This window comes from Ensifer sp., assembly GCF_031989085.1.
Lineage (GTDB): Bacteria > Pseudomonadota > Alphaproteobacteria > Rhizobiales > Rhizobiaceae > Ensifer.
Window position 1 is genome coordinate 1 of sequence record NZ_DALZXU010000009.1, and the last position, 115,343, is coordinate 115,343.

Annotated in this window: 97 protein-coding genes, 1 tRNA gene and 1 other RNA gene (1 of these 99 running past the window's edge); 43 read left to right on the forward strand and 56 right to left on the reverse strand. The window is 63.3% G+C overall.

Annotation, left to right across the window (positions count from 1 at the left end):
* The coding region (locus RTP54_RS26205) for a peroxidase family protein (protein WP_312366621.1) at positions 1–9,253 on the reverse strand (9,253 nt) is incomplete at its 3' end.
* 432 nt (positions 9,254–9,685) lie between these two features.
* Here RTP54_RS26205 and RTP54_RS26210 point away from each other — a divergent pair.
* Positions 9,686–11,170 (forward strand): histidine kinase, encoded by a 1,485-nt coding sequence (locus RTP54_RS26210; protein ID WP_312366624.1) that lies wholly within the window; start codon positions 9,686–9,688, stop codon positions 11,168–11,170.
* An 84-nt stretch (positions 11,171–11,254) separates the two neighbouring features.
* Here the strand turns inward: RTP54_RS26210 and RTP54_RS26215 are convergent, their stop codons facing one another.
* The 3 genes from RTP54_RS26215 to RTP54_RS26225 all read right to left on the reverse strand — a co-directional run bounded on the left by RTP54_RS26215 (position 11,255) and on the right by RTP54_RS26225 (position 14,637).
* Positions 11,255–11,935 (reverse strand): response regulator, encoded by a 681-nt coding sequence (locus RTP54_RS26215; RefSeq protein WP_112807257.1) that lies wholly within the window; start codon positions 11,933–11,935, stop codon positions 11,255–11,257.
* A 452-nt stretch (positions 11,936–12,387) separates the two neighbouring features.
* On the reverse strand, positions 12,388–13,554 hold the full coding sequence (locus RTP54_RS26220; RefSeq protein WP_312366626.1) for a GTP-binding protein: 1,167 nt from the start codon (positions 13,552–13,554) through the stop codon (positions 12,388–12,390).
* Between the two features lie 12 nt (positions 13,555–13,566).
* Complete coding sequence (locus RTP54_RS26225) at positions 13,567–14,637, reverse strand: D-alanyl-D-alanine carboxypeptidase family protein (RefSeq protein ID WP_162703356.1); 1,071 nt, start codon at positions 14,635–14,637, stop codon at positions 13,567–13,569.
* Between the two features lie 190 nt (positions 14,638–14,827).
* On the opposite strand from RTP54_RS26225, the gene RTP54_RS26230 reads away from it, so the two are divergent.
* Positions 14,828–15,991 carry a M20 aminoacylase family protein gene (locus tag RTP54_RS26230; RefSeq protein ID WP_112817028.1) on the forward strand — a complete coding sequence of 388 codons (1,164 nt, stop codon included), beginning with the start codon at positions 14,828–14,830 and terminating at the stop codon, positions 15,989–15,991.
* A gap of 22 nt (positions 15,992–16,013) precedes the next feature.
* Positions 16,014–16,478 (forward strand): Lrp/AsnC ligand binding domain-containing protein, encoded by a 465-nt coding sequence (locus RTP54_RS26235; protein WP_077502818.1) that lies wholly within the window; start codon positions 16,014–16,016, stop codon positions 16,476–16,478.
* Positions 16,479–16,534: 56 nt separating this feature from the next.
* Here the strand turns inward: RTP54_RS26235 and RTP54_RS26240 are convergent, their stop codons facing one another.
* The gene (locus RTP54_RS26240; RefSeq protein ID WP_112817029.1) at positions 16,535–17,584 is read right to left on the reverse strand and encodes an NAD(P)-dependent alcohol dehydrogenase; all 1,050 of its coding nucleotides are present in this window, start codon (positions 17,582–17,584) and stop codon (positions 16,535–16,537) included.
* 221 nt (positions 17,585–17,805) lie between these two features.
* On the opposite strand from RTP54_RS26240, the gene RTP54_RS26245 reads away from it, so the two are divergent.
* A complete protein-coding gene (locus tag RTP54_RS26245; protein ID WP_312366632.1) occupies positions 17,806–18,762 on the forward strand; it encodes an AraC family transcriptional regulator in 957 nt (318 codons plus the stop codon).
* 12 nt (positions 18,763–18,774) lie between these two features.
* Here the strand turns inward: RTP54_RS26245 and RTP54_RS26250 are convergent, their stop codons facing one another.
* Positions 18,775–19,257 carry an Lrp/AsnC family transcriptional regulator gene (locus tag RTP54_RS26250; protein ID WP_112807267.1) on the reverse strand — a complete coding sequence of 161 codons (483 nt, stop codon included), beginning with the start codon at positions 19,255–19,257 and terminating at the stop codon, positions 18,775–18,777.
* A gap of 80 nt (positions 19,258–19,337) precedes the next feature.
* Here RTP54_RS26250 and RTP54_RS26255 point away from each other — a divergent pair, with 80 nt between their 5' ends.
* Together RTP54_RS26255 and RTP54_RS26260 are read left to right on the forward strand one after the other, a co-directional pair.
* On the forward strand, positions 19,338–22,394 hold the full coding sequence (locus tag RTP54_RS26255; protein ID WP_312366634.1) for an aminotransferase class III-fold pyridoxal phosphate-dependent enzyme: 3,057 nt from the start codon (positions 19,338–19,340) through the stop codon (positions 22,392–22,394).
* Positions 22,395–22,504: 110 nt separating this feature from the next.
* Complete coding sequence (locus RTP54_RS26260) at positions 22,505–23,515, forward strand: amino acid ABC transporter substrate-binding protein (RefSeq protein ID WP_312366635.1); 1,011 nt, start codon at positions 22,505–22,507, stop codon at positions 23,513–23,515.
* A gap of 503 nt (positions 23,516–24,018) precedes the next feature.
* Here the strand turns inward: RTP54_RS26260 and RTP54_RS26265 are convergent.
* The 4 genes from RTP54_RS26265 to RTP54_RS26280 form a co-directional block, all read right to left on the reverse strand.
* Positions 24,019–24,906 carry a branched-chain amino acid ABC transporter permease gene (locus RTP54_RS26265; RefSeq protein ID WP_173423542.1) on the reverse strand — a complete coding sequence of 296 codons (888 nt, stop codon included), beginning with the start codon at positions 24,904–24,906 and terminating at the stop codon, positions 24,019–24,021.
* Between the two features lie 26 nt (positions 24,907–24,932).
* Positions 24,933–25,670: an ABC transporter ATP-binding protein gene (locus RTP54_RS26270; protein WP_312366639.1), complete on the reverse strand. Its 738-nt coding sequence runs from the start codon at positions 25,668–25,670 to the stop codon at positions 24,933–24,935.
* A gap of 93 nt (positions 25,671–25,763) precedes the next feature.
* Positions 25,764–26,927 carry an ABC transporter substrate-binding protein gene (locus tag RTP54_RS26275; protein ID WP_312366640.1) on the reverse strand — a complete coding sequence of 388 codons (1,164 nt, stop codon included), beginning with the start codon at positions 26,925–26,927 and terminating at the stop codon, positions 25,764–25,766.
* Positions 26,928–26,961: 34 nt separating this feature from the next.
* Positions 26,962–28,836: a branched-chain amino acid ABC transporter ATP-binding protein/permease gene (locus RTP54_RS26280; RefSeq protein WP_312366641.1), complete on the reverse strand. Its 1,875-nt coding sequence runs from the start codon at positions 28,834–28,836 to the stop codon at positions 26,962–26,964.
* A 179-nt stretch (positions 28,837–29,015) separates the two neighbouring features.
* Here RTP54_RS26280 and RTP54_RS26285 point away from each other — a divergent pair, with 179 nt between their 5' ends.
* Genes RTP54_RS26285 through RTP54_RS26305 form a run of 5 tightly spaced genes read left to right on the forward strand, consistent with a single transcriptional unit; the run spans position 29,016 to position 34,141 of the window.
* Positions 29,016–29,897, forward strand: a complete 882-nt coding sequence (locus RTP54_RS26285) for a MurR/RpiR family transcriptional regulator (protein WP_312366642.1) — start codon at positions 29,016–29,018, stop codon at positions 29,895–29,897.
* A gap of 42 nt (positions 29,898–29,939) precedes the next feature.
* Positions 29,940–30,602 (forward strand): isochorismatase family cysteine hydrolase, encoded by a 663-nt coding sequence (locus RTP54_RS26290; RefSeq protein ID WP_112833352.1) that lies wholly within the window; start codon positions 29,940–29,942, stop codon positions 30,600–30,602.
* A gap of 36 nt (positions 30,603–30,638) precedes the next feature.
* Positions 30,639–31,985, forward strand: a complete 1,347-nt coding sequence (locus tag RTP54_RS26295) for a glutamine synthetase family protein (RefSeq protein ID WP_112807278.1) — start codon at positions 30,639–30,641, stop codon at positions 31,983–31,985.
* 15 nt (positions 31,986–32,000) lie between these two features.
* Positions 32,001–32,825, forward strand: coding sequence for an N-formylglutamate amidohydrolase (locus RTP54_RS26300; RefSeq protein ID WP_312366644.1), 825 nt, complete (start codon positions 32,001–32,003; stop codon positions 32,823–32,825).
* The gene (locus RTP54_RS26305; RefSeq protein ID WP_312366645.1) at positions 32,822–34,141 is read left to right on the forward strand and encodes an aspartate aminotransferase family protein; all 1,320 of its coding nucleotides are present in this window, start codon (positions 32,822–32,824) and stop codon (positions 34,139–34,141) included. The genes RTP54_RS26300 and RTP54_RS26305 overlap by 4 nt, the downstream gene beginning before the upstream one ends.
* Before the next feature lie 20 nt (positions 34,142–34,161).
* Here the strand turns inward: RTP54_RS26305 and RTP54_RS26310 are convergent, their stop codons facing one another.
* Both RTP54_RS26310 and hutC read right to left on the reverse strand, forming a co-directional pair.
* Positions 34,162–37,089, reverse strand: a complete 2,928-nt coding sequence (locus tag RTP54_RS26310) for an aminotransferase (protein WP_312366647.1) — start codon at positions 37,087–37,089, stop codon at positions 34,162–34,164.
* 63 nt (positions 37,090–37,152) lie between these two features.
* Complete coding sequence (gene hutC, locus RTP54_RS26315; RefSeq protein WP_312366915.1) at positions 37,153–37,896, reverse strand: histidine utilization repressor; 744 nt, start codon at positions 37,894–37,896, stop codon at positions 37,153–37,155.
* Between the two features lie 138 nt (positions 37,897–38,034).
* On the opposite strand from hutC, the gene hutF reads away from it, so the two are divergent.
* From hutF to RTP54_RS26345, 6 genes are all read left to right on the forward strand, one after another.
* On the forward strand, positions 38,035–39,408 hold the full coding sequence (gene hutF, locus RTP54_RS26320) for a formimidoylglutamate deiminase (RefSeq protein ID WP_312366650.1): 1,374 nt from the start codon (positions 38,035–38,037) through the stop codon (positions 39,406–39,408).
* Between the two features lie 36 nt (positions 39,409–39,444).
* A complete protein-coding gene (locus tag RTP54_RS26325) occupies positions 39,445–40,479 on the forward strand; it encodes an ABC transporter substrate-binding protein (protein WP_312366652.1) in 1,035 nt (344 codons plus the stop codon).
* 151 nt (positions 40,480–40,630) lie between these two features.
* Positions 40,631–41,488, forward strand: coding sequence for an ABC transporter permease (locus RTP54_RS26330; protein WP_077502802.1), 858 nt, complete (start codon positions 40,631–40,633; stop codon positions 41,486–41,488).
* Positions 41,481–42,308 (forward strand): glycine betaine/L-proline ABC transporter ATP-binding protein, encoded by an 828-nt coding sequence (locus RTP54_RS26335; RefSeq protein WP_112817040.1) that lies wholly within the window; start codon positions 41,481–41,483, stop codon positions 42,306–42,308. The genes RTP54_RS26330 and RTP54_RS26335 overlap by 8 nt, the downstream gene beginning before the upstream one ends.
* Positions 42,301–43,788: a histidine ammonia-lyase gene (gene hutH / locus RTP54_RS26340; protein WP_312366655.1), complete on the forward strand. Its 1,488-nt coding sequence runs from the start codon at positions 42,301–42,303 to the stop codon at positions 43,786–43,788. The genes RTP54_RS26335 and hutH overlap by 8 nt, the downstream gene beginning before the upstream one ends.
* A complete protein-coding gene (locus tag RTP54_RS26345) occupies positions 43,785–44,369 on the forward strand; it encodes a HutD family protein (protein WP_312366657.1) in 585 nt (194 codons plus the stop codon). Before hutH ends, RTP54_RS26345 begins: the two co-directional genes overlap by 4 nt.
* A 137-nt stretch (positions 44,370–44,506) precedes the next feature.
* Here the strand turns inward: RTP54_RS26345 and RTP54_RS26350 are convergent, their stop codons facing one another.
* Entirely contained in the window at positions 44,507–44,962 is a 456-nt protein-coding gene (locus RTP54_RS26350) for an SgcJ/EcaC family oxidoreductase (protein ID WP_312366659.1), read from the reverse strand.
* Positions 44,963–45,155: 193 nt separating this feature from the next.
* On the opposite strand from RTP54_RS26350, the gene RTP54_RS26355 reads away from it, so the two are divergent.
* Both RTP54_RS26355 and RTP54_RS26360 read left to right on the forward strand, forming a co-directional pair.
* Positions 45,156–45,494, forward strand: coding sequence for an energy transducer TonB (locus tag RTP54_RS26355; protein WP_312366660.1), 339 nt, complete (start codon positions 45,156–45,158; stop codon positions 45,492–45,494).
* A 256-nt stretch (positions 45,495–45,750) separates the two neighbouring features.
* Positions 45,751–45,909 (forward strand): hypothetical protein, encoded by a 159-nt coding sequence (locus RTP54_RS26360; RefSeq protein ID WP_312366662.1) that lies wholly within the window; start codon positions 45,751–45,753, stop codon positions 45,907–45,909.
* A 447-nt stretch (positions 45,910–46,356) separates the two neighbouring features.
* Here RTP54_RS26360 and RTP54_RS26365 read toward each other — a convergent pair.
* The 3 genes from RTP54_RS26365 to RTP54_RS26375 all read right to left on the reverse strand — a co-directional run bounded on the left by RTP54_RS26365 (position 46,357) and on the right by RTP54_RS26375 (position 48,890).
* Positions 46,357–46,433, reverse strand: a tRNA-Met gene (locus tag RTP54_RS26365).
* 134 nt (positions 46,434–46,567) lie between these two features.
* On the reverse strand, positions 46,568–47,764 hold the full coding sequence (gene mnmA, locus RTP54_RS26370; protein ID WP_312366664.1) for a tRNA 2-thiouridine(34) synthase MnmA: 1,197 nt from the start codon (positions 47,762–47,764) through the stop codon (positions 46,568–46,570).
* Positions 47,765–48,140: 376 nt separating this feature from the next.
* Positions 48,141–48,890, reverse strand: a complete 750-nt coding sequence (locus RTP54_RS26375; protein ID WP_312366666.1) for a LuxR C-terminal-related transcriptional regulator — start codon at positions 48,888–48,890, stop codon at positions 48,141–48,143.
* Positions 48,891–49,378: 488 nt separating this feature from the next.
* Between RTP54_RS26375 and RTP54_RS26380 the strand changes: the two genes are divergently transcribed.
* Together RTP54_RS26380 and RTP54_RS26385 are read left to right on the forward strand one after the other, a co-directional pair.
* Positions 49,379–49,654 carry a DUF1153 domain-containing protein gene (locus RTP54_RS26380; RefSeq protein ID WP_003527546.1) on the forward strand — a complete coding sequence of 92 codons (276 nt, stop codon included), beginning with the start codon at positions 49,379–49,381 and terminating at the stop codon, positions 49,652–49,654.
* A gap of 230 nt (positions 49,655–49,884) precedes the next feature.
* Complete coding sequence (locus tag RTP54_RS26385) at positions 49,885–50,166, forward strand: GNAT family N-acetyltransferase (RefSeq protein WP_112807306.1); 282 nt, start codon at positions 49,885–49,887, stop codon at positions 50,164–50,166.
* Between the two features lie 146 nt (positions 50,167–50,312).
* Here the strand turns inward: RTP54_RS26385 and RTP54_RS26390 are convergent, their stop codons facing one another.
* A complete protein-coding gene (locus RTP54_RS26390; RefSeq protein WP_112807308.1) occupies positions 50,313–50,663 on the reverse strand; it encodes a flagellar export protein FliJ in 351 nt (116 codons plus the stop codon).
* Between the two features lie 441 nt (positions 50,664–51,104).
* On the opposite strand from RTP54_RS26390, the gene ctrA reads away from it, so the two are divergent.
* The gene (ctrA, locus tag RTP54_RS26395; protein ID WP_025424706.1) at positions 51,105–51,806 is read left to right on the forward strand and encodes a response regulator transcription factor CtrA; all 702 of its coding nucleotides are present in this window, start codon (positions 51,105–51,107) and stop codon (positions 51,804–51,806) included.
* Positions 51,807–52,154: 348 nt separating this feature from the next.
* Here the strand turns inward: ctrA and RTP54_RS26400 are convergent, their stop codons facing one another.
* Together RTP54_RS26400 and chpT are read right to left on the reverse strand one after the other, a co-directional pair.
* On the reverse strand, positions 52,155–52,517 hold the full coding sequence (locus RTP54_RS26400; protein WP_025424707.1) for a PleD family two-component system response regulator: 363 nt from the start codon (positions 52,515–52,517) through the stop codon (positions 52,155–52,157).
* Between the two features lie 263 nt (positions 52,518–52,780).
* On the reverse strand, positions 52,781–53,434 hold the full coding sequence (gene chpT, locus RTP54_RS26405; protein ID WP_112807310.1) for a histidine phosphotransferase ChpT: 654 nt from the start codon (positions 53,432–53,434) through the stop codon (positions 52,781–52,783).
* A gap of 276 nt (positions 53,435–53,710) precedes the next feature.
* Between chpT and RTP54_RS26410 the strand changes: the two genes are divergently transcribed.
* Positions 53,711–54,301, forward strand: coding sequence for an EipA family protein (locus RTP54_RS26410; RefSeq protein ID WP_312366670.1), 591 nt, complete (start codon positions 53,711–53,713; stop codon positions 54,299–54,301).
* A 259-nt stretch (positions 54,302–54,560) separates the two neighbouring features.
* Positions 54,561–55,739, forward strand: a complete 1,179-nt coding sequence (locus tag RTP54_RS26415; protein WP_312366671.1) for a hypothetical protein — start codon at positions 54,561–54,563, stop codon at positions 55,737–55,739.
* A gap of 122 nt (positions 55,740–55,861) precedes the next feature.
* On the opposite strand, the gene RTP54_RS26420 is transcribed toward RTP54_RS26415, so the two are convergent.
* Positions 55,862–56,698, reverse strand: a complete 837-nt coding sequence (locus RTP54_RS26420; protein ID WP_312366672.1) for an RNA methyltransferase — start codon at positions 56,696–56,698, stop codon at positions 55,862–55,864.
* A gap of 4 nt (positions 56,699–56,702) precedes the next feature.
* Positions 56,703–57,086 carry a hypothetical protein gene (locus tag RTP54_RS26425; RefSeq protein WP_112807318.1) on the reverse strand — a complete coding sequence of 128 codons (384 nt, stop codon included), beginning with the start codon at positions 57,084–57,086 and terminating at the stop codon, positions 56,703–56,705.
* Positions 57,087–57,116: 30 nt separating this feature from the next.
* Here RTP54_RS26425 and RTP54_RS26430 point away from each other — a divergent pair, with 30 nt between their 5' ends.
* Both RTP54_RS26430 and rpoH read left to right on the forward strand, forming a co-directional pair.
* Positions 57,117–58,145 carry an RluA family pseudouridine synthase gene (locus tag RTP54_RS26430; protein ID WP_312366676.1) on the forward strand — a complete coding sequence of 343 codons (1,029 nt, stop codon included), beginning with the start codon at positions 57,117–57,119 and terminating at the stop codon, positions 58,143–58,145.
* Positions 58,146–58,355: 210 nt separating this feature from the next.
* The gene (gene rpoH / locus RTP54_RS26435; protein ID WP_112807322.1) at positions 58,356–59,261 is read left to right on the forward strand and encodes an RNA polymerase sigma factor RpoH; all 906 of its coding nucleotides are present in this window, start codon (positions 58,356–58,358) and stop codon (positions 59,259–59,261) included.
* Between the two features lie 86 nt (positions 59,262–59,347).
* Here the strand turns inward: rpoH and RTP54_RS26440 are convergent, their stop codons facing one another.
* Entirely contained in the window at positions 59,348–61,669 is a 2,322-nt protein-coding gene (locus RTP54_RS26440; RefSeq protein WP_312366680.1) for a hypothetical protein, read from the reverse strand.
* Between the two features lie 63 nt (positions 61,670–61,732).
* Positions 61,733–63,031, reverse strand: a complete 1,299-nt coding sequence (locus tag RTP54_RS26445; protein WP_112807326.1) for an adenylosuccinate synthase — start codon at positions 63,029–63,031, stop codon at positions 61,733–61,735.
* Between the two features lie 207 nt (positions 63,032–63,238).
* Between RTP54_RS26445 and RTP54_RS26450 the strand changes: the two genes are divergently transcribed.
* A complete protein-coding gene (locus tag RTP54_RS26450) occupies positions 63,239–64,123 on the forward strand; it encodes a DMT family transporter (protein ID WP_112817050.1) in 885 nt (294 codons plus the stop codon).
* 43 nt (positions 64,124–64,166) lie between these two features.
* Here the strand turns inward: RTP54_RS26450 and RTP54_RS26455 are convergent, their stop codons facing one another.
* The 14 genes from RTP54_RS26455 to tolQ all read right to left on the reverse strand — a co-directional run bounded on the left by RTP54_RS26455 (position 64,167) and on the right by tolQ (position 80,751).
* Entirely contained in the window at positions 64,167–64,673 is a 507-nt protein-coding gene (locus RTP54_RS26455) for a GNAT family N-acetyltransferase (protein WP_162703338.1), read from the reverse strand.
* 191 nt (positions 64,674–64,864) lie between these two features.
* Positions 64,865–66,460, reverse strand: coding sequence for a phosphoglycerate dehydrogenase (gene serA / locus RTP54_RS26460; protein WP_112807332.1), 1,596 nt, complete (start codon positions 66,458–66,460; stop codon positions 64,865–64,867).
* An 84-nt stretch (positions 66,461–66,544) separates the two neighbouring features.
* Complete coding sequence (locus RTP54_RS26465; RefSeq protein ID WP_312366682.1) at positions 66,545–67,723, reverse strand: phosphoserine transaminase; 1,179 nt, start codon at positions 67,721–67,723, stop codon at positions 66,545–66,547.
* A gap of 164 nt (positions 67,724–67,887) precedes the next feature.
* Positions 67,888–68,724, reverse strand: a complete 837-nt coding sequence (locus RTP54_RS26470; RefSeq protein ID WP_312366684.1) for a porin family protein — start codon at positions 68,722–68,724, stop codon at positions 67,888–67,890.
* Between the two features lie 192 nt (positions 68,725–68,916).
* Positions 68,917–69,741, reverse strand: a complete 825-nt coding sequence (locus RTP54_RS26475; RefSeq protein ID WP_112807336.1) for an outer membrane protein — start codon at positions 69,739–69,741, stop codon at positions 68,917–68,919.
* 344 nt (positions 69,742–70,085) lie between these two features.
* Complete coding sequence (glmM, locus tag RTP54_RS26480) at positions 70,086–71,438, reverse strand: phosphoglucosamine mutase (protein ID WP_312366687.1); 1,353 nt, start codon at positions 71,436–71,438, stop codon at positions 70,086–70,088.
* A gap of 315 nt (positions 71,439–71,753) precedes the next feature.
* On the reverse strand, positions 71,754–73,697 hold the full coding sequence (gene ftsH / locus RTP54_RS26485) for an ATP-dependent zinc metalloprotease FtsH (RefSeq protein WP_112807340.1): 1,944 nt from the start codon (positions 73,695–73,697) through the stop codon (positions 71,754–71,756).
* 100 nt (positions 73,698–73,797) lie between these two features.
* Entirely contained in the window at positions 73,798–75,135 is a 1,338-nt protein-coding gene (tilS, locus tag RTP54_RS26490; protein WP_312366688.1) for a tRNA lysidine(34) synthetase TilS, read from the reverse strand.
* Complete coding sequence (ybgF, locus tag RTP54_RS26495) at positions 75,125–76,156, reverse strand: tol-pal system protein YbgF (RefSeq protein WP_312366690.1); 1,032 nt, start codon at positions 76,154–76,156, stop codon at positions 75,125–75,127. Before ybgF ends, tilS begins: the two co-directional genes overlap by 11 nt.
* A 197-nt stretch (positions 76,157–76,353) precedes the next feature.
* Positions 76,354–76,887: a peptidoglycan-associated lipoprotein Pal gene (pal, locus tag RTP54_RS26500; RefSeq protein ID WP_112807344.1), complete on the reverse strand. Its 534-nt coding sequence runs from the start codon at positions 76,885–76,887 to the stop codon at positions 76,354–76,356.
* A gap of 182 nt (positions 76,888–77,069) precedes the next feature.
* The gene (tolB, locus tag RTP54_RS26505) at positions 77,070–78,380 is read right to left on the reverse strand and encodes a Tol-Pal system beta propeller repeat protein TolB (RefSeq protein WP_112807346.1); all 1,311 of its coding nucleotides are present in this window, start codon (positions 78,378–78,380) and stop codon (positions 77,070–77,072) included.
* A gap of 79 nt (positions 78,381–78,459) precedes the next feature.
* Positions 78,460–79,539: a hypothetical protein gene (locus tag RTP54_RS26510; RefSeq protein WP_112807348.1), complete on the reverse strand. Its 1,080-nt coding sequence runs from the start codon at positions 79,537–79,539 to the stop codon at positions 78,460–78,462.
* A 9-nt stretch (positions 79,540–79,548) separates the two neighbouring features.
* Entirely contained in the window at positions 79,549–80,001 is a 453-nt protein-coding gene (tolR, locus tag RTP54_RS26515) for a protein TolR (protein WP_112807350.1), read from the reverse strand.
* 27 nt (positions 80,002–80,028) lie between these two features.
* Positions 80,029–80,751 (reverse strand): protein TolQ, encoded by a 723-nt coding sequence (tolQ, locus tag RTP54_RS26520; RefSeq protein WP_077500707.1) that lies wholly within the window; start codon positions 80,749–80,751, stop codon positions 80,029–80,031.
* Between the two features lie 309 nt (positions 80,752–81,060).
* Here tolQ and RTP54_RS26525 point away from each other — a divergent pair, with 309 nt between their 5' ends.
* Genes RTP54_RS26525 through ligD form a run of 3 tightly spaced genes read left to right on the forward strand, consistent with a single transcriptional unit; the run spans position 81,061 to position 84,829 of the window.
* Positions 81,061–81,342, forward strand: coding sequence for a hypothetical protein (locus RTP54_RS26525; RefSeq protein ID WP_312366694.1), 282 nt, complete (start codon positions 81,061–81,063; stop codon positions 81,340–81,342).
* Positions 81,342–82,190 (forward strand): Ku protein, encoded by an 849-nt coding sequence (locus RTP54_RS26530; protein WP_112817054.1) that lies wholly within the window; start codon positions 81,342–81,344, stop codon positions 82,188–82,190. Before RTP54_RS26525 ends, RTP54_RS26530 begins: the two co-directional genes overlap by 1 nt.
* An 8-nt stretch (positions 82,191–82,198) precedes the next feature.
* Entirely contained in the window at positions 82,199–84,829 is a 2,631-nt protein-coding gene (gene ligD, locus RTP54_RS26535; protein ID WP_312366696.1) for a DNA ligase D, read from the forward strand.
* Between the two features lie 81 nt (positions 84,830–84,910).
* On the opposite strand, the gene ybgC is transcribed toward ligD, so the two are convergent.
* Positions 84,911–85,366, reverse strand: a complete 456-nt coding sequence (ybgC, locus tag RTP54_RS26540) for a tol-pal system-associated acyl-CoA thioesterase (RefSeq protein ID WP_112807365.1) — start codon at positions 85,364–85,366, stop codon at positions 84,911–84,913.
* Between the two features lie 126 nt (positions 85,367–85,492).
* Between ybgC and RTP54_RS26545 the strand changes: the two genes are divergently transcribed.
* Genes RTP54_RS26545 through RTP54_RS26555 form a run of 3 tightly spaced genes read left to right on the forward strand, consistent with a single transcriptional unit; the run spans position 85,493 to position 88,460 of the window.
* A complete protein-coding gene (locus RTP54_RS26545) occupies positions 85,493–86,713 on the forward strand; it encodes an NAD-dependent epimerase/dehydratase family protein (RefSeq protein WP_312366699.1) in 1,221 nt (406 codons plus the stop codon).
* Complete coding sequence (locus tag RTP54_RS26550; protein ID WP_312366700.1) at positions 86,710–87,573, forward strand: glycosyltransferase; 864 nt, start codon at positions 86,710–86,712, stop codon at positions 87,571–87,573. The genes RTP54_RS26545 and RTP54_RS26550 overlap by 4 nt, the downstream gene beginning before the upstream one ends.
* Complete coding sequence (locus tag RTP54_RS26555; protein WP_312366702.1) at positions 87,570–88,460, forward strand: NAD(P)-dependent oxidoreductase; 891 nt, start codon at positions 87,570–87,572, stop codon at positions 88,458–88,460. The genes RTP54_RS26550 and RTP54_RS26555 overlap by 4 nt, the downstream gene beginning before the upstream one ends.
* Before the next feature lie 110 nt (positions 88,461–88,570).
* Here RTP54_RS26555 and RTP54_RS26560 read toward each other — a convergent pair whose 3' ends face one another.
* The 6 genes from RTP54_RS26560 to ruvC all read right to left on the reverse strand — a co-directional run bounded on the left by RTP54_RS26560 (position 88,571) and on the right by ruvC (position 93,866).
* A complete protein-coding gene (locus tag RTP54_RS26560; RefSeq protein ID WP_312366704.1) occupies positions 88,571–89,239 on the reverse strand; it encodes a hypothetical protein in 669 nt (222 codons plus the stop codon).
* A 314-nt stretch (positions 89,240–89,553) separates the two neighbouring features.
* A complete protein-coding gene (locus tag RTP54_RS26565; RefSeq protein ID WP_312366705.1) occupies positions 89,554–90,453 on the reverse strand; it encodes a metallophosphoesterase in 900 nt (299 codons plus the stop codon).
* A 179-nt stretch (positions 90,454–90,632) separates the two neighbouring features.
* Positions 90,633–91,535 carry a metallophosphoesterase gene (locus tag RTP54_RS26570; RefSeq protein WP_312366706.1) on the reverse strand — a complete coding sequence of 301 codons (903 nt, stop codon included), beginning with the start codon at positions 91,533–91,535 and terminating at the stop codon, positions 90,633–90,635.
* The gene (ruvB, locus tag RTP54_RS26575; RefSeq protein ID WP_173423596.1) at positions 91,536–92,576 is read right to left on the reverse strand and encodes a Holliday junction branch migration DNA helicase RuvB; all 1,041 of its coding nucleotides are present in this window, start codon (positions 92,574–92,576) and stop codon (positions 91,536–91,538) included. It abuts the gene before it with no gap.
* Between the two features lie 87 nt (positions 92,577–92,663).
* Entirely contained in the window at positions 92,664–93,281 is a 618-nt protein-coding gene (gene ruvA / locus RTP54_RS26580; protein WP_312366708.1) for a Holliday junction branch migration protein RuvA, read from the reverse strand.
* 72 nt (positions 93,282–93,353) lie between these two features.
* A complete protein-coding gene (ruvC, locus tag RTP54_RS26585; protein ID WP_053249697.1) occupies positions 93,354–93,866 on the reverse strand; it encodes a crossover junction endodeoxyribonuclease RuvC in 513 nt (170 codons plus the stop codon).
* Between the two features lie 171 nt (positions 93,867–94,037).
* Between ruvC and RTP54_RS26590 the strand changes: the two genes are divergently transcribed.
* Positions 94,038–95,039, forward strand: a complete 1,002-nt coding sequence (locus RTP54_RS26590) for an LLM class flavin-dependent oxidoreductase (RefSeq protein ID WP_112807381.1) — start codon at positions 94,038–94,040, stop codon at positions 95,037–95,039.
* A gap of 4 nt (positions 95,040–95,043) precedes the next feature.
* Here RTP54_RS26590 and RTP54_RS26595 read toward each other — a convergent pair whose 3' ends face one another.
* The 8 genes from RTP54_RS26595 to RTP54_RS26630 form a co-directional block, all read right to left on the reverse strand.
* Entirely contained in the window at positions 95,044–95,679 is a 636-nt protein-coding gene (locus RTP54_RS26595) for an HAD hydrolase-like protein (RefSeq protein WP_312366716.1), read from the reverse strand.
* Between the two features lie 89 nt (positions 95,680–95,768).
* Positions 95,769–96,515 (reverse strand): YebC/PmpR family DNA-binding transcriptional regulator, encoded by a 747-nt coding sequence (locus RTP54_RS26600; protein ID WP_112807658.1) that lies wholly within the window; start codon positions 96,513–96,515, stop codon positions 95,769–95,771.
* Positions 96,516–96,601: 86 nt separating this feature from the next.
* Positions 96,602–97,111, reverse strand: a complete 510-nt coding sequence (locus RTP54_RS26605; protein ID WP_162704332.1) for a DUF6636 domain-containing protein — start codon at positions 97,109–97,111, stop codon at positions 96,602–96,604.
* 16 nt (positions 97,112–97,127) lie between these two features.
* On the reverse strand, positions 97,128–97,964 hold the full coding sequence (locus RTP54_RS26610; RefSeq protein WP_312366721.1) for an MBL fold metallo-hydrolase: 837 nt from the start codon (positions 97,962–97,964) through the stop codon (positions 97,128–97,130).
* Between the two features lie 293 nt (positions 97,965–98,257).
* Complete coding sequence (locus RTP54_RS26615) at positions 98,258–101,437, reverse strand: multidrug efflux RND transporter permease subunit (RefSeq protein WP_312366723.1); 3,180 nt, start codon at positions 101,435–101,437, stop codon at positions 98,258–98,260.
* Positions 101,434–102,588, reverse strand: a complete 1,155-nt coding sequence (locus tag RTP54_RS26620) for an efflux RND transporter periplasmic adaptor subunit (RefSeq protein WP_112807391.1) — start codon at positions 102,586–102,588, stop codon at positions 101,434–101,436. Before RTP54_RS26620 ends, RTP54_RS26615 begins: the two co-directional genes overlap by 4 nt.
* 401 nt (positions 102,589–102,989) lie before the next feature.
* Complete coding sequence (locus RTP54_RS26625) at positions 102,990–103,814, reverse strand: TIGR00282 family metallophosphoesterase (RefSeq protein WP_077500688.1); 825 nt, start codon at positions 103,812–103,814, stop codon at positions 102,990–102,992.
* Between the two features lie 117 nt (positions 103,815–103,931).
* Positions 103,932–104,504, reverse strand: coding sequence for a 5-formyltetrahydrofolate cyclo-ligase (locus RTP54_RS26630; RefSeq protein ID WP_112807660.1), 573 nt, complete (start codon positions 104,502–104,504; stop codon positions 103,932–103,934).
* Between the two features lie 315 nt (positions 104,505–104,819).
* Here RTP54_RS26630 and RTP54_RS26635 point away from each other — a divergent pair, with 315 nt between their 5' ends.
* Positions 104,820–105,071 carry a transcriptional regulator gene (locus tag RTP54_RS26635; RefSeq protein ID WP_312366729.1) on the forward strand — a complete coding sequence of 84 codons (252 nt, stop codon included), beginning with the start codon at positions 104,820–104,822 and terminating at the stop codon, positions 105,069–105,071.
* On the opposite strand, the gene RTP54_RS26640 is transcribed toward RTP54_RS26635, so the two are convergent.
* Positions 105,066–105,296, reverse strand: coding sequence for a hypothetical protein (locus RTP54_RS26640; RefSeq protein ID WP_312366731.1), 231 nt, complete (start codon positions 105,294–105,296; stop codon positions 105,066–105,068). The genes RTP54_RS26635 and RTP54_RS26640 overlap by 6 nt on opposite strands.
* A 108-nt stretch (positions 105,297–105,404) precedes the next feature.
* Here RTP54_RS26640 and RTP54_RS26645 point away from each other — a divergent pair, with 108 nt between their 5' ends.
* Positions 105,405–106,283, forward strand: a complete 879-nt coding sequence (locus RTP54_RS26645) for a LysR family transcriptional regulator (protein ID WP_409517218.1) — start codon at positions 105,405–105,407, stop codon at positions 106,281–106,283.
* 10 nt (positions 106,284–106,293) lie between these two features.
* Here RTP54_RS26645 and ssrS read toward each other — a convergent pair.
* From ssrS to RTP54_RS26660, 3 genes are all read right to left on the reverse strand, one after another.
* A non-coding RNA gene (ssrS, locus tag RTP54_RS26650) (6S RNA) lies at positions 106,294–106,452 on the reverse strand.
* A gap of 55 nt (positions 106,453–106,507) precedes the next feature.
* Positions 106,508–106,885: a cell division protein ZapA gene (locus tag RTP54_RS26655; RefSeq protein ID WP_112817067.1), complete on the reverse strand. Its 378-nt coding sequence runs from the start codon at positions 106,883–106,885 to the stop codon at positions 106,508–106,510.
* 12 nt (positions 106,886–106,897) lie between these two features.
* Positions 106,898–107,167 carry a DUF4164 domain-containing protein gene (locus tag RTP54_RS26660; RefSeq protein ID WP_053249644.1) on the reverse strand — a complete coding sequence of 90 codons (270 nt, stop codon included), beginning with the start codon at positions 107,165–107,167 and terminating at the stop codon, positions 106,898–106,900.
* A 336-nt stretch (positions 107,168–107,503) separates the two neighbouring features.
* Between RTP54_RS26660 and tkt the strand changes: the two genes are divergently transcribed.
* The 7 genes from tkt to RTP54_RS26695 all read left to right on the forward strand — a co-directional run.
* The gene (tkt, locus tag RTP54_RS26665; RefSeq protein ID WP_112817068.1) at positions 107,504–109,486 is read left to right on the forward strand and encodes a transketolase; all 1,983 of its coding nucleotides are present in this window, start codon (positions 107,504–107,506) and stop codon (positions 109,484–109,486) included.
* 75 nt (positions 109,487–109,561) lie between these two features.
* Positions 109,562–110,572, forward strand: coding sequence for a type I glyceraldehyde-3-phosphate dehydrogenase (gap, locus tag RTP54_RS26670; RefSeq protein WP_312366736.1), 1,011 nt, complete (start codon positions 109,562–109,564; stop codon positions 110,570–110,572).
* A 5-nt stretch (positions 110,573–110,577) separates the two neighbouring features.
* Positions 110,578–111,162: a putative glycolipid-binding domain-containing protein gene (locus RTP54_RS26675; RefSeq protein WP_112807405.1), complete on the forward strand. Its 585-nt coding sequence runs from the start codon at positions 110,578–110,580 to the stop codon at positions 111,160–111,162.
* The gene (locus RTP54_RS26680; RefSeq protein ID WP_112807407.1) at positions 111,162–112,361 is read left to right on the forward strand and encodes a phosphoglycerate kinase; all 1,200 of its coding nucleotides are present in this window, start codon (positions 111,162–111,164) and stop codon (positions 112,359–112,361) included. The genes RTP54_RS26675 and RTP54_RS26680 overlap by 1 nt, the downstream gene beginning before the upstream one ends.
* A 242-nt stretch (positions 112,362–112,603) precedes the next feature.
* Positions 112,604–113,629 carry a class I fructose-bisphosphate aldolase gene (locus RTP54_RS26685; RefSeq protein ID WP_312366739.1) on the forward strand — a complete coding sequence of 342 codons (1,026 nt, stop codon included), beginning with the start codon at positions 112,604–112,606 and terminating at the stop codon, positions 113,627–113,629.
* A gap of 227 nt (positions 113,630–113,856) precedes the next feature.
* Positions 113,857–114,774 (forward strand): PhzF family phenazine biosynthesis protein, encoded by a 918-nt coding sequence (locus RTP54_RS26690; RefSeq protein ID WP_312366919.1) that lies wholly within the window; start codon positions 113,857–113,859, stop codon positions 114,772–114,774.
* 93 nt (positions 114,775–114,867) lie between these two features.
* On the forward strand, positions 114,868–115,343 hold the 5' portion of the coding sequence (locus RTP54_RS26695; protein WP_312366740.1) for a MarR family transcriptional regulator. 55 nt of this gene lie beyond the right edge of the window; only the first 476 of its 531 coding nucleotides appear in the window; its start codon is at positions 114,868–114,870; the stop codon falls past the right edge of the window.

Here is a 115,343-nt window from a genome sequence, read left to right on the forward strand (position 1 = left end):
CGTCGCCGTCGCCGGAGCCGCAGGTGTCGTCATCGTCGTCGTCACCACCATGATCATCGTCGTCGTCGTCCGGGTCCGACCCGGCGTCGTCGTCGTCGTCATCCCCATCATCGTCGGGGCCGCCGGTGTCGCCGTCGCCGTCATCCTCGTCGTCGTCGTCATCGCCGCCGCCAACGGGGTCGCCGTCATCATCATCGTCATCATCATCGTCGGGGTTGCCGGCACCGTCATCATCATCCTCGTCTTCGGGCTCTTGCGTCTCGAAGATGTGCTCCGGCAGATCAGTCATGCCGGTGTTGCGGGCGATGATGTCGGCGAACTCCTGGCCGTCGATGAAGTCTTCGTAGAAGTCGAAGTTGTCGAGGCGATTGGCGTAATAGAAGCGATCCGCCTCCTGCAGGCGATCGAACTGCTCGTGCAGCACGATCCAGAAGGTCTGCCCGACCATGCCGCCGTTCACATGCTTTTCAGCCAGACCACCGACCCAGAGATCGACGCGGTCGATGCCCTTGACGATGCCGGTGCCATTGGCCTGCATCGCCACCTGGATGCCCGGATTGATCGACTGGAACGCGGCGACGTCGCCGGGCTGCAGCACCAGGTCCGGATAGGCCTGACGGAACTGGTTGATCACCGCCTGGCTGAGGCCGTTGCGGGTCTGGAAGTCCTCCCAGGACGCGTAGGGCGACAGGTTGCCGGCAAAGCCGCGCGCTTCCGAGACGTAAGGATCCTGGGAGGCTGCCAGATCCATGCGGACCTGGTTGAGCGTTCCAAGACCCACATCCCATCCGCGCGCCACATTGAAGGCGAACAGGTCGGCATTGATGCGCACGAGGTCGTTGCGGACCGCATCGACGATGCTGAAGTCCACCTCCTCGGCCTGCTGGGTGATGATCCCGCCGAGAATGGAGTTGACGCCGAGCTGCTCGTAGCCGGGTTGCGGTACGTAGCCGGGAGGCAAGGGACCGGTGAACACGCCGGCCTCGTTGCTTGGATTGAGGAAGGCGTCGAACAACGCCACCTGTTTCGGCTGACCGTTGGCATCGAGAACGGTCATGGTCTGGCCGATCAGCGAATGCCCGACGCGATAGACGGCGGCCGCGAACTCATGCGAGATGCCGGCGGTCGCATCCGGGTTGTATTCAAGGAAGCCGTGCGAACCGAGGCCGCGCATGCCACCGAGCAGCATGTCGGCGAACTCGTTGAAGACCACCCGCTGGTATTCGGCCTCGTTGATGATCTTGGCCGCCTGGAACAGCTCTTCCGCCGTTCCCTGGAAGCCGGCCGCTTCCAGACCTTCCACATGGAAGTTGTGGTTGCGGGCCCAGATCGTGTGCATCGAGGTCAGCGCGAAGTTCTCGTTGCCGCGCCCGTCGCCGACCACATAATGGTCGAGCAGCTTGATGAAGGGGTTGGTATCGAGAAGCAGAGCATGGCTGCTGCCCATGAAGTTTGAGGTCATCGCCGGCAGCATCGCCTCGTTGATGACGCCGTTGGTGACCAACCCCGCATAGTAGGTCTGGAAGGCGACCTGCCCGCCCGGCAGCGATGCCGAATGGAAGACCGTGTTGTTCTGCCAGTGATGCAGGATTACCTCGCGCAGCGTCGGCAGGAGCGCAAAGTCGTCGTTTGAAGGATCGACCCCACCTTTCAGCAGGTGCGCGCCAAGTCCGCCCGAGCCATTGCCCTCCCGCAGGAACTGGCCGACCAGGTCGTTGGAGCCATAGGCCTGGTTCTGGTCGACGAAGGGCGAGGTCTTGTTCAGATGCTGCGGTACGCCGTCGACGATCGAGTTGACGGTGCCGCGGGTGAGATCGGCCGGATTACCCGAGCCCGGCGCACCATTGCCCGGTGCACCGATGCGGATCGTGCCGTTGCCGCCCTTGCCGAGGAAATCGAGGCCGTGGTCGAAATACTGGCCGAATGCCATGAAGAAGATATTGGCGTCCTTGTCGTTCTTCGGCAGGTCGAGTTCCTGGCTGCCGAGGATGTTGCTGATCTCGCGCGGGTCGAGGCCTGCGAACATCGGGTTGATGGCGTTGTTGCCGGTTGCCGCGTCATAGGCGCCATAATGCGAGCCGGTGATGCGGATGAACGGCGTGTCGGCCGAGCCCCAGTTCGGGTTGTCCTCGTTGTTGCCGTGGCCGGACAACGTGCGAACGCCGGTAGCACCCTCGCCTTCATCGTCGCCGCCGAAAGCCGGCAAGCCGTTGACCAGGTTCTTAAGCCCGGCCAGATCGCTCGCGGTGTATTCGAAGCGGCCAGAGACCCCTTCGCCGTTGCCCGGGTTCGAAGGCGTGTTCTGGAATTGCGGCGGCACCGCGCCGGTAAACGTGATCGAATGCGTGCCGTTCGAGAACGTCTTCGAGCCGTTCGGGTTGGTGGTCATGGTGTAGTCGGAAATGTTGGTTCCCGGCGCCAGTTCCACCACGTCCTGTGGCCTGAGGTTGCCGACCAGCGTGTCGCTGCCGCCGTTGGAGCGGAACAGGATGCGATGCGACGATTGCAGGGCGGAGAGGTCGACGGTGTCGTTGCCCTCGTCGCCGTTGACCGTGATCGTGTTGACGGCAAGCCCTGTCGGCGTGAAGTCGCCGATCGTCAGCACGGTGTCGTTGCCGGCGCCGGTGTTGATGACGATCTCTTCGATGGCGGCAAGTTCGGCCACGATCGAATTGAAGTTGGTGCCGTTGCGGGTGATGACGATCTGGGTTGCCGCGGCAAGCTGCGCGCCAATGTTTCCTGCGACATTGTCCCATTCGAGCCGGGTATAGACCCGGAACGTCTCGCCGGTGCCGTCGCCGTTGATCACCATCGTGTCACCGACGGCCGTGTTGGTGCCGCCATTGACGATGTCGCGGTCTTCGCCGACGTTCCAGACGATCGTGTCGTCGCCGTCGCCGGCATTGATCGTGTCGTTGCCGTCGCCGCCCTGGATGATGTCGTTGCCGGCCAGGCCGTTGATGGTGTCGTTGCCGCCTAAGCCGAGGATCAGCTCGGCGTTGGCGCCACCATTGAGGGTGGTGCCGACATTGGTGCCCTGGAGGAGGTTGCCGCCGGCCGTGGAATAGACGGTCGCGCCGAACTGCAGTTGCTCGATGCCGGAAAGCGTGTCCGTTCCGCCTTCGCCGGAGACGACCAGATCGGTACCGCTCAAGGCGAAGCCGTGATCAGCGGCTGTGCCGGTGAAGACGACCCGGTCCGCGCCTGCTGCGCCGATGAACGTGTTGTTGTTGGCGTCGCCGGTGAAGACGTCGTTGCCGATGCCGCCGGTGACGTTCTCGATGCCGGCGATCGATGCGAAGCCGGTCGCCGTACCCGTTGCCAGATTGACCGTGACTGCGGAGGCGGTCGTGTAGGCCAGTGTGTCGGCACCAGCACCGAGATCGGCCGTGACCCTTTCGACATCGGCATTGATGGAGCCCCCGCCCTCGATCTGGGTGATGCGCGCACCGTCGTAAGCCACGGAGAGAATTTCGCCGTTGGGACCGGTATCGATGATCGCGAGCGTATCGGTATCAGCGCCACCGCTGACGATGTCGGCACCGCCGTTGCCATTGTCGATGTCGACGACGATCGTGTCGTTGCCGATACCGCCGTTCAAAGTGTCGGCACCTGTTCCACCGACGAGCAGGTCATTGCCGTCGCCGCCGTTGAGCGTGTCGTTACCGCCATTACCGAAAATCAGGTCGCGGCCGGAGCTGCCCGTGAACGTTTCACCGACACCACTGCCCGACAGGATGGTTGCCACGCCTGCCAGAGCCGTGCGTGGGTTGGTGTCGTCGGCGCTGAGCGCGAAGATCCCGCTGACATCATGGCCGACAAAGGTCGTGCCCGCAGCGATCTCGACGCTCTCGACTTCCTCGCCGACCGTATCGAAATGGTCGGTCACGGTGATGCCGGTTGCACCGACGACGATGTTGAGGTTGCCGCCCGCCCCTTCGGCAAAGTTGAGCGCAGCCAGCGCTGCACCGCCCGTCGCCAGCGAGATCCGATCGGCGCCTGCCGTTTCCTGGATGGTATCGTCGCCATCGGCCAGGCCGAAGACATAGGTGTCGTCGTTGGCGCCGCCCTGGAGCGCGTCGTCGCCACCGCCGCCCGACAACGTGTCGTTGCCGGCACCGCCTGTCAGCGCGTTATCGCCGGCATTGCCGGTCAGCGTGTCGTTGAAGGCGCCACCGATGACGTTTTCGATCTCCGTCAGCGTGTCGTTGCCGTCGGCACCGCTCGCTGTCCCCGTCGCCAGGTTGACGGTGACGGCACCAGTCGCGGCGGCATAGGTGGCCGTGTCCGTATCGCCCGCGCCGCCGTGCAGCACGTCGTCGCCGAGACCGCCGGAGAGCGTATCGTCTTCGTCCTGCCCGAACAGCGTGTCGTTGCCGGCGCCGCCGACGAGAATGTCGTTGCCATCCTCGCCATAGACGATGTCGTCATTAACAGTGGCGAAAGCCGTCAGATCGTTGGCGGCATCGGTGCCGGTGCGGATGTTGAAGGTTTCGTCGCGGAAACCGCCGAAATCGTCGGTGGAACGGATGATCAGCGTATAGGCCGTATTGGCAGCCATTGGGGTACCGGTCCGGGTGACCACGCCCGCGGCCGAGACCGCAAAGTTCGGGCTGCTTCCCGGCTGAAGCGCATAGGTAAAGACCGTGCTGTCTTCGTCCACCGTGCTCAGATTGGCGATGACGGCACCAGCGCCCGGAAGCGCGCTGATGGCCGGCACGATACCGTTCCAGCGGATGTCGGTCGGCGCTTCGTTGTTGAGCTTGATGCGCGTGCCGTCGGCAAACTCGGCCCATTCGACGTTGCGCAGCGTGTCGATACCGTCTGAGACGAGGTTGCGCTCGGTCAGCGGGTCGATGACGTTGCTGACGTTGATGTGCGAGATCGTCGTGGTTAGGCCGTCGGCGCTGCGGGTAATCGTGTAGTTGGCGTTGCCGTTGGCGTCGAGGAACGTGTCGTTGTAGTAGGCCGTGTCGATGTCGTTGGCGCCCACGCCGTCGGTTACGACCTCACGCACGATATGCAACTGCGTCGGCACGATCGTGCGGGAAATCATCAGGTCGAAGAGCGACTTTCCGACCCAGCTGGCCGGAACCGCACTGCCGCCCGCATTCTCGCTGCCGGTAAACACGTGCTTCAGGCTGTCGACGGTCGCGATCTGGTTTGCCGGCGTGTTCGCCTGATCGGCGCCGGTGATGCGGATGCGCACGTTGAGCCAGCGATCGCCATCGAGAATGTCGTCGCCGCCATTGCCACGCAGACTGTCATTGCCGGCACCGCCGAGCAGGATGTTGCCGCTTTCGAAGAGGCCGCTGGCGCCGACGCTGACGATCTGGTTGAGGCCGGCGATGCGGTCGATGCCCTCCTGGTTGAGACCGTCGTTGAAGAAGATGCCTTCGGTGGTAGCGATCGTATCCCCCGGTGCTATCTCGCCGAACACACGGTCGTCGCCGAGCAGCGTGTCGTTGTTCTTCCAGCCGGAGAGCGCCTCGACCTTGTCGAAACGGTTGCGCAGGATGTCTTCCGCCTCGGTGGTGAAGATCGGGATGCGCATGTCGGCGTAGCCATCCAGAGCCATGCCCTTGAAGATCGCCCAGTCGAAACCGAACATGCCTTCGTTGCGCATGACGCTTTCGCCCTGCACCATGATGTCGTCGCCGGATTCGGCGTCGAAGTCGTGTTCCTCGTTGCCGGAGAACATGACGTCATGGCCGATGATGGCCGAGTTGAAGAACAGTTCGGAGTTGTCGCCGGCGGTCGTGTCGAAGCCGCCGCCCGCCTCGATCCAGTCGTTGCCCTCGTTGCCCATCAAGAGGTCGACACCGTCGCCACCGAGGATGAAGTCGTCGCCGGCCCCGCCAAACACTTCGGTATCGTCGACGCCGACGAAGACGACGTCCTTGCCATCACCACCCATCAGGATGTCGATGCCGTTGGAGTTGGCAATGACGTCGTTGCCCTCCTCGCCCTTGATGAAGTCGCCTGTGTCGCCGCTATCGGTCAGGATATCGTCGCCGCCGCCGCCATTGACGAGGTCGACGCCGGCGCCGGATTCGACCCGGTCGTTGCCGTCATCGGCCCAGATCGCATCGTCACCGAAATCGGTGATGATCGTATCGGCACCATTGGTGCCACCGACAACGATGTGTTCGCCGCCGGTGAAGCGCAGATAGTTGGCATCGGGACCGGCCGTTCCGGGATTGTTGCGAACCACTTTGCCGAGGCCCAGCGCTTCGAGCGTCGGGTCGTTGCCAGTCGGATCGGCATAGGCCTGGTGGGCCTGGTTGACCTCGAGCACGAAATCGTAGTTCGCGAAGGAATCGACGCCGATATGGCGGTCGATGATGTCGTCGGCCGTGCCGCGGATACCGTCGGCGCCCGGTTTGGCAAGGTCGGTGTTGGCCATCATCATCTTCGAGAAGGAATTCTGCTCGAGCTGGTTGAGCATGTTCTGGCCCTGGGTGCGGCTCAGATAGTAGAACCGGTCACCGTCCTGCAGGTTTTCCAGCTGCGCTTCGAAGATCGCGTTGAAGGTCGAACCGAGCATGCCGCCAAAGGGCATCTTCTTTTCGGCAAGGCCGCCGATCCACAGATCGATCAGGTTGAGGCCGGTCTCGGTCGAGGCCCCCGGTCCGCTGTCAGTCCACCCGGTGCTGGTCAGGAAGTCGACGCGATCTGCCGGCGGCTCGAATGTCCTGACGACGCCGTTGATCGTCACTGTTACCGCCTCGCCAAGCACGATGGCCTGGGCTGCCGCACGTTTGCCGGCAAGCGTCGTTTCCGCCTCGATCGTGTCATGAGTGCCATAGGCGGCGATGAAGTTGATGACCGAGATCGGGTTCTTCAGGTTCGCTGCAAAATCCACCCAGTGATCGTAGGGTTTCAGGAAGGTGGAGCCGGAGGCGGCATAGAGTTGGGCTCTTGCGTCGTTGAGCGAGGGAATGCCGGTATCGCGACCACGGGCGATGTTGATCGCCGCCAGGTCGAGCGGCAGTCCGAGCAGGTTGTTGCGCAGCGATCCGACGATGAACTCGTCGATTTCGTTGCCGCGCTCGACGGTCATGCCGCGCACGATCGAGGCTGCCGCTTCGTCATGGGTCATCGCGCCGTCGAGGTCGAACTCGACGGGATTGAGGAAGGCCTCGACCAGACCGACATCAGGGTTGATCGCATTGCCGTTTCCATCCAGGCGCGGCATGGAATCGGTCAACATCGAATGGCCGAAGCGATAGACCGTGTTGGCGAATTCCGAGAAGATCGCCGGATTGATGTCGGTGATGCTGTTGAAGACGAAGGGGTCGATCGCCGGCTGGATCTTGCGGGCGAACTCTTCGAAGACCAGGTGCTGATACTGCATTTCGGTCGCAAAACGCGCGGCCTGGAAGATGCGCTCGCCATCCCAGGCAAAGGAATCAAGCAGCGCTTCGCGCGCCACTGGATCCGCGGGGAACGTGGCCGGCAGCGCATTGAGCTGGGCCTGGGTGATGTCGACGGACAGCCACTCGTTGATGAAGGCGAGATCACCGCTTTGCAGAATGGTCATCTTCTGCATGTCGGTCTGGCGGTTGTGCTCGGAATGGAAGATGTGGTGAACGGTCGTCAGGCCGATATTCTCGTTGCCGCGGCCGTCGCCAGTGATGAAGTGGCGGTCGAGCAGTTCGTCGTCATAGGCGAGATTGCGGCCCGTCTGCGGGTTGGTCGGAACCGCGTTGCCGGTATCGGTGTCGGTATCGGGCACGAGATTGCCCTGCGCGTCGAACACCGGCACGGCATTGTGGGCGATGTCGTCGAGGAAGGCATGGCCGATGCGCACGGCACCGGCGGTGAAGGTGTTGACCGGGGCTGCCGGGTTGCCCTGGATGACGATGTCGTCAGCCGTGTTCGGGATGCCGTCGGTGCCCAGCCCCGTCACCAGCAGGGGAAAGCCATTGGGGCCGCGGATGAACTCGCCATAGGCGTCCGTGCGGATCAGCGGAATGTTGAAGATGTCGGCGTCGGTGAGCTGGATGCCGAGCATCTCGGCGGCCTGTGCCTTGATATCGGCCCAGGTGGGCAGTCCGTTTGCCGAGCCGTCGAGCAGCCGACCGGTGGCGACCGGTACACCACCGACAGTCGCATATTCGCGCAGGAAGACCTGGTGCGATGCGTGCGAGGTGTAGGTCTGGTTCTGGTCGACGAAAGGCGTGGTGGTGTTGATGTGGGAATCGCTGCCGGGCGCTTCTGTAGCGCGGGTCAGCACCATGAAGCGCAGGTGCGCCGGCAGGTCGTCGGCCGTGCCGAACTGGCCATCGGCACCGACGACCAGCGGGTCATCGTTCTGCAGCGGAACGTAGACCGTGCCGTTGCCGCCCTTGGTGATGAGATCGAGGCCATGGTCGAAGAACTGACCGAAGAAGGTCATCCAGGCATTGAACGGTGCCGACAGACCTTCGTCCGGCGCCACGTTGGGGATGGACAGCGAGCCGCCGTCGTTGATGACGACACCCAATTCTTCGGCAAGGGCGAGAAAGGCGGTCGTGGGATCATCGGCGACCAGCTCAGCTTGAGCCAATGCGTCCTCTGCCGCCGACAGGGCTTCGGCCGCATCCTGGATGGCGTCGATCGCAGCGACATTGCCAGGCACATACGCTGCCACGGCTGCATCGAGCGCAGCGTTCGCGTCGTTCAGCGCCGTCTGTGCGGCGATCAGGGCCGCATCGGCCTGGGCCTGCGTCACGCGGGCGGCGAGAAGGCGCTCCAGATCGGCCTGCGGATTTTCAGAACCGGCAAATGTCAGCGCCGCGTAAAGCGCTGCAGGGTTGTTCGCCGACATGTCGACGATGAGGTTGGAGATGATGCGAGGGTCCGCGTCGGCAACGTTGCCCGCATTGCCGTAGTTGGTGTTGGTGACTGGCGGCGGCGCGCCGGACCCGGGCGGGCCAAAGCCCATCGTGTCGCCATCCTGATCGTCACGATAGTCGGCATCGAGCAAACGCGGCATCGGCTGGTCGGCGGAGCCCCAGGTTTCGCGGCCCGGCACGATGTTGTTGTATGTGCCATCGACGGTGCGCAGGCCGGATGGCACATGGGGATCGGGAAGGGCGAGGAAGGCGCCGGGTGTACCCGCCGGGACCACGTTCCCGGCAGCGTCGACATAGATCTCCGTCAGCTCCTGTGCTGCGGTGCCAGAATGCGCGGTGGAGTTCCCTTCCGCGATCTTGATCTGGCGCAATACGAAAATCATGTCCTGAAGATTGAGCTTGAACGCGGCCATTTTCCCCTCCGTCGAGACACAGCGATCCCCCCGGAAAGACACATGCCTTTCCGCCAACAGAGGTCGCGTTACTGGTACTGGTTGCCATTAACGCACCGAAGCCACCGCCGTCGTAGAGAACAAGGTCGCGTGATTTTCGCGACCAAAGGACAGTCGGGCCGAATAACTTTGGTCCCCACCGCCATCAGACCTAAGTCGGGGCCAGATCTCGCATGAGGACGGCACGTCGAAATGTGCCACTGTGGAGCCCGAAGCGCTTTTCAACCGGATCTGCAGCGAAATGCCAAAGCCGCGATAAAGATTTGAAATGTATTTACAAATTTCGCAGACGCTTTGATTTTAGTCCCGCCTGCGTTCTGCTGGCGGAAGGCGCGGACATATTTTTAAGGAACAGGAAATATACTACCACCCGGACGAAAGCGGACATCATTCATGGGTTCAAGCAACGACACGGATACGGCCAAGCGGACCATCCGGCTGAACGTCAGCCGACCTGCCGCCATGAGAAACCTGCTGTCGACGTTCAAGCGGCTGCGACTGGAAGTCCAGTTCATCATCATCGCATCCTTCGTCGTCGTCGCTCTGATGATCGCGCTGGCGATCTGGACAACGAACCGCCTGGAGAAGACCGTCTTCAACAGCGTCGGCTCGCTCGGCGCCGCCTATCTCCAGACATTCGTCGCGCCGCTGATCTCGGAAGAGGACATCAGGCGCGGCGTGTTGCCGCCTGTTGTCGAGGACAAGCTCAAACAATTGCTCGGCACCAGCGCACTTGGCCAGCATGTCCACGAACTGAAGATTTGGGCGCCGGATGGCAGCCTGATGTATTCGACCTCGGGCAAGACGATCGACGAGAAGGTCGTCTTCGACGAACTGCAGCACGCCCTCAAGGGCGAGATCATGGTTTCGCGCACGCTGATCGAGAAACACGAGTATACCGGCGAAGAACAGCGCGGCATGTATATCGAAGTCTACGCCCCGCTGGTCCGGGACGAGGCGGGCAAGGTGCTGCTGGTCGGCGAATTCTACGAGCGCCCCGACTTTCTGCTGGGCGAGCTTTCGACCGCCTGGCGCGAGACGATCAGCATCGTCCTGTTCCTATCGGTCCCGATGCTGGCGCTCCTTTTCCTGATCGTGCGCAGCGGCAGCCTGCTGATCGACCGTCAACACGCCGCCATCCGACACAGCCTGAAGCGGGCGCTGGAGCTGTCCAACCAGAACCGACGGCTACGGGGAGCCGCAGAAACGGCTCGGCTCGAGGCCGGCAAGCTGAACGAGATGATCCTCGATCAGATCGGCACCGATCTGCACGACGGCCCGGTACAGCTGCTGACATTGCTCAAGCTGAAGCTGAGCGACATGGCCGCGCAGCCGACCGGGGGCGAGCCCCAGGTCAGCCGTCAGGATGTCGGCAAGCTGGTCAATACCGTCACGACGGTGCTCGAGGAACTGAGGAACATTTCGAGCGATCTGGTGCTGCCGGAGCTCGACGATATGTCGCTCAACGACACCATCCAGCTTGCAGTCAGGCGGCACGTGGATCTGATCGGCCGCGAGGTCGATGTCGTCGGGCTGATCGCAGCGCAGACGGCCGACGCGCACCTCAACATCTGCGTCTATCGCTTCATCCAGGAAGCCTTGATGAACAGCGAGCGGCATGCGCCTGCCAACCGCCAGCATCTGCGCTACGGCATGCGCCACAATCGGCTGTTCATCACGGTGGCGGACGTGGGCACGGCGGCGTCGGTTTCTACGACGCCGCGCAGCAATGGCCGCAGCGGACTGGGCACGATCACCCAGAAGCGGCGCATCCGTGCCTTTGGCGGCCGCATGCGCACCATCCGCCGGCCGAACGGGACCGTGGTGACGGCGGTTCTACCGCTCGATCACAGCGGCAACCTGTCGGAGCACCGATAGACGCGAGTATACCGGCGCATGGAAGACGCAGGCAGGCATGGCTTGAACGCCGCATCCGAGAGAATGCGGCGTTCAAGCCCTGGCCTAGTTGACGCGCCGGGGCGCGCTGCGCTCGCTCGATCCGTCCGGCAACACGTCCAGACGCTGCGCTGCCAGCACCACTTCCACGCGGTTCCTGACGTCGAGTTTCTGCATCAACACCGTCATGTAGTGCTTGACGGTCTTTTCGCTGATATCAAGACAGGCCGCTATTTCGCGGTTGGTGCTGCCACGCATGAGATGGCGGACGATCTGTTCCTCGCGCAGGCTCAGGCGCCGTTGTGCCTGGGACCGCCGACGGATTTCCGCTGTTTTCATGGCCATGATGACCTTGGTCGCGAACCCCGCCGTGATGAATGTCTCGCCGTCATAGACCGTGCGTATGGCCTCGTGCAGGTCGCTGGCACTGCTGCCTTTCAGCACATAGCCAGAGACGCCGTAGTTCAGAACTTGAATCGCGGTTTCAATGCTTGAATTTGCGGTGAAGACGATGATCCGCGTGTCCTTGTATTTTTGTGCAACCAGCTCGATCGCCGCAATGGCGTCGCCGGGCATGCTCAAATCGAGCACGAGAACTTCAGGTGAAAATTCTTCAACTATTTTCAAAGCATCAACCGCGTTTTCGCCCTTCGCGACGATCTCGAGGTCACTTTTTCCAGAATATAAACTGACCAGCCCTTCCAGAAGGATCGGATGGTCGTCAACAAATGCAACTGATATCGACATGGTCGTTGCTCTCCCTCCGCAACAAACATGCTAGTTCATCGGTTCGGTGTTTTAAAGAAGACACTTAACTTCTAGTTAATTTAGAAAGCCGCAAAACATCGGTCCTGAGCGCCCGCAAATGCAGGCGTGGAACCGGCTGCCCGGTAAAAATACTCCCCTCACAATTTAGGGGAAATGACGGGTACAACCAGGGGGAAAATTCACCAGAACCGGAAATATTCAATGTTTCCAATAGGCTGCTGATCCGAAGCCAGATCTGGATGGCGGCGATGGTCCGGGAGCGCCATCGACATGGCCTTTCCGTAACCCTTCTGGATGGACTAGAAGTAAAGCCGAAATATTAGCCCAAAAATGTTCAAGAAAGCGTCAGCGAATAGCCCGAAAGTACTACCGAATTTTAACCTTTTGCAGCTCATTCGCAGCAACCGAGGGTCGATTGACGGCAAACAATTCTAGAATTTCATCCCGGGTACAACCAGCGGGTTGTCAGCAAGCGCCTGGGCATCAGGACGATCGATGCGTGGTTTGCCCGTGAACGCGTCGAAAAGGTCGCGCACGAATGCTTCGCCGAGCCCCTTGGTGATCAGCACCATGCGCGTGCGGCGATCGGTTGGATCCGGCCAGGCAGGGAGCCGCTCCGGCGTGTGAAAGACATTCTGCACCCCATGCAGGACCAGTGGCCGTTCCGGGTTGTCGGAGACCGCGACGATCGCCTTCATCCGCAACAGCTTCTCGCCGTGGGCCGAGCGCAGGAGATCGATGAACATGTCGAGCGCCATCGGCTCGATCGGCCTGTCATGCATGATGCTGAACGAGCGAATGTCCGCCCCGTGACGGGTCACGTCGTGGTGGTGGTGGCCTTGGTGGTGGTGGTGGTGATCGCCATCATGATGATGGTGTTCGTGACCATGATGGTCATGGGCGTGATGACCGTGCTCATGATCCGCCTCGTCCTGTAGCCAGCGGCCGACGTCGGCGATCTTCGATGCCGGGTCGTAGAGGCCGCACGCGAAGAGTTCGCCCTTCCCCGCCTGCGGACTGTCGCCATCGATGAATGGCGCACGCGGATTGAGCGCCCGCAGTCGCGCGCGCAATTCGTCCAGTTGCGTCCGGTCGGCAAGGCCGGACTTGCTGATGACGATGCGATCGGCGACCGCGACCTGCTTTACTGCTTCGCCGTGATTGGCAAGCGTCTGCAGGCCGTTGACCGCATCGACCACGGTCACGACGCCATCGAGACGAAAGCTCTGGGCAATCACCGGATTGCCGATGACCGACTGCAGCACCGGCGCCGGATCGGCAAGTCCGGTGGTTTCGATGACGACGCGCTTCAGCGGCTTGATCCGCCCCGTCTGCATCCGGTCCATGAGGTCGGCGAGCGTATCCACCAGCTCACCGCGCACCGTGCAGCAAAGGCAGCCGTCGGACAGCTCGATGACGCCGTCGCTCGAGGCTTCCACCAGCAGGTGGTCGATCGAGACATCGCCGAATTCGTTGATGATGACGGCCGTGTCCGAGAGATCGGGATCCTTCAGCAGCCGGTTCAAGAGCGTCGTTTTGCCCGCACCGAGAAAGCCGGTGAGGATCGAAACCGGCACCGCCGGCAATGGGCTAACCATGGAAAACTCCGATCAGAGGCTCGGCCGCGGCACCGGGATCGGCACATTGGCGACGTCGCCCTGGCCAACCGGATCGGCGCCGGCCTTGGCCAACTTGTCGCCGCTGCCGGGGATGAGGCCGGCAAAGGCCAGCTTCAGCGGGCGGTTGATCTCGTGAATGTAAGGCGAGAGCAGCTTCTGCCGCCCGGCTTCGTCGCGGCCTTCGCTGCGCACCTTGGCGGCGGCTTGCGAGCAGATCTGCTTGCTGACGTCGGCAACCAGGTCGCGGGTTTCGCCATAGGGGGCAATCTGCACCAGCGAGGGCTTGGCGGTTCCCGATGTGGTCAGCGCCGTCTGCAGCAGGCGCGCGGATTCGTCGGCCCGGGCGCCCAGGCTATCTTCGCCGAGCACGACCGAAACGACACTGCGGCCATCACGCGTCGCAGAGGAGACCTGGTTGAAGCCGGAGGCACAGATGAAGCCGGTCTTCATGCCGTCGGCACCTTCGAAACGGCCGATCAGCATGTTGTAGTTGGGATAGTCCTTCTTGCCGGTGGTAAACCCTTCCAGCGAGAAATAAGAGGCGTATTCCGGGAATTCGCGCTTCAGTGTGATCGCGAGCACCGCGAGGTCGCGCGCCGTGGTGTACTGGCCGGGGCCCGGCAGGCCGTTGGCATTGACGAAATGCGACGAGGTCATGCCGATGCGGCGCGCCTCGGCGTTCATCCGATCAATGAAGGCGGGCTCGGAGCCACCGACTGTTTCGGCGATGGCGACGGCCACATCGTTGGCCGACTTCACCAGCATCATCTTCAGCGCACTGTCGAGCGTCATTGCCTGGCCGGGCTTGTAGAACATCTTGCTCGGCGGCTCGGAGGCGGCGTTCTTGGTCATCACGACAGGGCTCGTCAGCGCCAGCTGCCCCGATTTGATCGCCCTGAACGTGGTATAGGCCGTCATCAGCTTGGTCAGCGACGCCGGATACCATTTCTGGAAGATGTCCTGGTGCTCGTAGACCTTCAACGTATTGACGTCGACGACGAGCCGCGGATTGGCAGCCGCGGGCAGTGCCATGAGAAGGCTCGCGCAGGCTGATGCGGCAATACCCGCTGCTCTTGCCTTGCCACGCATGAAAAATCCTGCTGTCACCACCGTCGTCCTCGAAATTCCGCTGTTGCCTCGTCTCGTTCGGCTATTTAGCCTATATGGCGAGGAGATGGCAAAGCCCATTCGTTGGCGGCTTGGCCAATCCACCGCAGATAGATGTGATCGAACAGACCGACAGGACGCACAAATGCCGATTCTCAACCGTGCCGCCGAACTCCAAAACGAAGTCACCGAATGGCGGCGTCATCTGCACAAGAACCCCGAGCTTCTGTTCGCGGTGGAAAATACGGCAGCTTTCGTCGAAAATAAACTGAAGGAATTCGGCGTTGACGAAATCGTGACAGGTCTCGGACAGACCGGCGTCGTCGGCCTGATCAAGGGCAATCTCGGCCCCGGCCGCACCATCGGCCTGCGCGCCGACATGGACGCGCTGCCGATTACCGAAACAACCGGCAAGCCCTGGGCATCGGAAACATCGGGCAAGATGCACGCCTGCGGCCATGACGGCCACACGGCCATGTTGCTCGGCGCGGCCAAGTATCTCGCCGAGACCCGCAACTTCGCCGGCAGCGTAGCCGTCATCTTCCAGCCGGCCGAAGAGGGCGGCGGCGGCGGCAACGAGATGGTCAAGGACGGCATGATGGAGCGCTTCGACATCGCCGAAGTCTATGGCATGCACAACATGCCGGGCATGCCGGTCGGCCATTTCGGCAGCCGCGTCGGCGCGATCATGGCCTCGACCGACGAGTTCACCATCACCATCAAGGGCCGCGGCGGCCACGCGGCCCAGCCGCACAAGACGATAGACCCGATCGTCATCGGCACCCAGATCGTCACCGCACTGCAGACGATCGCGTCGCGAACGGTCGATCCGCTCGCATCCGTCGTCGTCTCGGTGACCAAGTTCAACGCCGGCTTCGCCCACAACGTCATTCCGGAAGAAGCCGTGCTCGGCGGTACGGTGCGCACGCTGAAACCGGAAGTGCGCGATATCGGCGAGACCCGCATCCGCCTGATCGCCGAAGGCATCGCCGATGTCTATGGCGCCACCGTCGACGTCTGGTACAGCCGCAACTATCCGGTCACCGTCAACCATGAGGACGAGACGGCTTACGCATTGAAGGCGGCAGCCGACATTGCCGGCGAAGGCAATGTCCGGCCGTCGCTCGACCCGATGATGGGCGGCGAGGACTTCTCATACATGCTGCTCGCCCGCCCGGGCGCCTTCATCTTCATGGGCAACGGCGACACCGCGGGGCTGCACCATCCCGGCTACGACTTCAACGACGAAGCGATCCCGCACGGGATTTCCTATTGGGTGAAACTCGCGGAAACGCGACTTGCCGCCTGAGGCGCGGGCGGGAGGCGGCATGATGCATCAGATCGATAAGATAGACCGTAGAATTCTCAACATCCTGCAGGCGGACGGCCGGATCACCAACCTTGAGCTTGCCGATCGCATCGGCCTGTCGCCGACGGCGACCAGCGAAAGGTTGCGGCGGCTTTTGAAGGAGGGGTATGTTTCCGGATTCGGCGCCCGTCTCGATCCGCAGAAGCTCGGCTTCGGCCTGCTGGTCTTCATCGAGGTCATGCTCGACAAGACGACACCCGATGTCTTCGACCAGTTCGCAACCGCCATCAAGCAGGCACCGGCCGTGCTCGAGTGTCACATGGTTGCCGGCGGCTTCGACTATCTCGTCAAGACCCGCTTCGAGGATATGGCGGCCTACCGCAACTTCCTCGGCCAGGTGCTTTGGACGCTGCCGGGGGTCAAGGAGACCCGCACCTACGCTGTCATGGAAGAGATCAAGAACGACGGGCCACTGCCGCTCGTCTGAGAGAAAACAGGATGGCCCCGGGTGCCGATGGCATCCCGGGGCCGTTTTTGTCAGGCTTACGCCGCGTCGAGCGAGGCCATGTCGATGACGAACCGGTAGCGCACGTCGCTCTTGACGACCCGCTCATAGGCTTCGTTGATCTCCTGGATCCTGATCGTCTCGATCTCCGAGACGATGTCGTGCTCGCCGCAGAAGTCGAGCATTTCCTGGGTTTCCTTGATCGAGCCGATCATCGAGCCGGAAATGCTGCGACGCGCGGGAACCAGCGCGAAGGCATGCACCGGCACGGCATTTTCCGGGATGCCTACAAGCACGAAATTGCCGTCGACCTTCAACAGATTGACGTAGGCGTTCCAGTCGATCTCGGCCGCAACCGTGCAGATGATCAGGTCGAACTGGCCCTGAAGCGCCTTGAAGGTTTCCGGGTCGTTGGTGGCGTAGTAGTGATCGGCACCGAGCTTCAGCCCGTCTTCCTTCTTCGAAAGCGTCTGGCTGAGAACCGTGACATCGGCGCCCATGGCGTGGGCAAGCTTGACGCCCATGTGGCCGAGACCACCCATGCCGACGATCGCGACCTTCTTGCCGGGACCGGCCTTCCAGTGGCGAAGCGGCGAATAGAGCGTGATACCGGCGCAGAGCAGCGGTGCGGCAGCATCCAGCGGCAGGTTTTCCGGGATCGACAGCACGTAGCCTTCCTTGACGACGATGCTGTCGGAATAACCGCCCTGGGTCGCGGTCTTGCCGTCCGCTTCGACGCCGTTATAGGTCACGACCAGGCCCGGCATGTAATGCTCGAGGTCGAGATCGCGCGTCGCACAGGTGGTGCAGGAATCGACGAAGCAGCCGACGCCGGCACGGTCGCCCACCTTGAACTTTGTGACCTTGGAGCCGACGGCGGTGACGATGCCGACGATTTCATGGCCGGGAACCATCGGGAAGGCCGAGTTGCCCCATTCGTTGCGTGCCTGGTGAATGTCGGAGTGGCAGACGCCGCAATATTTGATGTCGATCACCACGTCGTCGTCGCGCGGCTCGCGACGTTCGAAGGTGAAGGGCGTAAGCGGTTTCGACGCGTCGGTCGCCGCATATCCTCTTGCAATGGCCATCAGTCTGTCCTTCAATTTTGGGAGATGCGATACGGCCGGAGCGTTACCGGCAGACCGCAGGCAGGGACTATGCGTTTGCCAAAGCCGAAAGCGTTATCGCGATCCTGCAAAGTTTTTGCCCGATCCTGCAAGAATGGGAAATGCATAATGGCAATAGCGCTTCGAAGCTCTATCTGAGCATTGCCTCCGAAAAAGCTAAGCCACTGGAAAGACCACGGAATATGACAGACATGCGACAGACTGCCAGACAGGACATGATCGACGTCATTGCCCGGATCACCGGGAAGGACGGAGATCACCGGACGGCAATCCCGGGCTTGAGCATCCATCGCCACTCCGGCGATGCGCCGGCCAACTGCGCCGCCTACAAGCCGAGCCTCGCCGTCATCGTCCAGGGCGCCAAGCGCGTGGTGCTTGGCGACGAGACGCTGATCTACGGTGCATCCGACTATCTCCTGACCTCCATAGACCTTCCGGTCCTGTCGCAGGTCTGCAAGGCGTCGATCGAAGAACCCTATCTCAGTTTCGCCTACCAGATCGATACGGCCAAGATCCCGGCCCTGCTCGACTTTCTTGCGCAAGGCCCCCTGTCCGCCGCGGCATTGTCCGCACCGGCCTCGCCGCGCGGCATGACCGTCAGCAAGATCACGCCCGACCTCGAGGATGCAGCCCTCCGGCTGCTGCGCCTGCTCGACCGGCCCGACGATATCCCGGCACTGCTGCCGCTGGTCGAACAGGAGATCCTCTATCGCCTGGTCACCGGCCCGCACGGCCACCGGCTTCGCCAGATGGCGACCGCGGAAAGCCAGCCGCACCAGGTCGGCCGTGCCGTCGCCTGGCTGAAGGAGCACTATTCGCGGCCGCTGCGTATCGACGACCTGGCAAGTCGCGTCTCCATGAGCGTCTCTTCCCTGCATCACCATTTCAAGGCGATCACCGCCATGAGCCCGTTGCAATACCAGAAGCAACTCCGGCTGCAGGAGGCGCGACGGCTGATGCTGGAAGAAAGCCTCGATGCCGGAGATGCCGGCCATCAGGTGGGCTACGAAAGCCAATCACATTTCAGCCGGGAATATGCCCGCCACTTCGGCGAGCCACCGATGCGCGACATCGGCCGCGTCCGCCGCACCCTGGTCGAGCGCTTCGCCGGCGAGCCGGAGATGCTGAGCGAAGGCTGAAGCGAAAGGGTATCAGCTCCGCTCGATATCGCGCCGGAGCACGATCGACGTCGTCAGGTCCTCGACATTGTCCATGGTCGCGACCTCGTTGCGCAACTCGTTCAGCGCATTGATGGAGCCGACTTCCACTTCGACCACCAGGTCGAGCTGGCCGCTGACCGACGACACCTTTCGCACGGACGAAAAGCCGGCAAGCCGGTCGAGCACGCCGATCGACGGCGTGCGCTGCAGCGTGACGAGCAGAAACGCCTGGATCTGCCCCTCCTCCAGCTGGCCGATGTCGGCACGATAGCCGCGGATGATGCCCGCCCTTTCGAGGCGGGTGACACGTTCCGTCGTCGCACTTCTGGAAAGCCCGATCCGGCCCGCCAGCGACTTCATCGGGATGCGCGCCTCCCGCGACAGGATGCTCAGGATCGTCCGGTCGATCGCGTCTGTGTCCTGCATGATTTCCGCCTCCGAGCGCGCCGACAAGATGACGGTTATTATAAACATAATGCCGGTGCAACCGGCATATTGCCGGATGCATGCCCGGGCCACCCGTGCAACTCTGCCCACAAGACAAAGGGCTCCCGATGAACGACATGCTGAAGACCACCCCAGACCTTTCCATCGACCAGGCGGCCGCACTGCTGAAGCAGCATTACAGCCTCTCCGGCACGCTCTCGCTGCTTGCGAGCGAACGCGACCAGAACTTCAAGGTCGAGACGACAGATGGCGCCACCTTCATCCTGAAGATCGTCAACGGTGCCGAACCGGAGATCGAAAGCGATTTCCAGACGGCGCTGCTTGGCCACGTCGCAGCCTTTGCCGGCGATTTGCCGGTGCCGCACATCGTTCCGACCGCGGCGGGGACCAGCCTTGCCGAAACCACCAGCCCGCATGGCGTGCGCCACCGGCTGCGTCTCGTCAGCTGGGTGTCGGGCCTGCCGCTTGCCGAAACCGGCCGCAGCGCCGCAGCCCTCCAGTCTCTCGGCCAGATGCTCGGCCGCTTCGACGCCTCGCTGAAGGGCTTCATGCATCCGGGCGCGCTGCGCGACCTCGACTGGGACATCCGCAAGGCCGGCCGCTCTGCTGGCAGGCTGGGCCACATCGCGGATCGCGAAGATCGGGCACTGCTGGAGCGCTTCCTTGCCCGCTTTACAGAGACAGTCGAGCCGAAGCTGGCAACGCTGCGCTCGGCCGTCATCCACAACGATGCCAATGACTGGAACGTGCTGGTCGACAAGTCGGACCATGACCGCATCTCGGGCCTGATCGATTTCGGTGACGCGCTCTACGCGCCCGTCATTGCCGAAGTCGCGATCGCCGCCGCCTATGCCGGTCTCGATCATGCCGATCCGATCGGCGCCACCGCCGCCATCGCCCGTGGCTTTCACGCCGAATATCCGCTGCTGGAAGAAGAGGTCGACCTGCTCTTCGACCTCATCGCCATGCGGCTGGTCACTTCGGTCACCATCTCGGCCTCGCGCCGAGCGCACACGGCCGACAACCCCTATCTCGCCATCAGCGAAAAGCCGGCCTGGACGCTTCTGCGCAAGCTCGACCGGATGAACCGGCGGTTTGCGACCGCGATCCTGCGCAAGGCATGTGGCTTCGAGGCAGCACCCGGTACGCGTGGCGTTACCAACTGGATCACCGATAGCCGCAAGGCACTAGCCCCGTTGCTGGAGCGACCGGCCGCCACCTATCCGGCGGCACTCGTCCCCTATGGCGATCCCGATCACCCGATGACGGTGAAATCCTCCGCCGAGCAGCCGGACGAAGCTCAGGCAATCTGGGAAGACTATTGCCGCGAGCATGGCGTCGACCTCGGCGTCGGCCCCTGGGGCGAGGCCCGCACGGTCTATGCCGGCGACATGTTCGTCTCGCGGCTGATCGAGAACACCCGCCGCACCCACCATCTCGGCCTAGACCTGTTCATGGCCGCCGGCACGAAGGTCTTCACCCCGATCGCCGCCACCGTCGTCAGCGTCGAGATCGAACAGGACCCACTCGGATACGGCTGCCTGATCGCCCTTCGCCACGAGCCCGAGGGCTGCCCGCCTTTCGTGTCGCTCTGGGGCCATATGGCACATGAGGCGATGGGCCGGATCGCGGCCGGCGACCGTCTCGAAGCCGGCGCGCTCGTCGGCGAAATGGGTGCACCGAAGGAAAACGGCGGCTGGGCGCCACATCTGCATCTCCAGCTCTCCGTCGACACCAGCCTTTCGGCCACCGAGATCCTCGGCGTCGGCGAACCGCAGTATCTCGACGTCTGGGCCGAACTTTTCCCAGACGCGCGCACCTTCGCCGGCATTGCCGATGAGTTCTATCAAAAGAGCGGCCGCGCCCATGACGAGATCGTCAAGCTGCGCCGGGAATTGCTGCTGCCGAACCTGTCGATCTCCTATGACAAGCCGATCAAGTTCGTGCGCGGCGAAGGCGTCTGGCTGATCGACGACAGCGGCCGGGCCTATCTCGATTGCTTCAACAATGTCTGCCACATCGGACACGCTCACCCGGCTGTGGTCGAGGCCATGGCAAAGCAGGCAGCGACCCTCAACACCAACACCCGTTACCTGCACGACAACATCGTCGCGTATGCCGAGCGGCTGACGGCGACGTTGCCGAAGGAATTGACCGTTGCGGGCTTCGTCAACAGCGGCTCGGAGGCAAACAGCCTGGCTCTGCGCCTGATGCGCGCCCATACCGGCCGCGAAAACGCCATCACCCTCGACTGGTCCTATCACGGCACGACCCAGGAGCTGATCGACATCAGCCCCTACAAATTCCGTCGCAAGGGCGGCAAGGGCCCGAAGCCGCATGTGCATGTTGCCGCGGTTCCCGACAGCTATCGCGCGCCCGCCGACTGGCCGGCCGAAGAACACGGCAAGCGCTTTGCCGAAAGCGTCGCCGAACAGATCGCCGCCATTCAGGCCAAGGGCGAAGGCCCGGGCTTCTTCATCGCGGAATCGATCCCGAGCGTCGCCGGCCAGGTGTTCCTGCCCGATGGCTACCTGAAGGAAGTCTATCGCCTCGTGCGCGAAGCCGGTGGTGTATGCATCGCCGATGAAGTCCAGGTCGGCTTCGGCCGCGTCGGCAGCCATTGGTGGGCGTTCGAGACGCAAGGGGTCGTTCCCGACATCGTCACCATGGGCAAGCCGATCGGCGATGGCCATCCGCTCGCCGCGGTCGTCACCACCCGCGAGGTCACCGACAGCTTCAACAACGGCATGGAATACTTCAACACCTTCGGCGGAAACCCGGTTTCCTGCGCCGTTGGCCTTGCCGTTCTTGACGTCATCGAGGGCCAGGACCTGCGCGGCAACGCGCTGGCCATCGGCAACTATCTCATCGCCTCCTTCAAGGCGATGCAGGCGCGCTACGAGGTGATCGGCGACGTGCGCGGCATGGGCCTGTTCCTCGGCATCGAACTGGTGACCGACCGCAAGACCAAGGCCCCCGCCACCGAATTTGCCCGGGCCGTCTCAAACGGCGCCCGCCAGCGCGGCGTGCTGATGGGCACCGAGGGGCCGCATGACAACGTCTTGAAGATGCGTCCGCCGATGATCTTCTCGAAACGCGACGCCGATCACCTGCTCGCCGTGCTCGAAGAGACGTTTGCGGATGTGAGCAAAAGGCTCGGCTAAAGGCCGAGCTCGATACCGCCGAAAAAACAGCCAGTTGGCCGGGACGCACACGCGCCCCGGCGGCGAAGACGCTTGCCTTCAAAACCGTATAACAAGAGGAGAACAGAACAATGAAATCAGCAATTCTGGCACTTGCGGGTGCTGCATTTCTCGCCGGAACGGCGGCCAGCGCCGCCACGCTCGACGTCGTCAAGGAACGCGGCGAGCTCCGCTGCGGCGTCAGCCAGGGCGTGCTCGGCTTTTCCGCCCCGAACGACAAGGGCGAATGGAGCGGCTTCGACATCGACTTCTGCCGTGCCGTCGCGGCTGCCACGCTCGGCAACCCGGACAAGGTGAAATACGTGCCGCTCTCGACCAAGGAGCGCTTCACTGCGCTGCAGTCGGGAGAAGTCGATCTGCTGTCGCGCCAGACCACCTGGACGCTGTCGCGCGACACCGATCTCGGCATGAGCTTCGTCGGGGTCAACTATTATGACGGCCAGGCCTTCATGGTGCGCAACGACCTCGGCGTGAAGAGCGTCAAGGAACTTTCGGGCGCATCCATCTGCACGGAAACCGGCACGACCACCGAGCAGAACATGGCCGACTATTTCAGCGCCAACAACATCCAGTATCAGGTCATCGCCTTTGAAAAGCCGGACCAGACGGTCCAGGCTTTCAACACCGCGCGCTGCGACGTCTACTCGACCGACGCTTCCGCGCTCTATGCGCAGCGCCTGACGCTGAACGATCCGGACCGCTTCGTCGTGCTTCCAGAAGTCATCTCCAAGGAGCCGCTCGGCCCGGCCGTACGCCAGGGCGACGAGCAATGGTTCAAGGTCGTGCGCTGGACCCTGTTCGCGATGATCGAAGCCGAGGAGCTGGGGATCACCAAGGACACCGCAGCCAAGCTGCAGGAGAGCGGCAACGTCGGCCAGAAGCGCTTCCTCGGCATCGACAACGAAGCGGGCAAGGCGCTGGGCCTCGGCCCGACCTGGGCCTTCCAGGCGATCTCCGCCGTCGGCAACTACGGCGAAGTCTTCGAAAAGCACCTGGGCAAGGACAGCGCGCTCAAGATCGACCGCGGCCTCAACAAGCTCTGGAGCCAGGGCGGCCTGATGTACGCGCCACCGGCGCGCTGATCGCATTCACATCCGGAGACGGTCTCTCATCCGGACGTGCACCAACCACAAGACCAGCCAACCAACTCGCCGCGGCCCTCACCGCGGCGTTTTTCTTTCGTTTTTGGCGGTTGGTGGAAGTCGGTCGCGGTCCGTCGAACCAGAGCAGACCTTCCGCCACGGCCAGCGGCAGCTTTCTAAGGTGACTGGAAGTTGCAGACAAACGCGCGGCGATGTTGGACACGTCGGACAGTCGCCGAGTACCCTTGATCACGTCAGGACCGGATGGGCGGCACGCAGACCACGAGATCCCTCATTTCTGTGCTTGTCACAGAAATCCAGCTAGCCCAAGTCCTTGGGCTGGAAGCTCCCTCAGGCCGACCGACGTCGGGCCGCTGGATTCCGGCGCATGGCCGGAACGCGGGCGCCAGGGATGCGCCGCCCGTCGAAGGGCATGACCTGTCACCGGCTGAAATGTCCAACAGAGCGTTTTTCCGGGCAACCCACAAATCGGCCGCAACCCTTTAAAGCTTGACGATCGTCTTGCGCGCCAGCAGGCCCTGCGGCGCGAAGAGCAGCACGCCGATGACAAGCAGGATGGTGAAGGCATCGCGGTAGCTGAGCAGGCTTTCCGGCAGGTAGGCCTGCAGGAACACCTCGATGAAGCCGAGCAGGAAGCCACCGGCAACGGCGCCCGACAAGCTGCCGAGCCCGCCGATGATCGCGGCGATGAACGCCTTCAGGACCGGGAGGAAGCCCATCAGCGGATCGACGCTGCCGCGCTGCGCCACCCAGAGAATGCCGGCGACACCGGCAAGCAGCCCGGAAATGGCAAAGGCTGTCGCCACAACAGCGTTGGCGCGAATGCCCATCAACCGGACGATGGCGAAGTCCTCGGACGCCGCCCGCATTGCCCGGCCGAGAACGGTGGTGCGCAGGAAGAGATTAAGACCGACGAGCATGATGACGGTGACGAGGATCGACGTGCCCTGGATCAGGCCGAGATGAAGCCCACCGATCTCGATCGTGCCGGAAAAGCTCTCCGGCATCGGCACGGGCTTCGGCCGCGCCGAGATGAAATTCTGGAAAATGACGCGCAGGATGGCGCTGACGGCAAAGCTGGTCAGAAGCAGCGTCGTACCGCTGGCGCCGCGCACGGGCCGGAAGGCGACGCGCTCCATCAGCATGGCAAGGACGACCGCGATCATCAGCGCACCGAAGACGGCGAGCGGGAACGGCAGGCCGAGCAAAAGCGCAAAGCACAGGCCATAGCCGGCCGCCGTCATCAGCTCGCCATGGGCGAAGTTGATCAGCCCCATGATCGAGAAGACGACCGCAAGCCCGAGCGCGAGAAGCGCGTAGGTGCCGCCGAGGCTGAGCGCGTTGACCAGCTGCTGCAGGAACATGTCCATTGTCGTGACCTCTTGCCCGCGGGCCCTCAGGCGCCGAGATAGGCGCCCTGGATTTCGGTTGAATTGCGAAGCTCGGCGGCGGTGCCGGAAAGCACGATCCGGCCATTCGCCATGACATAGCCGGCGTCGGCGATTTCGAGCGACAGCGCGACGTTCTGCTCGACCAAGAGGATCGTCAGGCCCTTCTGGCGCAGGCCGGCGATCAGGTCGAAGATCAGGTCGACCACCTGCGGCGCGAGCCCGAGCGACGGTTCATCCAGCAGAAGAAGGTCGGGCGACGACATCATCGAACGGGCAATCGCCAGCATCTGCTGTTCGCCGCCGGAGAGCGAACCGGCCTTCTGGCCGAGACGTTCCCTCAGGATCGGGAAGCGCGACAGCATGTCTTCGCGCACCTCCGCGATGACGCCGCGCGCCTTGTGCATGGCGCCGCCGAGCAACAGGTGTTCGTCGACCGTCAGGCTTGGGAAGATGCGCCGCCCCTCGGGCGTCAGCGTCATGCCGAGGCGGACGATCTGTTCGGGTGGAAGACCGGAAATGTCGCGGCCGTTGAAGGAAACCTGACCCGCCTTCTTGGCGGCCAGCCCCACCAGGGCGTTCAGCGTCGAACTCTTGCCGGCGCCGTTTGCCCCGAGCAACGTGACGATCTGCCCCTTGCCGACGGTGAGATCGACGCCCTTAAGCGCCTCGACGGCACCATAGGCGACCTTGAGGCCGCTGACCTCGAGCAAGGGCTTCTGCGCTGGTATTTCACTCATCATCATCGGGGCAAAGTCCTTGCCATGGATTGCGAGGCGGCCTTGCAAGCGGCCGGCACGATCCCCGGCACATCGCCGGAGATCGCAAGGAGCGAGTGATCAGGGAGCCGGAATATCGGCTGCCGCCGGGACGCCCTGGCTGATCAGTTCGCGGTTGCCGCCGCCGATGCGCACCAGCGACACCGAGCGCAGCGGCATGCCCTGCGTGCCGGCGTAGCTGATCGGGCCGGTCACGCCCTGGACGTTTTCAAGCCCGGCGATGGCGTTGCGGATGGCGACCGGGTCGATGCTGTTGGCTTCGGTCACGGCTGCGTCGATCACCTTGCCGAGGTCGTAGCCATTGGCGATGTAGACCGTGTCCGGATCCTGGCCGAACTTCTCCTTGTACTTGACGTTGAAGTCGGCAAGCGGGCTGCCTTCGCTGGCAAAGCCGGCGGTGGTGAAGACAACGCCGTCGACTGTCGCGCCAAGGCCGAAGGTCGTCGGTGAATCGATGCCGTCGCTGCCGAGGATCGGGATGGTGACGCCGGCGCCGCGCAGCTGGCGGATGAAGGCCGGGAAATCGGGCTCATAGGCTGCCGTCATGATGACGTCGGGAGCCGGGTTCATCGCCTTGATCTTGGTGACCTCGGCGCCAAAATCCTGCTGGCCCATGCTGAAGGTGCCCTCGCCCAGCAACTCGCCGCCCTTGGCCTTGAAGGCAACACCGAAGTACTCCGGAAGCTTCAGCGTATAGGCGCTGTCGGGAGACTTCAGGATATAGGCCCTCTTGTAGCCCTTCTCGACCGCGTAGGTCGCAAGCACCGAAGCCTGGACGTTGTCGGCCGGATAGTTTCCGAACATGTAGTCGCCGACGGCAAGCGGCATGGTCGGGGTCGTCGCGCAGAACGAGAAGGCCGGGATCTGGGCGGCCTGCGTCACCTGGCCGGCGGCGATCGACGGATCGGCATCGCAGGGCGTGATCATGATCTTGACGCCCTGGTCGACCAACTCCTGTGCCACCAGCGCGGTCTGGGCCGCGTCCGAGCGGGTGTCCTTGGCCACGAGCTTGATCGGGAACTTGCCGGCGGCTCCCCCGGCCGCGTTGATTTCCTCGACCGCCATTTCCAGACCCTTCAGAGACGGCTGGTCATAGGGCGCAAGGCCGCCGGTCTGCGCGGTGGCAAGGCCGATGACCAGGTCTTCGGCAAGCGCCGGCAGCGGCGACAGCGCGAATCCGCCTAGGATGGTGGTGAGGCACAGTGTCCTGAGATTGGATTTCATCGGTAGGCTCCCTCTTTCTGATTTCGTTGGCTGATCAAGCTGGGTTGGTAAGCCCGCTCGCGCCCGGCTGGAGGCCTCCTGCCTCGACAGCTTCGCGCTTTGCATGCCCCGCCGACCGGCGACGGCCGATATAGGCTTCGATGACATCGGGATTGGCCTGGATCTCCGCTGGCGTGCCGATGGCGATCTGCTGGCCCTTGTTGAGGACGACCACGATATCGCAGAGCCGCATGATCAGCTTCAGGTCATGCTCGACGACGAGCAGGCCGAGCCGGTACTTCGTGCGGATGCGGTCGAGCACATGCATCAGTTCCTGCGTTTCGGCCGGGTTCATGCCAGCCGCCGGCTCATCGAGCAGCAGGTAGCGCGGCTTCAGCGCCAGCGCTCGGGCAATCTCCAGGCGACGTTGCGCACCGTAGGATAGCGTGCCGGCAAGCTGGTCTGCAAAGCCGTCGAGACCGACCTCGGCCAGCACCAGCCTGGCGCTTTCCATCGGGTCCTCGCCATTGCCCTTCAGCGCGCTCGCCGCCACCCGCACATTCTCAAGCACGGTCAGGTTCTTGAACAGGCGGATGTTCTGGAAGGTGCGCGCAAGGCCCGCGACCGGAACCGCATGCACCGGCAGCGATGCGATATCGCGGCCGTCGATCAGGACCCGGCCGCTCGATGGCGGCACGACGCCGGACACGCTGTTGATCAGTGTCGACTTGCCTGCGCCGTTCGGGCCGATCAGGCCGGTCACGAGCCCCGGCTTGATCTCGAAGTTGGCGTTTTCCAGCGCCACGAGCCCGGCGAACTTCTTGCCGAGATTCTCGACCTTGAGCGTGCCGCCGGCCGGTACAGGCGTAATCTTCGGCGCATTGTCCGAGGATACCGAAGGTTTGGAAGCGCGCTTCAACCAGCCGAAACGCTCATCCAGCTCGCGCACGCCGAAAAGCCCGTCCTGCAAGCGATACATCACCACCAGGATCGCGACGCCGATACCGATATCGGTCAGACCGAAGACGGTGGGCAGCGTGACGAAGCCAAGGTCGACGCCACCTTCGAGTTTACGCAGAAGCTCGACGATCAGCATGATCACCGCCGTGCCGCCGACCGCACCCGAGACGGTGGTAACGCCGCCGAGAATGAGCATCGCCAGCAGAACGAAGGTCAGGTTGAAGTAGAAATCCTTGGGCGAGAAGGCGCCGAGGAAATGCGCCAGCAGCGCACCCGCCGCACCCGCGAGGATCGCGCCGAGCACCCAGCCGATGAAGCGATGCAGCTTGACGTTGACCCCGACGGCGGTCGAGGCGATCTCGTCCTCGCGTGAGGCCCTTAGTTTCAGGCCCGCGCTCGAATCCCGGTAGAGGCGGGCAATGGCAATGGCGGCGACGGCAAAGGGCAGCGCCACCCACAGATTGACCGCGCGCGGAATGCCGAAGAATGTCTGGCTGCCGCGGGTGATATCCGTCGAGGCGACCAGCACCACATGGACGATCACGAGAAAACCGAGCGTCGCGATCGACGCCGATGATCCGGCAAGGCGCGCGACGGGAATGCCGATCAGAACAGCGACCAGCGCCACGACCACCAGCGCCACGGCAAGCGCCGGCAGGAACGGCAGGTCAATGCTGGCCAGCCACGCCGGCAAAAGCGGCAGCGCCGTCTTCTGGACGATCGGGTTGATGGTGAGAAGACCCGACGCATAGGCGCCGATCGCCATGAACCCGACGTGACCGAAGGAAACGATGCCCGAATTGCCGGCATAGATGCCGATGCCGAGAACCGCGATCACGTTGATCATGAACAGCGTCACCAGGCGTTCGCCGCTGCCCGGAAAGAACAAGGAGGCGACGGCAGCGGCCGCCAGCAGCGGCAACGACGTTAAAAGGATACCGACGACGGTTTCTCGCCTGACGCGAACCATCTGCATTCCCCCGAATTGTCGACCCGCCGTCTGTTTTTGGCTCGGGCCAGTTCCCGAAATGAAAGTTATCCCATCGCGATCAGATGTCAATCTTGTTTCAAAAAACATTCTCTGCTAGCAATTATGTAACAAAAATTAGAAATCGGGATGCAAGCCATCATTTTTGGGAGGCGGAAATCGTGGCAATCCGGGATCGACTGACAGACGGGACCATCACCTTCACGCGATCGGAACTGAAGATCGTGCGGCAGTTGCTGGCGAACTATCCGGCCGCGGGATTGAATACCGTTGCCCATCTGGCCTCCTCGGCCGGGGTCAGCAATCCGACCGTGGTGCGCTTCGCCAACACGCTCGGCTTCGAAGGTTATCCGGAGTTTCAAAAGGCGCTGCTCGGCGAAGTGCAGGAGCGCATGAGCTCGCCGCTGTCGATGCTCGACGAACGGCGGCCGTCGCTGGAGCAGGAGAATTTCTACCAGTATTTCCTGCGGGCCAGCATCCATGCGCTCGAATCCTCGATGCAGATGCTGCCGTCGGAGGATTTCGAGGCGGCCGTCGATGCGGCAGCAGACATGAGTGCCCGCGCACACTGCCTCGGCGGCCGTTTCAGCGGCTTTCTCGCCGGCCTGCTCTGGTCGCACATGAAGCAGCTGAGGGGCGACACCCGCTGGATCAACGGCAGCCAGGCCGATCAGGTCGACCAGCTCGTCGATCTTGGCAAGCGCGACGTGCTGTTCGTCTACGACTATCGCCGCTACCAGAACGACACCATCCGCTTCGCCAGGGCCGCCGCCGCCCAGGGCGCGCGCATCGTGCTGTTCACCGACCGCTGGCTGTCGCCGATCGCCGATTTTGCCACCGTCACACTGACAGCACCCGTCGACACGGTCTCGCCCTATGACACGATGGTGCCGGCGATCGCCCAGACGGAAGCCCTGATCGCGGCGCTGACCGCCCGCCTCGCCACCCAATCGCGCGCCCGCATCGAGAAGATGGAGGAGCTGCGCCGTGGCTACGCCATCACCGAAGACGCCCTCAACCCGAACGTCGACGACGGCCGCTGACACCTTGCCGCAAGGCGAAAACCGACAACCGAGGAGAACCCAATGAGTGCCGTTACAGTGAAGGTCGGGGACGACATGCTGAGACGCGACAGCGACTATGAGCGCGGCCGCACGTCCGTCTTGTTCGTCGACATGCAGCGCATCTGGTGCGAACCGAATCTCGACCCGACCCACCCGCAGGACGCCGACAGCTATTATCACAAACGGCTGCGCCAGACGGTGATCCCCAACCAGGTCCGCATCCTGGAGGCCGCCCGCAACTCCGGCTGCGAGGTACTGCACACCATCATCGAGAGCCTGACGCTCGACGGCCGTGACCGCTCGCTCGACCACAAGCTGTCCGACATGCATGTGCCCAAGGGCTCGCCCGAAGGCCAGGTCATTCCGGAACTCGCGCCAATCGACAATGAGATCGTGCTGCCGAAGACCTCGTCCGGCGTCTTCAACTCGACCAACATCGACTACATCCTGCGCAACCTCAACACCCGCTACCTCATCATCGCCGGCGTCATCACCGACCAGTGCGTCGACATGGCGGTGCGCGATGCGGCCGACCGCGGCTATCTCGTCACCGTCGTCAACGACGCCTGCGCGACCTACAGCCCCGAGCGTCACGAAGGCGCCCTTCGCGCCTATTCCGGCTACTGCTGGACCACCGACACCGACACCGTCGTCAGCCGCATCAGGGGCCTGCGTCAGGCCTGAACCATTGCCGAAGATCTTGAGACAAGAGGGGAATTCATGACCGAGACCAGCAACGGCAAGGCTCACTCCGCACTGACGGAGCTCGCGACCTTCGTCACCACCGATATCGCCGGCATCACCCGCGGCCGCAGCTTCGCCGCCTCGCAGATCGACGATTACCTGCGCAAGGGCGTCGGCTGGGTGCCGGCCAACCTGGCGCTGACGCCCTTTGACCAGATCGCAGAGAACAACCCCTGGGGGTCATCCGGCGACCTCCGGCTGATGGCCGATCCGGCAAGCAAGGCGCGGGTCACCTGCCTGCCCGACGTCACGCCGCTGCACTTCTATCATTCCGATATCACCGACCTCAAAGGCGAGCCCTGGGAGTGCTGCGTGCGCAGTTTCCTCAAGCGCACGCTTGAGGAGTTCGAACGCGAAGCCGGCCTGAAAGTCATCTCCGCCGTCGAGCAGGAATTCCAGCTGCTCGGCGTCGACTGGCCGGACGCGCCGTCCTTCGGCCTGCGCGCCGAGCGGCGTGCCGACCCCTTCGGCCCGCTGTTGATGACGGCGCTGCAGGAGGCGGGCGCCGAGCCGGAAATGTTCCTGCCGGAATATGGCAAAGACCAGTTCGAGATCACTTGCCGACCCGCCGATGCGCTGACGGCGGCCGACCGCGGCGCAACCATCCGTGCCATCACCAAGGAAGTGGCAGCCCTCTTCGGCTGGAACGCCAGCTTCGCGCCGAAGACCAGCGCCAACGGCGTCGGCAACGGCGTGCACCTGCATGTGAGCTTCACCGACCTTGACGGCAACCCCGTAACCTTCGACGCCTCGCGCCCCGGCCGCCTGTCCAAGGTCGCCGGTTCGTTTGCCGCCGGCGTCATCCGCCACCTGCCGGCGCTCACCGCCTTCACCGCGCCGTCGGTGCTGTCCTACATGCGGCTGGTTCCGCATCACTGGAGCGCCGCCTACACCTGCCTCGGCGAGAAGAACCGCGAGGCCACACTTCGGATCTGCCCGACGCTCGATCTTCCCGGCAGCAACCCGGCCAAGCAGTTCAACATGGAGTATCGCGCCGCCGACGCCTGCGCCAGCCCGCATCTGTCGCTGGCCGTGCTGCTGAAGGCCGGTCTCGAAGGGATCCGCGCCGGCCTCGAACAGCCGCCGCTGATCAACTCTGACCCGTCGGATTTTTCCGAGGCGGACCAGAAGAAGCTCGGCATCCGCCGTCTGCCGGCGAGCCTGCCGGAAGCGCTGGAAACGCTTGCCGCGGACGAGGTCGTCACGGGCTGGTTCGCCAAGGATTTCCTCGATTGCTACGTCGCGATGAAGCGCAAGGAAATCGACCTCGTCGACGGCCTTTCACCCGACGAACTCTGCGCCCGCTACGCGGCCGTCTACTGATACGGATAGGCTCCCATGACTTCGACAATGGCCACCAAGAGCCCCGACGACCGACGCGGCCGGCATGACGCCCGCCAGCCGCTGCTGGCGATCGACGAGCCGCCGCCCTATGCGGTGTTCAACCCGGACGGCACATCGCCCTTCCTGCTCTTGTGCGAACATGCGTCCAACCGCATGCCGCGCGCGCTCGGCGACATGGGCCTGCCCGAACACGAGCGCCGGCGCCATATCGCCTGGGACATCGGCGCGCTGGCGCTCGCCCAGCACTTGAGCCTCAGCCTCGACGCGCCGCTGTTCTTCACCAACTATTCCAGGCTGGTGATCGACTGCAACCGTCCGCTTTCGGCGCCGTCCTTCATCCCAGAAGTCAGCGAAACAACCGAGATCCCGGCCAACCGGGATCTCCCGGACGCAGAGCGCCAGCAGCGCATCGACACGCTGTTCAAGCCCTTTGCCGATGCCGTAACCCGGCGCCTCGACCTGCTCGAAGCGAATGGCCAGAAGCCGTTCGTGATCGGTGTGCACAGTTTCACGCCCGTCTATTTCGGCAAGCCGCGGCCATGGCAGGCGGGCATTCTCTACCGCGACGCCGGGGCCTTCGCGCAGTCACTGATCCGCGGTTTGAGCCAGGAAAACGAGCTGACGATCGGCGACAACGAGCCTTACAACATCCATCCGGACGAGGACTACACAGTCCCGGTCCATGCCGACGCCCGCAAACTGCCGGGTGTGTTGATCGAGGTCCGGCACGACCTGATCGACAGCGATGTTGGCGTTGCCGCCTGGGGCGAGCGGCTCACCCGTTGTCTGAACACGAGCCTTGAGGAGTGCCGTCGTTGAGCGAAAGCCTCTACGAAAGGGACGGAGAGGCCATTGCCGGCCTGCAGAAGCTGCGCTTCTTTCCGCTCGCCATCGCCGGCGGCCATGGCGCGCGCCTCATGGAGGAGAGCGGCCGGGAACTGATCGACCTCTCCGGCGCCTGGGGTGCCGCAAGCCTCGGCTATGGCCACCCTGCCCTCGTCGAGGCGGTGTCGCGCGCCGTCGCCAATCCGGCGGGCGCCAGCGTCCTGTCGGCCGCCAATGCGCCGGCGACCGCCCTTGCCGAAAAACTGCTCGGCCTCTTTCCCGGCAACGGGCGAAACAAGGTGTGGTTCGGCCATTCCGGCTCTGATGCCAACGAGGCCGTCTTCCGGGCGATCGCCAAGGCGACCGGCCGCACCGGCGTCATCTCCTTCGTCGGCGCCTATCACGGCTGCACCACCGGTTCCATGGCATTCTCCGGCCATAGCGTCCAGGCGGGCGCGGCCAAGGCCGACGGCCTGGTCCTGTTGCCCTACCCCGACCCCTTCAGGCCCTATGAGGGCGACGCCAGCGGCGACGCGATCCTCGACCTCCTGAAACAGCAGTTCGCAACGACGGCGCCACCCGAAAAGATCGGCTGCGCCTTCATCGAGCCGATCCAGTCGGACGGCGGGTTGATCGTGCCGCCGAAGGGGTTCTTCCAGAAGTTCGCCGATCTCTGCAGACAACACGGCATCCTCGTCGTCTGCGACGAAGTGAAGATCGGGCTTGGCCGCAGCGGCAAGATGCACTGCTTCGAGCACGAGGATTTCGTTCCAGATATCCTGACGATTGGCAAGGGTCTCGGCGGCGGCCTGCCGCTGTCGGCGGCGATCGGACCGGCCGAGATCATGGACTGCGCCACCGCCTTTGCGATGCAGACGCTGCACGGCAACCCGGTCTCGGCATCGGCTGGACTGGCCGTGCTCGAAACCATCGAGCGGGAGGGCCTGGCCGAGGCCGCACGCCGTAAGGGCGAACGCCTGCGCGAAGGTCTGCGGCAGATGGCCGAACGTCACGACCTGATCGGCGATGTGCGCGGACGCGGTCTCGCCACGGGCGTGGAACTGATCGCCGATCACAGTGACCGGACACCGGCGTCAAGAGAAACCGCCAAGCTGATCTACCGCGCCTATGAGCTTGGCCTCGTTGTCTACTATGTCGGCATGAACTCCAACGTTTTGGAGATGACCCCACCGCTAACGATCTCGGATGCGGAGATCGACCAGGCGCTCGCCATTCTCGACCGCGCCCTTGGCGATGTGGCAGCCGGCCGGGTCTCCGACGCTGTGCTTGCCAACTTCGCCGGCTGGTAAGATCGGCACGGGGGCGTTGCCTACCAGCCCTCGTCCAGCACCCGCGTCAGCATGTCGGCGAAGAAGTCGGCGCTCTCGCGGCTAAGGCAGAGCGGCGGCTTGATCTTCAAGACGTTGAGGTGATCGCCGGTCGGCTGCATGATCACCCCGAGCTCCAGCAGGCGGTCGCAGATGGCGGCCGTCTCCTCGCTCGCCGGCTCCAGCGTGTCGCGATCGCGCACGAATTCGACACCGAGATAAAGCCCCATGCCGTGCACCGCGCCGACGACCGGAAACCGTTGCGCAAGCGCTTCAAGCCTTGTCTTGAGATACCCGCCGACGACACGGGCATTGTCCTGCAGCTTCTCTTCTTCGATGAGATCGAGCACCGTCTGGCCGACGACGGAGCTGACCGGGCTGCCGCCGGAGGACGAGAAGAAATAGCCTTCCTTCTCCAGCGCATCGGCAATCTCGCGCCTGGTGATGACGGCACCGAGCGGGTGGCCGTTGCCCATGCCCTTGGCGATGGTGATGATATCCGGCACCACGCCCTGTTCCTCGAAACCCCAGAAATAGTCACCGAGCCTGCCATAGCCGACCTGCACCTCGTCGGCGATGCAGACGCCGCCCCGCTGCCGGACCATGGCATAGACCGCATCGAGATAGCCCTTCGGCAAGGGGATGCCGCCGGCATTGCCATAGACCGGCTCGCAGATGAAGCCGGCAAGGCCTTGCCCCCCCTCTTCCAGCGCGCGCAGCTTAGTCGCCACCGACCGCACATAGTTGTCGGTGGTGTCGGCGCCGCGGAATTGTCCCCGATAGGTGTTGGGCGCGACCACTGCATGCACCCAGTCGGGCCGCATTTCGAGCGCCTGCGGGTTGTCGGCGATCGAGGTCGAGACGGCGTCGCTCGCCACCGTCCAGCCGTGATAGGCCTCGAGCAGGCTGACGACATTGCGCTCGCCGGAAAAGGCCCAGGCGAGCCGCAAGGCGAGGTCGTTTGCCTCCGAGCCGCTGTTGACCAGGAAGACCGTGTCGAGACCGTCGGGCGCAAGCACTGCCAGCCGCTCTGAAAATTCGGCGACCGAGGCGTAGTGAAATCGCGAATTGGTGTTGAGCAGCGACCATTGCCGGCCGACCGCAGCAGCCAGCCGCGGATGGCCATGGCCGAGGATGGTGACGTTGTTGACCATGTCGAGATAGGCCCTGCCCCCGACGTCGAACAGATGTTCCTTCCAGCCGCGCTCGATCTGCGGCGGCGCGCGGTAGTAGTTCTTCTGCGGTCTGGCGAAATGCTGCAGGCGGCGATCGAGCAGGTCGGCCGAATGCGGCGCCGGCGCATCGCAGTTAAAGCCGAGAATGCCGGCGGGCGACGGGCAGAGTTCCTGCCAGACGTCTGCCTGATGCGCGGGAGCAAACAGCGGCGGGATCAACCCCGGTTCGCGGCAGAGCTGCACCCGCATGAGGCCGAGCCCGTGCCCAGCCTCGCTCACCAGACCGATGGGCGTACCGGCGGTAACCGTCTCATCCGTGCCCTCCGGCGGTTCGAGACCGGTAAGATGAAGGACCGCCGCTGGACCGCTCAGCACCATCCGCCCGTCGTGCCATTCGGCCCGGCCGGCAAAGGGTGCCCTGACGACGGCACCCACGGGCAGGCAGAGATCCACATGCAGCGCAAAAGTTGATCTCGATCGCGGCGACCGAAGCGCGCTCTCGGTCAGCCGGTACTCGCCATACCGCGTCGAGGCCATGCCGATCGCATGGGCCGCCGTCTGCAGCAGCGATGCCGGAAGGCCTTCGTGCTGCCAGCGCTCCTCCGGAAGCAGCGGACTCAGAATGGAAAGATCGATCTGGCGCACGCCGGCCGGCTCGATGTCGACGAGTTGCCCCTCGCCCAGCACCGGTGCCGCCTTTTCAGGCACGGCGTCGACGGCGCGCAGGATCGCTCGCTGCATCAGCGCCGGCGGCACGGAAACGGCAACGTCGAAGATCTCACGCTCATGGGCGGCGTTGCCGCTGACATAGGCATTGTCAGGATCGATGGCGAGCTGCTGCTGCGAACTGGCGACGAGGATGGCCGCGCGCGCGACGATCAGCGGCCACAGGGCCTTCAGCTCGCTCTCCTCGAGCGGACATACCGCATGGAAGGCGCGCACGGCCGGCAGGATGAAAAGAGCGTCACCATCGGCATGGTGCAGCAGCGAGGCGCAGGTGACGGCCAGTTCGGCAACGAGCCAGCCTTTGAGGATATCGCCGAAATCGATGACGCTGTCCGGCATCGGTCGGCCCGCGGCATCCGGTTGCCCGACGACATTGTCATCGGTGACGTCGTGATGGATCGCCTGCACGCGTAGGTCGGCCGTCAGGGGCTGAAGCCGGCGCATGGCCGAGACCATCGCTTCGGCGATGCGCTTCTTCAGACCCTCGTCGTTCATCGCCGCCAGCAGATGCAGGGCGACCGGGGCCGCGTGCCTCAGATCCCATTGCAGCTCGCGGTCGAGCCCGGGATGGTCGAAATCGCGCAGCGCCACCGCCAGCCGTCCGGCGATATCGCCGAGGGCCGCGACCGTGTCCGCCGTCAGGTGTTTGCGCTGCGTCAAGGGCACGCCATCGAGATAGGTCAGAAGACGAACGCGATAGTCCTGGCCACGCACCTTCACATCGATGATATCGCGGCCGTCGAGATCGCGCACCACTTGAGGCGCCCTGACGGCGCCGGACTGCCGGGCGAGGTGAAGCAAGGCTGCGTTCTGGGCCTCGAGCTCCTGCAGGTCATAGGCAGCCCGGCAGATCTTCAGCACGAAGCGCGCCTCGCCGGTGTCGATCCGGAAATTTCGGTCCTGCTGGCTGCCCAGCTCGCTCAACGCGCCCGACAGGCCGAAGTGCTCCAAGAGAATGCGCGCGGCGTCCTCGGGCGTGACATCTGGCCTTGGCAATTCCGTGCGAAGCTTCAGCGCGTCTTCAACCATAGTGTCGCCTCCATCACATCCGGCACCATGCCGACTTCCGTTACGACCGAACGGGTCTCCCGATCATTGCGACATACCTTCAAGGCGATAACGAGTCCCGGGATAGAGCAGGCGCGCCGTCGTCACATTGGCGCTATCCGACCAGGTGCGGCGCCGGATCATCAGGCAGGGCTCGTTTCGGTCGATGCCGAGCAGCTTGCACTCCCATGGCTGCGGCGACACCGCCTCGACGATCTGCTCGGTGCGGGTGATCGGCGCCACCGCCGTCAGATAGGCGTTGGGCGTCATGTCGCGAAAATCCTGCTCCATGTATTTCGGGCAGATGGCCGGATTGACGAATCGATCCTCGATCTGGATCGGCAGGCCGTTTTCCGAATGCACCATGATCGAATGGAAAACCCGTGCGCCGGTCACAAGCCCGAGCGCATAACCGATCTCCGACGGCGCGACTTCTTCCTGCATCAGCGTCATGCGCGAGGTGTGGGCATGGCCGCGCTCGCGGATCTCGTCGGCGATGTTGCGCACTTCCAGAAGGGCCGTGCTGCCCTTGTGGGCGGCGACGAACGACCCCACGCCCTGGACGCGGGTGATCGCGCCCTCGGTCGCAAGCTCACGCAGCGCCCGGTTGGCGGTCATGCGGCTGACGCCGAGATCGGCGACGATCTCGTTTTCGGAAGGGATGCGGTGATGTGCCGGCCACTCGCCGCTGTCGATGCGCGTGCGGATGAACTGCTTTACCGCCTCGTAGCGTGGCACCGGTCCGTCCTCGAATGCCGCCATGTCGATCCTTCGCCTGAGTGCCGTTATCGGCATTTTCCCCGTCCCTTCCGGATCGCGAACAAATCATGCGTATCCGGCCATGATTCTTTTCGTTCATTTCGCGCTTGCGCGCCACAGCAAAATATCTATAGTTCCATATACAACTACGTACAGGAAAATCGCAACATGGCAACTTTTCCCGTCAACCGGCTCTTCGCCGATCATGCGCTTCTGCCGACCGGCTGGGCGCAGAACGTGGCGATTGCGCTCGATGCGTCGGGTAGCATCGTTTCGATCACATCAGGTCAACAGGCTGAAAACGGCGACGAACGTGTCGCCGGACCGCTGATCCCCGCGATGGCCAATCTGCATTCCCACGCCTTCCAGCGCGCCATGGCGGGCCTTGCCGAAGTCGCCGGCAGCGGCAACGACAGCTTCTGGACCTGGCGGGAAGAAATGTACCGCACCGTCGGCCTCGTGAACCCCGACGATGTCGAGGCGATCGCCGCCAAGCTCTACATGGAAATGCTGAAGGGCGGCTTCGGTCATGTCGCCGAATTCCACTACCTGCACCACACCGCCGATGGCACGCCCCATGCGGACCCGGCCGAGATGTCCCTGCGCATTCTCAATGCGGCAAAATCGACCGGCATCGGCCTGACCCACCTGCCGGTCTTCTACGCCCACGCCAATTTCGGCGGCATCGCTCCGAATGCCGGCCAGCGACCCTTCCTGCACAATCCCGAGCAATTCCTGGCGCTGCTGGAGCGGCTGGCGCCGCTCTGCCGCGACAACGGTCAGACGCTCGGCTATGCCATCCACTCGCTGCGCGCCGCCACGCCGGAAGAGATGCGCACGATCCTCGAGCACGCGCCGGTCGCGGGCCCGATCCACATTCATGTCGCCGAGCAGACCAAGGAAGTGGAAGACAGCCTTGCCTGGAGCGGCCGCCGCCCGGTTCAGTGGCTGCTCGATGAAATGCCGGTCGACGAGCGCTGGTGCGCAATCCATGCTACCCACCTGACCGACGACGAACGTCAGCGCCTCGCCAGATCCGGAGCGGTCGCCGGTCTCTGCCCGGCAACGGAAGCCAATCTCGGCGACGGTATCTTTCCGGCCGTCGACTACATGGCCGAAGGCGGCCGGCTCGGCATCGGCACCGATAGCCATGTGGCGACCAGCGTTGCCGAAGAGCTGCGGCTGCTCGAATACGGCCAGCGCCTGCGCGACCGCCGCCGCAACAGGCTTGCCGGCCCCGGCGCCTCAGTCGGCCGCACCATATTCGATACTGCCCTCAAGGGCGGCGCCCAGGCCGTCGGCCAGAGGACATCGGGCATCGCCGTTGGCGCGCGTGCCGATTTCGTCGTGCTCGACGGTGCAAATCCGTACATCGCCGCTGCAAGCGGCAACCAGATCCTCGACCGCTGGCTGTTTGCGCTCGGCGGCGAGACCGTCCGCGACGTCATGGTCGCCGGACAGTGGAAGATCCGCAATGGACGCCACGAACGGGAGGAAGACATCGACCGCGCCTTCGCGCGCGTGCTCATGAAATTGAAGTAGCAATCGAAGCGACCATCACAAAAAAGGGGAATGCGCATGTCGATCAGCAAACTGAAACTCACCCTCGCTGCCACGGGCCTGGTGCTTGCCGCTTCTGCCGGCAATGCCAGCGCCTCCTATTGCGGCGACGGCAAGACCGTCACCTTCGCCGGCATCGACTGGGAAAGCGGCGCCTTCATCACCGAAGTGATGAAGACCATTCTTGCCAAAGGCTACGACTGCCAGGTGGATTCGATCCCCGGCAACTCCGTGACGCTCGAACAGGCAACCGCCAACAACGACGTGCAGATCTTTGCCGAGGAATGGCTCGGCCGCTCCGACATCTGGAACAAGGCCGTCGAGGAAAAGAAGGTCGTCGCCGTCGGCAAGACCTTCGTCGGCGCCAGCGAAGGCTGGTTCGTTCCGGAATACGTCATCAAGGGCGACGCCGCCCGCAATATCGAGGCGAAAGCGCCTGATCTGAAGAGCGTGTCGCAGCTGTCCGATGCCAAGATCGTGGAGCTGTTCGCCGATCCGGAGGAACCGTCCAAGGGCCGTTTCCTCAATTGCCCGTCGGGCTGGACCTGCGAAGGCGTCAGCACCGCCAAGCTCGATGCCTACAAGCTCGGCGAGACCTATGTGAACTTCCGCCCGGGCACCGGAACCGCGCTCGATTCGGCCATCACGTCGGCATACCTTCAGGGCGAGCCGATCCTGTTCTACTACTGGTCACCGACCGCGATCATGGGCAAGTTCAAGCTCGTGCAGCTGGAAGAGCCGGCTTATAACGAAGCCTGCTGGAAGGAGCTTTCGAGCGCCACCGGCAAGCGCGACGAAGGCTGCGCCTTCCCGTCCGTCGACGTCTCCTATGGCGTCAACAGCACCTTTGCGCAGGAAGCCCCCGAGATCATCGCGATCCTCGAAAAGGCGACCTTCCCGCTTGAAGACGTCAACGGCAGCCTGGCCTACATGACCGACAAGAAGGTCGATGCGGTGGCAGCAGCGGCCGAGTTCCTGAAGACCAAGGGCGACGTCTGGGGCAAGTGGGTCTCCGACGAGGCCCGCGGCAAGATCGAAGCCAGCCTGAAGTAAGTCCGTTCGATCAGCCGATGCGGGTCTGGCGCGCCCCTGTCTCGAACAGGGCGTCCAGATCCGCGTCGGCCGTGACCTTCGACACCCCGAGGCAAGCGCCATCGGCCGCAGCGCTGCGCCCGCCCATGGCCCGAGCAAGGAACGACGTCCGATGTTTCCGGATACCCTCAATCTCTCCATCCGCGCGCCGGTGAACGAGTTCATCCAGACGCTGGTCAGCAGCTATGGCTGGGTCTTCAAGGCGATCAGCGCGGTGATCCTGAAAGCCGTGCTCTTCATCGAATGGATCCTGCGCGGCCTGCCCTGGTGGGTCGTCATCCTCGCCTTCATGGCGCTCGCCTGGCAAAGCTCCAAGCGCTGGACGCTGACGGTGGCCGTCGGGGCGCTTCTGTTCTTCGTCGGCGTGCTCGGCCTCTGGGACCTCACCATGCAGACGCTGGCGCTGATGTTGATGGCAACGCTGGTGTCGGTGGCAATCGGCGTGCCCATGGGCATTCTCGTCGCCAAGAGCCGGCTGGTGCGCAACATCACGCTTCCTGTGCTCGACGTGATGCAGACCATGCCGAGCTTCGTCTACCTCATCCCGGCGCTGATGCTCTTCGGCCTCGGCAAGGTGCCGGCAATTCTCGCGACGATCATCTACGCGGTGCCGCCGCTCATTCGCCTCACCGATCTCGGCATCCGCCAGGTCGACCATGAGGTGGTCGAGGCGGCGACCGCCTTCGGCGGCAGCCCCAACCAGATCCTCTTCGGCGTCGAACTGCCGCTCGCCACCCCGACGATCATGGCCGGCCTCAACCAGACGATCATGATGGCGCTGTCGATGGTGGTCGTCGCCTCGATGATCGGTGCGCGCGGCCTCGGCGAACAGGTGCTGAACGGCATCCAGACACTCGACGTCGGCAAGGGCCTGGAGGCCGGCATCGGCATCGTCATCCTGGCCATCGTACTCGACCGCATCACGCAAGGTTTCGGCAAGAGCCGGACGGAGGATCCCCGCAATGGCTGATATCGAGATCCGCAACGTCTACAAGATCTTCGGCCATGACGCGAAGGCTGCGCTTGCCATGGCCCGCGACGGCCTCGACAAGGCGCAGATCCTCGCCCGCTCCGGCTGCAGCGTCGGTCTCAACGACGTCAGCCTGACGATCGGCGCCGGCAAGATCTTTGTCATCATGGGCCTGTCGGGATCCGGCAAGTCGACGCTGGTGCGCCACATCAACCGGTTGATCGAACCGACCAGCGGAGAGGTCGCCTTCGACGGCAGCAACATCCTCGATCTCGACGCCAAGGCGCTGCGTACCTTCCGCATGCACCGCGTCAGCATGGTGTTCCAGAGTTTCGCTTTGATGCCGCACCGCACCGTTTTGCAGAATGTCGTTTACGGCCAGCGGGTGCGCGGCCTCTCCAAGGCGGACGCCCGCGACATCGGCATGAAATGGATCGAGACGGTCGGCCTTTCCGGCTACGACGCCAAATTCCCGCACCAGCTCTCGGGCGGCATGAAGCAGCGCGTCGGCCTTGCCCGGGCGCTCGCCGCCGATACCGACGTGATCCTGATGGACGAGGCCTTCTCGGCACTCGACCCACTGATCCGCGCCGACATGCAAGACCAGTTGCTGCAGCTGCAGCAGAACCTGTCGAAGACCATCGTCTTCATCACCCACGATCTCGACGAGGCTTTGCGCATCGGCTCGGAAATCGCCATCCTGAAGGACGGCCAGGTGGTGCAGGTGGGAACGCCGGACGATATTCTCGACAACCCCGCCAACGACTATGTCGCCCGTTTCGTCCAACGTCGCCAGGGAAGGCCGGAAGCGCATGACTGAAAACATCACGCTTGATGGACCGGCAGACTGGGCGGAAATCGCCGCGGTCGCGAACGGCGCCCCGCTTGCGCTTTCCGACGCGGCGCGCAGCCGCATCGTCAAGGCGCGCGCCGTGGTCGAGGCGCTGGTCGACCGCGGCATCCGCGGCTACGGCATCAACACCGGCGTCGGCGCGCTCTGCGATGTCATCATCGACAGGGAAAACCAGCAGGCGCTGTCGCGCAACATCATCCTCAGCCACGCTTGCGGCGTCGGCGAACCGCTGGGGCGAGCGGAAGCACGCGCGGTAATGGCGGCCCAGATCGCCAATTTTGCCCACGGCTATTCCGGCGTGCGCATCAAAACGGTCGAGGCGCTCCTGGCGCTGCTCAATGCCGGTCTCATCCCCAACATTCCCTCGCGCGGCTCGGTCGGCTATCTCACCCATGCCGCATCGATCGGTCTCGTGCTGATCGGCCATGGCACGGTGAACGACGGTAAGGATATCTTGAGCGGTGCCGAAGCGCTGCGCCGGATCGGGCTCCAGCCGCTGCAGCTGCAGGCAAAGGAGGGCCTGAGCCTCGTCAACGGCACGCCCTGCGCCACGGGTCTCGCAGCCCTGGCGCTGTCCCGCACGAAAGCGCTCTTTGCCTGGGCGGATGCGGCAGCGGCACTCACCTATGAAAACCTCGGCAGCCAGGCCAACGCCTTTGCTGAGGGACCTTTGGCGCTGCGCCATTCGCCGGGGCTGCAGGCGGTGGGCAAAACACTGCGCGCGTTCCTGGCCGACAGCCCGATGCTGGCGGCCAGCGCCGCCACGCGCACACAGGATCCCTTGAGCCTGCGCGCCGTTCCGCATGTGCATGGCGCGGCCCGCGACGCCTTCGTTCACGTGGCTGAAGTGGTCGACCGGGAGCTCGCAAGCCTCACCGACAATCCCGCCGTCGCCGGGACGCCGGAAGCACCCGAGGTGCACTCCCAGGCGCATGCGGTCGGAGCCGCCCTCGGCCTTGCCATGGACAGCCTCGCGGTTGCCGTCGCCGAAGTTGCGGCCATTTCCGAGCGCCGCATCGACCGGCTCGTCAACCCGCTCGTCAGCGGCCTGCCCGCCTTTCTCGCCGGCGACAGCGGCGTGTCCTCGGGCTACATGATCGCCCAGTACACGGCGGCGGCCCTTGGCGCGGAAAACCGGCGGCTGGCGGTGCCCGCCAGCCTCGACGGCGGCATCACTTCGGCGCTGCAGGAGGATATCCTGACGCATGCCACGCCCGCCGCCTTCAAGGCGCTGGCGATCGTCGACAACCTGGAGCGCATTCTTGCCATCGAGCTTCTCGCCGCCGCCCAGGCCTATGACCTGCAGCCGCGCCCGACGGCCAAGGCAAAGCGAACCGGCGCGCTCCACCAGCGCATCCGCGCCGCCGTTCCCCACTATGCCGACGACAGGCCGATGAACGAGGATTTCGACCGCATGCGCCGCATCATTCAGGATGAGACGCCATGAAATTGCTGCCTGCCTCCGGCCACAAGCGCATGCCCTGGAAAAACGGCGGCGGCGAAACCATCGAGATCGCGGTGTTTCCGGAGGGGGCGTCGCTCTCGGAATTCGACTGGCGCGTCAGCATGGCGACGGTCGCCAGCGATGGCCCCTTCTCGGCCTTCCCCGGCATCGACCGAACCCTGTCGATCCTCGAAGGCAACGGCATGACGCTTCTGATCGAAGGTCGCGAACCGGCGCCGCTGACGCAGGCGGCAGCGCCGCTCGCCTTCCCTGCCGATGTCGCGACGTCGGCAAACCTGATCGACGGCACCATCGTCGACCTCAACGTCATGACCCGCCGGGGCAGGCTCACGCATCACGTGCGCAGGCTGACAGTCGAGGGCGAAAGTTCGGTCGAAAGCGAGGCGGCAACGATCCTCGTCTTCTGTCATCGCGGCACGGTTGAACTTGAGAGCGACGGCCTGACGCGCGCGCTTTCAGCCGGCGACGCCGTGATCGTTTCCGGGCCACTTGCGGCAAGATCGAAGGCGCCAGCAAGGTGCGAGCTGTTTCTGATCGAGATCGATACGGTCAAGCAGCGCTGAGAACGGCTGAGCTGCAGGCAACGGCCGTCGAGACCAGGTTCTACCAAGATGCTGGAGCGGATAGGTCTACCGCCGGTACCGCAGGCGAACGACCGCGCCGCGATCGCCGGGCCAACAGGCGACGGCAATTGCGGGCGCTAGTCTTCGTTGCCGGCGTCGATCTGGTTCTGCTGTGTGACGATCGCCTCCGTCTGGACCTTGGTGTTCTGGCCGACGGCGATCATCCAGCGCTCGCCCTCCTTCACCAGGATGTAAAGCGGGCTGCCCTCCGCCTCGCCCGGGATCGGTGATCCGTCGTCGAGAACCGGGCGCTGGCGCACGTTGACGGCGGCCACGTCGGGCCGCAGGAAGGAGATGTGCACCGCCTCGTAGCGGGCGTACTGGTTGCCGAGCGCCGGCGTCAGCACCTTGCGGGTAAAGGCCGCGATCTCGTCGCGACCGGTCAGCCGTCGCCCGAAGGCGGTCACCCAGACCGCGTCACGCGTGAAATGCCGCAGGAAATCCTCCGGCGACCGTTCGTTCTGCGCCCGCTCGACGTCGGCGATCAATTGGCCGATCCGCTCGCCTTCGATCTCATGCGCTGTCTTCGTCATGGTCTCGCTCCCCGTCAGATGCGATCATTGCATAGCAACTTTCGGCTCTAACGCAAAACGCGATCAAGCTGACGCCAACCACACGGAAAAAGTGTTTTCGTGCGGGGGAGATTTCGACATCCGCCCTCGCGCCAGGCATCGAAAACTGCTTTAGCAGCAGACACATGCATCATCAGATCCGCCAGGCCGTCCCATGAAAGCACTCCTCCCTTTTCTCTGCGCCATCTCGATCGTCGCCGGCATGCCCGCCCACGCCACATCGACGAAGGCTGGCGAGCATCAGGCACAGGAAAAACGAGGACAGCGCAAACCCTTGACGACGGAAGTGCGCTTTTTCATCGGCAGGAACGGCGATCTGCTGTCGGCGTCGGTCTCCCGGTCGTCCGGCAACCGCAAGGTCGATGCCGAGGCGATCGCCGCAGTCAGGCGGGCAGCGCCGTTTCCGAAGCGGCCGGCCGGCACTCCTGCCAGAATGGAAATGCGGATCAAGCTGCAGATGGATCCCGATGCCGCTGCCCGGCTCGGCAAGTAGCGCCCGCTGCTGCAAGGCGGCCTGAGGTTTCGCCAGGCGGACTGCGCCTGACATTCGCCCGAAGATGCCGTCGCGGCCGGGTGGCGTGCCCGCCGTTGCCGCATTTGGCGCCGGCCGGCACCGCATTTCCTGTTCATATTTCGTTAACCATACGGCGTGTTACCCGGGGAACAGCACATTCGACGCCACACGATAGTCTTCGTGTCACGGTTTGACAGTCTCTCAGCAACGAACACAGGGCTTGGAGGATACGGACATGATCAAGACCGGCTTCGGCGTTTCCATCACCGTACTGGCCTTTTCGGTCGCAGTGATCGCCATCATGCACGTTGCCCTGTCTCAATATCGCGCAGCCGAACTGGCCGAGATCACCCTGCCGGACTACAGCACCATCACCTCGTCGATCCACCGCTGAAATGCCAGCGTCTCCGTTTCCGGCGAGCCGGAAACGGGTGGCTTGGCCGACACCGAGGCGCGAGGATGCTCCATCAAGCGATGGAGCCAAAGATGATGCACCTGCTCACCCTCCACACGATCGCAGCAGCACGCGGCGACGGTCTTCGCCCTGAACTCCTCACCGCCATCGCTGAAGGCCACCAGATGCCCGCGGCTGGCAGCGACGGAGTTTCACCACACACAGGCATTCAGCGCATTGAGGGCCTCACCGGACCCGGCAAGAGCAATCACCCTCCTTTGCACTGCGTCCGCCGCTCGAAGCGTCCGCTCAGCGCTCAGCGCTAGAGCAGGTTGCAAGGAGAGATCACCATTTCCGTTGCGGCGCCGGGCAGCTGTCGTGAATCAGCAAAGGCGAGCGAATGCAGAAGACCCGCGCCAAACCAGATTAATTTATCATGTGAAGAAATGGTAGCGGAGGAGGGATTCGAACCCCCGACACAAGGATTATGATTCCTCTGCTCTAACCTACTGAGCTACTCCGCCGGGTACCGCGTCAGGGCTTCGAAGTGGAAGCCGTCTTGACTGGACGGGCGGCTTATAAGGCCCGGTTCCGCCCAGTGTCAACCCAAGTCGCGGGGAAAATGTGAAGTTTTCCCGCGCGATCGGAAATGATCGGCTCAGGCGGCCGCAGGCGCTGCCAGAAGCAACTTCAATGCGGCCTCCGCACCGGCCTCGCGCTCGGATTTGCGGATGAAGCCGCCGCCATAGACGCGGGCGTCTTCGCCGATGCCGGAATAGAGTGCGCAGGCCTGGCCGGGCGCAATGCCCGCTTCGCCCTCGGCAAGCTCGACATAGAGACCTTCCGCATCGCGCTTCAGGATCGCCGGCGCCGGCTGGCGGGTGGAGCGGACCTTGGCGAAACAGTCGAAGCCTTCCACCGCCACGGTTTCCAGATCCTCGTCGCCCAGCCAGTTGACGTCGCGCAGATAGACGCGACGCGTTTCCAGCGCTTCCCTGGGGCCGACGATGACGCGGCGCGAGCGGGCGTCGAGATAGACGACATAGAGCGGCTCGCCGGTGGCGATGCCGATGCCTCGGCGCTGGCCGATCGTATAGTGCAGGATGCCGTCATGGGTGCCGAGCACGCGGCCGTCGAGATGCACGATCTCGCCGGCAAGCGCCGCATTCGGCTTCAGCTTCGTGACGATGTCGCTGTATTTGCCCTGCGGCACGAAACAGATGTCCTGGCTGTCGGCCTTCTGGGCGACGACGAGACCCATCTCGTCGGCGAGCACGCGGGTTTCGGCCTTCGAGAGATGGCCGAGCGGGAAGCGCAGATAGTCGATCTGTTCCTGGGTGGTGGCAAAAAGGAAGTAGCTCTGGTCGCGATCGGCATCCGTCGGGCGATAGAGCGCCCGCTGGCCGGCATGGCGCGGGTTGGGGCTCGGGCGCGAGCGAATATAGTGGCCGGTCGCCAGCGCATCGGCACCGAGCTCCCTGGCGGTCGCCAGGAGATCGGCGAACTTGACTGTCTGGTTGCAGGCAACGCAGGGGATCGGCGTTTCGCCGGCGACATAGCTTTCGGCAAACGGGTTGATCACCGTTTCGCGGAAGCGCGCTTCGTAATCGAGCACGTAATGCGGAATGCCGAGTGTTTCGCAGACGCGGCGCGCATCGTCGATGTCCTGGCCGGCGCAGCAGGAGCCGGCGCGGTGCACGGCAGCGCCATGATCGTAGAGCTGCAGCGTGATGCCGAGAACGTCGTAGCCCTCGCGTTTGAGCAGGCCGGCGACGACAGAGGAATCGACGCCGCCGGACATGGCGACGACGACACGCGTATCTTCGGGCTTGCGATCAAAATCGAGACTGTTCACGGCATCCAATCCGGCCTTTGGGCGGCGACAACAGCGCCCGCCCCTGTTTCACGCGTCATGCGATGCAATGCCGGCATGATGGCGCGCGGCATGCTGTCGGCTTCTGCAGCGCTGCGCGCGCCCCATCGGGCACACAAAAATCGCTGCAGCATTGCAAGTTCCGGAGCATAGCTGCCGCCCTTTGCGGCTGCGCTCCGAAGCGCGCCGCCCATGAGGGTTCACCTGCAGCGCTTCTCAATTGTTGTTTTCGAGCAGGCCGACATCGCAAAACCGCTGCGCAGTTCTGCGCGACGTGCTCCAGTCGCCGACATATAGAAACTTGTCCGCCCGGCGGCAAGGGTGCGCGATGGCGCAAGTCCGGTCGAAGCGATCCTGTTCAGATCAGCTTCAGCCGCATGGCGCGGGCGATCGCCTGCATGCGGTTGACCGCGTCGAGCTTGCGGGTGGCGCTCTTGAAATAGCTGCTCACCGTATAGGTGGAGATGCCGAGGATGATGGCGATCTCGTCGCTGCTCTTGCCGGCGGCTGCCCAGCGCAGACATTCGATCTCCCGGCTCGACAGCTTTTCGCGCGCGGCACTGCCGGTATCGAACGTGCGCTCGAGGCATTCGAACAATTGCACGAGCGAGAGATAGAGCGTCGCCTGCTCGACGCCGACGGGTGGCTCGCGCCGGCCCGACAGCATGGCGACGAACGGATCGCCGCTGGAGGTATGCAACTGGACAGCGAAATGGCGGGCCATATCAGGATGAGCCAATAGCCGGTGAACCATCGCCGCGTCGGCCGGCTTTCCGGCCGCATCGAGCAGTTCGACGCCGCCGTTGACCGGCAGCTTCGTGGCGCGCAGGCGTTCGACCAGCACGCTCGACTGGAAGGTCTCGCAGGCGTCGTACTGGCGCACCAGCTCCGAGGGCCAGTTGCTCAGCACCAGCCGCTCGGAAAAGCGCTGCTGCTCGGCCAGCGGCAGCCGCGCGATCATGAAATGGCCGAAGCCGTAACGCGCGATCAGCCGCCGCATCAGGTGCAGCAGTTCATATTCCGTGCGGACGGCAGCCGTATCGATTTCGGAAATCATGTCCGCCGTCTCAGCCTCGCGCAGCAAGGCTGGTTCATTCGATTCCTTCATCTCTGATCACCACATCACCGGTGCCAACGCACCTGGTCGAGAGAATACAAACCGCCCCGAAAATCACCCGGCGCATGAACTTCACCCGGCAGCCAAAATACAGCCACCCTCTCCGGCATGCCCGCGAAAGCAACGCGACCGGTTGTGAAAAATACGACGATGCACCAAGAATGAATCGGGAGCGCGCAAACGTCGCTCATCCTTTATTTCGGCGCCTCGTTACCAAGAATTTTAGTTAAAGTGAAATGTGGTAATTGCATGGCTCCCATGACAAATCCGCGTTAATCCAACGCTTTCCGGGCAATTGGGCGCCGATTGTGGGGATTTGCAGACGTCGCGGTCGCCGCCGCGACGTTGCGGAAACGATCGAGGGACGGTGCGGAAGTCTTTAAAATTATGAGTAAATTGTTACCGACCGCTTAGGCAAATGTTAAATGTGGCGGGCTAAGGTCAGCGTCATATGGTCTTGAGTTTGTGTAGAGAGTCCCATGACCGAAATGATGCGACCACGCGTAAAATATGTCATCGGCCCCGATGGCAGTCCTCTGACGATTGCGGATCTGCCGCCGGCGAATACCCGGCGCTGGGTCATCCGCAGGAAGGCTGAGGTGGTTGCCGCTGTACGCGGTGGCCTTTTGAGCCTTGAGGAAGCGTGCGAACGCTATACCCTCACTGTCGAGGAATTCCTGTCCTGGCAGTCCTCCATCAACGATCACGGCCTGGCCGGACTGCGCACGACACGCATCCAGCAGTATCGCCACTAGAAGAGCCCTCGACAGGGCCATAGGTTGCGCGGCGGCTCCGGGTTTCCCGGTGGCCGCCGTCTTCGTTCTTGTCGCCGAGGCATGCCCACGCAACGCAGCCGGCGCGCCGGAACGCTCCATTTCGGCGACAGTGCGTTTCCCGTTCCGGCCCATCGGGGCGGTTTCGAACGACGCCATCCTGCTGTAGCATCCCCAACAACACGCAAACGTTGAACGGGAAGGACGCCAGGATGGATATCGTACACGAAGAAACCGGGTCGCATGGCCGCTACTCCACGACCGTCGAGGGCCACACCGGCGAGATGACCTATTCCCGGTCGTCGCCAAAGCTTGTTATCGTCGACCATACGCTGGTGCCCGACGAACTGCGCGGCAAGGGCGTCGGCCAGGCGCTGGCGAAACATGCAATCGACGAGGCGCGCAAGGGTGGCTGGAAGATCATTCCGCTCTGCCCCTTCATGCGCGCGCAGGCGCTGCGCCATCCTGACTGGCAGGACGTCATCCAGGCCTGAGGCAAACCCGGGCTATCCCGAAATGAGAAAACCCGCCCGACAGCAAGCTGTCGCGCGGGTTTTTCATTTTTGTGACAATCGTGCCGGATCGGGCCATGCCATCGGCATCGCCCGACAAAGAATGAAAATCATCTGCCTCGAAACGATTACGCCCGAAGACGCGTCGTCGTGTCCCGTTCCTCGAGTGCCGCCGCCTTCGCATGTTCGGCCTGCACTTCTTCGAGCGCGAGTTCGGCAGCATCCTGCTGCATCTTCAGTTCCCGGATGGAGACCTGAAGATTGTCGGCTCTTTGACGAGCGGCCTTGGCGAAAGTGGGATAGGCAAAATGCGAGGGATCGGAAATACCCGACTTCTTTTCCTCGAAAACAATCTGATTTTCCAGATCCTTGGTCATCCGTTCGAACTCAGCCATCATCATCTGAAGCTGGCTCAGCTGACGCTGCTTCTCCCTGACCTGAAATTCCTTCAGGCGGACAAGGCTCTCACGTGCTTTCATACGCAATACTCCCGTGGATAACGAGACCCCGGTTACTGATTTGGCCCATCGAGCCTGCCCAACAGGCAGAAAACGAAAAATCTTCAGCGATATTAACAAAAGCCTACCGCTGGTAACCTTTCGTTTACGGGCATCGTTAATCATAGGGTGGATGATTTAAGGCTCCGTAAATACTGAGGCACGAAATATGACGGCCCCGGCATTAACGAGTCAGAAGAGTCAGATAGCGGCATTTCCTCATGTTTCGCATGAAAAGTGCCATTTTGGATTCACGTTTGAAATCAGGAGACTGCTAAAAATATTTAACAATCTCGATACACCTTGCCAGAGTGAATCAGAATTTGTTAACCATTTGATGGCAGCCTCCAAATCAGGCAACGACTGGATCCGTATCGCGTAAGGGGGCCACGATGACCTTGGGCGGCGGAAAAGGGGAAGAATATGCGGGTTCTACTAATTGAAGACGACAGCGCAACGGCTCAGAGCATTGAGCTGATGCTCAAGTCCGAGAGTTTCAACGTTTACACCACCGATCTCGGTGAGGAAGGCGTCGATCTCGGCAAACTCTACGACTACGACATCATCCTTCTCGACCTCAACCTGCCTGACATGTCCGGCTACGAGGTCTTGAGAACCCTGCGTCTTTCCAAGGTGAAGACGCCGATCCTCATCCTCTCCGGCATGGCCGGCATTGAAGACAAGGTTCGCGGTCTCGGCTTCGGCGCCGACGACTACATGACCAAGCCGTTCCACAAGGACGAGCTGGTGGCACGCATCCATGCGATCGTCCGCCGTTCCAAGGGTCATGCCCAGTCGGTCATCTCGACCGGCGAACTGATCGTCAATCTCGACGCCAAGACGGTGGAAGTCGGCGGACAGCGCGTCCACCTCACCGGCAAGGAATACCAGATGCTCGAGCTGCTTTCGCTGCGCAAGGGCACGACGCTGACCAAGGAAATGTTCCTCAACCACCTCTATGGTGGCATGGACGAGCCGGAACTGAAGATCATCGACGTCTTCATCTGCAAGCTGCGCAAGAAACTTGCCAACGCTGCAGGCGGCGCCAACTACATCGAAACCGTCTGGGGCCGCGGCTACGTCCTGCGCGAGCCGGATGGCGCGGAATACGCCGAAACCGCCTGATTTCAGGCTTAGTTCCGGGCGCGGCATGGACCCGCATATCCAGGCATGACGCCAACGGAATTCATTTGAACGAACCCGCCCTTGCCGGCGGGTTTTTTCGTCTTCGCAGCGCTGTCAGGCGCGCTGACGACAGCGTCCGGCGTCGCATTGGCGCCGCGAAACAGGCTTCCGGTCCGTCGTTGTCTACTGCCGCATGGCACCGGCCGGCACGGACGCGCAAGGCGCGAGGAGAGCCGCGCCCTGCCCTTTGCTTTCAACGCGCGCTTCCAAGGAAGGCAGACAGCAAAAAGCCGCAGCAGTTGCCGCGGCTCGTTCGGTCCAGAATGTGGTGTGCCTCGCCTCGGCGCCTCAGGCGGCCATGGACTGGCTGGCAAAGACGCTTGTCAAAATCTTGCGGTCGAAGGGCTTCAACAGGAAGTCGTCGGCACCGGCGCGCTTGCCCGCCATCATCTTTTTCAGGTCCGCCTCGACGACGCAGTAGTAGATGCGCACCGATGCGCCGTTCGGCAACCGCCTGATATTGGCGATGAGATCGAGTGCGCCTTCCAGGCCGGCATCGACCACGAGGATATTCGGCAGCTCGGCTTCGCAGCGCACCAGCGCCTCGAGCCCGCTCGGGGCTTCATAAACAAGGAAGCCCATGCCGGACAGAATACGTTTCCCAACTTTCCTGACGACATCCGAGCCGTCGGCAATCATCAAGCGCCGCATGTCCAACTCCTTCATGCCTTACCTATACGCGCATTCGCGCGCCTGAAACAACCCTATACAAATTTGGCAAAGATTTCGTTACGGAGCGTGCTTAACGCCTGCTTTCCAGCCGGCTTCAACGCTCTGAAAACATTAATTTTTCTGCGAACCTGAGCGAAGGCCCGGCGCATAAGGCACCCGCGTTGCGGCCATGCCGAAATCCGGCGCGGTGTCTGTCACCTGACCGCGCCGGAGTTGTCTCAAAATGAAAAATGCCGACCGGCTCAGGCGTCGACCTGCGCCATGCGCGCGGTGAAGATGATCGCTTCGCCGGTCGAAACCACATCGATCGTCATGCCCGCCTCTTCGCCGAGCAGCACCGTGTAATATGGCTGGATCGAATGGGCATCGACAGCCTCCTCCGGCGTGCCGGAGAGAAGCTCGACCAGGCGCGGCGGAACGCGCATCATCCGGCCCTTGCAGTTCAGCGTGAACACCGCATCGAGCTCGGGATTTTCGAGCGTGATGTCGATGACGCCGCCGCGCGGGATCGCGCCATAGGCGATGAGGAAGAGGTTCAGCAGCAGCTTGACCCGGTTCTTGGCGATGATGGCGCGCGGCCCGTGCCAGTTAACCTCGGTCTTCTTCTCTGCAGCGGCGAAATCCTTGGCGGCTTTTTCGGCTTCGCCGGTGTCGATCGATGCGCCGACCGAGCCGGATGCACCGAAGGCGAGACGGGCGAACTTCAGCCTGACCGAAGCGTTGAGGGCGCTGGTGCGGATGAGGTCCATGGCGTCGGCGTCGGCGCCGCCTTCATCGAGCAATTCCAGGCCGTTGTTGATGGCCCCGACCGGCGAGATGACGTCGTGGCAAACCCGGCTGCACAGCAGCGCGGCCAGATCGGGTCCCGTCAGTGTCAGGTTCGGATTCTTCGCCATCGTCGTTCCTTGTTCGGTTCCATCGGCGTGCGGATATGAGGCACGCGCTCGGGCAAAGCCGGTAAAGCCTCCCGCGCGCAGACGCAAGCCACGGGCTGCCCGGCACAGCCGTTCATCAGTGGACCATAATGACACCACATTTGGTAAACCGATTGTTAAGACCATCGGTTCAAATTGCAGGGAAATGGTCCAGAACCCGCTGGCCGAGTCATCATTGCCGATGCCGGCCCCAGCAAACCCGCAAGCGAGTGATTTTCGCGCCTGACGGAGGAAACGATGCAGCAGATCATGAAGGCGGCCAAGACGTCCAGCCGCGCAATCCTGGCGACGATTGTCCTGATGGCGGGCGCCATATCCGCCGCCCAGGCCCAGCAGGCGAACAACAGCCAGTATTCGATGCAGGAGATCGTCGATGCCGGCCACGGCTTCTTCGGCGAAACCTCAGGCGGCCTTGCCAAGGTGGTGGAGCGCGCCTTCGAACGCTACGGCCTGCCGAACGGCTACATTCTCGGCCAGGAAGGCTCCGGCGCCTTCATCGCCGGCCTGACCTACGGCGAAGGCGAACTCAACACCAAGAATGCCGGCCAGCACAATGTCTTCTGGCAGGGCCCGTCGCTCGGCATCGACTGGGGTGGCCAGGGCAGCCGCGCGATGATGCTGGTCTACAACCTGCCGAGCGTGCCGGCGCTCTACAAGCGATTTGGCGGCGTCTCCGGCTCCGCCTACGTGGTGGCCGGCGTCGGCATGACGGTCCTGACCGACGAGCAGATCGTCGTCGTCCCGATCCGCACCGGCATCGGCGCTCGGCTCGGGATCAATGTCGGCTATCTCAAGATGACGCAGAACCCCACCTGGAACCCCTTCTGAGCTGCACCATGTTTCCTCGGACCCATTCGATATGAGGAAATGACGTGCAGCAAACCAGAATGCTTCAGCGACCTTTGCGCGTTTCTTTAGACGCGCAGCGCCGTCGATGGCAGGCGCCCCCCGGCAAAATCCCGCCGCCAATACTTGCGGCGCACGGAACGTCATGTTTAGTGCACAGATATGACATGAAGCGCCTTGCTTTGACCCTTGCGGTCAGGCGGGGCGTTTGCTTCCGGTCCAGCTTTGAAACGGCCAGCTCGTGATTGAATTCTCGCTCCTCTTTGCCCTGGGCTTCCTGACGGCGATCATCATCGGCCTTCTCGTCGCGCCGGCCATTCACCGCCGCATCGTGCGCTTTGCCGAGGATCGGCTGAAGGCGACCATGCCGCTGAGCCCGCAGGAAGTGCGCGCGCAGAAGGATGCCGCGCGCGCCACCTATGCGGCCGAGAACGCCCGCACGCTTCAGTCGCTGAAGCGGGAGCGCGACAAGGGCGTGTCGCTGATGTTGACCAACGAAAAGACCTTGAAGGAAGCGCGGCGCCTCAGCGGCGAGAATGCGGACCTGCATGCCCAGCTTGCCGACATGAACGTGGAAGCAGCCGACATGCGCTCGGCGATCCGCCAGTTCGAGCAGCGGCTGGAGCGCATGAAGGCGTCGCTTGAAACGGTCGAGCGTGACAACGCCGACAAGGCACAGACGATCCAGACCCAGACGAACCAGCTGACGCAGCATACCGCCGATAGCGACAATCTGCGCATTGACCTCGCCGCCCGCGACACAGAAACGGAAAACCTGAAGAGCCGGATTGCAACGCTGCGCGACGAGCGCGAGGCCCTGCGCGCCGATCTGAAAACGGAGAGCGCCCGCGCCAAGGAGCTGGAGTTGCGCCTTGCGCGCGACGAAAGCCGCCTCCAGCGGCTCGAAGACAAGCTCGCCCGGGAACTGGCGGCGGGTGCTGACCGCGAAAGCGCGCTTGAACGCCGCGCCGATGAGATCGAACGGCTGAAGACGAAGGTGAAGGACGTGAACCAGGATATGCGGGATGCGGCCAAGGCGCTGCGCACGGCAGGCGTCGCCTTCCCGGCGCGCAAGGACCGCCGCGCAGGCGTCGATGCGCCGTCGGAGAGTGTTGCGAGCCGTTTGGGCAAGATTGCAGTGCAGCCAGCGGCACCGGTCGAGACTGCGGCGCTGTCCGACGAGCTCAAGAACAGGGCAACCGCCCTGTCCGAGCGCCTGGCCAATTCGAAGACCGCCGCCCATGACGACGCGCTTCGCGAGGAAGTCGCAGAAATCGCCGCCGGCATGGTGGCGCTGACGGCCACACGCGAGGGGGCCGCCTCGCCGATCCCCGGCCTGCTTGCGGGCGAAGAGACGAGCGAAACGGCAGGCCGCAAGAGCCTGGCCCGTCGGGCAAAGGAAATCCTGCCCAAGGAATGAGCCGCGCCGCGCGGGCGTGGCGCCATGTCCATGCGATCCGCGTCGATCCGGGATCCGTGGCTTCTAGGCATCCGCCGCGCCCTGGTGATCGCGACGTGACTGGGCACGCCCTTGTTCGGCCTTCAGATCCGGCCGTTGATGAGGGCGACCTGATGCAGCGCGATGCCTGCCGCCATCGAAACATTGAGGCTGTCGAGCCCGGGCCGCTGGCGAATGCGCGCCGTGCGCACGGCATTGAGGATGGAGGCCGGGAGGCCCTCGCCTTCCGTACCGACGAGCAGGGCGGTGCGTGCAGCCGGCGGTATGCCGCCGATATCGGTCTCGCCGGCCGGCGACAGGCCCCAGATTGCAAAGCCTTCGTCCCGCAGCCGCCCGATCAGCGTTGACGCCGAGCCCTCGCGTGCGAACGGCACCGTCAGCACCGAGCCGACGGACACCCGGATCGCCTTGCGATACATCGGGTCGCAGCTCGTCTCGTCCATTAGTACCGCATCGACGCCGAACGCCGCCGCGTTGCGAAACAGCGAGCCCATATTGTCATGATTGGAGATGCCGCAGGCGGCGAGCACAAGGCTTGACGCCGGAAGCGCGGCGATCACCGCGTCTCGCCCGGCCACACCGTCCCGTCGTCCGAGCGCCAGCACGCCGCGGTGCATATTGAAACCGGCAATGGCGTCGAACACCGGCGCCGCCGCGACATAAACCGGCACATCGGCCGGAAAATCGGCAAGGATTGCCTCGACACCGGCCACGCGGCTTTCGAGAAGCAGGATGGCCTCGGCGGCCAGCCCACGGCCGGCGTGATGCGCCGCCGCGAGCATGCGCAAGACCACCGTGCCTTCGGCGATGAAGCGCCCCTCGCGCCCCGTCAGGTCGCGCTCCTTGATCGACACCAGCCCGGCGATGCGCGGATCTGCCGGATCGTCGATGCGGATCGGAGGCGAAAACGACGGGGTCATGCCGTCAGTTGGTCCGAACGGTGATGTCGGCGACGATGCGACCGGCGGTGATGTCGAAGACGATGGCTCGCGGCTCGGCGCCCGGCAGATTGCCGTAGAACAGCACCTGCGAGCCGGACAGCGCGACATTGGTCACCGTGAAGCCGGCCGGGAGGGCCGCAACCGCATTGACCGGCGCTTCGCTCGGAACGGCGATGGCCGCCGCTTGCGCCGGCACCTTGTCGTCCGTGCGGGTCAGCTTGTAGACAATCGTTCCGAGGACGGCCATAAGCATCACCAGCATCACACCGGCCGAGACGAGCTGCAGCTTCACCATCTTGCGGCGGACATTTTCCATCGCCGGGTCTAGCGGCTTGTCTTCCTGGTCATCGGGCGCGGTCGCGGTCATGATTGGCCTTTAATCGGATTTGAAAACGGAATGAACGACCCCTTTAAACAAGCAGCAGCCAATAGGAAAGTCCTGACGGCCGGCGAGGATGCCGCAGGCAGGCTCGATTCCTTCCTGACCGAGGCGCTTTCCGGCGAGTTTTCGCGCAACCGGATCAAGAGCCTGATCGAGCAGGGCGCCGTCTCCATCAACGGCAAGCCGGTCACGGAACCGAAGAAGAAGGTGCAGCCGGGCGACCATTTCGAGATCGATTTGCCCGAGCCGGAAGACCCGGAGCCCAAGGGCGAAGACATCCCGCTCGAGGTGCTCTACGAGGATGACCATCTTGTCGTTCTCGTCAAGCCGGCCGGCCTGGTGGTTCATCCCGGCGCCGGCAACTGGACGGGCACGCTGGTCAACGCGCTGATCCATCATTGCGGCAGCAGCCTGTCCGGCATCGGCGGCGTCAAGCGGCCGGGCATCGTGCACCGGCTCGACAAGGAGACGAGCGGGGTCATGGTCGTGGCCAAGAACGACGCTGCCCATCGCCACCTGTCGGACCAGTTTGCCGACCACGGTCGCACCGGCCCGCTGGAACGCGCCTACAGGGCCGTCGTCTGGGGACGGCCACGCCAATTGAAGGGCACCATCGACGCCCCGCTCGGACGCGCCGGCGACCGCACCAAGCGCGCCGTCAAGCGCGAGGACAGCGACGATGCGCGCGAGGCAATCACCCATTACGAGGTGGTGGAGCGCTATCTGGAAAAGCCCGACGGCACCTGCCTTGCCTCGACGGTCGAATGCCATCTCGAAACCGGTCGCACCCACCAGATCCGCGTGCACATGGCCCATATCGGCCACCCGCTGATCGGCGATCCGGAATATGGCGCCGCCTTCCGCACCAAGGCCAACCTTTTGCCCGAAGCGGCCAAGTCCGTTGTCAGCCGGTTCCATCGTCAGGCGCTGCACGCCTTCATGCTGCAGTTCGAGCATCCGGCCACCGGCGAGACCATGCACTTCGAAGCGCCGATGCCCGACGACATGGAAGCCCTGGTCGTGGCCCTGCAAGCCGCGACCTGACGCAACCTCTTGAAAACGGGGCGCGGAATTCCGATGTTGACTGCGCCTCTATTCGTGATCTTCCTTGCCTCCGGCGTCACATGTTAGTGAAACCGGACTCCTTGAATCATGCTTTCGCCGTACTTATTTCATAGCCTCGTGGGGTCTTGACGAAGACCCACATGCCCGGCCTGCCGCCCGGAGGCCGGAGACTATAAAGGGGGGTGCTTCATGGCCCGAAACAATTTACCGTCCATTGCCGCTGGTGAAGGCGGCCTCAATCGTTATCTCGACGAAATCCGCAAATTCCCGATGCTCGAGCCGCAGGAAGAGTACATGCTCGCCAAGCGGTATCAGGAGCATGACGACCGCAAAGCCGCTCACAAGCTCGTCACCAGCCACCTGCGCCTCGTCGCCAAGATCGCGATGGGTTATCGCGGCTATGGCCTGCCGATCGGCGAAGTCGTGTCCGAAGGCAATGTCGGCCTGATGCAGGCCGTCAAGAAGTTCGAGCCCGATCGTGGCTTCCGTCTCGCGACCTACGCGATGTGGTGGATCAAGGCTGCCATCCAGGAATACATCCTGCGCTCATGGTCGCTGGTCAAGATGGGCACAACCGCCAATCAGAAGCGGCTGTTCTTCAACCTGCGTCGCCTCAAGGGCAAGATCCAGGCGCTCGACGAAGGCGACCTGAAGCCCGAGCACGTCAAGGAAATCGCCACCACGCTGAAAGTGAGCGAGGACGAAGTCATCTCGATGAACCGTCGCCTGTCCGGCGATGCGTCGCTCAACGCGCCGATCAAGGCAAGTGAGGGCGAGTCCGGACAATGGCAGGATTGGCTCGTCGACGACCACGACAACCAGGAACAGATCCTGATCGAGCAGGACGAGCTCGACAGCCGCAAGGCCTTGCTCGCCAATGCGATGAAGGTTCTCAACGACCGTGAACGCCGCATCTTCGAGGCGCGTCGCCTGACCGAAGATCCGCTCACGCTCGAAGACCTCTCGGCCGAGTTCGATATCAGCCGCGAGCGCGTGCGCCAGATCGAAGTCAGAGCCTTCGAAAAGGTTCAGGACGCCGTCCGCAAGGCAGCCCTTGAGCGCGCGCAATCGCTGCGCGTCGTCGAAGGCGCATGACGCCGGCCTGATTGGAATGAAACGAAAAAACCCGGCGAAATTCTCGCCGGGTTTTTTGTTGTCTTTTCGCGTTGACCTGCCAGCGACTATTGCCCAGTCGCGGCCGTGTTTCCGGACGATCCCCAGGCACGCATGGCCTGGCTGAACGCCTCGTTGCCGCTCTGGCCCTTTTCGAGCGTCAACAGAGCGCGGCGGCCGTTGCGGTAGGTGAGCGGGATGTCGATCCAGCCACGGCTGCGCAACAGCTCGGTGTTGCTGCCAACGGCTTCGGCGAAGTCGTTGAGCGCGATCATATGGAAGTCGTCGGTGATCTTGGCGGGCACCGCGATCAGCGCGTCGCCACGATCCTGCTCCGTCCGCTTCATCGAGACGCGCTGCACGCCGTCGATGGCGCCGCCCTCGAAGTTCTGCGGCAGCGAGAACACGAATTCGATCACGTGGCTTGCCGGCAACGACGGGTCGGCATTGCGCTTGATCGTCATGAGGGCGGTCAGACCGCGATCCGGCACGGTGATCTGCGCCTGGATTGCCGGCTCGGGCTTGGCGTCGCCACCGGGGGACTCTTCCTTGACCGACCATGCGACCGTTCCCGGAATGGCCGTTGGCGAAGACTGGCCGAGCCGCTCCTCATAGAGGAACATCTTTTCACCATTGGCAACTGCGACATCCGGCTGAACGCTCGGCTGCTGGCCGGCGGCCGCCCCGGCTTCGGCACCGGGCGTACCCGCAACGTCTTCCGGCGGCTTACCGGCTTCCGTCTGCTGGGCGACGGACTTGCCTTCCTGGCCGGCGTTCTCGCCGTTGACGACGGCCGGGCCGGCGTCGGTCTCCGAGCCGTCGGCAAGCAGACGCTGGGTAAATTTCGTCGATGTGTTGTCCTGGACAGCCGTGTCGTCGTGGGCAGCGGGCTGCTGGGCCGGCGTCGTCTCGCCGGTCTGCGTCCCGGTCTGCGCTGGGGGCGTCGTCTGTTCGACAGGCGCCTCACCGGTGCCGGAAACAGCCGAGGTGATCGATGCGACCATGCCGGAGATCCAGGCATTGCCGGCTTCCCGGTTCTGCCAGTAGGCAAAGCCGCCACCGCCGAGCACGAGCAGCAGGCCGGCAGCAATCGCCAGGCGCTTGGCGCTGAAGCGCGGCGGCTTCGGCGTCGCGCGATAGGATGTCGGACGCGACGGAGCCGCTGTCGGCATGTCGATGCCGCGATCGGTGTCCCTGGTCGAGGCGGCCGCCGCGGCAGCGCCTGCCGCAGTGGTCGCACCACCTTCGAGACCGAGCAGATCGTCTATATGATCCCATGCCGTGCCGGCGCGCTCCTGCTGGCTTGCGGCATCGGCCGAGGTTGCCGCCGGTGCCGGCGTCGTCTTTTCGACCGGCCAAGACCAGTCGGAAACATCGTCGTCGCTGGCCTTTTGCGCAGGTCGTTCCGTAATCGAGGCAAAGGGATCGTCGTCGTCGAAAGACCAGGATTTGCTGGCGTCGGCCTTGGGCGACGCTGGCACAACCTCCACGGGCTTTTCCGCAAGCGGCTCTTCCGCGACTGGGTGCATGCCGAGCAGCTCGGGCGCGCCGCCATCATCGACCACATCGTCCAGCCTTGCATCCGGTCCGACCGGTGCGGGCGCGGGCGTCGTGTCTTCCCAGTCCGGCAGTTCCCATTCCGAACGCGCAGGCGTTTGATCGGCCGGCTCGACGGCGGGTGCATCCCAGGTCGCTTCGTGAACCGGCTCGGGTTCAGGCTCGATTGCCGGCGCAACCGGAGCGTATTCGTGGGTTTCGTCGGCGATAGGCTCGGCAGGCGCCGCAACGTCGGCGTCATGCGCCTGCGCCGCCGGCAGTTCCACGTCGGCCGGCGGCTGCCAGCTCGGCTCGGCCTGCTCTTCAACGGTTTCAGCCGCCTCGGCCACTGCCTCGACGGGGGCTTCCACATACTCGACCGGACCCTCGGCCGGCAGAGGCTCGGCATAGGTTTCCGGCTGCTCATAGGGCTCGGCAGGCGCGTCGGCGTAGACCGGCGCGGCATCGGCAACGACTTCGGCTACCGGTTCCTCGGAAGCCGCGACCGGCTGCTCTTCGGGCTTGGGCTCGATCGCTTCGGCAGGTGCCTCTACGACCTCGACAGGCTCCGGCTCCGCGGCGACGGGCACGACCGCCTCGACGACGTCGGCCTCCGGCTCGACCTCGTCGACCGCGGGAAGCGCCTCGGCATACTCGCTGTCGACCTCGCCGATCGCGTTTTCGAGTTTCGCCAGCTGGCGATTGATCATGTCGTCCGACGGACGGGGATTCATGTTCTCGAGTTGGCGGCGCACGGCAGCGCGCGCCTTCTCGTAGACCTTATCCCGCATTTCAGGTGTGTTTTCCGACAGGCCGTCAACGGTCCTGCGAATAACTGCAACAAAATCCGCCATCAGAACTTTCTCATACGCTCAGGCATGTGTTTGCGATCACGACGCAATGTCAGTCCGCCGACACTAGTCCTCAAAGGGGTCCGTCACAAGTATCGTGTCGTCCCGCTCCGGGCTGGTCGAAAGAAGAGCCACCGGCGCACCGATGAGTTCTTCGACCTGGCGAACATACTTGATCGCCTGTGCCGGAAGATCTGCCCAGCTGCGTGCGCCGACAGTCGATTCCTTCCAGCCTTCGAGTGTTACATACACAGGCTTTGCCGAAGCTTGCTGCGCCTGACTTGCCGGAAGATGATCGATCTGCTGGCCGTCGAGCGTATATCCGACGCAGATCTTCAGTTCTTCGAGGCCGTCGAGCACGTCGAGCTTGGTCAGCGCGATGCCGGTGATGCCGTTGGCGGCAACGGCCTGGCGCACGAGCGCTGCATCGAACCAGCCGCAGCGGCGCTTGCGCCCGGTGACCGTGCCGAACTCGTGGCCGCGCTCGCCGAGGAACTGGCCGATCTCGTCATGCAGCTCGGTCGGGAACGGGCCCTCGCCGACGCGTGTCGTGTAGGCCTTGGTGATCCCCAGGATGTAGCCGAGCGAGCCCGGGCCCATGCCGGAACCGGCAGCGGCCTGGCCGGCAACGGTGTTGGACGAGGTGACGAACGGATAGGTGCCGTGGTCGATATCGAGAAGCGTGCCCTGCGCGCCTTCGAACAGGATGCGCGCACCCTTGCGCCGCGCCTTGTCGAGCAGCACCCAGACCGTTTCCATGAACGGCAGAACCTTGTCGGCGACCGAGGACAGCTCGAGCATGATCGCATCATGGCTGATTTCCGGCTCGCCGAGACCGCGACGCAGCGCATTGTGGTGCGTCAGCAGGCGATCGACCTTGGCCGGCAACGTCTCGAGATCGGCAAGATCCATGACGCGGATCGCACGGCGGCCGACCTTGTCTTCATAGGCCGGACCGATGCCGCGGCGGGTGGTGCCGATCTTGGTGCCGCTGTTGGAGGCGGCGTCCTCGCGGAAGCCGTCGAGTTCGCGGTGCAGCGAGAGGATGAGCGTGGCGTTGTCGGCGACGCGCAGGTTTTCCGGCGTGATCGTCACGCCCTGCTTGCCGAGCTTGTCGATTTCAGCGATCAGCGCATGCGGGTCGATGACGACACCGTTGCCGATGACGGCGAGCTTGCCGGGACGCACGACGCCGGACGGAAGCAGCGACAGCTTGTAGCTGACGCCGTCGATCACCAGGGTATGGCCGGCATTGTGACCGCCCTGAAAGCGCACGACGATGTCAGCGCGTTCCGAGAGCCAATCTACAATCTTGCCCTTGCCTTCGTCACCCCATTGGGATCCGACCACCACGACATTCGTCATAATTCTCTTCCTGTTGACGCGCGCAGAGCGGGCTGCGCAGTTCTCAAAACCCGCGCATCTATACTGTGTTGTCTGCGGGAAAGCGACCCCGTTATGACGGGCGTTCCGGCCTTTTTGCATGACAAACGCTGGATTTAGCGCCTATATCTGGCATCTCTCCCGCCCTTGCGGCAATCGATCCCCGTCATCTGAGCAGGTTGCAGCATCGTGAATTCCAGGGCCTATTTCTATCTTTGCATCACCGCGCTCTTCTGGGGTGGAAACTCCGTTGCCGGAAAAATGGCCGTCGGGCATGTCAGCCCGATGATGCTGACGACGCTTCGCTGGGTGTTTGCGCTTGCCATCATCCTGGCGCTGATGACGCCGCAGATCCGGCGCGACTGGGACAAGATCAAGCAGCATTGGCTGCAACTCCTGGCCTATGGCGCGATCGGCTTCACCACCTTCAACGCCCTGCTCTACTCCGCGCTGAAGTATACGAGCGCGATCAACGCCGTCATCCTGCAGGCCGGCATCCCGATGCTGATCTTCCTGTTCAATTTCATGCTGTTTCGAACCCGCGCGTCGATCGCCCAGGTGATCGGCTTTACCGTGACGCTGATCGGCGTGTTGATCACGGCCGCGCATGGCGATATCGCCAGCCTGCTGCAGTTGGAATTCAACTTCGGCGATGCCCTGATGATCGCCGCCTGCGTCGTCTATGCCGCCTATACCGTGGCGTTGCGCTTCAAGCCGGCGATGCATTGGCAAAGCTTCATTGCCGCTCCGGCCTTCGGCGCGCTGTTGAGCGCCATTCCGCTGCTCTTCTGGGAAATCGGCAGCGGCACGGCGATCGTCCCCGACATGACCGGCTGGATCATCGTCCTTTACGCCGCCATCTTCCCGTCACTGATGTCGCAGGTGCTCTATGTGCGCGGCGTCGAGATGATCGGCGCCAACCGGGCCGGGCTCTTCATCAATGCCATTCCGGTCTTCGGCACGCTGCTGTCGGTGATGCTGGTCGGCGAGACCTTCCACACCTTCCATTTCATCGCGCTGCTGCTTGTTCTTGGCGGCATCGCCATTGCCGAAAAGGGCCGCCCGAAGAACTGACGGCAATGCCGCGCCTGCGCGACAAACGGGCTCTCTCTTTGTTTCAGGCGAGTGTGCGCTCCATGTAGATCGCCTCGTCGCCGTAGCTTGCAAGCTTGACTGCCATCCGCTCGTCCATGCGAACGGAAAAGCCCTGCCGTTCCCAGAACCCGCGCGAATCGTAGACAGAGACCAGCGACATCGAGCCGTAGCCTTCCGAGCGGGCAATGTCGGCAAGGAGCGGCACGACGTTGCCCCCTGCCCCGGATCTGCGTGCCTGAGGCAACAGCGCCAGATCGTGAATGTACCAGGTGTCGGCGGCATCGGGGATTTCGCCCAGCATCATGTTCAGCGTCGGCGGCGCGCGCCGGATCCAGGGATGGCTGAGCACATAACCCTGCACGCCGCCGCCCACCTCCAGCATGAAGCAGCCCTCGGGGCTGAGCTCGAGCCGATCGGCAAGCACGACGTCGTCTTCCTGAAGCGCCTCGTGCACCACCAGCTGAATTTCGGACACCGAAACGAGGTCGGGAAGGCTGGCTTCACGCCAGCTGAAGGTCTGTCTTGCCATCACTGCCATCAACATTTCAAACTGAAAGACGCACCGGATTTCCCGATGCGTCTCTGATTGCTCTGGAACTTGTCTCTGATCCGCCGTCACCAGGCGAAACCGTCGCTGGCGCAAAAGCCCGAAAATCATGGCCGTTTTGCGCCCGCGCACCTTGCCCGCCACGCGGGCGGACAAGGATGCCCTGTTCGGCTTCAGTCGATATTGAACACCAGCGGCTTTGCCTGACGGATCGCGGCGTTGGCACGCAGCTTGTCGAGCACGTCTTCCGACACAGGGCCGTCGACGTAAAGCAGCGCGATGGCATCGCCGGCTTCCTTCTCGCGACCGAGCTGGAAGTTGGCGATGTTGACGCCGGCATTGCCGAGCGTCATGCCGATGAAGCCGATCATGCCGGGCACGTCGGTGTTGGTGATGTAGACCATGTGGTTGCCGACGTCGGCGTCAAGATTGATACCCTTGATCTGGATGAAGCGCGGCTTGCCGTCGGAGAAAACCGTTCCGGCGACCGAGCGCGTCTGGTTTTCGGTCTTGACCGTCAGCTTGATGTAGCCGTCGAACACGCCGGTCTTGTCGCGCTTGACCTCGGACAGGATGACACCCTTTTCCTTGATCATGATCGGCGCCGAAACCATGTTGACGTCGGCGACCTGCGGCCGGATGAGGCCGGCAAGCACGGCACTCGTCAGCGCCTTGGTGTTCATGCCGGCGGTCGCACCGTCGTAGAGGATCTCGATTTCCTTGATCGCGCTTTCGGTCACCTGGCCGACGAAGGCGCCGAGCACGTCGGCAAGCCGGATGAACGGCTTCAGGATCGGGGCTTCCTCGGCAGTGATGGAGGGCATGTTGATGGCGTTGGAAACCGCACCCTTGACGAGGTAGTCCGACATCTGCTCGGCGACCTGCAGGGCGACGTTCTCCTGGGCTTCCGTGGTCGACGCGCCGAGGTGCGGCGTGCAGACGACGTTCGGCAGGCCGAAGAGCGGGCTTTCGGTCGCGGGCTCGACCTCGAACACGTCGAAGCCGGCGCCGGCGACGTGGCCCGACCGGATCGCGTCAGCCAGTGCCTTCTCGTCGACGAGGCCGCCACGGGCGCAATTGACGATGCGCACGCCCGGCTTGGTCTTGGCGAGCGCCTCGGCATTGAGGATGCTGCGGGTCTTGTCCGTCAGCGGCACGTGCAGGGTGATGAAGTCGGCCTGGGCGAGCAGTTCGTCGAGCTCGACCTTGGTGACGCCCATCTCCTCGGCGCGCTCCTTCGACAGGAACGGGTCGTAGGCGAGCACATGCATCTTGAGGCCGATGGCGCGCGAGCAGACGATCGAGCCGATGTTGCCGGCGCCGATGACGCCGAGCGTCTTGCCGGTGATTTCGACGCCCATGAAGCGCGACTTCTCCCATTTGCCGGCCTGCGTCGAGGTATCGGCGGCCGGAAGCTGACGGGCAACGGCGAACAGCAGCGCGATCGCATGTTCGGCCGTCGTGATCGAATTGCCGAACGGCGTGTTCATGACGATGATACCGCGGCGCGAGGCGGCCGGGATATCGACATTGTCGACGCCGATGCCGGCGCGGCCGATGACCTTGAGGTTGGTCGCAGCCGCGATCAGCTTTTCCGTGGCCTTCGTTGCCGAGCGGATGGCAAGACCGTCATAGTTGCCGATGATTTCGGCGAGCTTGTCCTTGTCTTTGCCGAGCTTCGGCTGGAAATCGACTTCGACGCCGCGGTCGCGGAAAATCTGGACGGCGGTTTCCGACAGTTCGTCGGATACGAGAACGCGAGGTGCCATGATGGCCTCCTTGAAAAGATCAGGTCTGAATGGAATGCGGGTACAAGGGCTTCGCTCCCCGAGGGAGCGAAGCAAACGCTTGGCTTAGGCCGCAGCCTGCGACAGCGTCGCCTTCTGGGTCTCGAAAGCCCAGGTCAGCCATGGCATCAAGGCCACCATGTCGGATGCCTCGATCGTGGCGCCTGCCCAGATCCGAAGACCGGACGGTGCGTCGCGATAGTGGCCGATGTCGAATGCGACACCTTCCTTTTCGAGGAGGGCGACGACGCCCTTGGCGAAGGCCGCCTGGCCGTCGGCATCAAGCGCTGCGACGTCCTTGTCGACGATCTTGAGGCAGACCGAAGTGTTGGAACGGGTCTCGTCCTTGACCGCCAGGTTGGCGATCCAGCCGTTGGCGTCGACGAAGTCGAAGATCACCTGAGCATTGGCATCGGCGCGCGCCATCAGGCCCTTGAGCCCGCCGACCTTCTCGGCCCAGACCAGCGCATCGATATAGTCCTCGACGCACAGCATCGACGGCGTGTTGATCGTCTCGCCGGTGAAGATGCCTTCGATCAGCTTGCCGCCAGAGGTCATGCGGAAGATCTTCGGCAGCGGCCAGGCCGGCACATACGTCAGCAGGCGTTCGACGGCGCGCGGCGAAAGAATGATGACGCCATGTGCGCCTTCGCCACCGAGAACCTTCTGCCAGGAGAAGGTGACGACGTCGAGCTTGGTGAAATCGAGGTTCTGCGCAAACGCGGCCGAGGTCGCGTCGCAGATCGTCAGGCCCTTGCGGTCGGCCGGGATGAAATCGGCGTTTTCGACGCGAACGCCGGAGGTCGTGCCGTTCCAGGTGAAGACGACGTCACGGTCGAAATCGACCTTGGAGAGATCGGGAAGTTCGCCGTAACCGGCTTCGAACTTGCGAACGTCGGCGAGCTTCAGCTGCTTGACCACGTCGGTCACCCAGCCGGCGCCAAAGCTTTCCCAGGCGACCATGTCGACGCCGCGCTGACCGAGCAGCGACCAGAGCGCCATTTCGACGGCGCCGGTATCGGAAGCGGGCACGATGCCGATGCGGTAATCGGCCGGCACTTCAAGAATGTCACGGGTAAGATCGATGGCCTGCTTGAGCTTCGTCTTGCCGACCTTGGCGCGGTGCGAACGACCGAGCGGAGCGTCGGAGAGAGCTTCGAGCGACCAACCGGGGCGCTTCGAGCAAGGGCCAGAAGAAAAATGGGTGTTGCTCGGACGGAGGTCCGGCTTGGCAGGCTTCGTCATGTGCTATCCTTCCAGATAGATAGCCCTTCGTTGGGGAAGGGTGTCCCGCCGTCGGAAATATTGCGGGTCTGGAAGGAAGTCAAGCGACTTGTGTCGCAATCGAGAAAATTTATGGCGTCGCAGGCAAGATCCGAAAAGGCAGGCGTACGCCCGCCGACCGATTGTTACCAGAACGAGAACCTGAGACCCGCTCTGAACTCGTGACGGGAAAGCCCGTCATCGAATCCCTTTGCACCGGTGGCCCCGCCAAGCGCCTCGGCGCCGAAGCCGAACATCTCGCCGTCGCCGATATGTGAATAGCGGTAGCCGACATCGACCTTCAGGCGGTCGCTGAGGTCATAGGAGACGCCGGCCATCAGGGCGTAGGTGAAACGCCAGCTGTCGCGACCATCAAAGGACACGCCGGCTGGCGCGCCGCCGCATGCGCCACCACCGGCAACGCAAGCTTCGCTGGCAAAAGTCGTGTTCCAGCGTAGATTGGTCGCGCCGATACCGGCGCCGAGATAGGGCGTGAAGCCGGCAAGCGTTCCGAAGTCGACATAGGCGTTGGCCATGAGACCGAGCGCCGAGAAATCCGCCGTGGAAGAAAAGGCGCATGACGTACCGGCGCCCTGCCCGGGGCAAGGGTTCGCCGAAAGCGACGAACCGTCGAAGCGGCCCTCGAAATAGTCGGCGGTCAAATCGGCGCGGAACGTATCGGTGATCTGGTAACCGAGGCCGATGGTGCCGGAGAGCGGCTTGTCGAAGCGCGCACTATCGAACGGAATGGCGCTGTAGCTACCGGTGCCGGCATCATATGTACGGTAGGAAGGATCGCCCTCGTTGCGCCAGCCGCTATAACCGATGTCGCCACGGATGTAGAGGCCGTTGCTGCCGGTCGCCTCCTGGGCGATGGTGATTTCAGGGGCGTCGATCGGGGCCTCGTCGGCGGCAAGCACCGAGCCCGAAGCAAGAAGGCCGATACCGAACGCGGCTCCGCAGATCCCGTTTCGCCATTCCATCCCCATGCCCTTTCGCTGCCAGTGCCGTCACCGGACGGGATCAAACCCGCCGGACGCTTCGTCTGCCGTTAACTATTGCAGACCGAGGTTAACTGTCGGTTAACCATGCCCGTTAGGGTTTGCGTAAAACATCGGCGAAAACGACAAAGGCCGCCCGGGGGCGGCCTTCATGGCGAATGGGAGATCGTCGACTTACTTGTAGACGATCGGCTCCGGCTCGTAAGGAACTTCGCAGACGTTGCCGAAGGAGTAACGCAGGCCGGCGCGTGCTTCGTGGATGTTGAAGCCCTTGTCGTAGCCCGGGCCGCCGCCATTGGCGTAGCCGAACATGTTGCCATCATCCACCTGGCGGAAACGGTAACCGACGTCAGCCTTGAGATTGCAGGTCAGGTCGATGGCCGTACCGGCCATCAGCGCATAGGTGAAGCGCCACTTGCTCTCGCCGTCATGCTCCGTCGTCGGGTCGCAGGCAGCTGGGTTGCTGACGCTGCAGCTGGTGTTGCGCAACTTGTCCCACTTGACGTGGGTGGCGCCGACACCGGCACCGACATAGGGCGTGAAGGCGCCATAGGTGCCGATATCGACATAGGCGTTGGCCATCAGGCTCCATGCGGAAACCGAGGTGACGTCGCGCGATACGCAGGGACCGGCCACGGAGCCGCAGAAGCCGAGCGTCGACCCGGTAAAGTCGCCGCCACCCCAGTAATCGGCAGTGACGTCGGCACGGAAGTAGTTGTTGAACTGGTAACCGACACCGACGCCGGCAACCCAGGAATCGTCAATTTCGGCCGTCGCGAATTCCGCGATGGTGCCGCCCGGTCCGCCCTGGTAGAAATTCGCGCCGCGCAGGTCGTTCCAGGCGTAACCGACATCGCCGCGCAGATACCAGCCGCTGGTCTGGATGACCTCGACCGGCTGCTCGACGATCGGTTCGACAGGCGGTTGGTAAATGTCGGCAGCAATGGCTGCGGTGCCGCTGAGCAAGACTGCAACAACGCCACTCAAAATTCTCTTCATGGCCCACTCCAATACGTTCTGTTGCTTGGTGCACCATGAAAGTGGTGTCCAAATCCTGACGTTGGCTATGGATAATGAGGGGGAAAGGTTAAGCTCGGATTAACTACAAACGTTTACCGTGCGCGTTAAGAAACGTTAACAAGACAAGGCCGCCGGAAAGCGCTTTCTACTGACCAGCCAATAGAACAGGCTCGACTTCAGGCGAAAATCTTGGCGCGAGTACAGAGCGTGACGACATCGCTTGCACCATGTCTCACGCAGGCCGCGGCCACTAGGCGCGGCGATGGCAAAGAAAAGGCCGGTGTTGGTCACCGGCCCTGGAGGAAACTGCTGGCGCCGTGGCTTCAGGCAGCGCTGCGTGCGCTGCCGATGACGTTGATCAACCCGTCGACGATGCGCTCGACCTGACCACGGTCGTCGCCTTCCGCCATCACGCGGATCAGGGGTTCGGTGCCCGACGGACGGATCAGAAGCCGGCCGGACTTGGCAAGCTCGGATTCTGCATCGGCAATGGCCTGTCGCACCGTTGCATCCTCGAGCGGCTTGCCGGCCGACACGCGCACATTCTTCAAAACCTGCGGGACCGGCTCGAAGCGGTGGCAAACTTCGCTCACCGGCTTGCCCTGGCGCTTGACGACCGCAAGGATCTGGAGAGCGGCGACAAGACCGTCACCGGTCGTGCCGAAATCCGACAGCACGATGTGGCCGGACTGCTCGCCGCCGACATTCAGGCCGTCCTGGCGCATCTGCTCGACGACGTAGCGGTCGCCGACCTTGGTGCGTCGCAGATCGATGCCGCGGCCCGTCAGGTAGCGCTCGAGACCGAGATTGGACATGACGGTTGCGGCGATAGCGCCGCCACGCAGCGTCCCTTCCTCGGCCCAGCTGTCGGCGATAACCGCCATCAGCTGGTCGCCATCGATCGTCGTACCGTTCTCGTCGACGATCAGCACACGGTCTGCGTCACCGTCGAGCGCGATGCCGATATCGGCACGCACTTCATGCACCTTGCGCGAAAGGGCCACCGGATGGGTCGAGCCGCAATCGAGGTTGATGTTGACGCCGTTCGGTTCGGTGCCGATCGTCACCACCTCGGCGCCGAGCTCCCAAAGCGCCTGGGGTGCGACCTTGTAGGCGGCGCCATTGGCGCAGTCGATGGCGATCCGCAGACCCTGGAGGGTCACGTCGCGCGGCAGGGTGCGCTTGGCATGTTCAAGATAGCGATAGATGTCGCCATCGACGCGCTTGGCACGTCCGATATCTTCAGCTTTCGCCAGCTGGCCCGACAGATCCTGGTCGAGCAGTGCCTCGATCTTGGCTTCGATCTCGTCGGAGAGCTTGTAGCCATCCGGACCGAACAGCTTGATGCCGTTGTCCTGGAAGGGGTTGTGCGAAGCGGAGATCATCACGCCGATGTCGGCGCGCAAGGAGCGTGTCAGCATCGCAACGCCCGGCGTCGGGATCGGTCCGAGCAGGAACACATCGAGACCCGCGGCGGTGAAGCCGGCCACCATGGCGTTTTCCAGCATGTAGCCGGAAAGACGCGTGTCCTTGCCGATCACCACCCGATGGCGGTGGCCGCCATTGCGGAAAATCGTCCCGACGGCGATGCCGACCCGCATGGCGAGATCGGGCGTCATCGGAAAGATGTTCGACTGGCCGCGGATGCCGTCCGTGCCGAAATACTTGCGCTTCATAACAACTCCATCGTTCCGCTGGGCCAATGCAGGTTTTGCCTGCTTCACCTGTCTGCGTGCGCCGCGACTGGGTTTCATCGACCAGACCTCATTCATTCCTGTATCGCCCATGGGCCGCCGCCGCCATCGGCACGGCAGCAAGGACCCGGAGCACTTCAATTCTTCTTTGACACAAAACCAAAGCAAACGGCAGCGGCGATAGCATCAGAAATCATTACATCGCGTTACCAAGTGCAATCCGTGCGCCGGCATCAAAAAAGCCGCCGCACCCTGCGGCGCGGCGGCTCTTGAATTCAGTGGCTCGAACCCGGGCCGTTACTGCGGCTGCGGCTCGAAGCCGCCTTCGGATTCTTCGCCCTTGTTGCCGGACGAACCCTCTTTCTTGGCGCCGGCCGAAGGTACGGCGGAGCCGCGGTGCGGAGGCGTGTCGTCGCCAAGGTCGCGCGCCGGCTTTTCGCCACGGATAAGCGCCTTGATCTCTTCACCGGTCAGGGTTTCGTATTCGAGCAGCCCTTCCGCCAATGCCACGAACTCGTGGTTCTTGTCGGTCAGGATCTTGCGGGCGGTCTCGTAGGCCTCGTCGATCAGACGACGGATTTCGTTGTCGATCTTCTGGGCGGTCGCTTCCGACACGTTCTTCTGCTGTGCGACCGAGTGGCCAAGGAAGACTTCCTGCTGGTTCTCGCCGTAGGAGACCTGTCCGAGCTGGTCGGAGAAGCCCCACTGCGTCACCATCGCGCGGGCAAGCTTGGTGGCCTGCTCGATGTCGGACGAGGCGCCGGAGGTAATGTTCTCCTTGCCGAAGGTCAGCTCTTCCGCCACGCGTCCGCCCATCATGATGGCAAGCCGCGAGACCATCCACTTGTAACTCATGGAGTAGCGGTCGCCTTCCGGCAGCTGCATCACCATGCCAAGCGCGCGTCCGCGCGGAATGATCGTCGCCTTGTGAAGCGGATCGGCCGAGGGAACGTTGAGCGCCAGGATCGCGTGACCGGCTTCGTGATAGGCGGTCAGCTTCTTTTCGGCTTCGGTCATGGCGGAGGAGCGGCGCTCCGCACCCATCATGATCTTGTCCTTGGCGTCTTCGAACTCGAGCATGGTGACGACGCGCTTGTTGCGGCGCGCTGCCATCAGGGCAGCCTCGTTGACGAGGTTCATCAGGTCGGCACCGGAGAAACCGGGCGTGCCACGGGCCAGCACCTTGAGGTCGACATTCGGCGCCAGCGGCACGTTGCGGACATGCACCTTGAGAATGCGTTCGCGGCCGTTGATATCGGGGTTCGGCACGACGACCTGTCGGTCGAAACGGCCCGGACGCAGAAGCGCCGGATCGAGAACGTCGGGACGGTTGGTCGCCGCGATCAGGATGATGCCTTCATTGGCTTCGAAACCGTCCATCTCGACCAGCAGCTGATTGAGGGTCTGCTCGCGTTCGTCGTTACCGCCGCCAAGACCGGCGCCGCGATGGCGGCCGACGGCGTCGATTTCGTCGATGAAGATGATGCAGGGCGCATTTTTCTTGGCCTGCTCGAACATGTCGCGAACGCGGCTTGCACCGACGCCGACGAACATTTCGACGAAGTCCGAACCGGAGATCGTGAAGAACGGAACGTTGGCTTCGCCGGCGACCGAGCGGGCAAGCAGCGTCTTGCCGGTACCGGGAGGACCGACGAGCAGCACGCCGCGCGGAATGCGACCACCGAGACGCTGGAACTTCTGCGGGTCGCGCAGGAATTCGACGATTTCTTCCAGATCCTGCTTGGCTTCGTCGACGCCGGCGACATCGTCAAAGGTGACGCGGCCGTGCGCCTCGGTCAGAAGCTTGGCCTTGGACTTGCCAAAGCCCATGGCGCCGCGCGAACCGCCCTGCATCTGGCGCATGAAGAACAGCCAGACGCCGAGGATCAACAGCATCGGGAGCAGCGTACCGATATAGCTCAGGAAACCGGACGAACCGTCGGTCTCAGGACGAACGGTCACCGTCACGTCCTTGGCTTCCAGACGCTCGGTCAGCGCGGTGTCGACCGAAGGCGCATAGGTCTGGAACGTTGCGCCGCTTTCAGAATAGCTGCCAATGACCTTGGAGCCGGTGATCACGACTTCCTTGACGCGGCTGGCATCGACGTCCTTCAGGAACTGCGAGAACGGAATCTCGCGCGAGGCCGTGCGCTCGGTCGGCTGCTGAAACATGCTAAACAGCGCGATCAGCAAAAGCGCTATGATTGCCCAGAGGGCAAAATTACGAAAATTAGGGTTCATCGAACTCCCCGGAACCTTTCACGACCCGCGCATTTCGCCGGGCCGCTTTCTTGCCCCTAACATAGGGTTCTGGCAACGCCTTGCCAAGGCAAACCGCCAACTACCGTTCCATTTCTGTCAATAGATCGTGAACCGGCGACCGAACATAGGGCTGACGCCCGAACAATCCGGCAATCATCTCAGCCATCATCAGGTCGAAACCCGGCAAAAAGGTGTCGTAGAGGCTCAGGCGCGGCTCGATACGGGTCTGCGAACTGTCGCAGCCCTCTGTGGATACAAGATGCGGCGACGAAACCGACGCCCTTCCGGCAACGCCCGGTGGCACGCCTGCGGCAATAAGTCTCTGCCGTTGCAGCCCCTGATCATCGCCAGCGCCGACCTCTACAAGGCCATGTCCGCCATTGTGCACGCGGAAGCGCCCGTCCCAGATGCCGGCCTCGCCGGGCCGCAAGGTCATGAGCGGCAGGTTGCGCGCTTCGCGATAGAGGTAAAGGCCGGTCGAACGGCTGTCGAATACCACCCGACCGGCAGTCAACCTTCCCTGTTGGTCGCTTTTTAGGAACGCTGCCAGCCGCTCGACTGTTTGGGCCGGCAGTGCGTGCGCACGGCCACCAACGACAGACGCCATTGCCAGAAGTGCACGGCGCCAATCGGCATCGACAAGGGCCGACCCGGCGTCGGTGATCTGCGCGACAAGGTTTTCATGAACGCGAGCGTGATGCTGGAGCCAGGCGGCGGCCCGCGCCGAGGAGCGCGTCCGGGACGCCGCATCCCAGGCGCCACGCGCATCGGTGCCCGTTTCGGCAAGGCGCTTGCGGGTTCGCACCCGTTCGAAACGCATGTTGGCGTTGCTGGGGTCGTCGAACCAGGCCACCTGCGCCTCGGCGAGAAAGGCGCGAATGGTCGCGCGACGAAGACCGAGGAACGGACGCAACAACCAGAAGCGCCCGTCGTAGAGCGTTGCTGCGGCCATGCCGGCGGCACCCGGCCCCTGCCCGCGCTCGGATCGCATCAGGATCGTCTCGCGCTGATCGTCCAAGGTATGGCCGGTGACGATGCAGGTAGCACCGAGGTCGTCGGCAGCGGCGGCGAGCAAGTGATAGCGCTCCTGCCGCGCCGCGGCCTGGATGCCGGTCGCCGGCTTTTCGCCTTCCCAACGCTTGATGACGTGCGGGACCCCGAGGCTGGCGCAGAAAACGGCCATAGCCTGCGCCTCGTCAGCCGAGCCGGGCCTCAGGCCATGGTCGACCGTGCAGGCGCAAATAGACAGGCTGGTATCGCCGGTCGCCTCGATCGCCCTGGTGAGGGCGAGAAGCACGCCTTTGGAATCGCTGCCGCCGGAAACGGCCACGAGCAGTCGGGCAGGCTGATGAAAGGAGGAAAGAAATCGTTTTGCCGTTTCGAGAACGGCCAGGCTGGCCTGGGTCTCAGCAGCCAAAGCGGCTCTGCTCGCTTGTTACCTTGGCGCGCACGGCCGGCGAGGCCTTGGGGTAGCGCTTGTTGACCTCGCGCAACGTGGCGCAGGCGGTTTCCTTGTTGTCGAGCGCGCCGAGCGACATGCCGAGCTTCAGAAGCATTTCCGGCGCTTTCGGCGATTTTGCGTGCGCCTGGTGCGCATTCAGGAACGTCTTGGCGGCTTCGCTGTATTTGCCTTGCGAGTACTGCGCCTCGCCCATCCAGAAGCTGGCGTCGGCGGCTTTGTCACCCTGCGGGAACACGTCGAGATAGTCGCGGAACTCCTGCTCGGCGGTGCTGTAATCACCGGAGAGCACATGCCCATAGGCAGACTGGTAGAGGTCGCCAGGGTTGTCGAGCGATGCCGTCTGCTGATCCGTGCCCGGATTAGCGTTGAGCCCGCCACCATTGCCCGGAAGGTCAACACCCGGATCGACGCCCGGCAGCGTCGCATTGGCGCCCGGCTGTGCGTCCGTCGTCGTCGAGATCGGGTTGCCGCTCTCGTCGAAGACGATCTGTCCAAGCGTCGTCGGCGGCGCGGCACCGGTGGCGCCCGGATTGGCGCCCGATGCAGCCATGCCGGTGCCCGGATCGACCGGCGCCATCGTCTGGCTATCCGTCACCCCCGGGGTGACGGACGCCTGATCGCTGGATTTTGGCGTCTGCAATGCGCCGCTCTTCTTCGGGGAGGCCTTGCCGCTTTCCAGATCCTGGAAGCGGAACTCGTTGTCCTCCTGGAACTTCCGGATCTGCTCCTGCATCTGCAGAAGCTGGAAGCTCATTTCTTCGATACGCCCGTTGAGCGAGCGGATCTGTTCTTCAAGCTGGCCGATCCGAGTGGTCTCGGAGGCCTGTACCTTCACGACGGGAAGACTGTGCGAGCCTGTCGTGTCGATGTGTGTCGTTCGGGCAAGGAGCCCGGAAAGCGGCATGGCATTTGCTGTCTGGCCAAGGCCCGAAAGGGCCGCGAGACCAAGCAGTCCAGCCACGACAAATTTCTTCATTTCATTTGTCCTGTTCGAATACCGGTTTTCCCACCCTGGAATCGGGGCCCGCAATACATCTCGCCGATTCCTCTGGATGAATGCCGCACAGTTTTCCAATTACCCTGAAAAAGCAACGGAGTTCGGCCAAAGTGTGGTAAAAAAGCAAAGGGCGGCTCAGGGCCGCCCTTATAATTTAGCGATGCGTGATCGGAAGATCACATGCCGGCGCCACCGAGGACGGTGACGGCACGGCGGTTCTGCGACCAGCACGAGATGTCGTCGCAAACGGCGACCGGCTTTTCCTTGCCGTAGGAGATCGTCTTCAGGCGGTTGGCCGGAACGCCACGCGAGATCAGATATTCCTTGGTGGACGCAGCACGGCGAGCGCCGAGTGCCAGGTTGTATTCGCGCGTACCGCGTTCGTCGGCGTGACCTTCGACGGTGACGGCGTAGTTCGGGTACTTGGCAAGCCACTGGGCCTGACGGTCGAGCGTCTGCTGGGCGTCGGCGCGAACCGAGGTCGAGTCCGTGTCGAAGAAGATGCGGTCGCCGACGTTGACGGTGAAGTCCTGCTGCGAACCCGGCGTTGCCGCGCCCGCGCCGCCGAGACCAAGCTCGCCCGCGCTGCCCGGAATGTTCTTCTTGGTCGAGCAGCCAGCGATGGCGAGGGTCATGACAAGAGCGATCATGACCGGGTTGCGAGCGATGGTCTGCATGCGGCCTGCGGCCGGGGTGTCAATTCGGCTCATGCGCCGGTCTCCTTGAGAAGTGTCTGAATTCACGGTTGCCAGACTGTAACCGGAAGCGGTTAATCGCTTTTCAACAGTTATGGTTAACAAATCGATAATTTAAGCTCGGCGCCTGCTAGACCAGCACTTTGCGGCGAGAAAGCGGCATCGCTGCCACAATCCCCGCCGCAATGGCGAGCCCGCTATTCGAGCCGCGGCGACCAGGCCGGGTCGGAGGCGAAGCCCTGGGTCGGGACGGCCTGTTCGTTGTAGCCGGTCAGGTCGATCGAGTAGAGCTGCGGTCCGCCGGCACCGGCGTTCTGGCGGAAGAACATCAGAACGCGACCGTTCGGCGCCCAGGTCGGGCCTTCGTTGTGGAAGCCCGTCGTCAGGATGCGCTCGCCCGAACCGTCGGTCTTCATCACGCCGATCGAGAACTTGCCGCCCGACTGCTTGGTGAAGGCGATGAGGTCGCCGCGCGGCGACCAGACCGGCGTCGAGTAGGAACCATCGCCGAAGGAGATGCGGCGCTGGCCGGAGCCGTCGGCACCCATGACGTAGATCTGCTGGCGGCCGCCACGGTCGCTTTCAAACGCGATCTGGCTACCGTCGGGCGAATAGGACGGTGCGGTGTCGATCGCCGCCGTGCTGGTGAGGCGTGTCGTCGTGCGCGAACGCAGGTCCATCGTGTAGATGTTGGCGTTGCCCTCCTGCTGCAGGCTCATGATGACGCGCTGGCCATCCGGCGAGAAGCGCGGCGAGAACGTCATGCCCGGGAAATTGCCGACCACTTCGCGCTGTCCGGTTTCCAGCTGCAGCAGGTAAACGCGCGGCTGGTTGTTTTCGAACGACATGTAGGTGACTTCCTGGCGGTTCGGCGAGAAGCGCGGCGTCAGGACGAGATCGTTCGAGTTGGTCAGGGCGCGCGCATTCGCGCCATCCTGGTCCATCATCGCAAGCTGGCGCTTGCGGGCAGTCTTCGGGCCGCTTTCGGCGACGTAGACGACACGTGTATCGAAATAGCCCTTCTCGCCGGTAACGCGCTCATAGATCGCGTCGGCAATGATATGGGCGACGCGCCGCCAGTTTTCAGGCTGAGTGAAGAACTGCTGGCCGGTCATCTGCGAACCTGCAAACGTGTCCCAGAGACGGAACTCCGCCTTCAGGCGGCCATCGGCCTCCTGCGTCACGCGGCCGGTCACCAGCGCCTGGGCATTGATGACCTTCCAGTCCTCGAACCGCGGCGCGGCGTCGGGGTTGCTGATCTTCTCGATGAAGGCGCCCTTGTCGATCGGCTTGAACAGGCCCGAGCGCTTGAGGTCGGCTGCGACCACGTCGGAAATCTTCTGGCCGAGTTCACCCTGCAGGAAGTCGGTGATCGCGATCGGCAACGGCTCGACATTGCCCTTGTTGATGTTGATTTCGACGACCGCATTCGCGGGCGTTGCCGCCACGAAGGCGGCCAACAGGCCCGCAGCCACCATAAGGGCGCGGAGAAAAGAGCTCTTGATCATAGAGACAAGCCTTTCAGCTTAGTACGAAGGGTTCGCAGGGTTGGGTTGCTATCCGGCATAAGTTCCAATCCCGGCAGCTCTAGAGTGCGAATTCCGAGGGGTCGAAGTTCAGCACGAGGGTATTCCATCCTTTTTCGCCGTCATATTTCTCTGGCGGCAGGTTCTGTAGCGGCGCCGAGCGACGGATCGCGCGAAGCGTGCTGCTTTCAACGGCGCGGCGCGTGCCTTCGGGGCCGCCGGTCGCGGTCACTTCCGGCGTGCCGACGATGTTGCCAGACGGGTCGAGCTGCACGCGGACCGTCACACGGACTTCCTCGACGCCGGTCAGGCCGGCGATCAGCGACCAGTTGCCCTGGATCTGGCCCTTTACGCCATCGATCTCGTTGGCGCTCAGGCCCACGCCGATGGTCTTCTTGCCGCCGAGAGCGGCCTCCTGCGTCGAGCGCTTGGTGCCACCAGCAGACGGTTCCTGCCGGTTCAGCAGGGCCGCGATCTCATCGGCGTTGAACTTGCTTTCCTCCGTGGAGGTCTTCTTCTTCTGTTCCTTCGGCGTCTGCTCGTTCTTGCGCTCGGGCGTCTTTGCCGACGTGGCCGGCTTTTCCACCTTCGGCTTTACCGCAGGGGTCGGCACCTTTTCCGGCAGCGCTTCGGCTTCCGGATTTTCGGCCGGCTTTTCTTCGGCGGGCGTCGGTTCCGGCTTGGTCTCGGGCTTCACTTCCTGCTTGGCTTCCGGCAGTGCGGCGACTTCGGTTGCCGGTTCGGAAGCGGGCTTGGTCTCTTCGACCTTCTTGATTTCCTGCTCGACCGGATCGGGCGCAGGCTCGGGCTTGTCGTTCTTTTCCGGCGAGGCCGTGGCCTCGCTCTTCGACGGCTTGACGTTCGGCGTCGGCGCCGTCTTCAGGTCCGTGTCGTTGTCGCCGATGTTCTCGGCCGGCTGGTTCGTTTCCGGACGCTTGGTGGGAACCGGCGACGAGGTCTCCTTCTTCGGAGCCTTCTTGTCGCCCTGCTGGACCTGCGTCATTTCCGAATAGGGGACGATGTCGACCGGCAGAGCCTCGACGTCGGCGACCTGGAATTCAGCCGGGCTGCCGAGCGAAACCATCGCCCAGGTGAGAACCAGAGCGTGCAGCAGACCAGATGTGGCGAGACTGCCCTTCATGGCCAACGATCACTTTTCCTGTTCTTGCAGCGTCACGAGGCCGAGGTTCTTGAACCCGGCTGCCGAGATGCGCGCCATGACCTTCATCACCGTGCCGTAGTCGGCATTGGTGTCGCCGCGAACATAGATGCGTTCGTTGTAGCCGGTGGTGGCGATGGCCTCGAGCTTCGGCACGACCTCGTCGATCGCGATCGGCGTTTCCTGCAGATAGATCTCACCGGCCGGGTTGACCGAAACCGTGATCGGCTGCGTATCGGAATTGAGGGCCTTGGCCTGCGTTTCCGGCAAATCGATCGGCACGCCGACCGTCATCATCGGTGCGGCGACCATGAAGATGATCAGCAGCACCAGCATCACGTCCACGAAGGGCGTGACGTTGATTTCGCTCATGATCGCTTTCTTGCCGCCGCGGCGACGACGACCGCCACCCGAACCTTTGGCTCCGCCAACCGACATACCCATCAGCGTGGTCTCCGTGCTCTCTGGCGATTACTGCGCGGCCTGGCGCGGGTTCTGCAGCTTCTCGTCGATCTGCCGCGACAGGATCGCGGAAAACTCGTCGGCGAAGGCTTCCATGCGCGCAGACAGCTTGCCGGCGTCGGCGGAAAACTTGTTGTAGGCGATAACCGCGGGAATAGCGGCGAGCAGGCCGATGGCCGTGGCCAGAAGCGCTTCGGCGATACCCGGCGCCACGACCGCAAGGTTGGTCGACTTCGAACCGGCGATCGCCTGGAACGAGGTCATGATGCCGACGACGGTACCGAAGAGACCGATGAAGGGGGCTGCCGAACCGATGGTCGCGAGCGAACCGAGGCGCGCTTCGAGCGATTCCGATTCACGGGCGAGCGTCACGTCCATGGCGCGGTCGATGCGCATCTGCAGACCGATCGGCGAACGCGCGCCGCGCTCGAAGCTCTTCTTCCATTCGCGCATCGCCGACACGAAGATCGCGCCCATGCCCGCCGTCTGGCGATCGGAGAGCGTGCGGTACAGCTCTTCGAGCGACTGGCCCGACCAGAACACCTGCTCGAACCCGTCGAGCTGGCGACGGACGCGGCCGTAGTTCAGCGTCTTGTCGACGACGATCGCCCATGTCCACACCGAAGCTGCGATCAGCCCGAGCATGACCAGCTTCACGACAAGGCCTGCCTGCATGAAGAGCGACCAGAGGCTCACATCGTGCGTGGCTGCGGCCAATCCAACCTGTTCCATCGTTTTCAGTCCCCGAATCCAAACACCCGGCAAGAGCGGCTCATGCTCGTGACCGGGTAGCCCAAACGTCCTGTTGCAAGAGTGCCCCGGCGCCGCCGCTGGTCGCACCATCGCGACCTTTATTAGCTTCTGGTTGCCTTCTTGCCGTCAATTTTGGTCAAAGGATGACGTGCGCTGCACAAATCCTGATGGGCTGATTAAGACACCATTATGGTTAAGGGAGTGTTACCGGGACTGTGTCTTTCCGGCCGCACCAGGGTGCCATAGGCGCGCCTGGGAACTTCCCCCGGATGTGGGCGTTTTCTAGCGATGAGCACACAACCGGCAACACGCGGCGTTCGGCGCGCCACGCCACAGCACTTCGATCAGCGCGACCGGCTGATCCTGGCGCTCTACGCGCAACTGAAGGCCGAGCGCGAAACCCGCGTGGCCCTTGAGGAGGCGTTGGAGAACGGCGTGCTGTCGCGCGAGGTGCTGCAGGCGATCGTCTCCGATCCGATACCCGCGATCACCAGCGACGACATCGCGGGCATCGAACGCGTGCTTGCGGAGGATGCGGCCCGTGCGGCCTTGAACGCAGGAGATCCCTGATGCCGTCCCGCGCCCTCTGGAAAGGCCAGCTTCGCCTGTCCCTCGTCTCGATCCCCGTCGAGCTGTTCAGCGCCACCCGATCCGGCGCCAATGTTTCGTTCCGGCAGATCCACGAGCCCTCGGGCAAGCCGGTGCACTACGAAAAGGTGGTCGACGGCATAGGGCCTGTCGACACCGACGACATCGTGAAGGGCTATGAATACGAAAGCGGCAAATACGTTCTGCTCGAACCCAAGGAGGTGGATTCGATCAAGCTGGAGACGAAGAAGACGCTGGAGCTGGTCCAGTTCGTCGGCGCCTGCGACATTTCGCCGATCTACTTCGACAAACCCTATTATCTCGTGCCGACTGACGATCTCGCCGAAGATGCCTATCGCGTTGTGCGCGACGCGTTGAGGGCTGCATCCAAGGTCGGGCTCGGGCAGCTGACGCTGCGCGGACGGGAATATCTTGTGGCCGTCAAGCCCTGCGGCGACGGCCTGCTTCTCGAAACGCTGCGCTACGCCGACGAACTGCGCAAGGCCGATCCGATGTTTTCTGGCCTGTCGGGCAAGAAGGCGGACAAGGAGCTTTTGGATGTCGCAACTGCGCTCATCGACCGCAAGACGGCACCCTTCGATGCGGCAGCCTTCAAGGACAACTACACCGCCGCGCTCAAGGATCTGGTCAAGCGCAAGATGAAGGGCAAGTCCGCAACCGTTTCGGTCGACGAGGACGAGCGCCCGTCGCGCGGCGGCGACAATGTCGTCGACCTGATGGCGGCGCTGAAGAAGAGCCTCGAAGGCACAGGCGGCAAGAAGCCTGCGGCAAAACCGGCGTCGACGGCGCGTCGGCGCAAGTCGGCGTGAGATGAGCGATGGCCGCCCGCCAGAACCCGCTCTCCGAATACAACCGCCGCCGCGATTTTTCCAAGACAGGTGAGCCGAAGGGCAAGGCGGCGCCGGCCGGCAAGGGTCGCAAGCGCTTCCTCGTGCAGAAGCATGATGCCACGCGCCTGCACTACGATTTCCGGCTGGAATGGGGCGGGGTCCTGAAGAGCTGGGCGGTGACCCGCGGGCCGAGCCTCAACCCCGAGGACAAGCGGCTCGCCGTGCGCACCGAGGACCACCCGATGGCCTATGGCGACTTCGAGGGAACGATCCCGGAAAAGCAGTATGGCGGCGGCACCGTGATGTTGTGGGACACCGGATGGTGGGAGCCCGACAACGATCCGGAAGAAGGCCTGCAAGACGGCAAGCTCAAGTTCCATCTGCATGGCGAGCGCATGCAAGGCGGTTGGACCCTGGTGCGCATGCGTCCCCGCCCGGGCGAGAAGCGCGAGAACTGGTTGTTGATCAAGGAGACCGACGCCGTCGCCTCTGACGACGGCGAGAGCCTGATCGAGGATCACAACACCAGCGTCTTCACCGGCCGCACCATGCCCGAGATCGCGGCCGGAAAGGGCGAAGCCAAGAAGCACGTCTGGCAATCGGAAAAAAGCGCGGCCGCCAACGTCAAGGCCGGCGCGATCGCCGCGCAGGAACCGGGTCCGAAACCGCCCCGGCGACCGGGAAAACCGCCGCGCTTTCAAAAGCCGCAACTTGCCACCCTCGTCTCGCAAGCGCCCGAAGGCGACGACTGGCTGAACGAGGTCAAGTTTGACGGTTACCGGCTGCTCGTGGCGGTCGGCGGCGGCGAGGCCAGATGTTACACCCGCACGGGGCTCGACTGGAGCGACAAGTTTCATACGATTGCCACCACGCTGGCAGAGCTCGACTGCAGTTCGGCTCTGCTCGACGGCGAGGCGGTGGCGGTCGACGGCGACGGCTCGTCGTTCTCGGCATTGCAGAAAGCCCTGAAGCACGGCGGCGACACGCGCTTCTACGCCTTCGATCTCCTGGAGCTGAACGGTCGCGACCTGCGCAAGAGGCCGCTCGTCGAGCGAAAGACCGCGTTGAAAACGCTGCTCGACGCGATGGGGCCGACCGGAACGGTACAGTACAGCGAGCATGTGCGCGGCAACGGCGCCAAGGTCTTTGCCGCCATGTGCAAGTCCGGCCAGGAAGGCATCATCGCCAAGCAAGCGGACGCTCCCTACCTGAACCGGCGCACGCGCAGCTGGCTGAAGATCAAGTGCACGAAACGCCAGGAGTTCGTGATCGGCGGCTATTCCCCCTCCACGAAGAGGGGGCGCGCCTTCGCCTCGTTGCTTGTCGGTACGTTCGAAAACGGCACGCTGGTCTACCAGGGTCGGGTCGGCACCGGTTTCGACGGGGCGCGGATGGATGAGCTTGCGAACGCCTTTTCCAAACGCCTGCGCAAGACGTCGCCCTTTGCCGCCGTGCCGGACGAGATCGCCCGAAGCGCGATCTGGTTGACGCCGGATCTGGTGGCGGAAGTCGATTTCGCCGAGTTCACCGACGACGGACACATTCGCCATGGCGCTTTCGAGGGGTTGCGCCGAGACAAGGAGGCAAAGACCGTGACACTGGAGAAACCGAAGACAACGAGAAAGCCCGAAGAACCGGCCAAGCGGCCGTCGGACAGCGCCAAACGCGGCGCTGACAAGGACCGGCCCGCTTCGGGCAAACCGTCGCGCGCCGCGACCGCCAGCGCCGACGAGACCGTTCTCGGTGTCCGCATCACCCATCCCGAGCGAACGCTGTTTGAGGGGGTGGCGATCACGAAGCTCGACCTCGCCCGTTACTACGCCGTCGTCGCGCAGAAGATGATGCCCTTTGCCGGCGATCATCTGCTGTCGCTGATGCGGTGCCCGCAGGGCAGCCGTGGCCAATGCTTCTACCAGAAGCATGCCAGCGAAGGTTTTCCCGGCGAGATCCTCGAGACGCCGGTGAAGGAATCATCAGGAGATACCGAAAATTACATGTATGTCCGCAATGCCAAGGGGCTCGTGGCCGCGGTTCAGATGGGAACGCTGGAGTTTCATATCTGGGGCTCGCCGGTCGACAGGCTGGAGCTCCCGGACCGCCTGGTGTTCGACCTCGACCCTGATCCGAGCGTCGACTTTTCGACGGTCAAGGACGCCGCGGTCAGCCTTCGCGACGCCCTCGACGATCTCGGCCTGCAATCGGGACCGATGGTGACCGGCGGTAAGGGCGTGCACGTGATCGTCCCGCTGACGCCGCGCGCACCCTTTGAAGACGTAAAGCGCTTTGCCAAGGCCTTTGCCCAGGGTTTTGCCGATCGTGACCCGGACAATTTCATTGCCACGATGTCGAAGGAGAAGCGCAAGGGCCGCATCTTCATCGACTGGCTGCGCAACGAACGCGGCGCGACCGCGATCGCCCCCTATTCCACCCGGGCACGCGCCGGTGGGCCGGTGGCGACACCCGTGAGCTGGAGCGAGCTTTCCGATCTCGATGGCGCCAACTCGTTTCACATCCCCGACATTCTCGAGAGGCTCGAAGGCGATGTCGAGCCCTGGTCGGAGCTTGGCAAGACCAGGCAGTCGCTGACCAAGGCCATTCTCGCCGCGCTGCCCGACTAGTCGGTGAGGCAACCAGCTCTCGTCGCGGCCCCCTCGACAAAGGCGCGCGCCGCCTTGCTCGGATCAGGACAATCGGTGGGCCTAGCCGGCGCTTTGCCTTGCCCGCGTGAACTTCGTCGCCAGAGCTTCCGGCAGGCGTCGCGGACGGCCCTGACCGTTGATGACGGCGATGATCACCTTGGCGGCGATCAGCAACTGGCCGTCACGACGGATTTCCTGCAGCAGCACCATCTTGGCGCCGCCCGCCTTCTCCGTCACCGTGCCGATCGTCAGCACATCGTCCATGCGCGCCGGCGCCTTGAAGTCGATCTCCATGCGATGCACGACGAAGACGAGGCCTTCGCTGTCGCCCTCGATCGCCAGCGTCGCCTGTTCGACGCCGAGCAGCCGCAGGAAGTCGGTGCGGGCGCGCTCCATGAAATGCAGGTAGCGGGCGTGGTAGACGACGCCCGAAAAATCGGTGTCTTCATAGTAGACGCGCTGGACCAATCGATGGCCGTCGTCGGTCAATTCGCCTGCGAGCGAGATCAGGGACATGCTTCTCTCCGACTAGAATTCCCAGATCCTGTGCAGGAACAAAAACGCATTTGCAAGCATTGCAGCCCTGTCACAATCCTATCCTACAGGTGACACAGCTTTCCTTCCTGATCAGGAGATCCGTGCATGAAGATTGCGATCCTCGGCGGCGATGGCTTCGTCGGCTGGCCAACAGCCCTTCACCTCTCCGACGCCGGCCACGACATTCACATTCTCGACAATCTCTCCCGTCGCTGGATCGACACCGAGCTCGGCGTGCAATCGCTGACGCCGATGGATTCGATCCAGGAACGGACCCGCATCTGGCATTCCGAGACCGGCCGCCGCATCCACTTCAACCTGATCGATCTTGCCCGCGACTACGACCTTTTGAAGAACTGGCTGGCAGAGCATCGTCCCGATGCGATCGTGCATTTCGCCGAACAGCGCGCCGCGCCCTATTCGATGAAGAGCGACCGGCACAAGAACTACACGGTCAACAACAACGTCAATGCCACCCACAATCTGCTGAACGCGCTGGTCGAGATCGGTCTCGACGCGCATCTGGTCCATCTCGGCACCATGGGCGTCTACGGCTATTCGACCGTCGGCGCTGCGATCCCCGAGGGCTACCTGCCCGTCGGCATCGAGACGATGGCGGGCGAAACCGTGAGCCAGGAGATCCTCTACCCATCCAACCCCGGCTCGATCTACCACATGACCAAGTGCCTGGATCAATTGCTCTTCCAGTTCTATGCCAAGAACGACAGCCTCAGGATCACGGACCTGCACCAGGGCATCGTCTGGGGCACCCATACCGAACAGACCCGCAGGCACCCGCAGTTGATCAACCGCTTCGACTATGATGGCGACTACGGCACCGTGCTCAACCGTTTTCTCATCCAGGCGGCGATCGGCTATCCGCTGACCGTGCACGGCACCGGCGGCCAGACGCGCGCCTTCATCCATATCCAGGATTCGGTGCGCTGCATCGAACTGGCGCTGAAGACGCCGCCGGCCCGCGGCAGCCGCGTCGAGATCTTCAACCAGATGACCGAGACCCACCGGGTGCGTGATCTCGCCGAAATGATCGCCGCAATCTCCGGTTCGCAGATCGCCTGGCTCCCGAACCCGCGCAAGGAAGCGGCGGAGAACGATCTGGTCGTGAAGAATGAAAAGTTCCTGGCGCTCGGCCTTGACCCGGTCCGCCTCAGGGATGGGCTCCTCACAGAGATCGTCGATGTCGCGCGAAAATTTGCCTATCGCGTCGATCGCTCGCGCGTTCCCGCCGTCTCCGCCTGGACGCGGGACATCGCCGCGCGCATCGACCACGACCCCGAAGGCAAGCGGCTGAAATCCGTTTCATGACACCGGCCACCGATCTTGGCGAGGGACTGCGCCCCTCTTCCCCCGCCCGCTCCGACCATGCATTCGTGACACTCGTCACCAATGCCGACTATGCGCTGGGCGCGCGCGCCCTCGCCCGCTCGATCCGCCTGACCAACACGCCAGCGGATATCGTCGTGCTCCATACCGGCGGTGTGGCGGCCGACGCGCTCGAGCCGCTGCGCGAATTCGGCTGCCGCCTCGTCGAAACGGATTTGCTGCCGCTCTCCGACGGTTTCAACGAGCGCCATGCCCGCCGCAACGTCCACGACAAGGTGCCCTTTACCAAGGGTCGCAAGCCGGCATTCCACTCGCCGCTCGACAATTTCTGCAAGCTGCGGCTCTGGCAGCTGACGGCCTATCGCCGCTGCGTGTTCATCGACGCGGACGCCATCGTTCTGAAGAACATCGACCGGCTTTTTCAATATCCGGAGTTTGCCGCGGCGCCGAACGTCTATGAAAGCCTTGCCGATTTTCACCGGCTGAATTCGGGCGTCTTCGTCGCCGAACCGTCGACGGCGACGTTCGCAGCCATGCTCGACAAGCTCGATGCGCCCGGCGCCTTCTGGCCGCGCACCGACCAGACCTTCCTGCAGACGTTCTTTCCCGATTGGCACGGCCTGCCGGTCACCATGAACATGCTGCAATATGTCTGGTTCAACCTGCCCGAGCTGTGGGACTGGTCGTCGATCCGCATCCTGCACTACCAGTATGAAAAGCCCTGGGAGCAAGATCATCCCCGCGCCGAACGGCTTCGCCCGTTGATCGATCTGTGGTTTGCCTATTTCTCTGGAAACGCGATCCCCGACCTGGCAACGCTTGCCAATCCGGTGCGGTCATGACGCGCGTTCTCGTCTCGGGCGGCACCGGCTTCGTCGGGCGCTTCATCGTCGAACATCTCCTGGCACGCGGATATGACGTGCTCGTCGGCGCTCGCACCCCGCCCGCGCCCGCCTTGTTTTCGAGGCCTGTCGCTTTCATCCCGCTCACGCTCGACCCGGATGTCGACCAGAGCGCAGCCTTTCGCGGCGTCGACCATTTCGTCCATGCCGCTTTCCAGCATGTCGCCGGCCGTTACCGTGGCGGCGAAGGCGGCGACCCGGAAGGGTTTCGCCGCGCCAATCTCGATGGCTCCCTCCGCCTGTTCAAGACGGCGCGACATGAGGGCGTGCGGCGGTGCGTCTTCCTGTCGAGCCGCGCCGTCTATGGCGAACAGCCGCGGGGTGCGGCGCTTCTTGAAGAGACGCCTTGCCATCCGCAAAGCCTTTACGGCGCCCTCAAGCTTGAAGCGGAACAGATGCTATCCGGCTTGGCCACCGACGCGTTCGCGACGACGAGCCTGCGCGTCACCGGTGTCTATGGCCCTTGCGGACATGAAGGCGCGCACAAATGGCAGTCGCTTTTCGATGATTACCTTTCAGGCCGCGCGGTCGAGCCGCGTGCCGGCACCGAAGTCCATGGCGACGACGTGGCCTCTGCCGTTCGCCTCACGCTCGAGGTGCCCGTCGGCGGCCTGAGTGCGGGCGTCTTCAACGTCTCCGATATCCTCATCGACTACAATGCCATCCTGGCAATCGTTCGCGACCTCACTGGCTGCGGCCATGCGCTTCCGGGCCGCGCCGCCGTCACGGCCTTCAACGCCATGAATACTGGAAAGATCAAGGCCCTTGGCTGGCAGCCGGGCGGGTTCGGGCGGTTGCGCGAGACGATCGGGACACTGCTCGCCTGAGCCTGGCGACGCACGGCGATCGGCAGAGACCAACAGAAAGGCCCGGCGTCATGCCTGGCGCCGGGCCCCTCCTTCTGGCCACGGGTCAAACCGACCCGTGATCCCCCAACTCAAGCCACCGAGGGCAACCCCATCATCGGCTCGATCCGCGGTTTTGGCTGTGTGGCAGGCGCCTTGTCACCCGGCAGGACGAAAAGCAGGCCATGCGAAATCACGATCGCGGTGGCCAACAGCAGCCCATAGGCCATCAGGATTACCGTCATTGGCACGACGAAATTGAGCTGCGGCAATGCGCCGAGCATCAAGGGCACGTACCAGGAGGTCGCCGAAATCGCGCCGGCGATAAGGAAGGTGCTGCGCTGCCGGGTGGACATACCCTCCATCAGCGAGCGGCCGATCTGTGCTTTCACTTTCGGCAGAATGACCGCATGGATGAAGGCACCATTGATCGTGAGGATGGCGACAATGGTCATCTTCGCCCAGACCTTTTCATTGCCGAGTTTGATCGGTTCGAAGAAGCCGTAATAGGCGAGGAAGCCGAAGCCGGTAACCCAGAGCAGGATCAGGCCACAATTGACGATTTTCGACCCGAAGTGGAACACCGCCCAGTGTTCCCCGGTCACTTTCCCCTTGATGAAGAACCTGACGATCATCAGGTCGAGAACGGTGGCAGCGCCGAGGCCGAGCGCCAGGCCGATGAAGTGGAGAATGCGTAGACCCGTCCTGAGCGCGGCGACGGGATCGAGGCTCAGCGTGTTGATCAGAAACATGAGACCCATGAAAGGTACCTTTTCGATATCGCAGGATCACATGGGAATGGCGCCACCCCGATTGGCGCTTTCAAAGCTCCCTCAGACGGAATGAAATCAACGCTGAACTATAATTGCTTCTGTCTGTCCCAGACGGCACGTGATACTGCAAATGCCCTTGATCGCCCGGCACCCTGTTACTGTCGAAATCGGCTGAAAAGGCGGCGCGGATGTGGTTAAAATAAGAATACAATAAAGTAGACATATATTATCAACAGATATTCAGTCCCACGCACGGCGATATAGCCAGCCGCATGGGCAACAACGACCGGTAAGCGTGGCCCCTAACCGACGTCGATGGCAACGATTTCCGGCGGCGAGCCGATCCGGATCGGAAGGTTCGACAGCCCCAATCCGCCCGAAACGATCATGTGGCGATCTCCTTCGACGATGTGGCCATAGGCAAAGCGATTGCCGTAGCGCGAAGGGACCAGCGGCGAATAGCCGAAGATCCTGACCTGGCCGCCATGGGTATGGCCGGCGAGCGTCAGCGCGACACGCTTCGGCACGTCGACGAAGATATCCGGTTCGTGGGCCATCAGGATGATCGGGTCGTCGCCGTCGATACCGGCCAGCGTACCCGGCAAGTCGTCCAGTCCGGGGATCATTCCGGATCCGTCAGGCGCCGGGTAGAGCGGTTCCAACTGATCCGCGAGGCCCGCGAGCCAGAAGGCGCGACCATCCTTTTCGAGCCGCAGCGCGCGATTGTCGTAAACCGGGATGCCGACACCGGCCAGCGCCCGGTGCGCGATTGTCGGTCCGCGTCCTGCCGCCCGGGCGACCGGATCGTTGATCCAATCATGATTGCCCATGATGGCGTGAACGCCGAGCGGCGCCTTCAGCCGCGCCAGGGCCTCCGCCCAGCGGGTCGGTTCGATAAAGCCGGTCAGGCGCAGGCTGCTCATGTAATCACCGAGAAGGAGAATGATGTCGCCGCCAAGGGCGCTCGCCTGGTCGCAGATGCCGGCAATCCGGCTGACGGGCATCCAGGGCTCGCAGGCATGGATATCGGCGAGCACGACGATCCTGAGTTTCAGGCCCTGCGGCCAGTTGGCCGGTCTGACGGCATAGGCCGTGACCAGCGGGCGCTGCAATGACTCGACACCGACGGCATAGGCGCTGGTTCCGAACCCGGCCATCACCAATCCACCCAGGAGCTTGAGAAACCCGCGCCGTGCCAGCATGCACTTTTTCCTTCGATGGATGGGCTTGGAACCGCCCACAACCTGCGACGCGATGGTGCAGGCAAGAGAAAGCCGCCGCCATCATCGAAGGCAAGCTTTGTGGCAGGATGATAGCGAGCCGGCAGCCGCGCCGAAATACGTCATTCGGCCGCGCGCCTAAGCCATGCGGCCGGAACCTTTCAGCCGAGATCGATGACGACGATCTCCGGCGGCACGCCGAAGCGCACCGGCGCGATCGAGCAACCGAGGCCGCCGGAGACGATCAGGCTACGATCGTCCTCGACCATGTGACCATAGGCATAACGATCGCCGAAACGGGACGGTACGACGGGCGCATGGCCGAGAAAACGCACCTGCCCGCCATGGGTATGCCCTGAGAGCGTCAAGGCAACGCGCGAGGGCACTCTCGCAAAAATGTCCGGCTCATGGGCCAACAGGATCACCGGCGCGTCGTCGTCGACCTGCGCCAGCGTGCCGTCGAGATCGTCGAGGCCCTGCATATGCTTGCGCATCCACTTCTTGCCCGGCACCAGCGCGAGCTGGTCTTCCAGGCCGGCGAGCCAGAAGCCGAGCCCATCCTTCTCCAGACGGATGGCGCGGTTGCTGTAGACGTTGATGCCGACATCGGCGAGCGCCTTGTGGCCGAAGGTCAGTCCGCCGCTGTTCTTCTGCGCGGTCCTGTCCTCCCACCAGTCGTGATTGCCCATCACCGCATGCACGCCAAGCGGCGCCTCAAGCGTTGCCAGTGCCTTCGACCATTCACTGGAATGCACGTAGCGCGTCACCAGGTTCATGCCGGCGGCATAGTCGCCGAGAAGCACGGTGATATCGCCACCCAGCGCATTGGCCTGCCGGCAGATCGAGGCGATGCGATTGGCCGACATCCAGGGTTCGCAGGCGTGGATATCGGCCAGCGCCACCACGCGCAGTTTTAAGCCGGGGGTCCACCCCGGAGGCGTCAGCGCATAGCGCGTCACGCTCAGCCGCGCGAGCGGCTCGATGGCAAAGGCGTAGCCCCCGAGCGCCGCCATGCTGGCGATGCCCCCGCCGAGAAACGTCAGAAGCCCGCGGCGGGTGATCATTCATTCGTCCTCGAGCGTCAAACGAAACTGGGCCGCCTCGACCTCTTTCGGCGGATTGAGGCCGATATGCTTCCAGGCATTGGCGGTGAGCACACGGCCGCGCGGCGTGCGCTGGATAAAACCCTGCTGGATCAGATAGGGCTCGATGATGTCCTCGATCGCATCGCGCGGCTCGGAAAGACCGGCGGCAATGGTCTCGATGCCGACAGGCCCGCCGGCGAAATTCTGCGCGATCATGAACAGATAACGACGGTCGAGTTGGTCGAGCCCCATATTGTCGACGAGCAGCCGCGTCAGCGCCTCGTCGGCGATCGTCTTCGTCACCGCTTCTGCCCGCGCCACTTCGGCAAAATCGCGCACGCGGCGCAGCAGCCGGCCGGCGATGCGCGGCGTACCGCGGGCGCGCCGCGCAATCTCGCGCGCGCCGTCGTCGGTCATGCCGAGCCCCATCAGCCGGGAACCACGGCGCACGATCGATTCCAGTTCCTCGACCGTGTAGAAATTGAGCCGCACCGGAATGCCGAAACGGTCGCGCAGCGGCGTCGTCAGCAGCCCGAGGCGCGTGGTCGCCGCAACCAGCGTGAACTTCGACAGGTCGATCTTCACCGATCGCGCCGCCGGCCCCTCGCCGATGATGAGGTCGAGCTGAAAATCTTCCATCGCCGGATAGAGGATTTCCTCGACCGCCGGATTGAGCCGGTGGATTTCGTCGATGAAGAGCACGTCGCGCTCTTCGAGATTAGTGAGCAATGCCGCCAGATCGCCCGCCTTGGCAATGACAGGTCCCGAAGTCGAACGGAAATTGACACCCAGTTCCTTGGCCATGATCTGCGCCAGCGTCGTCTTGCCAAGGCCGGGTGGACCGACGAACAACACGTGGTCGAGCGCCTCGCCGCGGTTCTTCGCCGCCTCGATGAAGATCTTCAGGTTGGCGCGCGCCTCCGCCTGGCCGGTAAACTCGTCCAGCGACTGCGGACGCATGGTCGCATCGAGATCCTCGCCGCGCTTGTCCGGCGTTATCAGGCGTGCGGCATCAGTCATCCATCCGTTCCAATCGATCGGGCATTCGTGCACATGGTGTCAAAGAATATGGCCGTTTTGCATCGGCCGGCCCGACAAGGCAAGCGGTCATCGCGCCAATTCCTTGAGACCGAGCCGGATCAGCTTGGCACTGTCGGCATCCTCGCCGGCGTTCTTCAGCGCCGCGGCCACCGCATTTGCCGCCTGGTCGCGCGAGTAGCCGAGATTGGTCAGCGCCGACACGGCATCGGAAACCGGTGCCGAGGCAACGCCCTCGCCCAGTCCCTGCTTGAGGCCGATCGTACCCGACATCTCGCCGGCAAAGGCCGGCGCCTTGTTCTTCAGTTCGGTGACGATGCGCACGGCCACCTTCGGGCCGACGCCCGGCGCGCGCGACACGGAGGTCTTGTCCTGCAGCGCGATGGCGTTTGCAAGTTCGCCCGGTGTCAGTGTCGACAGAAGCGCAAGCGCCACTTTGGAGCCAACCCCCTGCACGCTCTGCAGCAGGCGGAACCACTCGCGCTCCAGCGCCGTCAGGAAGCCGAACAGCTTCAGCTGGTCCTCGCGCACATAGGTCTCGATGAACAGCACCGCCGCCTCCCCCGCCGAGCCGAGCTTCGACAGTGTCCGCGCCGAACAATGGGCGACATAGCCGACGCCATGCACGTCGAGAACGACGTGATCCTCGCCGATTTCGTCGATGGTACCCTTCAATTTGCCGATCATGTGGCGTCGTCTCTCGTGGATGGATTGCGGGACGGTCAAACCGACCATCGGAAATTAACGGTGGAAGCGCAACTACCCCATCAGCGCCGCGAGCCGGCTCGTCACCGACAGGCGGTTGTGCGCATGGCAGATGGCGATCGCCAGCGCGTCGGCCGCGTCGTTGCCCTTGAACTCGGCCTTCGGCATCAGCACCTTCAGCATCATGTGGATCTGCTGCTTTTCGCCGTGACCGACGCCGATGACGGCCTTCTTGACGGCGTTCGGCGCGTATTCGGCAACCCGCAATCCGGCGCGTGCCGGCACCAGCATGGCGATGCCGCGCGCCTGGCCGAGTTTCAGCGTCGCCGTCGCGTCCTTGTTGACGAAGGTCTGCTCCACGGCCGCCTCGTGCGGCTGGTAGCTATGCACCACTTCGGCAAGACCGTCATGCAGCTGGCAGAGCCGCGAAGCGAGATCCATGTCTCCGTCCGAGGTCACGGTGCCTGAGGCTACGAACCGCAGCGAATTGCCGAGCGTCTCGATGATGCCCCAGCCGGTACGGCGAAGGCCCGGATCGATGCCGATGATGCGAATCGTGGTCTGCATGAATTTCACCCTATGCTGCGTGTCGGGACGCTGCCAGCAAAAAGTGAACAAAACAAAAACATCCACATGGCGCGGCCGTCGCTGCCGGAAAACGTACCCGCCGCCCTTGGATTGAGGAATTTTGACCTTACATAGGTCGTCAATCAATTTCGCTCAACAAAGGCCTTGCTCATGGCGTCGTTCTCCGTCCTCGATCTCTCCCCGATCACCGAAGGCGGCAGTGTCGCCCAGTCGCTGGAAAACTCCAGGCTCCTGGCGCAGGCGGCCGAAGAAAACGGCTACAAGCGCTTCTGGCTCGCCGAGCATCACGGCATGAAGGGCATCGCCAGTGCCGCGACCTCGATCGTCATCTCCCATGTGGCCGCCGGCACGAAGACGATCCGCGTCGGCTCCGGCGGCATCATGCTGCCGAACCATTCGCCGCTGGTGATCGCCGAGCAGTTCGGCACGCTCGCCGCGCTCTATCCCGGCCGTATCGATCTCGGCCTCGGGCGCGCGCCCGGCACCGACATGCGCACCGCCCAGGCGCTCCGGCGCAACATGGAGGCGAGCGCCAACAACTTTCCCAACGACGTGGTCGAGCTGCAGGCGCTGCTCGGGCCAGCAGCCGACAATCAGGCGATCATCGCGGTGCCAGGCGCCGATACCAACGTGCCGATCTGGTTGCTGGGCTCCAGCCACTATAGCGCCCACCTTGCCGGCATGCTCGGCCTGCCCTTCGCGTTCGCCTCGCATTTCGCCCCGGACATGCTGCTGTCAGCGCTCGAAATCTATCGTGAACGCTTCACGCCGTCGGAGACGCTGGCCAAGCCGCATGTGATGGTCGGCGTCATGGGTGTGGCAGCTGAAACCGACGAAGAAGCGAACTATCTCTTCACCTCCATGCAGCAATCCTTCGTCGCGCTGCGCCGCAACGCCCGCGGCCGTTTCCCCGCGCCCGTCGCATCGATGGATGGCCTGTGGAGTTCGGATGAAAAGATCTTCGTCGACCACGCGATGTCCTATGCCATCGTCGGTGGACCGGAAACGATCCGCCGCAAGATCGGGACGTTCCTCGAGCAGACGAAAGCCGACGAACTGATCATCTCCATGCCGATCTTCGACATGGACGCACGGCTCAAGTCGCTGCGGCTCTTTGCCGAGGCACAGCAGCAGCTGTCAAAGGCGGCGTAGCCGGCTAGCCCTTGCCGGCGCGAAAGGCCGGCATGATCTCGTCCATGCGATCGAAGAAGCGATCCGGCCCGAGCGTTTTCAGGAACGTCGGGTCGGCGTAGCCCCAGCCGACGGCACCGGCGGCGATCCGCGCCGTGCGGGCGGCCTCGATGTCGCGCGCCTCGTCGCCGATCGCAAGCATGCGTGACGGATCGATGCCGGCGAACTTGACCACCTTCTTGAAATGCTGCGCCTTGCCGAAGAGCGTGGCGCCGCATTCGAACACATCGATCGCGGCTGCGGTCTCGCCCAACGCCTTGCGAATGGCCGCCTCACCATTCGAACTGACGACCGCGATGCCGATGCCCGCCGACTTCAGCTCGGCCAGCATCTCCGGCACGCCGGGGAAAAGCCGGATCGCATCTGCCCGGCCAGCCATCTCCTGGCGCATGAACGTCGCGATCCGCGGCAGCTTCCACATCGGCACGCCCAGGTGGGCGATGATCTCGCGACTGCCCATGGCGCGCAGCCCCTTGAACTCCTCGACGGACAGCTGGCGAAATCCAAAGCGCGCGGCGGCGACGTTGCTGGCCGCCATGAACCACTCCGCCGTGTCGGCAAGCGTGCCGTCGAAGTCGAAGATCGCGAACTCGTATGTCATCGGCGGCGCCCTATCGGAGATACCCAAAGAAAAACCCGTGCCCTCACGGACACGGGTAGATCAATACCTGCAAAACGGAAAGATCCGGATCAGGCCGAAAGCTTCGCCAGGACTTCGTCGGACACTTCGAAATTCGAGTAGACGTTCTGGACGTCGTCGTCGTCTTCGAGAATGTCGATGAGCTTCATCAGCGACTGCGCCTTTTCCTCGTCGACCGGAACAGTGTTCTGGGCCTTCCAGATCGCCTTGACGGTTTCGGCTTCGCCGAGCGTGTCTTCGAGCGCCTTGGAGACTTCGCCGATCGCTTCGAAACCGCAGATGATCGTGTGGCCCTCCTCATCGGTGGTCACGTCATCGGCACCGGCTTCGATGGCCGCATCCATGACCTTGTCGGCGGAGCCGACCGAAAGCTTGTAGGTGATCTCGCCGACGCGGTCGAACGAGAAGGACACCGAGCCGGTTTCGCCGAGCGCGCCGCCGGCCTTGGTGAAGGTCGAGCGGACGTTGGAGGCCGTGCGGTTGCGGTTATCGGTCAGCGCCTCGACGATGACGGCGACGCCGCCCGGGCCGTAGCCCTCGTAGCGCACTTCTTCGTAGTTCTCGGAATCGCCGCCAGAGGCCTTCTTGATCGCGCGCTCGATGTTGTCCTTCGGCATCGACTGCGCCTTGGCATTCTGGATCGCCAGGCGCAGGCGCGCGTTCATCGACGGATCGGGCATGCCGGTCTTGGCAGCGACTGTGATTTCGCGCGCGAGCTTGGAAAACATTTTCGAGCGCACCGCATCCTGACGGCCCTTGCGGTGCATGATGTTCTTGAACTGTGAATGGCCAGCCATGGCACCCTCTGCATGCATGAATTTGAATGGAATGGGGCGCCTTATAGTTTTATTGCCGCTTTCCGTCCAGCAGGGGCCGGTTCTTTTCAGTTGGCGGAAATGCTGGCGCGGCTGAGAACGAAGGCATGACCGTCGTCGCGACGGCAGGAAAGACCCGTTCGCTCCGACGTGCAGGAGTATGGCCCACCCGACCATGTCGCCCCGTATTCGAGCACCGGCCCGGCAGAGCAGCAACTGGGATCGCCGACCGCGCGATCGATCGTCGCAGCGCCCGAGCGCCCGAGCGTCGCCCGGGCGTAGCGCGGCGCGATGATATCGCAGGCAAGTTCCGGACCGCCATCGAGGGGCTGATAGGTCGCCGTGCCGCCCGCGGGCGTATAGACGCAGCCGATGTTGCCCGATGGCATCACGAACTGCTCCTGCTCGGCCTCAGGTGTCGCCATCGCCTGCGGCGCGATCTGGGGCGTTTGTTGCGGCTGCAGCGTATCGGGAGGGGGAAGACGCGGCGGCGGCGCGCCGCCGGCAAGCGTTGTGCCCGCACTGGCCAAGATCGAAAGAGACGCAAACGCAACGACGCCGAGCACTGACAACTTCATGGGGCAATCCCGATGTTCAGACGCCCTGGAGAATATAAATCAACGGTTTGCTTGGCAAGGAACGCAACGACACTTTGACGCTTGCCCCCGTCGCGAAGCTCTTGTCGAAATCGTCGCCGAACATGTCGAGGAAGGCATTTATCGGCGGTCCGCGCCGGTGCATCGGCAGGATCAGCGCCGCACGCAGCCGCGTCACGACGCGGCTCATGCTTTCAGCGCCCATCGTCAGGCCACCGTCGACCGGCACCATCAGGACGTCGAGCCTGCCGATCTGCCGGTAATGGCTGTCGTCGAGCTCGTGGTGCAGATGGCCGAGATGGCCGATGCAGAGATCCGCCACCTCGAAGATGAAGATGGAGTTGCCGTCATGCTCCATCGTCGTGCCGCCGGAACGGATATCCGTGGTGACGTTGCGGATATAGGCGTCGCCGACGACGACGTCGTGGCGCGCCGGCTCGCCATCTTCGCCCCAGCCGTGCAGCACCTTGGCGATCGCCGGATCGGGCGTCAGCGTGTAGTGGCTGGAATGCGCCTTGTTCATCGTAGCCACCGTCGGCGGTGCTTCCGGTCGGAACCAGCCGTTGTAGTCGGTCGCGATCGAGACACCGCCAGGCGTCTCGATCAGGAAGGTCGAATGGCCGAGATAGCTGATCGTCACCTCGCCAGCCGCGTTTTGCCCCCCTGTCGCGGCAACCGGTGTGAAACTGGCAAAGGTTGCCCTGGGCAACGTCTCGGCGATCGCCTGGCACTGGCTCACCTGCGCGGGTGCCGCCTGCGCATGCGCGACCGATGGCCAGACGAAGTGAAGAAGCCAGATGGCGGCAAAAGTGTAGGCAAGGTAGCGGAGCATCATCCTTCACCTTTCACACCTCGCACGCATGATCTGTGCACAAGCACCTTGCCTTGGGTACAGGTCATGCGGCCGTTTGAGATCATCGGCAGCACCTCTCCCGTTCGGGAACGCCGCCGTCACGGGCGAGAGGAGGATTGTTCAAGAGCGCTGTCGCGTCCAGCGGCAATGGTGGGGCAGCGCTCACGTTTGCGTCATTGTGCCGGCTTTGCGAACAGGATCACGCAACCTGTTCACACAGAAGCGCCCCGGCGTTGCCGCCGGGGCGCTCGGTCATGCGCGGCGATGCCTGAGCATCACTCGGCGGGCGTCGCCATCGGCTCACCTGTCGGCACCGGCTTGCGCCGGCGGAACGAGCGGAGCGCGACGTAGAACACCGGCGTCAGGAACAGGCCGAGGAAGGTCACGCCCAGCATGCCGGAGAAAACCGCCGTTCCGAGCGACTGGCGCATTTCCGCACCCGGCCCGGTTGCGATCATCAGCGGCACGACGCCGAGAATGAAGGCGAAGGCCGTCATCAGGATCGGCCGCAGACGCAATTGAGCCGCCTCGACCGCCGCCTCGATCGGCGTTTTTCCCTCGTCCTCGCCTTGGCGGGCGAACTCGACGATCAGGATCGCGTTCTTCGCCGCAAGCCCGATCAGCACGATCAGCCCGATCTGGGTCAAGACGTTGTTGTCGAGCCCGCGGATGAACACGCCGATGAGGGCTGCGAGCACCCCGAGCGGCACGATCAGGATGATCGCGAGCGGCAGCACCCAGCTTTCATACTGCGCCGCCAGCGCCAGGAAGACGAAGACCACCGACAGGCCGAAGATCAGCACGGCGGTGTTGCCGGTCTGGCGCTCCTGGAAGGCGAGCTCCGTCCATTCGAAGGATGTGCCCTGCGGCAGGATCTGGCCGGCCAGCGCCTCCATCTTGTCGAGGCCGGTGCCGGTCGACACACCCGGCGCCGGGTTGCCCTGCAGCGGCACCGAGACATACATGTTGTAGCGCTGCACGAGAGCGGGACCCGCGGTGTCGCGGATCTCCACCAGCGTGCCCATCGGCACCAGGGCGCCAGTCGCCGAGCGAACCTTCAGCGCCAGGATGTCGTCGCGCTCCAGACGGTATTGCTGGTCTGCCTGCGCCCGCACCTGGTAGACGCGGCCGAAGGCGTTGAAGTCGTTGACATAGGACGTGCCGAGGTTGATCGACAGCGCCTCGAAGATGTTCGGGATCGGCACGTTCAAGGTGCGCGCCTTGTCGCGGTCGATCGCCAGGAAGTATTGCGGACTTGAGGCCGAGAACGTGGTGAAGACGCCCGTCAGCCCTTCGGTCTGGTTGGCAGCCCCCATCATCTGGTAGGCAAGCCCGAGCACACGGCGCATGTCGGCACTCTGCCGGTCGACGAGTTGCATCTTGAAGCCGCCGGAATTGCCGATGCCGGGAACGGCCGGTGGCGGCACGGCGATGATGAACGCCTCCTGGATGCTCTGCATCGTGCCATAGAGCTGGCCGATGATCTGGTTGGCGCTCTGGCCCTGTTCCAGCCGTTCGTCGAAGCTTTTGAACGATGCGAAGATCACGCCAGAGTTCGACGCATTGGTGAAGGTGGCACCGTTGAAGCCGGCAAAGGCGACGGCGCTTTTCACGCCCGGCACCTGCTGGATCATCGTCGAGGCGCGCTTGACGACAGCGTCCGTGCGATCGAGCGAGGCTCCGTCCGGCAACTGGATGACGACGATGGCGTACCCCTGGTCCATCGTCGGCACGAAGCCGCGCGGCACGATCTGTGCCATGTACCAGGTGGCTCCGAGCAGTCCGACGAAGACGAACAGTGCCGCCGCGAGCGCCAGCCGGGTCGAGACCAGCTTGCGCACGATCCAGCCGTAACCCTCGGCCATCCGGTCGAAGCCGGTGTTGAACCCATTGGCAAGCGAGCGGCCGAAGCGCGTGATCGGATTGCCGTGTTCGGCATGGTGCTCGTCATGCGGCTTCAGGAGAATGGCCGCAAGGGCCGGCGACAGGGTCAGCGAGTTCAGTGCCGAGATCGCGGTCGCAACCGAGATCGTGACGGCGAACTGCAGATAGAACTGCCCGGCGATGCCCGGAATGAAGGCCGTCGGCACGAACACCGCGATCAGCACCAGCGAGATCGCCAGCACCGCCGTGCCCACCTCGTCCATCGTCACATGCGCGGCCTCGCGCGGGCTCATGCCGCGCGCCAGGTTTCGCTCGACGTTCTCGACCACGACGATCGCGTCGTCGACGACGATACCGATCGCCAGCACCAGCCCGAACAGGGTCAGCATGTTGAGCGAGAAGCCGAAGGCATAGAGCAGCGCGAAGGTGCCGACCAGCGACACCGGGATCGCGACGATCGGGATGATCGCCGTGCGCCAGGATTGCAGGAAGACGAGAACCACGAGCGCCACCAGAATGGCCGCCTCGCCGATCGTCTTGTAGACCTCGTTGATCGATTCCGAAATGAACTCGGTCGGATTGTAGACGATCCGGTACTCGAGGCCGTCCGGAAAATCCTTCGAGACGTCCGTCATCACCTTCTGGATCGCGTCGGCCGCGTCGAGCGCGTTGGTGCCGGGCCGCGAGAAGATGCCGAGCGCCACCGCCGGGCTGCCGTCGAGATAGCTGTTGTTGACGTATTCGCGGGCACCGAGCTCGATGCGCGCCACGTCCTGCAGCTGAACCAGACGCCCGCTCTCCGTCGCCTTGACGATGACGTAGCGGAACTGCCGGGCATCGCTGAACCGCCCGTCGGTGGTGACCGTATACTGGAACGCGCTGTCGCCGGGCGTCGGCGGCGCGCCGATCGAGCCGCCGGAGACCTGCACGTTCTGCTCGCGCAGCGCCTGAACCACGTCGCCGGCCGTCATCGAATAGGCAGAGAGCTTTTCCGGATCGAGCCAGACGCGCAGCGCATATTCACGCTCGCCGAACAGGATCACGTCGCCGACGCCGTCAAGCCGGACCAGCAGGTCGCGGATGCGGGTGCGGGCGTAGTTCGACACGTAGAGCTGGTCGTAGCGCTCGTTCGGCGACAAGAGATGCACGACCATCATCAGGTCGGGCGAGCTTTTCGCCGTGGTGATGCCGATGCGCCGCACGTCCTCCGGCAGGCGCGGTTCGGCGATAGAGACACGGTTCTGCACCAGAACCTGGGCCTGGTCGAGGTCCGTTCCGAGCTTGAAGGTGATGGTGAGCGCCATCGAGCCGTCGGCGGTCGAATAGGAGGACATGTAGAGCATGTTCTCGACGCCGTTGATTTCCTGCTCGAGCGGCGTCGCCACCGTGTTGGCGATGGTTTCCGCATCAGCGCCCGGATAGGCGGTGCGCACGACGATCGTCGGCGGCGCGATTTCCGGATACTGCGCCACTGGCAGCTGGAAATAGGCGATGCTTCCGACGATCAACAGGACGATCGAAAGCACCGATGCGAAGATCGGCCGGTCTACGAAAAAATGGGCAAATCTCATTGAGCCGCCCCCGCATCCTGTGCTTCGGGAGGCAGCACGACGATCTCGGGCTTGACCTTGGTGCCGGGCCGCGCCCGCATCAGGCCGTTGACCACGATGGTTTCGTCGCCGGTCATGCCGGAGCGGATGACGCGATAACCATGCAGCTTCGGCCCGAGCCGCACCGGCTTGGTCGAGACCGTACCATCTTCGCCCACCGCGTAGACGATGCGCTCGTTCTGGTCCGCGCCGATCGCCTCATCGGGAATGAGCACGGCCTTGTAGGTGTTCGAGCCCTCCAGTTCGGCGCGACCGAACAGACCCGGCTGCAGCACGAACTTGGGATTGTCGAAGCGGGCGCGTACCCGCATGGTCCCGCTCGCCTGGTCGAGCCGGTTTTCCGCGAAATCGAGCTTTCCCTTGAACGGCGCCTCGTTGGCATCGGCGATCGTGACCATGACCTCGAGCGAACCGCCACCCTCCTGGAGCGCGCTGCCGCGCTCGCGGGCAACCCGCGCATAGGAGAGAAGCCGTCGCTCGTCGACGTCGAAATAGAAGTCGATCGGATCGAGCGACACGATCGTCGTGAGCACGGTCTGATCGGCCTGAACGAGGTTGCCGGTCGAAATCAGCCGGCGGTCGACGCGGCCGGTGAGCGGCGCCGTAATCGTCGTGTAATCGAGATCGAGCCTGGCGCGTTCGACGGCGGCTTCCGCCCCGCGCACGCTCGCCTGTGCCGAAAGCAGTTCACGGCGGTGATCGTCCAGTGTGGAGACGGAAAGCGTGCCGGTGCCGGTGAGCGATTCCGTGCGCTTGAACTGGGTCTCGGCAAAGGCAAGCGACGAGCGCGCGGATTCGAGCGTCGCCTCGGCCTGCGACAGCGCCGTGCGATAAGGCCGCTGATCGATGACGAAGAGCTTGTCGCCCTTCTTCACCAGGGCGCCGTCGGTGAAGTTGACCTCGTCGAGATAGCCGCCGACCCGGGCACGCACGGAAACCTCGTCGACCGCCTCGAAGCGTCCGATGAACTCGTCGCTGTCGATCACATCGCGAACGACCGGCTTGGCGGCAGTGACGGTGGGAAGCTGCGCATCCTGCGCCGCCGCGTCTGTCACCGAGAAAAGGGAAATCGAAACGCCGAAGATCATCGGCAAATGCCATCTTGAAAACATGCATGCTCTCCGAATGCACCGACAGCGCCGCGCTTCAAATCGGGCGCGGATGGACGCTGTCACGCTTGAAACTTGCTGCACAACTGGCGCGAATCGACGCGGATCCGGGCAAATCGCAGTAAAATAGAGAACGCCCGGCATGGGACATTGGTCGTCCGAATACCTGCGGCGACATTTCAAACCCGCAATCCTGTGCTGCGGATGGTACTTCAATATGGAAGACTTGCGGACGTCGGCCGCGACCGAAACGGCGCTGACGTGGCGTTAACCTGCCATCATTTCGCCGGGTTGTCACCTTGAAAAAAATCAATTCCGCGAAGGTGATACGCGTGCAATCCCGCGCCTTTCTCAGGCGCGGGCTCGAGGGACTATTGACTGGAAACAGGCAATCTCGTTGCGTCTCAGGCCCAGAAATCCGGGATCGTTTCCGTCAGGCGAGGACCGAGGCGCAAGGGTGCGATCTTCTCGGCAAGACCGGTGCGGTCGGAAATCTCGACGCCGAGGCCGCAGATGGTTGCCGGACCGGACGCCGCCTCGAAGCGGCCCTTCGGCATCTTCGAAATGAAGCGGTTGAGCGGTTCTTCCTTGTCCATTCCGAGCGAGGAATCATAGTCACCGCACATTCCGGCATCACTCATATAGGCTGTGCCGCCATTGAGGATCTGGTGGTCGGCGGTCGGCACATGGGTGTGCGTGCCGACCACGAGACTTGCGCGCCCGTCGACGAAATGACCGAAGCATTGCTTCTCGCTGGTCGCTTCCGCGTGGAAATCGAAGACGATGGCGTCGGCCTGTTCGCCGAGCGGGCAGGCAGCAAGGATCGCCTCTGCCGACTTGAAGGGATCGTCGAGTTCGGGATGCATGAAGACCCGACCCATGACATTGGCGACGAGCACGCGCGCGCCGTTGCGGGCAAAGAACAGGTTCGAGCCGCGACCGGGCGTGCCGGCCGGATAGTTGGCCGGCCGCAGGAACTGGTCGTGCCGCTCGCAGAAGACGACGGCCTCTTTCTGGTCCCAGACATGGTTGCCGGTGGTCACGACATCCGCGCCGGCATTGATCGTCTCCAGGAAGATATCCTCGGTGATCCCGAAGCCGCCGGCGGCGTTCTCGCCGTTGACGATGACGAAATCGAGCTTCAGATCACTGACCAATCCCGGAAGGCGCTCCCAGACCGCCGTGCGACCCGTCTTGCCGACCATATCCCCCAGAAACAAAAGCCTCATGCCCGTTCAATCCCACCAGAGCAATTCGACCAAAACCACGTCGCGGCCTTGCGTTCGAAACTGCGTAAAACAAAGACATAGAGCATGGCCGGCAATCACCGGACTGCCCGAAACGCTCTAGAAATACCGAAACCCGCTTTCCGTCAGGACGGCGTCCAGCGCGACGTCGTGCGGTTCAGCCGGCACTGATGCCACTTCCTGGCAGTCGAATGCAATCCCGATCAGCTTCGGCAGGTGGCCTTTGTCGCGCAGTCTATCGATTGCGCGGTCGTAATAACCGGCGCCGTAACCGATCCGATGGCCGGTCGCATCGAAGGCAGACAACGGCACCAGCATGATATCAGGGTCGAGTTCCGGCGCGTCCGGTCCAGGTCCCGTCGTTCCGAAACCGGTCTGGATGACGGGAGCGCCGTTCAGCAATTCGCGAAACACGATCGTCTGCTTGTCCATGATGACGGGCAGGCAGAGCCGCGCACCGCGATCGCGAAGTCGCGACATCAGCGGACGAATGTCGACCTCCGAGCGGATCGGCCAGAAACCGGAAACGATGTGGCCCGGATCGAGCGCAATGACTTCGCCAGCGTGGTCGGCCATGGTCAGGCTCGCCTCGATGCGGCTCTCCGGTGCCATCGCGTCGCGCAGCGCCAGCCTCTCCTTGCGCAGGGCGGCTTTCAGATCCTTTGGCGACATCATTCCCCTCCGACAGAGTGCAGGCCGACTTTCGACCGGCGCCACATTCTTTTCCCAAAATGAAACAGAACACTGTTTTCCGATCGATTTCCGGCCCAGCGCCCGTGGCATGGCGCGTCGCAGCCCCTAGCTCGAACCACGTCACGGCCGGTTTTGCAACAGTTTGCGACAGTCGCTCGCCATGTTCCCGCAACGGCACAGAGTTAGCGTTCCGTTCATCATGGCCAACGGTTCTGCTTTCGCATCCGAGGGGACGCGTGCAAATACAGACATGATTTCAAATAATTAGCAGGAACTAATGCCCGCGTTCGATGCATGAACGCGCTCCTGCAGGCAGCAGTGGAAAAGCCGAAGTCCATGAAGGACCAGATGAACGAACTCGAACCGTTGGAATTGCGTTGCCTGACGCTGGCCGCCCGTGGCCGCACCCGTCAGGACATGATGCGCGAGACCGATATACCGCTCGATCGTATCGACCGAGCGCTTCAGGATGCCATGCGCAAGCTTCAGGCCGGCAACCTTGCAGAGGCGATCTTTCGTGCCGCCCGGCTCGACATCATTTCATAGCAGCCAGTGCGAGCGAAAGACCGCATCCCGGCTCACCCTCTCCTCCCAGCGATCCTTGAACGGCAATTGAGCGCATCCGGCATCTCGCAGCAGGTGCGGCTTATCGTTCGGTATCGCTGGCAGCGGCATGGACGCTGCTGCCAATAGCGAGCGGCCGTGCGACAGCAGTCGGGCGCGCAGTGTGGACTGGAGGTCGGAGAAGAAGGCAAGAGCAAGAACGCTCATCGGGACAACCCTGGTGTCGATTGGTTGCGTCGATTGTCCTCGCCTCGTTGACATCTGACAAACGAATTGCAAGCATGACTGCCATCAGAAACTCTGATGGTGACTTCCATGTCCACGCCTCTCGACAGCGATCTCCTCAGAACCTTCCTCGCGGTCGCCGACGCCGGCAACCTGACGCGCGCCGCCACCAGCATCGGGCGCACGCAATCGGCCGTCAGCATGCAGCTGAAGAAACTCGAGGACATGCTCGGCGACCCGCTGTTCGAGCGCCACTCGCGCGGCGTGGTGCCGACGGCGCAGGGCCTGCGCCTCGTCGACAATGCCCGACGGATCGTCGCCTTGCTCGACGACACCGCCGCATCGATGCGCCTGCCCGCGCTCGACGGAACGGTCCGGATCGGGATTTCCGAGGAATACATCAACTCGACCCTCCCCAAGGCGCTGGGCGCCTTTGCTGCCGTTCATCCCGGCGTGGAGGTGACGGTGCAGCAGGGCGTGTCGATGTCGAATGTCAATGCGCTGGCTGCCGGCGAAATCGACATCGCCGTGGTGTTCGAACCGGGCGGCCCGACACGCAACGAAGTGCTGATGGTCGATCCAACCGTCTGGGTGACGTCGGACCAGCATGAAGCCCATCATCGACGCCCGCTGCCGATTGCCACCTACACGTATCTTTCTGGCGGGTGGTGCGACGAGCTTGGCAGGAAGAGCCTGAAGGACCGCGGGATCGACAGCCGCGTCGCCTATGCCAGCCGCACCAGCAACGGCCTGATCGCCGCCGTGGTCTCCGGCCTTGCCATCGCGCCACTGTCGCGCAGCGCAATTCCGGCAGGCTGTCGCGAGCTGACGGAGGAAGACGGCTTCGGCGTCATCGACTTTTCCAACGTCGTCCTGCGCACGAGGCCCGGCCGCCGCTCACAGACCATCGACGCAATGGCCGACGCCATCCGCAGCGCCTTTACCGCGGGCTCGCATCAACAGAGCTGAATGGGAAGAGGTGCGATCCACACAACCGATGGATATTTTACGATCCCGGGTGCCTACAAACGTAGGTGGGCGCCATATGTCCGGACCCACGGGTCCGGCCAGGGACAGCTCCCTTGAGATCGAGTATGGCCCCGGGGATTGTGTTTCCTGTCGGGAAGCGCAGACCGCATCCAACATATAGAGCCGAACCCATCGTCGCGCCAGTGCCCGCCCGACGAAAGAGCTCAGTTTGTCGAAGAAGGTGCCCGGCCGTTCAGTTTGGCGGCGATGGTGTGGATCTGCGAGGTGACGTCGGAGAGCGCCGAAGCCAAAAGTTCCTCGCTACGCGCCTGGTCGGTGAGTGTCGAGTCACGGCCGCGCTTGAGGGCGTCCACCTCCGCTTCGAGCGCCTTCAGCCGGCGGTTCACTTCGCTGAGTTCGTCCATGACCATGATGCCGGCCATCACGGTCAGCCTGAGGTCGCCGATTTCGCCGAACTGGGTTTTCAGGTGACCGACATACTGATCGAAGTTCGTGGCCAGTTCGATCAGATGATCTTCCTGCCCCTCTTCGCAGGCCATGCGATAGGCCTTGCCGTCGATCGATACTGTCACCTGCGCCATGTCGCTTAAACCTCAGCGGTCGAGCACCGCTCGAATGGTTTCCATCGCCGTCACGAGGCGTCGGGAAACCTCGCGGTTGACCTCTTCAAGCCGGTTGGCCCGGAACTGTGACTGGTCGAGTTCCTGCGCCAGCCGCGATCGGTCCGTATTGACCCGGCGAACCTCGCCCTCGAACTCGCCGAGATCGCGTTCCCTGTCAAAACGGCTGTCGATCGCGTTCTCCAGGGACTGAACCGCGTTCTTCAGTTCGTCGATCGCCGCTTTGACCGTCTTTGCCGGCATGTTTTTCGATACCTCGCCCATGAGGCCGAATCGCCAGCATCCCGTCCGCCGCTTCGGCTCACTCCTTTTTAAACCTATTACGCAAATCTCAACAATGCCAACTGCAGCAAAGCATTACGGAAGCTGTGGATGGTTTGCATAGCCGGCTCATCCGGCCGCAGCGCAAAAACTCTGCTGCGCCGCGATATCAGCCCTTGAAAACCCTGCTGCCAATGGCCGCGCAAGGCCTGTATTTGTTGACTCGCGCGGCGCAGATGCTATGTGTCTGCCGCTTCTTGCACGGTCTTTGGAGGATAGAGACCGTCCCCTGACCACCGAACTCAAAACGGAACAGTCATGATCTCTCGCGAAAAACACGACCGGATGGCGAATGCGATCCGTTTCCTCTCCATGGACGCCGTCGAGAAGGCAAATTCAGGTCACCCGGGCCTGCCCATGGGTGCAGCTGACATAGCGACAGTCCTCTTCACGCGCTTCCTCAGCTTCGACCCCAAGAACCCCGCCTGGCCGAACCGCGACCGCTTCGTGCTGTCGGCAGGCCACGGCTCGATGCTGCTCTATTCGCTGCTCTATTTGACGGGCTACGAAGACATCTCCATCGAAGAGATCAAGAATTTCCGCCAGCTCGGTGCACGCACCGCCGGCCACCCGGAATATGGCCACGCCGCCGGCATTGAAACGACCACCGGTCCGCTCGGCCAGGGCATCGCCAACGCCGTCGGCATGGCGATTGCCGAGCGCAAGCTGGGCGACGAGTTCGGCAAGGACCTGATGGAGCACTACACCTACGTGCTCGCCGGTGACGGCTGCCTCATGGAAGGCATCAGCCAGGAAGCGATCTCGCTCGCCGGCCACCTCAAGCTCAACAAGCTGATCGTCTTCTGGGACGACAACAACATCTCGATCGACGGCCCGATCTCGATCGCCGATTCGACCGACCAGCATGCCCGCTTCCGCGCCAGCAACTGGAACACCATCGCCGTAGACGGCCATGATCCGGACGCGATCGCCGCCGCGATCGAGCAGGCGCAGAAGTCCGACAAGCCGACGATGATCGCCTGCAAGACGACGATCGGTTTCGGCGCGCCGAACAAGGCCGGCACCCACAAGGTCCACGGCTCGCCGCTCGGCGCCGAAGAAATCGCCGCCACCCGCAAGGCACTCGGCTGGGAAGCCGAAGCCTTCGTCGTTCCGTCCGACGTGCTCGACGCCTGGCGCCTCGCTGGCCTGCGTTCGACCAAGGCCCGCAAGGACTGGGAAGAGCGCCTCGACAAGACCGACGCCGAGAAGAAGGCGCAGTTCGTTCGCCGCTTCTCCGGCGAACTCGAAGGCCGTCTGGCCTCGGCCATCGACGACTACAAGAAGAAGCTGGCTGAAACCAAGCCGTCGCCGGCAACCCGCAAGGCTTCCGAAGACGCCCTCGAAGTCATCAACGGCGTTCTGGCTGAAACCATCGGCGGCTCGGCCGACCTCACCGGCTCGAACAACACCAAGACCAGCCAGACCAAGTCGATCACGCCTGACGACTTCTCCGGCCGCTACATCCACTGGGGCGTGCGCGAGCACGGCATGGCTGCTGCCATGAACGGCATGGCGCTGCATGGCGGCGTCATCCCCTATTCCGGCGGCTTCCTGATCTTCTCGGACTACTGCCGTCCGTCGATCCGTCTGGCAGCGCTGATGGGCATCCGCGTCATCCACGTGCTGACGCATGATTCCATCGGCCTTGGCGAAGACGGCCCGACCCACCAGCCGGTCGAGCATATGGCCGCGCTGCGTGCCATCCCGAACCTCCTGATGTTCCGCCCGGCAGACGCCACGGAGACGGCCGAGTGCTGGCAGCTGGCGCTCGAAAGCCACAACCGCCCGTCCGGCATCGCGCTCACCCGCCAGAACCTGATGGCCGTGCGCACCGAGTACGAGGAAGAAAACCTCTGCGCCCGCGGCGCCTACGACCTGATCTCGGCAAGCGACGCCAAGGTGACGATCTTCGCCACCGGCTCGGAAATCGAAATCGCCGTCAAGGCCTGCCAGGCACTGACCGCCAAGGGCATCTCGACGCGCGTCGTCTCGGTCCCCTGCTTCGAGCTCTTTGCCGAACAGAGCGAAGACTACCAGCAGGCGATCATCGGCAACTCGCCGGTCAAGATCGCCGTCGAAGCCGGCATCCGCCAGGGCTGGGACCACTTCATCGGTTCGGATGGCACCTTCATCGGTATGTCGTCCTTCGGTGCCTCCGGTCCCTACAAGGAACTCTACAAGCACTTCGGCATCACGCCCGAGGCGGTTATCGCCGCTGCGGAAGCCAAGCTGTCCTGATCAAGCCGCGGGGCGCGCTCGAAAGCGCGCCCCGCTTTTTTTCCGACCATGCATTCAGACAGGGAGAGACCCGATATGACAGTGAAAGTCGCCATTAACGGTTTTGGCCGCATCGGCCGCAACGTGCTGCGCGCCATCGTTGAATCCGGCCGCAAGGATATCGAAGTCGTTGCCATCAACGACCTCGGTCCGGTCGAGACCAACGCGCACCTCCTGCGCTTCGATTCGATCCACGGCCGTTTCCCGGCTGACGTGAAGGTCGAGGGCGATGCGATCGTCATCAACGGCGGCAAGCCGATCAAGGTGACGGCGATCCGCAACCCGGCCGAACTGCCGCACAAGGAACTCGGCGTCGAAGTCGCGATGGAATGCACCGGCATCTTCACCGCCCGTGACAAGGCCGCCCTGCATCTCGAAGCCGGCGCCAAGCGCGTCATCGTTTCGGCTCCGGCCGAAGGCGCCGACCTCACCGTCGTCTACGGCGTCAACCACGACAAGCTGACGAAGGATCACCTCGTCATCTCCAACGCCTCGTGCACGACCAACTGCCTTGCACCGGTCGCCAAGGTTCTGAACGACGTCATCGGCATCGACCACGGCATGATGACGACGATCCACTCCTACACCAACGACCAGCCGTCGCTCGACCAGATGCACAAGGATCTGTACCGCGCCCGCGCTGCTGCGCTCTCGATGATCCCGACCTCGACCGGTGCCGCCAAGGCCGTTGGCCTCGTCCTGCCGGAACTGGCGGGCAAGCTCGACGGTTTCGCCATGCGCGTTCCGACCCCGAACGTCTCGGTCGTCGACCTCAAGTTCGTCGCCAAGCGCGAAACCACCAAGGAAGAGATCAACGCTGCGATCAAGGCAGCCGCTGACGGCCCGCTCAAGGGCATCCTCGGCTACACGCTCGCTCCGAACGTCTCGATCGACTTCAACCACGACCCGCATTCCTCGGTCTTCCACATGGATCAGACCAAGGTGATGGAAGGCAAGTTCGTCTCGATCCTGACCTGGTACGACAACGAGTGGGGCTTCTCCAACCGCATGTCCGACACCGCGGTTGCGATCAGCAAGCTCATCTAACTCGGATGTTTCGCGCCCTTTCCCAAACGACGGTCCGCTGGCGTCCGCTGGAAGGGGAAGGGCTCGAACATCTGACACTCACGGCTACGGCCGACGGCGCGGTCATCCGCGCCGTCGGCGTTCTGATCGGTAACCGTGGCGGCGCACCCTATGGTGCGCGCTACCGGATCGATTGCGACGCCGGCTGGCAGGTTCGAAAACTGATGGTCGACACGACCGATGGCCGCAGCCTGCACCTGCGCTCTGACCATCCCGGCCGATGGGCGACGGCCGCCGGCGCGGCACTGCCCGAATTCGACGGCTGCATCGATATCGACCTTGCCGGCACGCCCTTCACCAACACGCTGCCGATCCGCAGGCTCACGCTTGATCGCCAGGCCGGCACCGTGAAGCTGAACATGCTCTATGTGCCGTTCGACACGTTCGAGCCTGTCGTCGACGGCCAGCACTATACCTGCCTCGAAGACTTCAGGCTCTACCGCTACGAGGCCGAGGACCGCAGCTTTGCGGCGGACCTGCCCGTGGACGAGGACGGCCTCGTCATCGACTACCCCACCCTTTTCCAAAGACTATCACCGGAGACGATCTGATGACTTTCAAGACCCTCGACGACCTGACCGAGATTGCCGGCAAGCGCGTGCTCGTGCGCGTCGACCTCAACGTGCCGGTCAAGGACGGCGTGGTCACCGACGCGACCCGCATCGAGCGCGTTGCGCCGACGATCCGCGAACTGTCGGAAAAGGGCGCCAAGGTCATTCTGCTGGCGCATTTCGGCCGCCCGAAGGGTGAACCTGTCGCCGAGATGTCGCTGAAGACCATTGCACCTGCAGTCGAAGACATTCTCGATCAGCGCGTGCACTTCGCCGCCGACTGCATCGGCGACAAGGCCGCAAACGCGATTGCCGAAATGAACGACGGCGACGTGCTGCTGCTTGAAAACACCCGCTTCCACAAGGGCGAGGAAAAGAACGAGCCCGAATTCGTCAAGGCGCTTGCCGCCAATGGCGACATCTACGTCAACGACGCCTTCTCGGCTGCCCATCGCGCCCACGCCTCGACCGAGGGCCTCGCCCACCACCTTCCGGCCTATGCCGGCCGCACCATGCAGGCCGAACTCGAGGCGCTGGAAAAGGGTCTCGGCCAGCCGAAGCGCCCGGTCGTTGCCATCGTCGGCGGCGCCAAGGTCTCGACCAAGATCGATCTCTTGCAGAACCTGGTGAAGAAGGTCGACGCGCTGGTCATCGGCGGCGGCATGGCCAACACCTTCATCGCCGCAAAGGGCGTCAATGTCGGCAAGTCGCTGTGCGAGCATGATCTTGCCGATACCGCCAAGGCGATCATCGCGGCGGCGGCAGAGGCCGGTTGCGCCATAGTCCTGCCGGAAGACGGCGTGGTTGCCCGCGAATTCAAGGCTGGTGCCGACAACGAAGTGGTCGACATCAATGCCATCCCCGCCGATGCCATGATGCTCGACGTCGGCCCGAAGTCGATTGCCGCCGTCAACGACTGGATCTCGAAGGCCGAGACGCTGGTCTGGAATGGCCCGCTCGGCGCCTTCGAAATCGCCCCCTTCGACAAGGCGACGGTCGCCGTTGCCAAGCATGCGGCTGCCCGCACGCGCCAGGGCTCGCTGGTGTCGGTCGCCGGTGGCGGCGATACGGTTGCCGCCCTCAATCATGCCGAAGTCACCGACGATTTCAGCTATGTCTCGACGGCCGGCGGTGCCTTCCTCGAGTGGATGGAAGGCAAACCCCTGCCGGGCGTCGACATCCTGCGCCAGCAGAACTAGGCCAAACCTTCAGGCGCGCGGACCTTCCGCGCGCCTGAAACACAGAAAAAACAAAAACAATTCAACCGATTAAAATAATTTAAATCGTTTCAGTCGCTTTTCCTGCCTTTTTCCCGGACAATTTCTCGCAGTTACTCGCGCCCTCGCTTGGGGCGTGGCGGCCGCGTATGCGCCGTCGGTCCCGAAACTGTTTCAGTGGTCGCCCGATCCGTTGACGATCGGCGCCGTCTAGGGAGAAAAACATGAGCGAAAGACTGGAAGACATTGCCGTTGCCATGGTCGCCAACGGTCGCGGCCTGCTTGCCGCCGACGAGTCCACGGCAACGATCAAGAAGCGCTTCGACGGCATCGGCCTTGAATCGACCGAGACCTCGCGGCGCGACTATCGTGAGATGCTGGTGCGCGCCGACGAGGCGATGCGCAAGTACATCTCCGGCGTCATTCTCTACGAGGAAACCCTGTTCCAGAAGGCGGCCGACAATACGCCGCTGGTCGACATCATCCGCGCCAGCGGCTCCATACCCGGCATCAAGGTCGATGCCGGCGCCAAGCCGATGACCAATTTTCCGGCAGAGACGATCACCGAGGGTCTCGATGGGCTCGCACAGCGCCTGACGAAATACCACGAAGCCGGCGCCCGCTTTGCCAAATGGCGCGGCGTGATCGCCATTTCCGACACCTTGCCGAGCGCCGGCGCCATCAGGGCCAACGCCCATGCGCTGGCGCGCTATGCCGCTCTTTGCCAGGAGGCAGGCATCGTTCCGATCGTCGAGCCCGAGGTGCTGATGGACGGCACACCCGGCGACCATTCGATCGACCGCTCCGAGGCCGTCACCGAGTGGACGCTGCGTCTCACCTTCGAGGCGCTCGCCGAGATGCGGGTGAAGCTCGAAGGCATGATCCTGAAGCCGAGCATGGTGATCGACGGCAAGAAGGCGCGCAAAGCCTCGGTCGCCGAAGTGGCCGAACGCACGGTCCGGGTGCTGCGACGCACGGTGCCATCGGCCGTGCCCGGTATCGCGTTCCTCTCCGGCGGTCAGACGACCGAGGAGGCAACCGCGCATCTCTCGGCGATGAACGCGGCTCACGACCTGCCCTGGAAGCTCACCTTCTCCTATGGTCGCGCCCTGCAGCAGGAGGCGCTGTCGGCCTGGAACGGCAAGGCGGAGAACGTCGCCGCCGGCCAACGCGCCTTCTCGCACCGCGCCGAAATGTGCAGCCTGGCTGCAAAGGGCAGCTGGAAGAAGGATCTGGAGAAGGCTGCCTGAGCGCGGCTGCAACCGGTTCAGCTAGCCAAGAAGGGGCCGTTTGTCGGCCCCTTTTTACTGTTCCGCCCGTGTCCAATCGACCGCTCTTCACTGAACTTGTCACCAAGACAAGTTGCCGTCTTTGCCGGCTCCGACACCTGTCTTAAGCCTTTCGCTCCAGGCCATCCGGCAGCAGGGATCGCTGCCGAAACCAGCGGGAGCGATCGCCCATGACGTCCATTTCACCCGTGCACTCCGTCGACTACGTCACCGTCGACGTCTTCACCGAGGACCGTTTCGCCGGCAACCAGCTCGCCGTCATTCCCGACGCACGCGGCCTGAGCGATCGGCAGATGCAGGCGATCGCGACAGAGTTCGGCTACTCCGAGGTCACCTTCGTGCTGCCGCCCGAGGACGCCGCCAACACCGCGCGGGTGCGCATCTTCACGCCGACGATGGAGATCCCGTTCGCCGGACACCCGAATGTCGGCACCGCCTTCGTGCTTGGCCGGCAAAGCGAGATCTTCGGCCGCGCGCCCGGCGATCACCTGCGGTTCGAGGAACGTGCCGGCCTCGTCGATGTCGCCCTGACGCGGGCCGATGGTGCCGTGACGGGCGCACGCATCGTCGTGCCCCGCCCCTTGAGCATTGGCCCTGACATCGATGTCGAGACGATCGCGGCCTGCGCCATGACCCCAACCGAGGCGATCGTCACCGGTAATCACAAGCCCGTGCGCGTGTCCGTCGGGCTGCCCTTTGCCGTTGCCGAACTGAGGGATGTTGCCGCTCTATCGGCGGCCCGTCCCAACGTCACCGCCTTCGAAGCGGCCAATCAGCGCTACAAACCGGACGAAGACAGCTTCAGCCTGTTCCTCTATGCACGCTCGGGCAAAAACCCGTGGCGCTTGCGTGCCCGGATGTTTGCCCCCCTCGACAATGTCATCGAGGATCCGGCAACCGGCAGCGCCTCGGGCGCCCTTGGCGCCTATCTCGTTTCGCTTCTGCCCGAGGATACCGTCGACGTCGATCTGACCATCGAGCAGGGCGTCGAGATGGGCCGCCGCAGCATCATCGAGGTCAGCGTCAGCAAGAACAGTGGCGCTGTCGCCAGAACCAGCATCGCCGGCACCTGCGTTACCGCGATGAAGGGGTCCATCGAACTCTGAAGAGCGACTGCGCCTACCCTTGCGAGCACCAACCCGCTGGGTGCCGCAGAAACATGTTGACTCATAATTAGGCACCTTATTATAAGTCGCCTTATGATGATCGAACAAAAACACCTTGCCCTGATCGATGAAGCCATGCGGCGCGGCGACCCTTCGACCGGAAACCTGCGCCTCTGCTTCGAGGTCCTGTCACTTGCCGCCGCCATCGATCGCGACTGCGCCGCACGGCTTTCGCCGCACAACCTGTCCGAAGGAAAGTTCGTGCTGCTGTTCCTGCTGCATCAGCTGCCGGATGGCCTGTCGCCGCATGAACTCGCCGACCGCGCCGGCGTTACCCGGGCCACCGTTACCGGCCTGCTGGATGGGCTGGAGCGCGACGGCTTTCTCGCCCGCAGGCAGAGCAAGGAGGACCGTCGCAAGGTGCAGGTGGAGCTGTCGCCGAAGGGAAAGGATGCGGCGCGCGCGCTGTTCGAGACGCACACGCGCTGGATTGCGTCGCTATTTGCCGGCTTGGACGAGAATGACCGGGAGACCCTGAGCGCCCTCCTTCATCGTGCCTGGCGCAACAC

Coding starts and splice junctions, on each gene's coding strand:
- RTP54_RS26220 (WP_312366626.1), bottom strand. CDS start 13,554: ATGGTTAGCCCATTGCCGGCGGTGCCGGTTTCGATCCTCACCGGCTTT.
- RTP54_RS26625 (WP_077500688.1), bottom strand. CDS start 103,814: ATGAGGCTTTTGTTTCTGGGGGATATGGTCGGCAAGACGGGTCGCACG.
- RTP54_RS26350 (WP_312366659.1), bottom strand. CDS start 44,962: ATGACGAAGACAGCGCATGAGATCGAAGGCGAGCGGATCGGCCAATTG.
- RTP54_RS26330 (WP_077502802.1), top strand. CDS start 40,631: ATGTTTCCGGATACCCTCAATCTCTCCATCCGCGCGCCGGTGAACGAG.
- RTP54_RS26600 (WP_112807658.1), bottom strand. CDS start 96,515: ATGGCTGGCCATTCACAGTTCAAGAACATCATGCACCGCAAGGGCCGT.
- RTP54_RS26645 (WP_409517218.1), top strand. CDS start 105,405: ATGTCCACGCCTCTCGACAGCGATCTCCTCAGAACCTTCCTCGCGGTC.
- RTP54_RS26425 (WP_112807318.1), bottom strand. CDS start 57,086: ATGACCGCGACCGCGCCCGATGACCAGGAAGACAAGCCGCTAGACCCG.
- serA (WP_112807332.1), bottom strand. CDS start 66,460: ATGGCACCTCGCGTTCTCGTATCCGACGAACTGTCGGAAACCGCCGTC.
- ctrA (WP_025424706.1), top strand. CDS start 51,105: ATGCGGGTTCTACTAATTGAAGACGACAGCGCAACGGCTCAGAGCATT.
- tolQ (WP_077500707.1), bottom strand. CDS start 80,751: ATGGAACAGGTTGGATTGGCCGCAGCCACGCACGATGTGAGCCTCTGG.
- RTP54_RS26550 (WP_312366700.1), top strand. CDS start 86,710: ATGACACCGGCCACCGATCTTGGCGAGGGACTGCGCCCCTCTTCCCCC.
- RTP54_RS26385 (WP_112807306.1), top strand. CDS start 49,885: ATGGATATCGTACACGAAGAAACCGGGTCGCATGGCCGCTACTCCACG.
- RTP54_RS26270 (WP_312366639.1), bottom strand. CDS start 25,670: ATGATGATGAGTGAAATACCAGCGCAGAAGCCCTTGCTCGAGGTCAGC.
- RTP54_RS26290 (WP_112833352.1), top strand. CDS start 29,940: ATGAGTGCCGTTACAGTGAAGGTCGGGGACGACATGCTGAGACGCGAC.
- RTP54_RS26255 (WP_312366634.1), top strand. CDS start 19,338: ATGAACGACATGCTGAAGACCACCCCAGACCTTTCCATCGACCAGGCG.
- RTP54_RS26210 (WP_312366624.1), top strand. CDS start 9,686: ATGGGTTCAAGCAACGACACGGATACGGCCAAGCGGACCATCCGGCTG.
- RTP54_RS26525 (WP_312366694.1), top strand. CDS start 81,061: ATGAGCACACAACCGGCAACACGCGGCGTTCGGCGCGCCACGCCACAG.
- ligD (WP_312366696.1), top strand. CDS start 82,199: ATGGCCGCCCGCCAGAACCCGCTCTCCGAATACAACCGCCGCCGCGAT.
- ftsH (WP_112807340.1), bottom strand. CDS start 73,697: ATGAACCCTAATTTTCGTAATTTTGCCCTCTGGGCAATCATAGCGCTT.
- tkt (WP_112817068.1), top strand. CDS start 107,504: ATGATCTCTCGCGAAAAACACGACCGGATGGCGAATGCGATCCGTTTC.
- RTP54_RS26565 (WP_312366705.1), bottom strand. CDS start 90,453: ATGCTGGCACGGCGCGGGTTTCTCAAGCTCCTGGGTGGATTGGTGATG.
- RTP54_RS26325 (WP_312366652.1), top strand. CDS start 39,445: ATGTCGATCAGCAAACTGAAACTCACCCTCGCTGCCACGGGCCTGGTG.
- RTP54_RS26300 (WP_312366644.1), top strand. CDS start 32,001: ATGACTTCGACAATGGCCACCAAGAGCCCCGACGACCGACGCGGCCGG.
- RTP54_RS26355 (WP_312366660.1), top strand. CDS start 45,156: ATGAAAGCACTCCTCCCTTTTCTCTGCGCCATCTCGATCGTCGCCGGC.
- RTP54_RS26640 (WP_312366731.1), bottom strand. CDS start 105,296: ATGAGCGTTCTTGCTCTTGCCTTCTTCTCCGACCTCCAGTCCACACTG.
- RTP54_RS26570 (WP_312366706.1), bottom strand. CDS start 91,535: ATGATCACCCGCCGCGGGCTTCTGACGTTTCTCGGCGGGGGCATCGCC.
- RTP54_RS26215 (WP_112807257.1), bottom strand. CDS start 11,935: ATGTCGATATCAGTTGCATTTGTTGACGACCATCCGATCCTTCTGGAA.
- RTP54_RS26675 (WP_112807405.1), top strand. CDS start 110,578: ATGTTTCGCGCCCTTTCCCAAACGACGGTCCGCTGGCGTCCGCTGGAA.
- RTP54_RS26335 (WP_112817040.1), top strand. CDS start 41,481: ATGGCTGATATCGAGATCCGCAACGTCTACAAGATCTTCGGCCATGAC.
- RTP54_RS26465 (WP_312366682.1), bottom strand. CDS start 67,723: ATGACGAAGCCTGCCAAGCCGGACCTCCGTCCGAGCAACACCCATTTT.
- rpoH (WP_112807322.1), top strand. CDS start 58,356: ATGGCCCGAAACAATTTACCGTCCATTGCCGCTGGTGAAGGCGGCCTC.
- RTP54_RS26455 (WP_162703338.1), bottom strand. CDS start 64,673: ATGGCAAGACAGACCTTCAGCTGGCGTGAAGCCAGCCTTCCCGACCTC.
- RTP54_RS26615 (WP_312366723.1), bottom strand. CDS start 101,437: ATGAGATTTGCCCATTTTTTCGTAGACCGGCCGATCTTCGCATCGGTG.
- RTP54_RS26240 (WP_112817029.1), bottom strand. CDS start 17,584: ATGGCCATTGCAAGAGGATATGCGGCGACCGACGCGTCGAAACCGCTT.
- RTP54_RS26295 (WP_112807278.1), top strand. CDS start 30,639: ATGACCGAGACCAGCAACGGCAAGGCTCACTCCGCACTGACGGAGCTC.
- RTP54_RS26280 (WP_312366641.1), bottom strand. CDS start 28,836: ATGGTTCGCGTCAGGCGAGAAACCGTCGTCGGTATCCTTTTAACGTCG.
- hutH (WP_312366655.1), top strand. CDS start 42,301: ATGACTGAAAACATCACGCTTGATGGACCGGCAGACTGGGCGGAAATC.
- tolR (WP_112807350.1), bottom strand. CDS start 80,001: ATGGGTATGTCGGTTGGCGGAGCCAAAGGTTCGGGTGGCGGTCGTCGT.
- pal (WP_112807344.1), bottom strand. CDS start 76,887: ATGAGCCGAATTGACACCCCGGCCGCAGGCCGCATGCAGACCATCGCT.
- RTP54_RS26475 (WP_112807336.1), bottom strand. CDS start 69,741: ATGAAGAGAATTTTGAGTGGCGTTGTTGCAGTCTTGCTCAGCGGCACC.
- RTP54_RS26445 (WP_112807326.1), bottom strand. CDS start 63,031: ATGACGAATGTCGTGGTGGTCGGATCCCAATGGGGTGACGAAGGCAAG.
- RTP54_RS26250 (WP_112807267.1), bottom strand. CDS start 19,257: ATGTTTATAATAACCGTCATCTTGTCGGCGCGCTCGGAGGCGGAAATC.
- RTP54_RS26230 (WP_112817028.1), top strand. CDS start 14,828: ATGCCGATTCTCAACCGTGCCGCCGAACTCCAAAACGAAGTCACCGAA.
- RTP54_RS26275 (WP_312366640.1), bottom strand. CDS start 26,927: ATGAAATCCAATCTCAGGACACTGTGCCTCACCACCATCCTAGGCGGA.
- RTP54_RS26345 (WP_312366657.1), top strand. CDS start 43,785: ATGAAATTGCTGCCTGCCTCCGGCCACAAGCGCATGCCCTGGAAAAAC.
- RTP54_RS26560 (WP_312366704.1), bottom strand. CDS start 89,239: ATGGGTCTCATGTTTCTGATCAACACGCTGAGCCTCGATCCCGTCGCC.
- RTP54_RS26310 (WP_312366647.1), bottom strand. CDS start 37,089: ATGGTTGAAGACGCGCTGAAGCTTCGCACGGAATTGCCAAGGCCAGAT.
- RTP54_RS26440 (WP_312366680.1), bottom strand. CDS start 61,669: ATGGCGGATTTTGTTGCAGTTATTCGCAGGACCGTTGACGGCCTGTCG.
- RTP54_RS26660 (WP_053249644.1), bottom strand. CDS start 107,167: ATGCCGGCAAAGACGGTCAAAGCGGCGATCGACGAACTGAAGAACGCG.
- RTP54_RS26430 (WP_312366676.1), top strand. CDS start 57,117: ATGAACGACCCCTTTAAACAAGCAGCAGCCAATAGGAAAGTCCTGACG.
- RTP54_RS26410 (WP_312366670.1), top strand. CDS start 53,711: ATGCAGCAGATCATGAAGGCGGCCAAGACGTCCAGCCGCGCAATCCTG.
- RTP54_RS26635 (WP_312366729.1), top strand. CDS start 104,820: ATGAACGCGCTCCTGCAGGCAGCAGTGGAAAAGCCGAAGTCCATGAAG.
- RTP54_RS26545 (WP_312366699.1), top strand. CDS start 85,493: ATGAAGATTGCGATCCTCGGCGGCGATGGCTTCGTCGGCTGGCCAACA.
- RTP54_RS26530 (WP_112817054.1), top strand. CDS start 81,342: ATGCCGTCCCGCGCCCTCTGGAAAGGCCAGCTTCGCCTGTCCCTCGTC.
- RTP54_RS26360 (WP_312366662.1), top strand. CDS start 45,751: ATGATCAAGACCGGCTTCGGCGTTTCCATCACCGTACTGGCCTTTTCG.
- RTP54_RS26260 (WP_312366635.1), top strand. CDS start 22,505: ATGAAATCAGCAATTCTGGCACTTGCGGGTGCTGCATTTCTCGCCGGA.
- ruvA (WP_312366708.1), bottom strand. CDS start 93,281: ATGATCGGCAAATTGAAGGGTACCATCGACGAAATCGGCGAGGATCAC.
- chpT (WP_112807310.1), bottom strand. CDS start 53,434: ATGGCGAAGAATCCGAACCTGACACTGACGGGACCCGATCTGGCCGCG.
- ruvC (WP_053249697.1), bottom strand. CDS start 93,866: ATGCAGACCACGATTCGCATCATCGGCATCGATCCGGGCCTTCGCCGT.
- RTP54_RS26390 (WP_112807308.1), bottom strand. CDS start 50,663: ATGAAAGCACGTGAGAGCCTTGTCCGCCTGAAGGAATTTCAGGTCAGG.
- RTP54_RS26245 (WP_312366632.1), top strand. CDS start 17,806: ATGACAGACATGCGACAGACTGCCAGACAGGACATGATCGACGTCATT.
- ybgF (WP_312366690.1), bottom strand. CDS start 76,156: ATGAAGAAATTTGTCGTGGCTGGACTGCTTGGTCTCGCGGCCCTTTCG.
- RTP54_RS26620 (WP_112807391.1), bottom strand. CDS start 102,588: ATGTTTTCAAGATGGCATTTGCCGATGATCTTCGGCGTTTCGATTTCC.
- RTP54_RS26595 (WP_312366716.1), bottom strand. CDS start 95,679: ATGACATACGAGTTCGCGATCTTCGACTTCGACGGCACGCTTGCCGAC.
- RTP54_RS26555 (WP_312366702.1), top strand. CDS start 87,570: ATGACGCGCGTTCTCGTCTCGGGCGGCACCGGCTTCGTCGGGCGCTTC.
- RTP54_RS26680 (WP_112807407.1), top strand. CDS start 111,162: ATGACTTTCAAGACCCTCGACGACCTGACCGAGATTGCCGGCAAGCGC.
- gap (WP_312366736.1), top strand. CDS start 109,562: ATGACAGTGAAAGTCGCCATTAACGGTTTTGGCCGCATCGGCCGCAAC.
- tolB (WP_112807346.1), bottom strand. CDS start 78,380: ATGATCAAGAGCTCTTTTCTCCGCGCCCTTATGGTGGCTGCGGGCCTG.
- RTP54_RS26510 (WP_112807348.1), bottom strand. CDS start 79,539: ATGAAGGGCAGTCTCGCCACATCTGGTCTGCTGCACGCTCTGGTTCTC.
- RTP54_RS26265 (WP_173423542.1), bottom strand. CDS start 24,906: ATGGACATGTTCCTGCAGCAGCTGGTCAACGCGCTCAGCCTCGGCGGC.
- RTP54_RS26420 (WP_312366672.1), bottom strand. CDS start 56,698: ATGACCCCGTCGTTTTCGCCTCCGATCCGCATCGACGATCCGGCAGAT.
- glmM (WP_312366687.1), bottom strand. CDS start 71,438: ATGAAGCGCAAGTATTTCGGCACGGACGGCATCCGCGGCCAGTCGAAC.
- RTP54_RS26610 (WP_312366721.1), bottom strand. CDS start 97,964: ATGATGCTCCGCTACCTTGCCTACACTTTTGCCGCCATCTGGCTTCTT.
- RTP54_RS26400 (WP_025424707.1), bottom strand. CDS start 52,517: ATGCGGCGCTTGATGATTGCCGACGGCTCGGATGTCGTCAGGAAAGTT.
- RTP54_RS26685 (WP_312366739.1), top strand. CDS start 112,604: ATGAGCGAAAGACTGGAAGACATTGCCGTTGCCATGGTCGCCAACGGT.
- RTP54_RS26655 (WP_112817067.1), bottom strand. CDS start 106,885: ATGGCGCAGGTGACAGTATCGATCGACGGCAAGGCCTATCGCATGGCC.
- RTP54_RS26235 (WP_077502818.1), top strand. CDS start 16,014: ATGCATCAGATCGATAAGATAGACCGTAGAATTCTCAACATCCTGCAG.
- RTP54_RS26380 (WP_003527546.1), top strand. CDS start 49,379: ATGACCGAAATGATGCGACCACGCGTAAAATATGTCATCGGCCCCGAT.
- RTP54_RS26605 (WP_162704332.1), bottom strand. CDS start 97,111: ATGAAGTTGTCAGTGCTCGGCGTCGTTGCGTTTGCGTCTCTTTCGATC.
- RTP54_RS26590 (WP_112807381.1), top strand. CDS start 94,038: ATGGCGTCGTTCTCCGTCCTCGATCTCTCCCCGATCACCGAAGGCGGC.
- RTP54_RS26375 (WP_312366666.1), bottom strand. CDS start 48,890: ATGAAGGAATCGAATGAACCAGCCTTGCTGCGCGAGGCTGAGACGGCG.
- ybgC (WP_112807365.1), bottom strand. CDS start 85,366: ATGTCCCTGATCTCGCTCGCAGGCGAATTGACCGACGACGGCCATCGA.
- hutF (WP_312366650.1), top strand. CDS start 38,035: ATGGCAACTTTTCCCGTCAACCGGCTCTTCGCCGATCATGCGCTTCTG.
- ruvB (WP_173423596.1), bottom strand. CDS start 92,576: ATGACTGATGCCGCACGCCTGATAACGCCGGACAAGCGCGGCGAGGAT.
- RTP54_RS26630 (WP_112807660.1), bottom strand. CDS start 104,504: ATGTCGCCAAAGGATCTGAAAGCCGCCCTGCGCAAGGAGAGGCTGGCG.
- RTP54_RS26470 (WP_312366684.1), bottom strand. CDS start 68,724: ATGGAATGGCGAAACGGGATCTGCGGAGCCGCGTTCGGTATCGGCCTT.